We start from the raw sequence: 115,343 nt of genomic DNA on the forward strand, positions 1-115,343 counted from the left end.
CGTCAACGATAGGCCAGCCACCAGGCAGTGACCAACCTTTTGGTATAAAGGTGTCTGCGCTCATTTTTCGTAGCTGTGCAATTGAGGTTGTGCCAAACTGTTTTACATAGTCGAAACCTTCTGCTTGAGCCCGCTCTAAGGTCGACATGTTTTCACCAGGGTAGTTTTTAATGCGAGTAGGGCCAAATGAACCGCCACTTTGCGAAATAACTTTGTTAAATAGACCACTTGCTAACGGTGACGCTGCAAGCATACTCACTGATATACCGCCCGCGGATTCACCCGCAATAGTGACATTGTTAGCATCACCACCAAAATGGCTGATATTGTTTTTAAGCCACTTTAAGGCGGCTATTTGATCGAGCAAACCATAATTTCCAGAGACACCTGCTGGGCTTTCTTTATTAAGTTCCGGATGGGCTAAAAAACCTAATTGACCGACACGATAGGCGATAGACACTACGATAACGCCTTTATTCGCAAGCGCCACACCATCAAAAATAGGATCGGATGAACTGCCAAAACTAAAGCCTCCCCCGTAAATCCAAACTAATACAGGGAGCTTTTCATTATCGGATTGTGCGGGTGTCCAAATATTTAAATATAAGCTATCTTCACTGACTCCAGATACCGGATTGCCTGCCTGTATTGGTGCTGGGGCATATTCTTGTGCTTTAAGTACACCTTGCCATTTTTCAGCCGGTTGCGGGGCTTTCCAACGTAATTCACCAACGGGTGGTTTAGCAAACGGCACGCCTTTAAAAACCGCCAGGTTTTGCTGGGCGGTGCCCTGAAGTTTACCTTGTGCCACAGTGACTTGGGTGAGCGGCTCAGCGTTTACACAGGCCGTTGTTGCAGTTAAAAATGCAGCATATAAAAGCCGCTTAAGTGTTGAGGTGTTCATAATCATTCCTTTTCAAATTGCTTTGCTTTTATATCCCAATTAATAAAGTCAGCTGTATTACCCTGCAAAAATAGCGTTGCATTGGTTTGCTTATCTTTTAATTGCCAATCCAACCATTTGATAGCTAACTTTGAGAACGAACCACCAAACGGCTGTTCAAACGTTCCTGAATGCCCCGCGGTTTTATGATTAGCAAACACAATTGGCACATGATTTATACGCTGATAATCAAGCTTGGCATTTTCTGTGGCAATATCGGTTGGCCCACCAACAAGGTATATAACAGGGGCATGTAAATTCTTTAGTGAGTCAACATCGGCGCTTGCCATGGTCATATCACCAATACCTGAATTAAACATTAAATAACTGCTGACTCTTTCATCTGCTGCAGTGGCAAGTAGTTGCGCGCCGCCACACGATTGGCCTGCAATAGCGATTTTCTTAAGGTTTGCGCTTTGGTAAAATTCACTCAGCGGATTTGCAGATTGCGCTGTGATCCAATCAATCGCGTGAGGGATCATGCTATTACTGGCTTTATTTAAGGGCCTGTCATCAAGGCTGTTTTGCATTTTTCCTAATGCAATCACTAAGTAACCATGCGAGGCAATGTCTGAGAGCATATGCTCAAAGGGATATGATGTATCCATGCAGCCGCCGTTCGCAAATACTACAACGGGTGGTTTTATTGACTGATTTAACTCGTTCGGGCGGTATATAACATAGTTACCTAACGAGGTTTCAGTGGCTGCAATGGCGCTAAATGGGCCACTGCCACCTTCGTCTATCACTTTAAAGTCGGCTGTTTTAGCAAAGCCAAGTGAGGGTATCAAGCATAGTAAGGTGATGAAAAGACGTTGCATAGCCCCTTCCTTAGTTAATATTGTATTATAAATGCCACTGTATATGATGTTGTGTAAGTTGAAAATAAAAAGTTAAAAAAAAGCCAGACTCTCGTCTGGCTTTTCACGACAACAAACTATTGGGTAAGGCAGCTCACCCTAAATAGTTTACTCCTGTGCAGTAGCTGCATCGTAGAGTGCTTTGATTGCGTCAGCATCGATTGCCCCGTTAAATATTTTTAACTCATCAACCGCGCCGTTGTATGGTGTATCCCAGTAGTTTACACCTAACGCAAATTCATTGGTTTCGCCCTCAACAGTAAACACGCGAGGGAAGCCACCTGCTTCAATTTTAAGCTCACCGTTTACATACATCTTCAAGGTGTCACCGTTGGTTCCGTCAACAGTGAAGGCAACATGTGACCACTCTTTGGCTGGCAGTCGCATGCCTAAATCACCATTATCAAAGAACGCACCGCCGCCATTTGCCCAAAGGCGAGTCGTATTCGAATCAACCAATGAGGGGACTAAGCTTATCCAAGATGCCGAGCTTGCACCTGCAAAAAATGCAGTGGTGTAATCAGTGAACGTTTCCGGCTTTAACCACATAGACACAGAGTAATCATTGGTGGTGATCAAGTTATTTGGTAAACGAACCCCCGAACCTTCTAGGAATACTGCTTGGCCTTTAATACCTTCAACAAAAGTCACGTTACCGCCAGTGTTATCAATACGGTCTCCCGTAGGCTTGGCGTTTGCGTAAGCTGCTTTAAGTTCAGTTAAGTCGCCTTCAAAACTATATTCTGCAGGGGCTAATGACTTAACGGTTACTTCAAAAGTTTTGGTATCGGTAAAGTCTTTATAGTTAATTGTTGCTGTTAAAGTAACAACTTGATCACCTGCATTAGCGCTTGGCTGATTAACAACGGCAGTGCCATTAACCGGTTTTAAGAACTCCTCATTATTTGATGTCCAGCTAATACCTGACACAAATGGCCCAACACGCGGTAAGGTAAAGCTTTCACGGATAGCCGTTGTATCACCTAAATCAAGTGCATCAGTAATGAAGGTTTCAAACTTAGTTGGATCAGTTAGGTTGTTTATCGCTGCACCATTGATATCTAAGCTGTTTAATGCGTAATCATAGACGATAAATTCATCAATTTGACCTTGGAATGGAGTATCCCAGCCAAAATTTATACCAAGTGCAAATTTAGCTGTATCAGCGCTAAACATATCAGGGCGTGGCATTGAACCAACAAGTGAACCATTAGAGTAGTACTTCATTGTGCCGTTAGCATAAGTGATAGTTACGTGACTCCATTGTCCAGCGGTTGCACCTTGAGTCATCTCAATTTGATTCCATTGCTCAACCTCTGGTTCAACTAGGTAGCGACTCCATAAAATTGTATTTGTGGTGAAATGAGGTGCACCCCCTGGGATATAACTTACCCAACGATCAGCATTCTCAGCTGCAAAAAAGGCAGGGCTATAGCCAGTTACAACGTCAGGTTTAGACCAAAATGAAACTGTGTAGCTATCTGAGTTGATTATGTCATCAGGTAATCGAACACCGGTCGCACCATCAAAATCGAATGCTTGACCTGTTTGACCGGCAGTATAGGCCGGCGTACCAACACCTGTATTGTCCAAGTTGTTATCAGTGGTCATGGCATCAGCAAGGTTGCTTAAATTATCTGTTAAGCCGTTTTCAAAGCTATAGTGCGCAATCGCATTTTTAAATACGGGGCGCGCTTTTAGATTAACATTGAACGTTTTGGTGATAGTTTCACCATTAAGTGACATATTAGCGGTTAATGTAACTGCTTGATCGCCCCGATCAGGGGTGGGAATAAATACGGAGCCATTTGCATCAATGTAATATTCATTACTTGATTCCCAGCGAATAGTCGTACCCGCTTTCCCTTTGGTTGGCAATGAATAACCTTCATCATCAATTGTCAGCTCGGTCTTAATATTTAATGCATCGCTCACGGTTGCTAAAACACTGGTCGTTTCATCAATTTCAGCGACTTTACTGCCCCAGACTGTGGCATTTTCTAACGATACAGCAGAAAAAGTGACGACAAGATCTTTTTTACCATCATCCCATTGCCATTTAGCCACACCGTAGTAAGTGCCAGACTCAAGTTCAAGTTTTACGTTTGAATCATCTACCATGTACCAAATACCTGTTTCATCACCTGTTACTGAGTGATCGGCATTTAAAGCAATGTGAGTAGAGCGCACTGCGCTGGTATTAACATCAGTCCCATGGTTTATGAACTTGTAGTAACCGTATAGTTGCTCAGCCACCACTAAATTATCACCCTCTAATGGTACATAACGTTGCGGTGAGGTTACCGGCCAACCGGTTGAATTAATGAACATCTCATGCACGCGAACTTGGTGAGCTTCACTCGCTGTCGGAAACGGTGTAGAGGTTTGTGGGAAACGCGTGTGGGTAATCAATAAGTGGCGGCCAGTCGCTTCATCATAATGTGCTGAATTATGGCCCGGTGATTGATAACCCCATGCTGGTGAGATTTCCCCAAGCTCTTGGGTGTATTCAAAGCCACCTAATAGCTTTTCACCAATCTCTAAACCACCAACAGCGGCAATATCATTGCCTGCGGTATCTAAGTATGGGCCATCTGGCGTTTTTGAACGTGCTACACGAATGTTATAGCCACCGTTTACATCAAAACCAGCTACTGAGTAAAATAAGTAATAGTAGTCACTTTCAGGGCTATACATAGCAAAGGCGCCTTCAATAGCTCTAAAGTCACCACCCACCAAATGTTTACCATAGCCTTGCTCAGCATCTGGCATACCCGTTTCTTCATCCATTGCCAGTACAAAGATACCGCCAGAATATGAACCATAAACCATCCATAATTGGCCATCTTTATCATAAAAGGCAGCAGGGTCAATGGCATTTGGATCAACGGCGCCATTCCACGTTGTTTGGCCGTTATCAAGAGGGTACTGTGCAAACTCTTCATCGTTGCGATAGCCACTGCGTAAAAATACGCCTTTATTTTTATATGGGCCTTCAATATTATCAGCTTCTGCGAGGCCTAAGTATGAGCGGTTCCAGCATACTTCATCAACAACGTCTGGCGTGTCAGGATTATCTTGAGCGCAATGGTTATAGTAAAACCAAAACTTACCATTGGGGGCTTTAACGACATCGGCAGCCCAGTTACCAGTAAATCCATCAGTCCACTGAATACCCTCTGCAATTTCGCTCGTGTAATTAAAGTCAAATAACGGGCTTTCATTTACTGCACTATTTGCTGATAAACTTGAAATCATTTCCCAATTTAACAAGTCAGTGGATTTAGCAGCGGCTAAATGTGAACCAAAGATATAATAGGTGCCATCATTTTCAATGACTGATGGATCGTGTACGCCGACATAAGTAACGGCAACATTACCAAGCTCGTTATATGTAACGCTATCAGTGAGGGTTGGTTTTGCACTTTGTGGCTGAGCAACTGCTGGCGATGATTCTAGCTTAGTGCCTTCCTCAGAGCATGCTGTAACAGCTAAAGCGTAGGTGATCACCACCGCTAGTTTGGTTAGTTTCATTTTGTGTGTCCTCTTTATATCGAGATATTGTTGTTATTTAATTATGTGTTCAATGAATGCCAGAGTCTGAAATGCAAACCAACATACTATTATCATTTTATAGTACTATTTGAGCTGTGCAAGTTTATTACATAAGTAAATTTATTGTTAACTGTGTTGTGTGTCTAACTTGTTAATTTATAAATTATTTTATTTTTTTAGGTGGGTTGGATAAATATTTAGCTGACTAAAGAAAGCAGTGGTTAACATAAAGTAGATACAAGGGTTGTTTTATGATTTTATTTTTAAATAGTTAAAGATTTTGATTCTGACAGATTTAAGTGAGGAGCATTTATGGTTTTAAAAATGCTCCTTCGCGAGTTATGTGCTAGCTAGTTTTGGCTTTCAATCCCTTCGGATGTCATTATTACGCGTTTTAATGAACCATCTTTATTGTAATATAGCGGGTCTATTGCCACCGAGCGGCGAAAGCGTCCGCCACTGGGCTTACCGTCTTTTGGTGGTACTGCGCCAGTATGATAAATAAAGTAACTTTTACCTTTAAATTCTATAATTGACTGATGATTAGTTTCACTGTTTCCTGCAATTTCATTTAAAATGCCTTTATATTCCCATGGACCATGAACACTTTTACTCATGGCATAACAGATTTTTTCAGGGAATTCGCATGCATAAGAAACATAATAGTATTCATCTTTCTTATGAACCCACAGTGCTTCGGTAAAGTTTGGTAAATCAATGGTTTTAATTTCACCATCGAGATGAAGTAAGTCATCACTAAGTTTTACATATTTAGGTATTAAGTTGCCAAAAAATAGGTAGGTATCACCGTTCTCTTCTTCATAGATAGCCGGATCAATATCATCCCAATCATTAGGAGTGTGTTTAGTCATGTCATCGGTAACAAGAGCGTGACCGATAGCATCTTTAAATGGGCCTGTGGGTGACTTTGATGTTGCAACACCAATAGCAAAACCGGGTTTAGTATCATCATGGCGCACAGTGGTGAAAAAATAAAAGGTACCGTTGCGCTCGATCATATGCGATGCCCATGCCTCTCCTTTCGCCCATTTAAAGTCAGTAGCTTTCATAATTGGGCCGTGTTTTTTCCAATTCACCATATCGGTTGAGGAAAATGCGAGCCAGTCATGCATTTCAAAAAAAACATCGTTGTTGGGAGCTTCATCGTGGCCGGTATAAAGATAAACCGTGTTGTTGTGAACAAGTGCAGCAGGATCAGCAGTAAATATATCTTTGAAAAGTGGATTTTGTGCAATAGCCAAGCTACTCGAAAGTAACAAAGGCAGGGTAAAATATTTAAACATATGTATTCCTCTAAAAACTGTAAATTATTTTGTATTTATTTGTTTTATGGTCATTAGCTAGCATCTGTCAGTGCGCTTGTAATTTTGCGACATGACGCTAGGCGCTTAAAATACTAGCGTAGCAGAAAATAACATTATTTATATTATTATATTTTTAATTGTTTGTTTAGGATAATTTAACAAATAGTATCCATATTTATGTTTTTAAAAATAATGATTGAAGTCAAAATCAATAAATTCAAGTTGTTGTTTTTATTCGTATTATTTTTAGTTTGAAATTTATTTCGTTAGAGGTGTGTATTTTCACTCATCGGTTTTTAGATCCAATAATTATGTTGACTGTTAAATAATCATACAATACTATTAAATTGAAGGCAGCAATAAATTAACATAATTAAACGACACACAAATCAATATTCTCAACTGACAACAAGCATATTGAAGTGGTAAACCAGAGGTAGATGCATTAAGTCATACTGCCAATATAACTATAATTTGGAGAGCACCGCTAATGTTAAAAAGAACACACATAGCTAGCGCAATTGTTATGGCAATTACAAGTCAATTTGCCTATGCACAGGAAGAGCAAACACAAGCTCAAAAAGTCGATGCTGATGCGATTGAGGTTATTCAAGTATCGGGAATACGAGGTAGCCTAAATAAGGCCCTAGATGAAAAGCGCGCTAGCGTGCAGATTGTAGATGCAATTGTTGCAGAAGATATAGGAAAGTTTCCTGATAACAATGTGGTAGAGGCTTTACAGCGTGTTACTGGCGTGCAAACAACAGGTCGTGGGGCAGGTGAAGTGAGCCAAGTGTCTATTCGTGGTTTAACTGATGTACACACTACCATTAACGGTCGTAATATTTTTACAGGCTCTGGTCGCGATGTATCACTGCAAGATATTCCTGCTAGTTTATTGTCAGGTGTAACGGTTTATAAAACGCGTTCTGCAGATCAAGTCGAGCGTGGTATTGCGGGTTCAATCGATATTAAAACTAATCGCCCGTTTAACTTTGATGGCAAAAAAGTTGTTTTAGCAGCACGTGGTATTTACTCAGATCAACCAGACAAGATTGATCCAAATATCAGTGCACTGTTAAGTAATCGTTGGGAAGTTGATGGTGCTGGTGAATTTGGGGCGTTATTTAATATCTCTTATGCTGAAACTCATTATCGTGATGATACCATCACCGCAGGTGCGGCTTTTCCATTTTTTACTGATAAACCAGCAACCGGTTACTCACCTTACTCACGTGTTCCAAATAATGATTCACAAGGTAACTTAATTTGGCAAGCGGGTCTTGAAGGTGGTCTTCCCACAGCGCCAGGTTCTACACTGAATGTTGATGGTGTACCTACAGAGTATTTAATTGCTCGTGATGCAATATTCGGTACTTCTTTCTCAGGTATACGTAAGCGTCCAGCTGCTTCGTTATCGTTGCAATGGGCACCAATTGATACGTTAGAGATTACTGCTGAAGGTTTTTATACTGGATATGAAAACGATTCACAAAATGCGATGTGGTTTTCTAATACTTTTGAAAACGGTAATGGCAATATTGAAACTCCAACAATCTTTGATGGCACTAATGTTATCAAAGAGAAGCAAGCTATTAGAGCTGGAGGCTTCCAAAGTGGAGACTCTAGCGCTGAGAAAACGGATAGTTACCTTTATGCACTTAGCTCAAAGTGGCAAGCGAGTGATTATTTGACCATTAATACGGAAGTTGTATACCAAGAAAGTGAATTTGAAACTGACTTTTTTGCTATGCGTTTTGACCGTGTCGCAACTGGTTTAGATGTTGATTTTAATGATAATGACGGTATGCCAGGGATTGCATTTTGGGATGACCCTAATACAGCAGTTAACGAAGCTGACATGGCTGCAATTGATAATTGGAATGCCGGTACGCTATATGATAATGGCGGGGGGAACCGTGGTGACTCTCTTTCATTTACATTTGATGCGGAATATTTATTTGGCGGCACTTATTTAGATAAAATTAAGTTTGGTGGACGTTACGAAAGCCGAACTGCTGAAGAGTTTACGCGAACCCAAGATAGTGGTATTGCTAACACATCGTTGGCACAGCTTATTGAATTACTTGCTGACAATGGTGCATCAGGTGATGGCTCTGGTGTGGTATATAAAGTAGAAGACTACTTAGACGGTCGTGCAGATGTATTCGATAGTTTTATTTCTGCAGATGGTGGTTACTTACTTGATAATGCGAATGTAATCCGTGGTATTTATGGCCTTGAGGGTGAAGATAAGTACAAAACTTTTGATATAGACGAAACATCATATGCACTTTATACAACGGCAAACTTTTTCTTAACAGAAAACATTAGCGGTGAGATAGGTGTCCGTTATGTCAGTTACGAACAAGATATGTCATTTACAGCTGAAACCGGCACGAATACAAATATATTTGATTCAAGTTCAGCAAATGCAGATGTAAGTAAAGTACTGCCTAGTTTGATGCTAAATTGGAACATTACTGATGAGCTTGTAGGGCGTATTGCATACACAGAAACCCTACGTATGCCTAACTTTGCTGACTTAAATGCATTGCAATATTGGACTGATCCGTTGACAGAAGGTGCAATATACGGCGAAGGAACAGGTGGTAATCCAGAGCTTAAGCCTACCGAGTCAAAAAACTATGACTTATCTTTAGAGTGGTATTTTGCAGATTCTAGTTCTATTTATGCTGCATATTTTAAGCGTGAAATAGAAGGGCTAGTTGTACCAGGTCGCAAAACAGTCGTACGTGAAGGCAACGATGGTGTAACTCGTCCTTATGTTTTAAGTGCGCCAGTAAATGCATCAAATGGCGAGTTGTCAGGCTTTGAACTAGGTGCGGTTTACTTCCCTGATAACTTACCAGATATGCTTAATGGTTTAGGTTTACAAGCAAGTTTTACCTTACTTGATTCATCTCAATATACACCTGATTTTGACGAAGCTGGAAATATATCAGGCTATATTGATTCAAATATGGCGGGTGTGTCGGATGAGTCATACAGTATTGTTGGTATATATGAGCGTGAATCGTTCGATATGCGTTTATCTTATGTTTGGCGCTCAGAGTTCTACACAGGCAATGAAGCTGCTATATTTGCAAACCCTTTGCAATTTTGGAGTCGTCCAGAACAAAGCTTAGATTTCCAATTTAGCTATGACGTAACCGATGATTTCGTAGTTACATTTGATGCGACCAATATCTTAGATGACGTTTATCAAAGCTACTATGGCAAAGGTAACGATAACTTATTTAATTTTAGTAATGGCATCTACTCACGTACATTTGCGCTAGGCGCACGTTATTCTTTCTAATATTTAAAAAAGACTAAAAAGCCTCAGTATCACTGAGGTTTTTTTATTTTATTATGCAAGTCCATAATTTATTTCCCTTTTATAAAATTAATACATAATTATTTTTAGATAAACACATGCTTATAGTCGAAAATAGTTGCATGATAATTAGTATGATAATACTATTTATCTTGTTAGCATTAAGTTTACAAAAATAACGAATTCAATGAACATCACAATGCTTTGCAATCGAAATTAGATTCGATACTTGTATAACATATTAATAATGATGGTCTTTTTTCTTTTTTAAATATGTTGCTTTATATAACATATTTTAAAAATTAGGTAGTTGTATGGAAAATCAAAAGTTATCAGTTGTTGAAAAAGTCGGTTTTGGTGCCGGTGATATGGCAGTAAACGTTATGGTTGCTGCATTATTTTATTTTATGTCGTTTTTCTACACCGACATTTATGGCCTTGACCCTGTTGATATGGGGATTTTATTTTTAGTTGCACGTTTTGTTGATGCGTTTACAGACCCATTAATGGGCGTGATTACCGATAAAGTAAAAACGCGCTGGGGGCAGTTCCGCCATTGGTTCTTATTTTTATCTGTGCCCTATGGGATTTCAATCGTTCTACTATTTACCACGCCAGATTTTGATTACAACATGAAGTTGGTATGGGCTTATCTTACCTATTTATTTGCCACCTTAATGTTTACTGGTGTGGCTATTCCTTATATTTCATATATCGGTGTATTAACCGCAGATCCAAAAGAGCGATTATCCGCAAACGGATACCGAATGTTTTTTGCCAAAATAGCGAATGTAGTTATTGTGTTTTCAGTTCCCTTACTAGCGTCTTTGTGGGGCGGTGGCGATATTGCTCATGGTTATAAACTGGCAATGATTTTAGTGTCCACTTGTGGTGTAGCATTGTTTCTATTTTGTTTTTTTACTACTCGTGAACGTATTACTCATGAACCTCAGACAGAAAGCATCGCAACACAATTTAAAACATTATTGAAAAACGATCAGTGGTTATTATTATGTGCTGCATGCGTGCTCGGTACTTTAGGTTACGCAATTCGTGGCAGTGTCGCTATGTATTATGCAACTTATTATTTAGGTGAACCAAGTCTTGCTGGAGCGTTTACCAGTGCTGGTATTGCCGCATCAATTGTATCTATGATCGCTAGTACATGGATCACCCAACGCTATTGTAAAATGAAGCTATTTCGTCAATCACAAATCGCGGTGTTATTCATATCTGTTGTAATGTATTTTGCTGTGCAACCTGGAGATGTATATCTTGCCTTCTTTTTATACATTATTCTTTCCTTTGTGGTTGATTTACACGCCCCTGTGTTTTGGTCAGCCATAGCTGAAGCCGTTGATTATGGTGAAATTAAAGACGGTGTACGTGCCTCAGGATTATCGTTTGGTGGCATCTCATTTTGCCAAAAAGCGGGTGGCGGCTTAGCAGGTCTTGCCGGTGGTTTACTATTAGCATTTTTTGAATACAAACCAAATGTTGAGCAAACAGAATTCACCTTGATGGGTCTTGCTTTAATGCTGACTGTTATTCCAGGAGTATTTCATGCATTGCTGGGCTTTATATTAAAGAAATACAAAATTACAGATCAATATTATACCGACATGGTTAAAAACCAACGGTTACCAGAATAATTTTAGGAGCATTTATGTCAACTTTACCTAAGCCTTTGATCCCACAACGTGCTGACCCATATATTCATAAGCACACAGATGGTTATTATTATTTTACCGCGTCTGTTCCTGCCTATGATGGCATTGAACTACGTCGTGCAAAGACGCTTGAAGGACTTGCAACGGCAACACCAAAAATGGTCTGGATGAAGCCACAAACAGGTCCGTACTCGGAGCTTATTTGGGCACCTGAGATCCATTTTAATGATGGCGCTTGGTATGTTTATTTTGCCGCAGCACCGAGTCGTGAAATTAAGCACGATTTATTTCAACACCGTATGTATGCAATTAGCTGTAAAGATGCGGATCCGATTGAAGGCGAGTGGCAGTTTTGCGGTCAAATTGAAACCCCATGGGATACTTTTTGTTTAGATGCCACGACTTTTTATCATAATGATGAGCTTTATTATTGTTGGGCACAAAAAGAACCGGGTGTAAAAGGTAACTCAAATCTGTACTTGGCAAAAATGTCATCACCAATAGAGATCTCTGGCGAAATCACGCGTTTAACCATCCCTGAACTTGATTGGGAAATAATTGGTTTTTGGGTGAATGAAGGCCCTAACGTACTTAAACGTAACGGTAAAATATTCTTAACGTATTCAGCCAGTGCCACCGATGAAAACTATGCTATGGGCTTGCTATATGCGGACCTAGATAGTGATTTATTAGATATAAATAGCTGGACTAAAGTACAAGAGCCGGTATTTCGTAGTAATGAGCCTAAGTCGATGTTTGGCCCCGGGCATAACAGTTTTACGCAAGATGAAAATGGTAATGACGTACTGGTTTATCACTGTCGTCAATATACTGAAATTGAAGGTGACCCACTGTGGAACCCAGATCGTCATACCTTCACAAAATCATTAAATTGGGATGATAACGGTATGCCTGTTTTTGGTAAACCTGGCGAACAATAAAAATAACAAAAGGACTCTGTGTATGTTTGATTTAGCAGCAAAAAAATTACCACACGTTATTAGTTTTTCACTTGCGGTAATGTTGTTATCGGCTTGCAGCGAACACCCAAATACAGATGATAAAACTGTTAATACGCATCATACACAGAGCACACCACAACAACTTTTTGCACTTGAGCAAGTTAGCTTAAGTGCAAGCCCGTTTTTACATGCCCAGCAAACTAACGTTCGTTATTTATTGGCATTGCACCCAGATCAATTATTAGCCCCTTACTTACGTGAAGCTGGTATCGAGCCCAAAGCGTCATCTTATGGTAATTGGGAAGACTCGGGACTTGATGGTCACATTGGCGGTCACTATTTATCGGCGTTAAGCCTTGCGTGGGCTGCAACTGGCGATGAAGAACTAAAGCGCCGTTTAGATTACATGTTAAATGAGCTACAACGCGCCCAACAGGTTAATGACGGTTATTTAGGAGGCATACCAAATGGTCAAGCAATGTGGCAACAAATTCATGATGGTAATATTAAAGCCGATTTATTTAGTTTAAATGATCGTTGGGTGCCACTTTATAACATAGACAAAATTTTTCATGGTCTGCGTGATGCTTATTTGATTGCAGGCAGTGAGCAAGCAAAAACAATGCTGTTTGGTTTAGGCGAATGGTTTTTAAACTTAACCTCTAAGTTAAGCGATGAACAAATTCAACAGATGCTATATTCAGAATACGGTGGTTTAAATGCGGTATTTGCTGATATGGCTACTATCGGTAATGATAAACGTTACTTAAAACTAGCACGTCAATTTACTCACCATAGCATTGTCGATCCGCTGTTAAAAAAACAAGATAAGCTAACTGGCTTACATGCTAATACCCAAATTCCAAAAATTATTGGTATGTTGAAGGTCGCTGAGACCAGTGATGATGAAGCGTGGCAACAAGGCGCAGATTATTTTTGGCAAACAGTGACTAAAGAGCGCTCAGTGGCTATTGGTGGTAACAGTGTACGTGAGCATTTTCACGACAAAAAAGACTTTACCGCGATGGTTGAAGATGTTGAAGGCCCGGAAACCTGTAACACGTACAACATGATGAAACTCAGCAAGCTGCTGTTTCTGAAAACCGCGGACACTCGCTATTTAGAATACTACGAGCGCGCAACCTATAACCATATTTTATCGTCGCAACATCCTGAGCACGGTGGGCTTGTGTACTTTACGCCGATGCGTCCTGGGCACTATCGTATGTATTCATCGGTACAAGATTCAATGTGGTGTTGTGTCGGTTCGGGTATCGAAAATCATAGTAAATATGGTGAGCTGATCTACAGTAAAAATGACGATAACTTATGGGTAAATCTATTTATTTCAAGTACGCTTGATTGGCAGCAACAAGGCTTAAAAGTAACTCAACAAAGCCATTTTCCTGATGCTAATAATGTTACATTGGTTTTCAATACATTAGATAAAAAGGATAATTCACCAGCGCAGTTGCATATTCGTAAGCCAAGTTGGATCACGGGTGATTTACAGTTTAAGCTTAATGGCAAACCTATAAATGCCACTGCAGAGCAGGGGTATTACGCAATAAAACATGATTGGCATGATGGCGACAAATTAACTTTTACTTTAGCGCCAAAGCTGTACACAGAGCAACTGCCGGATGGCCAAGATTACTATGCGGTATTGTATGGTCCTGTGGTAATGGCAACCAAAGTACAAGCGTTTAAAAACGAGCAGTTGAATTTTGTGGCAGACAATAGCCGCATGGGTCATATTGCAGCAGGGCCTACCTGTCCATCCGAAGCACTTCCTATCATGCTCAGTGAACCTGAGCAGTTTATTGCTGATTTAAAGCGAGCGCCTAGCGCTGAACTTGCATTTACCACAGATAAAAATGTCGCCATAGCCCAGCAGGGTATAGGGAGTACACAAACAACTCAGTTAATTCCGTTCTTTAGGCTTCATGATAGTCGCTATCAAGTTTACTGGCCGCAGCAAAGTGAAGCCGAATTTACTCAGTTCGTGAAAGATTCAAAAGCTGCTGAACAAGCAAAAGAGCAATTACGATTATTGACCGTTGACCAAATAACACCGGGCGAGCAACAGCCTGAAGTTGAGCATGACTTTAAAGGTGAAAATACCCGTACAGGTGTTAATAACGGCCATCATTGGCGTGATGCAACAGGTTGGTTTGAATATAAGCTAACTAACTCAGAGCAGCAGGCAGTTTCACTGCGTATCTGTTATTTTAATGCAGATATAGGCCGTAAGTTTACTATCACTATTAATGGTGAGGTGCTGGCAAAAGTCAGCTTACCCGCTAAGCAAACTGATGCAGAATTTTACAGCATTGATTATCCATTAACTGATGAAATGAAAAAAGCTAGCTCATTAACACTGCGCTTTAGTGCAATAAAAGGATCGGTTGCTGGTGGTATTTACGGTATTCGTTTAATCAATAATAACTAGTAGGACGAGTATGAGTTTACAGCATTATGACGATGTGCATTTTAAAGTGAGTGTTCGGCGTTACCCGCTCGCAGAGCAATACATAACACAGCCCGAAGTGCATGTAACTGGCTCGGGATTAATGTATCGTATTATTGAACTTGGCAGTGGCGAACCACCTTCATGGGATGCCACTGTTAAGGTGCAGCAACGCGTGATGACTGCAACAGGGCATGTGCTTTATGATACGCGGCAAATTGAGCAAGTGGCTGAGTATGAAATAGCAGAAGCGATAGAAGGTTTGCAAGAAGCACTCATGCTGATGCCTAAAGGCAGCCGTTATGAGTTATTAATTTTACCGCATCTTGCCTACGATATTTACAGTGTGGCACTTAACGAGTCGTTAGCGATAAGCAGTGAGCAGCTTATTTTTATGGATATTAAACTCATTGATTTTAAAGAGTAATCGTGAGCTAGAACAGTAATTTTTGTGTTGAGAATGCGATATATCAAAACTAAAAACCTGCAAAAAATGCAGGCTTTTAGTGGCTGTTCTTAAGTGTTACTTCTCAATCAGCTTAGTGGTGCGCTTGTTTAGATCGCTACTATCAACCACAGGCCAGTTATCGTCCCAAGTCATCGGCAGAATTCGTAATTTTTGTAAACCGTTATCAGCCGTTTCGTAAGCATGAAGTACTAAGTAATCTTTACCGTCAAAGGTATAAGCAGCATTATGACCAAGCGCTACCCAGTCTTTATTACCTTCGATCACCAGCGAACCACCGCCATTATTTAAGTCACGGCCTTCTTTATCAAGGTATGGGCCTTCTACGTTTTTACTGCGCCCTACACGGACATTGTAAGTGCTGTCTAAACCTTGGCAGCATTTATCAAACGACACAAATAAGTAGTAATAACCATTCTTTTTAAAGATATACGGTGCTTCTACAGGCCCGTGTTCAGTGTTAGGGCGTGCTGAAATGCTATGCCATTCTTGTGGTTGAGCAAGTCTTACCATGTCATCGTCAAGTTTAACTAACTTAAGGCCGCCCCAAAACGAACCAAAGCTCATCCATGGTGTACCATTGTCATCTTCAACAATTGCAGGGTCAATCGCATTCCAGTTATCACGCTCAGGCACAGACTGTATAACTATGCCATGATCTATCCACTTATAATCTGGTGATTTAGGGTCTAGAGTTTCGTTAACCGTTACACCAATTGCAGAGGTGTTTTTACCAAACGCAGACACAGAATAATAAAGATAAAATTTGCCATCTTTTTGGTATACATCCGGCGCCCAAAGGTGGCCACCAAAGTCACTGGCAATGCGTTTTGCCCAGCTTGGCTCATCTTTAAATACGCGGCCAGTAAGCTGCCAATTTTTCATGTCTTTTGATTCGTAATAAGTGATCCCCATACCCGTGCTAAAGACGTAATAGGTATCGCCTTCTTTAGTCATTACAGGGTCGTGTACTTCAACTTGTTTAGCCATGGAATTACTTGCTAAACAAAGTAATGTACTTGCACCGAGCAGTTTACATGTATGAGCGAACTTTTTTGCGCGTTTCATAGTTGCCTACCTTTTTTATTTTATTCATTACACTTATTCAGCTACTATAATATAAGTAATACAATATTAACAATGGAAATTAAACTATAAAAATAGGAAATACCATGGCCAAGAATCTGATTGCCACTGCAATGGTAAGCGTACTTAGTATGTCATGCTTTTACAGTGTTGCAGAGGCAAATAATAATCCAACATTGATGCCAATTGATAACCCAATTGTTTTGCAACGCGCTGATCCTTGGTTGGTCCGCGATGAAAAAACCGGTTGTTATACCTTTATTGGTACATCCCCTAAATTTGATGAAATAGAGCTTCGTCAAGCGTGCCGAATTAATGACTTGAAACTAGCAGAGCCAAAAGTGATTTGGCATAAAAATGAAAAAGGCCCAATGAGTACCAATATTTGGGCACCAGAGCTACATAAAGTTGATGGCAGTTGGTATATTCATTTTGCAGCGGGTGATGTAGAAAAGCCGTTTAGTATCCGCATGTATGTGCTTAAAAATGACAGTAAAAACCCGATGAACGGCCAATGGCAAGAAATGGGTCAGTTAAAAACCCACCTTGATAGTTTTTCATTGGACGCTACAACATTTAGCCATAAAGGTAAGCGTTATTTAGTGTGGGCACAGCAAAACCAACCCGCAACGTATAACTCCGCATTGTGGGTTGCACAAATGGATTCACCAACATCGATAAAAGAGCCAATAGTTAATATTTCAGAGCCAACACTTGATTGGGAATTACAAGGCTATAAGGTGAATGAAGGAGCCGCAGTGATGGTCCGTGAGGGAAAAGTACTACTTACGTATTCTGCCAGTGCGACTGATCATCGATATGCAATGGGCTTGTTATGGGCCGATGCAGATGCCGATTTACTCGACCCAGCAAGCTGGCATAAGAGGCAGCAGCCAATTTTTGCTAGTAACGAAAAAGTAGGGCGCTTTGGTCCAGGTCACAATAGTTTTGTAAAAGCAGAGGACGGTGTTACAGACTTATTAATTTACCACAGCCGTGATTATAAAGAGCTTAAAGGAACACCGTTAACAGATCCAAATCGCCATGCTCGAGCGCGTATAATAAAGTGGGATGACCAAGGATTTCCTATTCTTTCGCCAGAGTTTCCGGACTGATTATAGAGCTGATAATAAAAAAGGAGCCTGTTGCTCCTTTTTAATGAACTAGGGCTGATTACTCAACCACAATCCCAACAGCGTCTAAGTAGTAGTCAGTCCAGCTATTATATTGTCCTTGTAACCACATAATGACTTTATGTTTGTCGGAATTGACTATCATAGGGCGTAAATTTTCATTGTTTTTATCATGTGTTAACTGCTGCCACTGAATAATGTTAGTATCATCATCAAGCCCAATGTGTGCGCTAAATATTTGATGCGGCATTGCTAAAGACTCACCCGTAGTCGGATTCACATTACTTGAAATAACCACATGAGTAGGGTCGCTGGGATCCACAGTGATTAAGCCTGTATAGCTGGCTTCACGGTCATATAAACGGCTTCCTGCAAACGCAACTTCACGGTCATGCCATTTTTTTCCATCCCAAGATGCAATACGATAACGCTGATCTAGATTATTTAAGTAATAAGTATAAGCAACGTGTGGGTAGCCTTTATCATCAAAAGCCACTGAGCTTGTCCATGCACTTTTTTCAACACTTAAATCAACGCCACGGAAGTTGCCGCCGCCACCTTGAAATAATTTCTCTGCTTCAGATGGTTTTAATGGCCCATCCTTTTTAAGGTTTTTAATTAATGTGCCATCCACGTTATAGAAATTACCTTTTCTAAACTCAGAATAATAAATGCTGTTACCAAAGTCGCGAGGGTGGGCATCAGTGAATGACAAACCTATTGTGTCTTTGCTATTCCCTGCATAGCGTGCATACGGTCTTTGTACGCCAGGGACTTCATTTTGAATTAGATGAACATGTTCATCGCTCCAGGTAGCACCATAGTCTTTTGATGTAACATACGTTGGATTCCAATCAATACCGCGATAAAGGTTATATAGTGTTCCTTCATCGGGTAAGTCGTATAAGTTCATGTAGGTTACGTTGGCAGGACTTTGTATCGTTTTCTCTTCGCCCCAACTTAAAAAATTGTCAGAATTTGAAATACGGTAGTAATGTACTTTTTCACTATTATGACGTGCGTAAACGCTTAATACACTGCCATCAGGACGCGCATAAAAAACCGGTGAGTTATGATCATCATGGTCAAATTTAGTTTTTAATGTGGTACGACCGAGTAGTTGCTTTTTATCAAGGTCGTAGACACCTACCGCAGCGTCACCCACACCATTGCCAGCAACGCTACCGATAATTAATTTACCGTTTTGGATAATGGCGCGGGGATCTTGAAACCAACACCACCCTGCATTATGCATTAACGTTTGAATTGTATTGTGAGCGACGTGTTTTTTTGGTTTTTCATCTTCAAGTAGTTTATACACTTCACTACCGGCTGCTAAAAATGCCCCAACACCATACACTTCAGTATAATCTGGAAATGAATCTCCAGGAGCTGCGCCTACAGGTTGTACGAAGGCTAGCATGCCATCATCGGTAACTGAATCTGAAATCGCACGCCATGCTTTCATTAATGCAGGGCGATACGTTTCTTTATCAAGGTAGCCATTATTGATACCCCATGCTAAACCAAATGCGTAGAATGATGTACCACTGGTTTCTTTGATGGGATAACCTTGTGTACCACCAAGTAAACCCATAGACCATGTGCCATCGTCACGTTGTATTTCAATTAAACGTGCGGCCATCTTTTTATATAAATTAATGTAAAAGTCACGTTTTTCCCAAGTCACTGGTAAGTCCGGTATCATCAGTGCTAATCCACCAAATACCCAGCCATTGCCACGAGCCCAAAAAACGTCTTCGCCATTTTTTTCGTGTTTATCAAAGAAACTAGAATCACGCCAAAATAGCTGACCTTTCTTACTCCACAATAGGTCGTATGTTGCTTTATACTCTTGGTGCATAAAGTCTAAATACTTTTCTTCACCGGTAATTTTAGCTAAACGTGCCCATACAGGCGGTGCCATAAATAATGCATCACACCAGCCCCAACGATCATGGGCATGGGTATTTTCAGCAAGCCAATCAAGTGTGCCGGTTTTTGGGTGAGCCAAAATCCAGTCAAACTGCTTACGGGTGGGTTCGAGCATTTTTGGCTGATGGAAGTCTTCGTATAAAGACAGATAAAATTGACCTACAGTGTGATCATCGGCGTGATAAGGGCGTTGGTGAAGTTTCCAGTCATTTCGCTGACCAATTTCCATTAAAAAGTTTGTATATTTATCATCATCAGCAATTTTACGCCATTCGTTCATACCCGCGTAAAGGGCACCATGATGCCACTCTAAATCATGATATTGTTCGCGATTCATCCACTGGGGTGGTTTGCGTGGTAGTGCGCGGTATTTACCTTCTTCTGCAAAATTTGCAATTTGCCAGTCTGCTACTTTTTTCGTTAGTGACTTTACAGATTCTGCGGTTACTTGTGTGTTTTTATCTTTGGCTAAATAGTTACTCGCATAATCTTGCCATTGTTTGAAGGTTGTTATGTCACCCGCTTTAGACCAAGCAAACCCTCCATAATAGGTAATTTCACCCGCTTTATTCGTCTGCGCAACAAGCAGAGCATGCGATCGATCTTTCTTATCACTTTGTTGTAAAATATAGTGAGTGTGGGTAAATTTAGGCAATAAAACAGATGTGCCTACTTGGCTGCCATCAATAGTTTCCCATGTTGTTATTGCATCACCTTCAGAGTTGACATGTGTCTGTGCTTTACCATCATGGGTAGTGACCCCCACAGCAACTTTAAGTTGTATGGGTTTACCATTGTGTGTAAATTGACTTTGCACTTTATAAAATTGGCTACCTTTTTCCAGTGTGTAGCGTTTTTTCTCGGTGATGTCTTGATCGGTATACTGGTAAGTGAGCTCAAAAACGACTTTATCAGCGGTTTTTTCTATTATTGAATAATCAGTATACACATTGGGCTGTATCAGTCTGTCGCTCTTATCGGCATTTTCATCCCATAAGGCCATTGAGCCGCAGCCTAATGAATTACCAACATGATAAGGGTCGTAACCTTCACCATGATCTGCATGATAAGAGATACCTTCTCGTTCTCCTTCATACCATTTATTAATAATTGGGTAATCAACGCGTTTAAGCCAGCAGTCAGTGCCACTATTTTCTACCGAATCTTTTAAAGCAGGCCCATAAACGCGAAATGCAACCTTGTCATTTTCAAATGCAAAGTCGTCCATACGCTCAGGAACAAAGCGTGCTTCTACGCTTTTTTGGTGCATTTTTGAGGAGCAGCTACTGAGTAATACTAGAGAACTTATAGATGCAATTTTAAGCAGAGTGTTCATCATCACCTCTTTATGATTGTTCATTAATTTGCACTGAGGCTAACAACACGAGAGGAAGCTACCTTGCCTAATTAATGAGAGTCCTTATCTGTATGCAAAAAAGGGGTGATAACACCCCCTATAAACGTGGGAACAACTAATTAAGTTTTACCAAAAGCGATAGTAAATAAACGCAGTGATACCGATGATCCCCGCAGTATGAATGTAATCCCATTTATCTAATCCGGCAGCTACTTCTTTTAATGTGGCTTTATCAAGACTTGAGAAGGTTAAACCTTTGAGTTGTTCATTACTGGCAGGTTTTGTGAAAATACTCACTACAATCATCAGCACAACAACCACAACAAATAATAAAATACAGTAGTACAACCAGTTCATATCGGTGATCCACGCAAATGATGAACCAGCTAAATTATCTTTAAATGGCAGTAACACTAAGCGGATCATACCCAGTACAAAACCAGACACTAAACCAGCAAAGCCAGCTGCGGGGGTGATACGTTTACTACATAAACCTAATAAAAATACAGCAGCAATACCTGGGGCAATGAGTGATTGCACACTTTGTAAGTATTCGTACAGCACATCTGCAATTAAACTCATAATAGGTATCCATAACAAACCTAAAATTACAATGGCTACGGTTGCTAAACGGCCTACTTTTAACAAGTGTTTTTCACTTGATTCAGGTTTGAACTTTTTATAAAAATCGATAGTAAATAATGTCGCCGACGAATTGAATAATGATGCTAACGAGCTCATTAATGCGGCAACTAGGCCACCAATTACGATGCCTTTAACACCAGAGGGGAGTAACTCGGCAACCAATGTAGGAAATGCTTGATCGGCACTGTCATAGCTAATAATACCTTTTGCTTTTAATGCATAAGCGATCATTCCTGGTACTAAAAAGATGAAAATAGGCAATAACTTTAAGTAACCTGCAAACATAGTACCGCGACGCGCTTCTTTAATGCCTTTCGCTGAGAGTACACGTTGTACAATATATTGGTCAGTACACCAATACCAAAAACCAATAATGAATGAACCAAAAATGATGCCAGGCCATGGGAACTCGGTATCTGAGGCGCTACGGATTAAATGCATATTTACATCATTTAAGCGTTCAACCTCTGACCAGCCACCGACTTTATCCAAACCAACAACTAAGATAACCACAGAGCCAATGATCAACACAGGGGTTTGTAGCACCGAGGTCCACATTATCGCTTTCATACCACCGAGTACGGTATAGATACCGGTGATCACCACTAAGCCAATAGCGGATATCCAGAAAAAGTCGATGCCCCAAATGCTTTCGATACCTAAAATAGTTTTAAACGCGATACCACCGGCATAAACAGTCACTGCTACTTTGGTGAGTACATAACTGATTAATGAGATAACCGACAAAAAAGTACGTGATTTAGAATTAAAACGACGCTCTAAAAATTCCGGCATAGTATAAACTTTACTACTCCAGTAAAAAGGCACAAACACCCAACCAAGTAATAATATTATCCACGATTGCATTTCCCAATGCGCTAACGCCATGCCTGATTGTGCACCTGCACCAGATAAACCAACTAAATGCTCAGAGCCAATGTTTGAGGCAAAGATTGACGCACCAATGACTAGCCAACTCGCATTACGCCCGGCTAAAAAATAATCTGTAGTATCTTCTTCTTTTTGTCTCATTGAGACGATGACTACAGCTAAGAGCAAGACAAAGAATCCTGCGAGCACGAGCCAGTCTAATGTACTTAATTCGATCATTTTTGATTCCATTTAAGCCCGAAAGTAACTTTCGTTTAATTTGTGTGTGATAAAAATATTATAATACAAATTTGTTAAATGAAAGAAATTTGTTAAATATTGATGGTCGTTTTAACTTCTGTGTTTTTATAATTCAGAATTAAAGCAAAGATAAAATAATATGCAGGAAAATTGTAAAATATTTGCCTGATGACGTGGTAAATTTATAGTAGTATCATACAATAAGTATTTTTAAAGGAACTGTTTATGGCACGCATTGAAAATTTAAATTTGTCGCAACAGGTAACCAATGAGCTGGGTAAAGCCATTATTAATGGTCATTATACAGCTGAGACGGGTTTACCAACCGAAGCAAAGTTATGTGAAGAGTATGGCATTAGTCGTACTGCTGTTCGTGAAGCAGTTAAAATGCTTGCAGCAAAAGGTCTTATATCGTCACGTCCTCGTCAAGGAATACGTGTAGAGCCTGCTAATACTTGGAATTTATACGATACCAGCGTTTTAAAATGGCTTCTTGAGAGTAGTCCAACTCTTTATGTGTTAAAAGAGTTTTTACAGGTACGCTTGGCGATAGAACCACAAGCTGCGGCGTTAGCAGCAAAACGAGCAGATAAAGATGCTATTGCAGAGATTGCTGTTGCGCTAGAAAAAATGCAAGCAGCTGCTGATGCACCTGATGGTGAAATTCATGAGGCAGATTTAGCGTTTCATACCGCTATTTTATTTGCTAGCGGAAACCGTTTTTTCTTTCAATTACGTGATTTCATCCGTACGGCATTAAATGTAAGTATTCAACACACAACACCCGCAAAAGGAAGCAAGAAGGCCATTGCTGATGAACACTTTAAAGTGTATCAAGCCATATTAAATGGTGAGGCTGAGCGGGCTAAAAACATGATGACCTACATGATTGATGAAGCAATGTCATTTATTGAAAAAGAAATTGCAGAAAAAGAGTCACAAAACGCATCAAAATAATCACATTTATTAATGAATTATCTTAATACTTAAGGAAATCATGCCAGTCTCAACAACACACACAACAAGTTATCCAAGCCTCGCTGGTAAAAGTGTTTTTATTACCGGCGGTGCAACAGGGATCGGCGAAGTCATGGTAAAACGTTTTTGTGAACAAGGTGCAAAAGTAACCTTTGTTGATATAGCAAAAGAGCAAGGAAGGCAACTATGTGACTCAGTTGCCGGTCAATATTGTTATGACCCTAAGTTCATATATTGTGATATTCGAGACATAGAACAGCTAAAAACTGCCATCAAAACGACGGGCAAAACACAAGGGGAGATCAGTGTATTGATAAACAATGCTGCTGACGATACCCGCCACGTTGCCGATAGTATGAGTGTTGAATACTGGGATGATAAGTTAGCCGTTAACTTACGGCCTTGTTTTTTTTCGGCGCAGGCCGTAGCTCCGCAAATGCAACGAATTGGTGGTGGTAGCATTATTAATATGGGCTCAGTGAGCTGGCGTATTAAGCAAACGGGCATGCCGGCTTATACGACCGCTAAAGCAGGAATTGAAGGGTTAACTCGCTCATTAGCTGCGACTTATGGTAAAGATAATATTCGTATTAATACGTTAGTGCCAGGGTGGGTTATGACTGAACGGCAAATAACCCATTGGTTAACTCCCGAAATGATCGAAGATGTAAGACATAATCAATGTATAAATGAAACATTGCAGGCCGATGATATTGTTAATGCGGCTCTTTTCTTAGCCGCAGATGATAGTAAAATGATGACCGCACAATCATTAGTTGTTGATGCCGGTTGGACTTAAAGTTAAAGAAAAAAATTTACCTAACCTCAATCATATTATAATATTAGAATAATCTTTTCTGATAAGTAGTTTAACCCAGTGAATAAGGTAGAAACGCATTGCCCGATATCGTATTAGTTTATTTTATATTAATAATTGGTGCATGCTTACAGTGCGTTATTGGTTTTGGACTAGGGTTATTGTGTGCGCCAATTTTATACTGGCTTATGCCAGAGTTAGTACCCGGACCAATGATTTTAAATGCCTTGTTGATCACTTCTATTCTTGCTATTAAGCATCGCGGTGCAATAGATTTAAAGCACACAGGATATTCAATTTTTGGTGGCGCCGTAGGGGTATTAATTGCTGCGAGTGTTATGTTGCAAGTAGACCCTCATCAGTATCGTATTTTACTTGGGTGTTGTTTATTAATTGCAGTTGGGCTATCGCTCACAGGTTGGTCGCCTAAGCTTACTTTTATCTCTAATGTACTTGCATCACTTGCATCTGGTTTTATTGGCACCACCACATCAGCAGGAGGCGCTCCGATGGGGCTACTCTATCAAGCGCAAAACAAAGATAAAATTAAAGCTAATTTAAGCATCTTCTTTGTGTTTATTAATCTGTTTGGTATTACGGCTTTGCTCGTTACTGGTACAGCAGACTCGAATGACTTACTTCTATTTATTAAATGCCTACCAGCTATTCTAATTGGCTGGGGATTGTCATACTTTCTAAATAATAAAATCAACGAGCAATCTATTCGAATTTTAATTATTGTGGTTGCAACGTTTTCAGGTCTAGCACTGATTTTCTTTCAACGTTAAGATGATGATATTAACTCGTAAGCTGTATTAGGTTAAGTAATGGAAGTTAATTCGGTTAAAATGATTATTCCTTGCCAATGTTTACTAGGTGAAGGACCATATTACAGCGAATCACGAAAATGTTTATTTTGGGTCGATATTTTAGACAAGTTGCTTTACCGTTTTGATCTTCAGCAGCAAACTGTTTCTCGATATCCGATGGAGCAAGCTATTTGTTGGGTTATGGAGACTACGGAACAGCGTTTGATCGCAGGTTTTGAACGCGGTATTTATTACCTTGATAACAGCACATTCCAACCTATAGAGCTTTACTCTCTTTCCAATCTTGCTATAAATAATCGTTTAAATGATGCGAAAACAGATAGAAACGGATATGTGTTTTTTGGCACCATGGATAAATATGAACAACAAAGCACTGGAGCGCTTTATCGTTTTGGTCATCAACAGGCACCAACAATTGTTGACAGTAATTATATGATCAGTAATGGACCTGCAATAAGTAAAAATGGACGCATCTTATATTCAACAGAATCATCCACCAGAACTATCTATCAATTTGATTTAAGTGAACAAGGTGAGCTTAGCAACAAGCGAGAATTTATAAAATTTGACGAGGCAATGGGTTTTCCCGATGGTATGACAGTCGATAATGATAACCACTTATGGGTTGCATCATGGAATGGTTCTGGACTTTATCGTTTCTCACCACAAGGAAAATATGTTCAGTTTTATAAATTACCAGCTCCAAGAGTAACGAGCCTTACCTTTATGGGAGATGATTTAGATACGATAGCCGTAACTACAGCCCGCACTGGTTTAGATAAAGAGGCACTAGAACAGTTTCCTTACAGTGGAGGTCTTTTTATTATCACAGTACCCTTTAAAGGAATAGCAGAAACACCTGTTCATTTATGATTATTTATTCTTCAAAAGTACACGCTTTATTACGTCCTGAATCTTTTGCTAAATAAAGAGCTTTATCTGCTACTTTTATGAGCGTTTCACTTGTGGATGCTTTAGTTACTAAGCAAGTAGTATATCCTATGCTTATTGTTAGTTTATTACTCACACTTGAATAATCATGTGCAATTTTCAGAGATTTAATTTTTTGCTGTATTAATGTCGTAAAGTGCTCGCATTGCTCTAGCCCAGTGAAGGGTAAAATTATGGCAAACTCTTCGCCTCCGTATCGAGCTGCTAAATCTCCCTCACGCTTACATAAACTGCTTAATGCGCTTGCTACTTGTTTTAATGCGTCATCCCCTTTTTGGTGACCATAATTATCGTTATAGCGTTTGAAAAAGTCGATATCACATATAATTAAGCTAACGGGTTGGTTATGCCTTGCGCAGCGTTTAATTTCACTTTTGAGTGTAGCATCAAAAAAACGGCGATTAGCAATATTAGTTAGCGCATCAGTATTCGCTAATTTATTGAGCTTTATATTGGCGTTAATTAATTGCTGTTGGGTTAACTGTAGCTTTTTTTTATAGTTAATATTTTTAAGTGCATTATTAATGATTTCGCCTACGAGCTTTATTCTAATTAAATCTATTTTGCTCCAATTACGTTTTGTTTTAACACAATCACAACCAATAAAGCCTACTAGCTCTTCATCAAAACGAAGGCCTATGCACAGAACAGATTGAATATTTTGCTCTTTAAATTCAGCTTTTTCAGCGTCGGCTTTTGTTGGTAATTGTTCAATATCATTGACTTGAAATAGATGGCTCTCATTCATTATTTCAAAAAAGTAGGGTAGCTCAACTTTGGGTACATTTTGTAGTCTGTCTTTGCAAGCGATAATGCCCGTATTGACCCATTCGTGAGTATTGGTGATAGTTTCGTTGTCGGTGTTGAATTCAAATAAATAACTGCGGTCTGCCTTCAAAACAGTGCCAATGGCTTTAAGGGCAAAGTTAATTTGCTGGTCTATATTGTCATTTTGTATATCAATGAGTTTGGTAGAAATTTTAGAGATAATTTGATCAAAGTTATATTGTTCTGTAAGTGTACGATCTTGCTCTAAAGTGATCATAGACACAGAGTCATTAACTATTGAGTGGTTAACATTTAAAAGCTGCGGCGAAAATTCACACTCTAATAAAACAGCTGTGATATTTGATGAAAATAATTGCTCAATGGTTATCAGCGTATCATCATTAAAGTCGCGAAGAGTAATATTATTAAAAACATCGTTACTAACAGCGTCATCACTATTTATGTTAAGTAGTGTTTTAGCATGTTGGTTTAACGTGTAGTGATGCGTTTTATTATCATAAGCAATAACGGCTAAATTAATTAGATTAAAAATCTGCCAAATTGTATTGTTTGAGTCATGGCTCACTTGTTTCTCCGCATTAAAATATGAAAACTACCCATATTTATGAATTAATTATTATTTTTGTATCCGCTTAGTTATTTTTAGTACAGTTTTATGTATTTTACTAAGTTTTTAGTGCGTTTATTTGGCCTACGTATTACAATTGTGATTGTATATCATTACGTATTTCCCAATTTGCTTTATTTCATGAGCTTACTTCGTTTTCAGTAAAGGCCTTTTATATTTCATGACAGAAATAACTACACATCACGCCTCCCGTCGCCGTCTATTAATTGCACTTGCAATTACCTGTTCGTTTATGGTTATTCAGCTTATAGGTGCTTATTATGCTAATTCACTGGCTGTTCTTGCTGATGCAGGCCACTTATTTGTTCATAACAGTTCGCTATTTATAGCACTTATTGCCTCAAGCTTCGCTATTCATCTGGCTAAAACTTACAACGACGGTCACCAAAAAGCTGAATTAATCGGTGGTCTGATCAACGGAATTCTCTATCTAGCCATTAGTTTACTTATTTTGTATGAGGGAGCTGAGCGCTTTATGCATCATAAAGGTGGGCATGAGTTGGTTATAAATAGTTATTTAATGTCGGTGATTGCTGCTATTGGTTTTTTATTTCATGGTGCGGCAGCATGGGTGCTGTATAAAGGCCGTAAGGCTAGTATTAATGTGTATGCGGTATTTTTACATTCGTTTTTTGATTTAATATCAACGGTCTCTACTTTTGCTGCCGGTGTACTCATTTATATAACAGGCTGGAATGTAATTGATATTTTATCGAGTATGTTAATTGCATCATTTGTATTGTTTACGGGTATTAAGGTCATTGTTAGCTGTATCAAAGGGTTGCATTCGAATAAAGCGAAGTTACCTGATGTTGCTGATATCGAAACAGAAATAACGACTATGGAGCATGTAGCAAATGTGCACAATGTGACTGTTGTTCGTAAAAATAAAAAGGTGATAGTGGGGGCTCATGTGGTGTTAAAGCAGCATTGCACTATAGAAAAGCATGATGAAGAGTGTCGCTTAAAAGTAATCAAACTGCTTGCAGATAAATTTAATGTACGTAATAGTGTTCTTCAAATCGAAAGCTATGAATGCAAGCACATACATTAATAAATTAACCTAAAAGCGACTTGGTTAAGCTGTTTTTAGGTTTATATTAAATTAATAATCTTTTCAAAGCATGCAGGGCTCATTAAATCGCTAGCACTCATAGGGCGTGCGAAGTAGTAGCCCTGTAGCTTATGACAACCTATGTTCGTTAAAAAATCTAGTTGCTCCCGCGTCTCTACCCCTTCAGCAATACAATATAGCTCTAAGTTTTCAGCAAGCGAGTAAATTGTTTTAATAATCGATTCGTCACCTTTATCTATGCCGATACTATTTACAAAACTTTGGTCAATTTTTATTACGTTAATTGGAAATTGGCTCAAATAAGTGAGTGATGAATAGCCAGTACCAAAATCATCTAGAAACAGCTTAAACCCTGCAGCTTGAAGACTTTTAAGTTGTTTAGCTGCTTTGTGCTTATCTTCTAACAGCGTGTTTTCTGTAATTTCAAGACGTATTTGCTGTGGCTTGATATTGGCTTTTTCAAGTATAGCGCTCAGTCGCTGGGTTATATTAGCCTTTAAAATATGTTTTGGTGATACATTTAACGAAATATAAAACAGTGGGTTAATGCTAAGAATAGGCGCAAGCTCTGTAATTGCACGTTGCAATGCTTGCTCTGTGAGCATATCAATTAAGCCAGTTTCTTCTGCTACCGGTATAAATAAAGCCGGAGAGATTAGTTTTCCTTGGTTTTCCCAGCGCATCAATAATTCAACACCACTTATTGTTTTATCTTTTGTATTAACTACTGGCTGGTAATGGTTAAAAAACTGATTATCTTTTGCTGCGTCTTTTAAGTCATTTTCAAGGATAAGCTTTTGTTTGATTTGCTCATTCATTTTTTCATTAAAGAACTGAAATCCATTTCGACCTGCTTGTTTTGCATGCATCATAGCGATATCTGCATTACGTATTAAGGCATCTGTTGAGTTTGCATCATGGGGGTACAAGGCAATACCAATGCTGGCAGATATATTAATAGAAAAGTCTTCAATAATAACTTTACTTGCCAGCTCACTACTCATTTCGTTAAGTGTATGCTGCAGTGAAGACATAGAAGTAATGTTCTCGATTAATACTAAAAATTCATCACCACTTTGACGGCCAAAGGTCGCATGGTCGCCCAGATATAAGCCAACTCGCTCGGTAATGTTGCACAGTAATTTATCGCCCACGGCATGTCCAAACGAATCATTTACAGGTTTGAACTTATCTAAATCTATAAATATAACCGCACATTGCAAGTCGTTTTTAGCGGCTTTTGTAATGGCATTTTCAATTTTTTGATTCATTAAACTACGATTAGGTAGCCCGGTTAACGCATCATAGTTGGCCAAATAACGTAGCTCATTCTCAGCACGCTTTTGTTCGGTTAAATCTGTTATAACAATAACATAATAGCCAACTTTACCTTCTTCATTAGCGACAGCTGTGGCACTTAAATGAATAGGATGCTGCTGTGCTTTTGTAGTATTAACATAGGCATTTGTTCGCCAATTCTCTTTGGGTTGCAGTGCCTTTAATGTGGCTGCAAATTCTTTACATTTGGTTTGCCCAATGGCTTTGATAAATAGCTCTGAGGTAACAGCTCCCTCATCACCATCATCAGAAAATACCTCCATAAAGCTATTATTAGCTGAAAAAGGCATTAGATTTTCGTCTAGGATAAGTAAAAAGTCATTGATTTGGCTAAATGCTTCACCGAGTATTTTTGCTTGCTGTTCGTTTGCTAACTGCTCAGTAATGTTAGTAAAAATACCAGATACATACTCAGGCTTTTTAGTGTCTTGATTATAAATAATTTGCCCTAAGTCATGAAACCACAACCAATGACCATCTTTGTGGCGTAACCGGTAAGTCGCTTGCCAGTCTTGCGACTGAGTCTGTTTTATAAATGTATCCCACTTGCTTTGTATTCTGCGGCGCTCATCAGGATGCATAATATTAAAAAAGCTTTGTATATCAATGCGCTCAGGCAAGTCTGCAAAGCCTAACTCCATACCTCTAGCTGTGTTTACAGTATTGTCTGCAAAGCTATAGTTCCAAACACCACTTTTATTGCTTTTTAGTGCGAGCTCAGTTTGAGTTTTAGAGTGAATAGCTGCACGGTGGGCGCGCTCAATTGCTATTTTACGGCTACGGTATTGCCAAAAAAATAAAAACAGAATTATGGTCACAGCAAGGAAGTAGCATGCATAAGCGAGAGGAGACTGCCAAGGTGCATAGGCGACGCTAAAGTTAAGCCTTACAGGTTCGCTAGTAACGACTCCATTACGCTGCTGAGTTGATACTGATAATACATAATCACCAGGTTGTAATTTAGTAAAAAACACCTGGTTAGATTTTAAATCGTTATAGCTCAATGATGAGGGGCCAGTAAGCTCTACTCGGTAGAAGGTCTTACTTATATTTTTATAGTCAAAATTAGAAAACCGAACCGTTAACCCCATATCATCATGCTTTAGTTTTAACGGTTCATTACGATATTTTTCAGGTGTATAATTGAGCGTCTCTGAAAATAAATTGATATTGGTAATTGCTAACTTGCTTTGGGTGTTTTGTTGTTTACTCTTAAATTGATCGGGGTCAAACTGAAGTACACCGCTACGATTACCAAACACGAGTTCATTATTTTGCAATTTAAGTGCTGCAAGTGCAGTAAAATGATTGCTACTTAGGCCATCTTTTATTGTATAGGTTGTTACGTTTAATGAATCTAGATTAAGTTTATACAGTCCGTTGTCAGAACTAACCCATAAAAAATCATTATCATCGGCAATAAGCTCAAAAATAGAGTTAGTATTTAATGAATTGTTTTTATTAAAAGTATGAACTTGCTCGTAGGTTTCAGCGTTAACGGCAATTAAGCCTTCTTGTGTTGTAGCTAACCACAGTAGTTTTCGTTTTGCATCGTAGTAATAATTCTCGACCGTATGGTACAGGTTCTTTTTTGCCGTTTTAGATTTAAAAATAGCAGTTAAAGTGCCCGTTGCTTCGTTATACCTATAAAAAGTGTCAGAGGTACTTAAAAGTAGCTCGCCAGGGAACATCGTTGAAGGGGTATGGAATGCGTAAGCTTGTAAGGGCGATACAAGCTCTTTTAAGCCTTTTATAACTCTATTTTCACCAGAGTTACCGTCAAATATATAAAAGTTATCATTATTGATATAAGCAAACTTATCGGGCGCTACCTGAGCAATACCAAATAAATAGTCAGTATTTAGATTATGCTCGGTGATAAATTTGTTTTGTTCAAATGCTCCCGTTTCTTTGTTAAAAAGCTCGAGTCCAAAAAAAGTAGCTAGCCAAAGATAGTTCTCACCTTTATTGTTGGCAGGAAAAATATCACCAATAGCAGATAAACCATAAGCTGCTTTGTTATCTTTAGATTGTAAAAATAAATCACTCGTTTTCGTTTTTGAGTTATAACGAACAAGTCCATCATCAGTGCCTATCCAGAGCAATTGCTGCGTATCTTGATATATAACATTTACAATATTATTTTCAGGCAGTGTAATTCTTTTAAACTTCTTAGTTTGTGCTGCCCACGTTAATACCCCGTGAGTTCGTGAGCCAAGCCATAACAAACCGGATTCATCAAACATAATATCGTTGATGGTGTTTTCTGTAATGTTGTAGCTACTATCTTTGAAGTTTAAAATCGCAGTGAGCTTTAAGGTTGCTCTATCAAACTCAAATAAACCACTTTCTGTAGCAATAAACTCACCATAGGGTGTGTTTACATAATCCCAAATATTATAGTCACTAATAAGTGTTGATACTGCAGTAGGATTTATATTTTTATTTTCATCAAAAGCAATCCGATACATTCCCTCAACCGTACCAACTAGCAACCCAAATTCTTGGTCTACTGATAAAAATTTTACGTTGTTACTATCGTTAGTAACTTTTTGTGTGTCGCTAAGTGCTGTTTGTTGGAGTTCGTTATTGATAAAACTGTAGTTATACAGGCCCTGATCGGAACCTATATATAAGGTGTTTTGATAAAGTGACAATGCACGGATAAACATATTTTCATCAGGCAAAGATGCGACGAGTGTTAATTGTTTTGATTTTTTATCAAACCGGTATACGTGCGAATCAATAGAAAAATAAAAGTGTGTAAGCTCCTCAACCACTGCAATAACGGGAGAGTATTTTTCTTGGTCTTGGTTTAAATGACCTGAGTATATTTGTTTAGCCTTTAAGCTACTTGGATCAATTAAATAGCTACCTGCAAGTTGTGTGCTTACAAGTATGCTACCGTTATTGGTTTTGTACATATTAATAATGTAGTTATTTTTTAAATCTGTTTGGTTTTCGTAAGGCGTAACTTGATAGCCGTCGAACCGAAATAGCCCTTGTGTAGTTGCAATCCACACATAGCCAATATCATCTTGTACAGATTTTACAACAAAGCTTTGCGCCAATTGTTCGTTTTTGGATACACGTTGTAATTGTTCAGAGTAAGTTTGTGAGGCAAAGCTCTGCTGCATGCAAACTAATAAAAATATGTAAACAACGAAGAAAAACTTACTCAAAAGCACTTACCTTTTTTAATTGCCAAGGTTGGTATTTAGAATTGCTGTAATATAACATGAGTTTAATTTAAAAATTACAAAAAGCACTATAAATGTGAATTAATTGTTGCCCGCTTGTGGGTGTTAAAAGTCAATTTAACTAAAATGAAAGGACTACAAATGAATTTTAGAGAAAATATCAACTCAGAGCACAGCGTACTTTTAGTAATCGACTTACAAAGCAAACTAGCACCGGCTATATCCTCATTTAATACGACCTTAGAGTGTGCTTTACAGCTTGCAAATGCAAGTGCTATTCATCAAATTCCTTCAATAATTACAGAGCATTATAAAAAAGGACTAGGTGAAAGTGATGAGAAAATTAAGCAAGCTTTACCAAACGCGCAATATATCGAAAAAATAAATTTTAGTGCCTGTGCCGAAGAGGGGTTTTTAGATACTCTTTCGCAATTACAGCGCCCTCATGTGGTTGTTATTGGTACGGAAGCACATGTTTGTGTATTACAAACCTGTTTAGATTTACTACAACAAGGTTATGCAGTAACTGTTGCTACAGATGCAATAGCCTCAAGAAATACAGAGCACAAAGCCATTGCGGTTGAGCAGCTTCGTCAAGCCGGTGCAGTAGTATCATGTGCAGAGACAATAATATTTCAATGGACAAAAAAAGCAGGGACGTCTACTTTTAAACAAATACTATCAATTGTTAAGTAGCGCATTAAAAACATTTTTAAATCAACCTGAATTAGTAATGCTGGGCTTGATTTAAAATAAAAAATTGCGAGTTGTTAAAGGTTATATTAGCAATAAGCGTGTTTAATTTATTACAAAATTAATTAAGGTTTTTATGTCTAGTGTGAGCCGATTGCTTACAATCATATTCTGTTTATTGTTTGTCGAGTCTATTGGTATAGGCCTTTATTTTGATACATTAACAGAGGCGTTTTTGGTCGGCTTGCCCCTGTGCTTGCTCCCTATATGGTTATTAAAAACCCAACCCGAAAGTAAAGTTACACCTCATGTTGTCGCTGCCGCTATTATGATGTTTTCATTTTTGCATATTCAACAAGCTTATGGGCTTATTGAAGTGCATTTTGAAATATTTATTTTCTTAGCCATGTTAATAATGTTTGTTGAGTGGCGAGTATTCATTACGGCGATTGTATTTGTTGCTGTTCATCATTTATCTTTTTACTATTTACAAACGCAAAACACTGGGTTTTATGTATTTGACCCCGACCGACTCGCTTTTTCAACTGTGCTTATTCACGCAGCTTATGCCATTGTAGAAGCCCTTGTTGCTGGTTTTATTGCAGTAACATTACAACGCGAGCGTCGTGCAGGTTTGTCGTTAAGCCATGCCACTGAGCAAATAATGCAAGACCCAGAGCAAGTAAAGCTCTCAATGCGAGCTGATGATACCAATAGCAGTGCAGTAGTAGGCTTTAACACGCTACTAGAATACTTGTCGGATGTTATAAAACAGGTTCAAACTCAATCCGATTCATTAAAAAATAATTCTCAAGAACTTATAAATGTGCATGATGAGCTGGCAGACAGTGCTAAGCACCGAAATATACAAACCGATGATATTGCCAATTCAGGTTCACAAGTAGCCCACGGTTTTAAACTGGTTGAGCAAGAGAGTGATATTTTAAAGCAGCAAGTTAGCAATATCACCGATTCTGCTCATGTAGCTTTGCAAGAAGTATTACAAACAGACAGTAAGAGCAAGGAGTTGCTCACATTACTAACCAATACAGAAGAGCAGCTAAGTCATTTGGTGGCAGCTGGTGATGTAATTACAGGTTTGTTGAATGAAATATCAGGTATAGCGGATCAAACTAACTTGCTAGCACTCAATGCTGCAATTGAAGCAGCCAGAGCGGGCGAGCATGGTCGTGGTTTTGCTGTCGTTGCAGATGAGGTTCGTTCTTTAGCGAATAACAGCCAGAAAACAACAGCAAAAATAGCATCTACGTTAACAGATTTAGTGAATAACAGCCGCACTTCAACACAATCTATGAATCAATGTGTTGATTTTGTTGTAGATCTTACGAAAATTAGTGCCACTATGAAAGAGAATATCTCGTCAATGAGCGAGCAGATACAGGCTGTATCCACAAGCTCTAATTCGGTTGCACAAGTAGTTGCTGAGCAGGCAGGCAATACCGAGCAAATTGCAATAAGCACAGATCAAATGCGTCAACGCCAACAAGAAGACGGAAAAATTGTTGATCAACTTACCGCCAAGGTACAAATGATTGATGTGAGTATTGATGTGTTAGAGCAAAGCATTGCAAAATTTAACTAATAAGCGCTATTTTATTGTTGCTTTAATTGGTGTGTGGCTTGTCGTTGTTGTTTCGGGTTTAGTGTATTTTCAACTTGGCCAATTAAAGCCTTTTGATGAAAATAAAATGCTGGAACGACACAATTGGTTTTCGCAATTTAAAGAACAGGTGGTTTGGCAAAACAAAGATAGTGCTCAACTACTTATTATTACAGAAGATAAATGTGGATGTACTATACAAGCTAAACCACACCTATCATCTTTACAGCGGTTTGCGAAAAATCAGGGCGTTGAGGTACAAACATTTAAACTCAATAGCCAACTAAAGTCAGTGGTTCCGGCTACACCAGCCGCGGTTTTAATTGATAAAAATGGTGAGTTTGTTTATGCAGGGCCTTTATCTGAAGGGCTGGCATGTTCTCAAGGTAGCGGGTTTGTAGAGATCATGATAAGTAATCTACAAGCTGGTTTTAACTCATCATTGTTAATTGCCGATACAAAAGGGTGTTATTGCATTAACCGAGCATAATAGCTCGCTTATTTCTATTTATGATATGTGCTAATGCTTTTTTAACGCTTACCTACTTTAGGGAAGCGTTTTTTGTTGTAAATGACTTAACCTGAACGCTGGCTAAAAGACTTATTATCCAAAATACAGGTTACTTAATTACATAATGGTTACTAAGCCATAAACACCAAGTAATACAAACACAGTGGCGGCTATCGCTCTAACGGTATTTAATGGAATTCTTTTTAGTAGCGCCTTACCGGCATAAATAACAGGGACATTTGCGATTAGCATACCAAGGGTTGTACCAATTGTTACCCATAAAACAGATTGATATTGTGCACCGAGCAACACGGTTGCAATTTGTGTTTTGTCGCCAATTTCAGCAATAAAAAATAAGATTAAGGCTACTAAAAATGCACCATAGCGGTCGTATTTATGGCTCACTTCTTCATCTTTATCTGGAATAAGTAGCCACAGCCCTACCACAATAAAGCTTATATTAACTATCCAAGGTAAGTATTCGACGGCAAAGTTTCCGCTCAGCCAATCACCAAACCAGGCAGATAAACCATGATTAATAATAGTAGCAGCGAGAATGCCTAAAATAAGCGCTATTTTATTATGAAAACGTGCCGCAAGTAATAGCGATAGAAGTTGAGTTTTATCGCCAATTTCGGCAAGGGCAACAGTGACGGTAGAGGTTAAAAAAATATCCATTAATATAATCTTCAGGCGGGAATATTAAACCAAGGCAAACAGCTATCTCCCGCCATGAGGATAGTGTCTACCTAGGTCTCGCCGATAACGCTTGCTACAACATTACAAACTTACCATGCACATGAGGTGCAATTATGTTGATAAGTTTACTCATTACTGAGCGGGCTACTCCCCTAAGAGGATGGCGATTATTCCACAAAGTTTAAAGCAGGTAAATATATAAGGATAATTTTTAAAATTAGTTACTGTTTTAATAATGTTGATGAATAAATGAGCTTGCGTTTAGCTCTCAAGTTTACTGTAATTACAAACAGATGGAAGTTGAGCAATTTGAAGTTATATACACGTGTAAAGGAATTAAATATGCAATCAACAATTGTTAAATCAACTACGGCAACCATTCAAAATGGAGTCATGAAAGCGGACGGAAAGTTTTGGATTACGCAGACTAATGTAAATTTTGAACCTTTTAATGAAAAGTTAGGGTTAGAACCACATACAATTGCCCGTGATACAATTTTAAAAGTGGTTGAATGTAAAGGTAAGGGCGCAGGCCTTATTCCAATAACGGCTGATGCGATAGAGGTTTTCACGCAAGATGGCAGCTCATATCAGTTTATACTTTCAAACCCCAGTGATTGGATAACTATATTGTCTAATCAAGCTAGCGCTTAAAGTAACCAATATGCCATCATTTAATCATTTAAATGATGGCAAATAAGGTTTTTATTTAAAGTATAAGCGCTAATATGCCCCAAAATTAAAGCACCTAAACTTTAAATACATTAACTTGTCCTTGTAGCATTGCCGCAAGCTGTGCGAGTTCTTGCGATGCTTGAGCATTTTGTTGCGAGCTTTCGCTAACAGAAGTAATACTCGCGCTAAACTCATTAATATTGCTGCTTAGTTCATTTGCGACCATTTTTTGCTCCTGAGTTGCGGTTGATATTTGAGTATTCATATCTGCAATTTCGGTAACTTCTTGGTTAATTTCGCTGAGTACCTGTGAAGAATAATTAGCATGATCGACACTTTCTTTAGCGCTGCTTTCAGCGTTACCCATCGCATTAACAGCTTGCTGAGCCATGCCTTGTAGTTTTGTGATCATTTCATTAATGCTAGCGGTTGCTTTTTGAGTATTGTGGGCAAGTTGTCTTACCTCATCGGCTACAACGGCAAAACCTCGACCTGAGTCGCCAGCTCTTGCTGCTTCAATGGCTGCGTTTAAGGCTAACAAGTTAGTTTGCTCAGCAACACTTTGGATCATCATCACAACTTGGTTTATATCATTGGTTTGTGTATTTAGATCTGTAATAAGCTGCGTATTTGTATTAACCAAAGTTGAAAGTGTATTTATTGACTCGATATTATCAGCAACAGCTTGCTGACCTTGGCCTGCTTTTATGTCAGCACTTGTGGCTTTATCAGAGGTTATTTGCGCGTTTTGAGCAACTTGTTCTATTGCACTACTCATTTGGGTAATTGCAGTTGCAATCATAGCTGATTGTTGCTCTTGCTGGGTTGCTGTACTGGCTACTTGAATACTAATAGAGTTCATTTCTTCAGCTGCAGAGGCAAGTGTCAGTGTTGCGCCTGCCATATCTTTTACTAAACCTTGGATCCGAAGTAACATATCATTAAAGTTAGATGCGGTATCTGCAATCTCATCTTTACCCTGAACCTTAGCACGAGCTGTTAAATCGGCATTTGTTGCAATATCCGTTATGGTATCGCGTAATGACATTAATGGGTTTTGTATCGAGCAGTAAATAAAGTAGGCAACAATCAGTAGAAGTAAAATTAATATCGCGATTGTCACACTCATTATAAATTTTATAAATTGATAATTTTCATCAGCTTTAACTCTAAAGTCACTCGCTTCTTTAAGCTGCAAATCAATCAAAGCCTGGTAACTGGCACTAAGCGGATCAAAGAGTTGGTAAAGCTCATAAACAAATTGATTTTGTGGTAGTGATAAAAATTCACCACTATTAATACTTACAATTAAATTATTCAAATGCACGAGCACAGGCTTTAGTTTATTTTCAACGTTATCTACCAAGCGCTTTTCTTCAGCTGTTAACTGTGTGCTTAAGTAAGCTTTCCATTCATTATCAGCCGTATTTCTAGCCTGATTAATATTTGCTAAGAGTTCTGACTTGGTAATAGAGTCAGCACGATACTTGTGAAGTAAATCAACAATATTTACAGCGTAATTATCTGACACATGTTTAATTTGTTTAAGTGGTACGACACGGTCGTCGTATAAACTATCAATCCCTGCTACTAACCTTCCCATTGTGTTTATTGAAAAAAACGATGTAATTAAAAAAATCATAATTGGTAGCAATGCAAGCACTGCTAAACGGGTACGCACAGAATAATTGTTTAACATAGTTATCCAAAATTACAGCAATAATAAAAAAGTATAATATGGATAAAAAATTTCACTGAATTTTTATATGAAAATTATTCAGGGTTTATAATTCTTGCGCTTTAAGTTAATAACTCAAGTCTCATTTCAAAAAGCTTTTACTCGCATAATCCAATCAATCTTTATTATTGTTACTGCAGATAGGGGGTAGGTAAGCTTGCCATTGTTTGCAAAACGCCAAGCAAATTACGTGTGATTGAACTGCGCTTAGAGCGAGAAACAGACGGTCGCTCAAACTCGTTTTTGGACAGAAATAAGTTAGGACGAATGCGTGCTTTGTGCCAAAAGCAGTCGTTACTATTGTCTGAATTGTATTTATAGAGTTGAATTTTGTTCGTTACAAGTATTTAAAGTTTTTTCGGATCCTAATATTGTGATAATAATTGTTTTAGGCCATCCATTTTTTGACGAACAGCAATACCATAACTTTGGTCGTCACCCCAAATATCAGCTAATTGTTCTAACGATTCTATATCGGGCTGACGAAACAGGAAGCCAGCTCTTTCTGCCGCCGCATCATTACCTAATAATTTAAGTGCATCAACAACTAAGTTCATAGCCGAGTCAAAGGTTTCTCGATTCAGAGCATCTACTTTATGATGTATTAACTTGTAGGCGTGACGTCTATCTTTAGCACGAACTGCAAGTTTTAGGTTTGGATAATGTCGATTTGCCAGTTCAACAATTTCAAACGTTTTGTCCGCATCATCAATCGCAATAACAAGCAACTGTGCTTCAGACGCTCCAGCCGGCTCGGTTGAGTTCTAAACCGACAAGAAACAGCATCATCATCTAACATAGAGGTTTCCTTCTGCTTAACAAGTTATTCCTCTTCAAATGATTGATAATAATCAGCAATAAAGTCGACCAATGCGCGTACGGCAGGTAATAAACCTCTTCGAGAAGGATAAACAAGGTGAATTATATCTCGTTTAGGCTGCCAGCTAGGCAACAAATGAACGAGCGAACCTTCTTTTAATTCATTTGTAACCATTAATGACGGTAGTTGCACAATACCAACACTTTTCAATGCGGCTTTTCGTAAAGCAATCATGTCTGTTGTTACATATCGTGGCGTATGAGGAATGATGGCTTCCTCATTATTTGGCCCATAGAGGGTCCAATTATAATGATTCTGTGGTTGGCCTAACCCCAGACTCGGCCAAGTAGATAGGTCTTGAGGGTTTCTCGGCATACCATGCTTATTAACAAGTTCAGGGCTTGCCACTAAACATATACCTCGCTCAGATAATACTTTTAAAATAAGCTCACTATTTTCTAGTGGTGCTGGTCTAACACGAATTGCGACATCGACACCTTCTGCTATAAGGTCAACACGACGATTGGTGGCTTCAAGCTGAATAGCAACTTTAGGGTATTTTTCCATAAAATCCGCTAGAACCTGACCGATATGCACATGTAATAAAGCTATCGGGCACGATAATTTTATTGTTCCACAAGGCTCTACATGAGTGACTTCTATCGAGTCTTTCGCTGCATCAGCTTCTACCAACATTGCTTTGCAATGTGATAAAAAAGTCATGCCTATTTCGGTTACCTTAAATTGCCGAGTAGAACGATATATCAGTGTAACACCTAATTTTTCTTCCAATGAAGCTATGCGACGACTGAGTTTTGATTTCGGAATACCTAATGCTCGGCCAGCAGGAGCAAAACCTCCATGTTCAACAGTTTTCACAAAATAATAGAAATCATTAAGATCGTACATATGGCTTCAATCATCGTTCCATAAATAGAACTATCATACCCATTTTTTATATCTACACAAGAATTAGATCATCAACTACTCTAATAATCATATTTAATTTTCAGAGCCAAAAGATGAAAAAAATTCACAGCATTTTCTCAGCTCCACACCCGCACTGGGTCGGGGATGGTTTCCCAGCAAAAACCTTGTTTTCATATCAAGGGCAAGGCAAATCAGTCAGTCCTTTTCTATTACTTGATTATGCTGGACCAATGAAATTCTCGCCATCAGAGCATTTACGTGGTGTTGGCGAACATCCGCATCGTGGCTTTGAAACTGTCACCCTCGTATATCAAGGTGAAGTTGCACATAAAGATTCAACGGGGCAGCAAGGTGTGATTGGGCCCGGTGATGTTCAATGGATGACAGCCGCTAGCGGTATCTTGCATGAAGAGTTTCATTCTCATGCTTTTGCTGAAAAAGGGGGCATGCTGGAAATGATGCAACTATGGGTCAACCTTCCCAAGCGAGACAAGATGGCGGCACCTAAATATCAAGAGATTACTTCAGCCCAAATACCATCGCTAACATTACCGGATAACAGAGGTTATCTACGTATTATCGCGGGAGAGCTGGCAGGAACTAAGGGGCCTACATCTACTTACACTCCTATTTTAGTTGTCGATGGTGATATTAAAGCATCAGGTCGCTATCAGTTACCAATACAAGATGGTTGGTCAGTAATGGTTATCGCGCGTCAAGGCCAGTTAAAAGTGAATCAACAATTGGTATCTAAAGACCAAACAGTCATTTTATCTCAGTCTGGTGAAGGATTAGCAATAGAAGCCCTTGACGATAGCAAACTGCTTATTCTCGCAGGCGAGCCTATCGATGAACCGATTGTGGGCTATGGTCCTTTTGTAATGACCAGTCAGACAGAGATAAACCAAGCAATCACCGATTTCCAATCGGGGAAATTCGGTAACTTAGAGCGCATTTAGAAGTTCTCTAAATGCAACACTGTGCAATGTGCACTTAACATGTAGGAGAAAGAAAAATGACTAAACCTTATGTTCGTTTAGATAAAAATGATGCAGCAGTTCTCTTGGTCGATCATCAAACAGGTTTGTTATCTTTAGTGAGAGATATAGATCCTGATAAATTTAAAAATAACGTTTTAGCCCTTGCAGATTGTGCTAAATACTTTGAACTACCAACAATATTAACGACAAGTTTTGAACAAGGGCCAAATGGACCATTAGTGCCGGAGCTGAAAGAAATGTTTCCTGACTCGCCTTATATAGCTCGTCCGGGTCAAATAAACGCATGGGATAATGATGACTTTGTTGCAGCGATTAAAGCGACAGGTAAAAAACAACTCATTGTTGCGGGTGTGGTAACAGAAGTGTGTGTCGCATTTCCAGTACTTTCTGCACTTGAAGAAGGTTTTGACGTATTCGTCGTTACCGATGCTTCAGGTACGTTTAATGCAATGACCAGAGATGCCGCTTGGGACCGTATGTCGTCAGCTGGTGCACAATTGATGACATGGTTTGGCTTGGCCTGTGAGCTTCACCGTGATTGGCGCAATGATGTCGAAGGACTTGGCAACTTATTCTCAAATCATATCCCTGATTACCGAAATTTAATCAATAGCTACATTACTTTCCAACCGGAACAATAAACTTTATCAGGCGTGCCTTTGCACGCCTTTTCTTATCTACGGAGAAAATAAAATGTCTACCGATACTCACATAGTCGCTTTTTCAGGAAGTTTACGTACATCTTCTTATAATACGGCCGCTATTAAGGCGGCATCTCACCTGTTGCCTGAAAATTGCTCATTGGAAATCTTAGATATCAGTAACCTTCCTCTCTACAATCAAGAGCAAGATGGTGCTAATGCCCCACAAGAAGTCATAGCGCTAGCTCAAAAAGTTACTAATGCAGACGCTATACTTTTTGCTACACCAGAATATAACTACTCAGTTCCGGGTGTTTTAAAAAATGCTATCGATTGGCTTTCTAGGCAACAACCACAACCTTTTGCTGGCAAACCCGCAGCAATGATGAGTGCTAGTATGAGTATATTAGGTGGTGCCAGAGCGCAATACCATTTAAGACAAATTATGATTTATTTGGACGTACACTTTGTAAATAAACCGGAAGTGATGATTGCTGGTGCACACGAAAAGTTTAACGATAAAGGCGAATTAACTGACGAGTTAACGCGTGACTTCATAAAACAGCTGGTAGATTCCTTACTATCTTGGAGTCATAAATTAAAAAGCTAGGAGAATAAGATGAGTAACCAAAATCAAACAGCCGAAATTCCTTGCGATATAATGCTAGGTTGCGGTGCAGTTAAACAGTTAATACAACCAAAAGACAAAGATTTAGGTGGTTTTTGTGTAAGACGAACACTCCCCAATCAAGCACTTAAAAGTATTGGCCCTTTTATTTTCTTTGACCATATGGGGCCTGCCACCTTCCCAGCAGGTCAAGGTATAGATGTAAGGCCACATCCACATATAAATATTGCTACCGTCACCTACTTATTCGATGGCGAAATACTACATAGAGATTCCATAGGGAGTAAACAGACAATACGCCCCAGTGATTTAAACTTGATGGTAACAGGCTCCGGCATGGTTCATTCTGAGCGAGAATCCCAAGATGTTAAGAATAGACCACATTCAGTGCATGGTTTGCAACTTTGGTTAGCGCTACCTGAAAAAGATGAAGAAACCCAGCCCGCTTTTTATCATTATCAGGCAAGCGATTTGCCAACGATTGAGGTCAATGGCGTTGCCATTAGGGTCATGATAGGCGAAGCCTACGGACTTATTTCTCCGGTTAAAACTTTTAGTCCTACACTTTATATTGAAGCGCAATTAAAAGCAGGACAGTCACTTGAACTACCAAATGTAAATGAACGAGGTGTCTACGTTGTTTCTGGTGAAGTTAACTTAAGAGATACAAGCGTACCAGAACATACTATGGTGGTATTAGAGTCAGCTGAGCATGTCACTATTGAAGCGAAAAAAGACACACAGATAGCCCTAATTGGTGGTGATAACTTGGGTAAACGTTATATAGACTGGAACTTTGTATCGAGTAAGAAAGACAGAGTTGAACTTGCTAAACAGCAATGGATTAACAGAGAGTTCCCTTTAATAGAGGGAGATTCTGATGAATTTATTCCTTACCCAGCCCTTGCTAAATAACCGGAATAAATCCGCTTTAAAAATTCAATTAAAATGCCGGAAATATTCCGGCTACCTTATTGTTTTTATATTTTTCAACAGGTTGATTCTTTTTTGTTAATGATCATTTCTGTGTCCGCTTCACGCCCTGAGGCATTCGCCTAAACACGTTTTGGGGCAGAAAGAGTCAGTACAACAGTCCGCTTCACAATTGCGAAGTTCGACAGTGTGGACTTCCCAGCTTTCGCTAGACACCGTCTTATAATCTTAAAGTACAAAACGGGAGTAAACTTCCGTTTCTAGTGCTTCAAAGGTAGTTATCGAAATATATTCTGTTTTTGAAAGCGTTAACCTAGATAGCTATATGAGCAACTTTTCGCTGGCTTATTTGAGCGAGAAGCTGACGGTCGATAAACTCGTTTCTGGACAGAAACGGTTTAGGTTTATAAATCTAAACCGTTTCTACCAGATTAGAAAAAGTATCTTGGAACTATAAACGCTTGTATTTGGTTTACCTTTCAAGTTCGATAGCATGGAGGCAATATTGGTTTACGATACTCTAACTTCCTGTGACAATACCTCACCAGTATCATTTAGAATATCAGACAGAACTTCTACATTAGCTTCAGTTTCACACTCAGGGCAGTTAACCGAACCAGTTTCTAGATATTGAGTGGTATGGTTACCAGAACTTTCAGATTGGCTCTCAAAATCATCAGTATTAACTGAGAAAGCCGCACCACAATCTTCATTTGGACAATCAATGGAAATCGTCATTATCAAACTCCTTGTTACATTGAAAAAAGGACATATACACAGTTTGTACGCAAATTTAATATATGGGCTGTTTTCTTATTTTCAAGCCGTTACTCCATAGAACCCTTGTTAGACATAAATCATAGTCTTACATTCTGCCATAATGTAGTAATCTTTTTCCTTTTGGTTCAATTAACTAGTTAGGCCATGTGAAGGGGGGGGCAAAATGCCACCTAATAGCAAGAATGATGATTTATCAACTCGCTCGGATAACTTTGAGTAGGGCAAAGTCAGCTTAACAAGCTATGAGTAAGTAATAGGCTTAACGCGACAAGGGGCATAAACGAGTTAGTACCATAGTCCGCTTTTGGCATTAAGACGAACTTCGGCTAAGAGCGATAACCGGACACTGAAAAAGTTAAATTTATTTCTGTGTTTTGAGTAGAAATCTAATTTTGTCCAATAACATTATTAAACGCCGTTTTGGGGCAAAATAACATGCTTAATTTCTAGCTCTTTTAATTACTTGTTTATAAAGGTAATTATTGGTGAAATTATCATGGTATGTAATATACGCTGTTTTGTTGTTTTATAAGCTGTTAGCTTACAAGGAATATTATGAGTACTTTAGATCATTTAACTAATTGGGACATTGAGTTGGTTAAGAAAGTAGTTGATCACTTAAATGAATTCGGAATTGTATCGGATGAAGATGGTTATGATTTTCCATCTACATGGATTGAAAGGTGGTCAGATGCGTGTACAGACTATTTAAAAATACATGGTTATAAAGGTGGACCCTTATCTGATATTGGTGAATTCTTTAGTGGGTATGGTGCAGTATATGGTTTATATAATACAACTGGAATTAGTTATAAGTCTGCAGGTGAATACATCACCAAATTAGCAACTAGCAACATGCAACATGCAAGTCAATCGGACGACTAACACTGTTGCCTTATTTGCTAAAAAACAGCGCAAGTACGCTGCAGTTCCTTGCGGCGTTATCACTGTCCGCTCATGGCACTGAGCCCAACTTCGGCTAAGAGCGAATTGCAGACGGTCTAATCAGTTGTTTTCTACTAGCTTACAAGGTAGCTTGTAAAGCATTCATAAAAAACATGGGCGCACTATGAAAACTTGTTTTTTCATTTTTCTGTTTGTCTTTTCTATTAGTTGTCTCGCTGTTGTGAAAAGGCATGATATTCCCCCTGAGAATTATGTGTTGAAAGAAGCTCCTGACTTCTTAGTAGATATGCCCCATGAGGGACATGGCGCTTTAATCAACCCGAGTTGGGTTGTAACTGTCGCACATACCATTTTTTATAATTATATTGGTAAAAGTTTAAGGATTGGATCAAATACATATCAAATTAAAAAAGTGTACATACATCCTGAATTTGAAAAGCCTAGCGAAATTTTGTTGAAAGGAAATTTAGCGCCTTTAATGAGCTTTTTTAAAGCAAGAAGTGATATTGCATTAATTAAATTATCTTCACCTGTGAACGATGTATTACCGATTGCTCTTTACACAAATATAAAAGAACAAGGCAAAACAGTTACAGTTTTTGGTAAAGGTGCTACAGGTAATGGGCTTATTGGCGAAGAGTCTGATACTAAATCTTTGAAACAGCTGAATCACTTCCAAAATATTATTGAAAATGCAGAAACTAATTGGCTGACATTCAAGTTCGATAAGCCAACTAATGGATTACCTCTAGAGGGGATGCACGGTTCAGGTGATAGTGGTGGAGCCTCTGTCATTTATCAAGGTGGTAAGCCCTTTCTTGTAGGGCTTTCAAGTTGGCAACTGGCGCATGGCGATATTTCTGACTTTAAGGGTGGGTTATATGGTACAACTGCATATCAAGTGAGAATCTCCAATTATAGTGATTGGATTAAGGATGTCATAGCTGACGAACTAAAAACGGTCAATTAACGCCTGTTTTGAAACTGTAATTAAGTTCGACTTAGAGCGAGAACCGGTCAGTTAAAAATTGTTAGATATGGAGTCAAGGTTTCCCTTTTGATAATCAAACCCGTTGTTACCACTTTATATTGTGATAAGGATTTTAAATGAAACCATATTTATTAGCCATTTTGATTTTTGGCATAACATCAATTTCTGTCGCTATTTATCTTGGATTAACTTACGAAAAGTCTACGTTTATGAACTCTTGTAAAAAAGAAATGGCTAAACAATTTACTGATAATAAAGTTCAGGCTAATAAACAAGATATCAAATGGACATGTGAAACTATGTTTATCAATAATGGAAAACTTTAACAAAAAGCTCTAGTAGCAAGGTAAAACTCTGATAGTTCCTTATAGCACCAAGCTAAATTACCAAAGGGTGATAAATGGTCATTCAGGTGAGTCGTCATTGACTTAGTAATAATAAAAAGAAACTTTCCCCTTTTCCACATGTTTAAATAAGCGACAGTAGCATAATATTTATAGCTAGTAATAACTTACAGTATTTGCTATTAATATAAGTTCATAAAATAAGGATATTTTCACTCTAAAATAGGTAAATTGTCCTCAGATAAAACAGTTATATTTATTTTGTAGATTAGGTATTCAATGATCATTCACTTTACAAAAAAGTTTGAGTTCCTCAGCTCTATTATTAATTCAAAATCTTTTAGACTGAAATATTGCTGCGAATCCATAGGTGATAAAGAGGGTAGAATAGTGTCAAATGCGGCACATCCGATGGTTTCATTTAGCGAATTTAACGACAACGATTTAGAACATAAAACTATTACATACGGTCGTTATGGAATTGCATTAAAAAAAGACTGGGCTAGAAAACTTGGAATTGGGCCAGTATTGTATGTTGAGAAAAATTCTCCAGCAGCAAAAGGGCTTGTTAGCCTGCTGCGAGCTCGGCAAAACATGGATACATTGCCAGATGAGTTACGATTACCAATAATTCAGATGAAGTGCTTTACTAAACACGAAACAGGTTACAACAGTTGGAATGGGGACGAAAACTTCTGTTTCAAAAGTGAAAATGAATGGAGGTTTGTTCCAAGCAAAAAGCAGATAGGAAACAGGCCTATTTCAGAGAACTATTCGACATATAAAGCAAATGAACAAAAATACAATAAGCAATTATTACCTCACCCTCTAAGTTTTTCAGAAGAGGATATCGAGTGTATATATACAAATACTTTAGCTGAAAAAGAAGAACTAATCTCTACGTTTGGCATGGATGAAAGACAGATAAAAATAAGTTCTTGGAAATCATAAATATAACAATCAACTTAAGTCGGGCGTTGAGGCTGTAGAATTACTCTTTTTCAAGAGAAACAGCCTCTTTTATGGGTTCCAAGTGGATTACCTAATACTTTAAAACGCTTAGAGTTAATTACAGGAACTCGTTTTTAATTGAATTTGGCTGTTGGAGTTATTCTACAGTCTCGTTATAAGCCTAAGGATTCATATTGAGCATGTTAGAGTATTCACTTCAGCTATCAAAGGATATTAATAAATCTTTAGCTGGATTAACGGTAAAGCGCGATGACGAAATTTTATTTCCATGGTTATTTCATTCGTTAGTGATAGAGCATCACCGAAGTATTATTGTGCTGTGTGACAATCAATTATATAGCTCAGCATCGAGTTTAATTCGTTGTGTTTTTGAAGCCTATATTAAGGGTCTGTGGTTTGCTGAGTTCGCTACTGAGTCTGATTTCGAGAAACTAAAAAATGATAAATTCAATAAAGACTTCTATAAATTAGTAAATGCACTAGAAAACAAAAATAAAAATGGAATAAAAAAAGCTAAGGAAAGTTATTGGCCTAATTTAAATAGCCTTACTCACTCAGGAGCAGCTCAGCTATCGAGAAGAATTAATGGTACCGAAATAGTGAGTAACTTTGATGATGAATTTATTCAGCAGATGCTTCGGTTTTCTAATAATTATGCATTACTGTCGTTTAGTGAAGTTGTAGAAATGTCAGGTGATTGTGATGCTCAGGAGGCTTGTCTAATTATTATCGAAAAGTATAAAGACACCTTTAGTATGACGTAATGTGGTTAAGGCTTATAACAAGAGTCTAAGGTTACGACAGTCCGCTCATGGCACAAACCGGAAATCCCCCCATAAATTCCGCATTTACACATTAAGGTTTTTAAAACCTTAATGTAATGAATTTTCAATCATTCAACTATTTACCTAAATCTAAACCTATTTAAATTCAAGGTCAGACTTTAGTTAATAAATCTCAATTTAAGTGCCATACTTCGAATGAAATTCAAACAATTCTCAACTTGCCGCGAATTCTCAATTTAAGTGGCGCTGGCCAAAAAATGCAAAAAATTTAATTTTTGATCAAAAACCAATTGATAACTATTTTCGTTTAGATTAATATAAACCTACTAAATGAAATTGAGAGTTGTTTGTATTCATGTATGTTTGTCTTTGTCACGGTGTGACCGATAAAAAAATTGAGCAAACCATCGACGATGGTGCTACTACCATGCGCGAGCTAACTAAAGAGCTTAAAGTGGGCAGCCAGTGCGGTAAGTGTTGTTGCTGTACTAAAAAGATCCTCAATCGTAAACTGATTCAAATTGCAGATATAACCGATCAAGTGGCTTAATAGTAATTTATGTAATTGCCCCTATCTAAACGAATTGGTTTAACATTTAAAAATTAAACATAAAAAAAGCAGCCTTAGCTGCTTTTTGTATTTATAACTTTACTTACAGTTGCGATTGTAAGTAGTTTTCAAGCCCAGTATTTTTGATCAGTAGTTGCTGTGTTTCTAGCCAATCAATTTGTTCTTCTTGCTCATTTAAAATGTTGTCGAGCGCTTCACGGCTAATGTAATCTTTTTTACTCTCAGCGAGTTTAATGGCGGCACGAAGCTCGTCTACTGTATCAAGTTCAAAGCTCATGTTAGCAGCAATCATTTCTTCGCTGTTTTCGCCTATACGTAAACGTCCTAAATCTTGAAGGTTCGGTAGGCCTTCTAAAAATAAAATACGCTCAATTAAACGGTCGGCGTTTTTCATTTTTTGTATCGATACTTTGTAATCAGCTTTGTCTAGTTTACTAAAACCAAAATCTTTAAACATGCGTGCATGTAAAAAGTATTGGTTAATACCCACAAGCTCATTAGCAAGTACTTTATTTAGTGCTGCAATAACGTCTTTATCGCCTTTCATAATATAAGTCCTTATTCGCCCATTTGAGCTTGGTGATAGTTTTGAGTGCCAATTTTGTCAATCAGACCCAGTTGTTGCTCTAACCAGTAGACGTGATCTTCTTCGGTATCAAATAATAGCTTTTCTAAAATTTCACGAGATTGATAATCTTGCTGTTGTTCACAGATAGCAATAACCTCTTTAACACACTCAACCACTTCAAGTTCTAAGGTTAAGTCGTTTTGCATCATGCTTTTTACATCGTTACCAATTAACAGGTCACGACGTTTGGTCATGTTTGGTACGCCTTCTAAAAAAAGAATACGCTTGATTAGCCAGTCAGCGTGGTCTTTTTCTTCTTCCATTTCATGGTTAAGACGCTCATAAAGTTTGTTTAAGCCCCAATCGTCGTACATACGAGAATGAATAAAATACTGGTCAATAGCAGCTAATTCGTTAGCTAACAATGTATTGAAGGCGTCGATTACTTTTTGATTACCTTTCATAGCGCTTATCCTAAAAATTCTAATTGTGGCTAGTCTAGTATATAGGCACAGAATTGCAAGTAATTTACTTATAAATCATATGGTTAATATTGAGTTTGATTCTCGTTTAAGTTTGCATTGCTGGTTGATAAATGGACAGGTTGTTATTTGTATTTTAGATCAGCAAGTTAGTTGAGGGTATAAGCGCGTTCATACCGTAAAAGTATGAACGCGTAAGTGATTAAAATTGATAAGTAACACCTACTGTGGCCGTGGTACCTAAACCTTTAATGTTGTATCCGCCATAGGTGTAAGATTGCGCACGGGCTGGGAAGTAGTCTTGGTTAAATAAGTTTTCTACCCCGATAAAACCTTGCCAACTATCTGCAAACTGATACTGACCACTTAAATTAAACACAGTGTAGTTATCGACAGGTCCCTGATCGCCAACATATTTACCATTATCATTAGGCTCAAAGCGCTTTCTATCACCCACATACAAGTAACTTAATGTTAGTGACAGGGTATCCGTAGGCTGCCAGTTAAGGTTTGCTGTGGCTTTTGGTGGACTGATTTGCTTAGAGCCTAAATATATATCTGCTTCAGTATTTTTACCTTCTACATAACTATAAGTTGCCAGTAATTTAAGAGATGGGCTTATGGTGTAGTCTACTAAGGCTTCATAACCCCAAATTTCTTGAGGTGCTCTAACCGGTTCATAAACACCGGTTACTTCATTAAATTTGTTTGTAGTACCAAGCTCAGAGGTGCTTCGATATGCTGCGACTTCTAAACGAACTGCATCAAATTGAGAATTAAAACCAATTTCATAATTATCGATAATTGAAGCTTGTGTTTGAATAAGGCCTATATCATTTACTGTGGCAGAGCGAAGTAGGCGGCCAATATCTGATATATCAGATCCCTGTGAGTAGTTTAAAAAGGGGCTGAATTTTTCATCTAGATTGTATTTAATGCCCACGTTATAGGTCGTAGCATTGTAATCAACCGTGTCGCCTTTTACGCTAATTGGCACAGAGCATTGCGTGGCCGTTTTACATAATTTAAGCGTGCGATAATCATCTACGCTAAGGTCGATATTTTCTTTGCGTACACCGGCCTTTATTATTAAGTCATTAGCAATAACCCACTTAGTTTGTAAAAAGCCCGCGACACTTTTCATGTCCATTTCTGGCACCCAAACACGCCCATCAACCAGCGGTTGTGCAGTTACATCATTTAACGCATCAATTCCGTAAATAAATGACGCTTCAACTGAGTCAAAGTCCACCTGGGTATTAAAAGTTGCTCTGGCGCCTTTTTTTTCTGAACTTATAACTGATTGACCACCTTGATAATTCTCATCAGGATTGGCAAGGTTTGGAGAGAAGAAAAACACATTTTCTATATCTTGCGTATAGAGGTCTAACGTCATTTGTGTGTTTTCAAGCAGTGCGTAGTCGGTGTATTTTAAGGTTATATTTTCGTTGCCTTCTGGCCCTTGTGGTTTACCTTGCTTTTGTAATTCTGACGGCACATGAATGGCGTAGGTTTTTTCTCCTAGGCTCATATCACCAACAACATCGCCTAAGTCGGTTTTTTGTTGTGAACTGAAGTAGTTATAACTAAATTGGAGTTGCTTTTCATCATCAAAGTCATAGCCAAGCTTAGTGAAGTAATTTTGTGTAACGGCATCAGATAAACCATATTGTAAACCGAGAATATCGCCTTGCGAATCGCGTTGTACACCGTTTTCTTCATAGCTTGCAGTTACTAAGTAGCTAAATTTATCTGCACGACCATTCAATGCTGCAGATAACCTTGCGCCTGCGCTTTCTTCAAGTTTTACCGCACTAAAACGACTCGATAAGCTTATTTCACCTTGGGTTTGGCCATCGCTTTGTGCTTGTTTGGTAATATAGTTAATAATTCCGCCTGATGCGCCGTTACCATAAATTGACGTTGCCCCTTTAATGACTTCTATTCGACCTATTGCGCTTGGATCTAAGGTTTTTACCCCTAATGATCCGTTACGCAGTGGCGTTGACTGTGGCACGCCATCAATCATGATCAGTGGGGCACGCCCGCGTAAAGTTTGTCCTGAATTACTTGAGCTTCCAGTATCTGGAGCAAGGCCGGGAACCATTTGTGCTAAAAGGCTTTGTAATTCTGGATTAACTTTTAAATGCGCTTCTATTTGCTTTTGACTAATAATAGTTATGGAAGCAGGGACCTCATCAATACTTTCAAAAACACGACTACCCGAAACAATAACGTGCTCCATTTCTGTTTGATTTAAATTTCTTTGGATCGTTGATTCGTCTGCAATACTGGCGCCACTGACTGTTAATGCTATTAAGCTCAGAGATGTTTTAAACATGCGGGTCCTTCGTTTGAATGGTTTTAGTTGTGTTAATGATGGGCGCAATATTAAGAGTAATTTAAAGTAAACGCAAGGTTAATGATAATTGTTTTTATTTGCATGTATGCTATTGCAAGCTATAGGGGGTCAAATATAACGTTGCGTTAAAATAGATGTTCGTAACGGCAGTTGATTATTGTTAGCAGGCCTTCTGCGTTTTGTTGCACAAGGCATAAAAATAAAGATGTGTTCAGTTTTAATTACAAAGTACTTTGTATAATCAAACTAAGGTGAACAACACTCAATTACGCAGTGTTCAATTGCAAATTCATCATGTAAATAGTGTTTTATGGCATTAAGCTCAATAGGGGTATCTGTTTGCATCACAATTTCACAGTGAGTGGTAGTATCGTCCAGTTGCCACGCTTTTATTGATTTTATTTGCGTAATAGCGAACTGTTGTAGTAATTTTTTGCTTATAAGTTGCTGATCAAAATCAATGGGTGCTGCTTGCATTAAAATGCTGCAGCTGGCTTTCAGTAATAATACGCCATGATAAATAACGTAAAGTGATATTAAAATAGTCGCTATTAAATCAACGACATACCACTGGTATAAAATGATTAAAGTTCCGGCAATAATAACGACTATTGATGCCATTGCATCAGACACATTATGAATAAACGCCGCCTTTATATTCATGTTGTTTTTAGCGCCGGCTTTAAAGGTTAATAACGCAGTGACTAAATCAACGAGTAGCGCCACTGCGGCAACCCATACAATGATCCAGCCATTGATAGGTTGGGGGTTTAAATAACTATTTATGGCTTCAAAAATTAAATAACCACCGATCACTATTAACGTAGTGCTATTAAAAAGGGTTGCTAGTATCTCTGCGCGTTTGTAGCCAAAATGATGGGTTGTATCAGCCTGTTTATTGCCAATTTTTCGGGCAACGAGGGCAATAAAAATAGAAGCCGCATCACTTAGGTTATGTAATGCATCGGCAATTAATGAAAGGCTGCCAGAAAATATGCCACCAACAACTTGCACTGCAGTCAGTAAAACATTTATAAATACGGCAAGGGTGAGCTGTTTATCACTTTGGTTATCATCAACGTGACTATGTGAGTGACCATGACCCATTCTAGTTAAACTCCCTTATTGCTTTACTTTTTACTCATAATGACAACTTTTTACCATTTATAAAAGCGCTGTTTTAATTTGTTTTTTAGATATCGTAATGGCTAAATTTAAATAAGCCCGTGATAGTTACGTATTGAATATAAAAACGATATGCTAGGGTATAAGTAAATGTATTAATGGCTTAAGTTATCATAATTATTTAGGCACTTTTTATTTTAAATTTAATAGGCATAAAAGTCGTTTTGAAGGGTTAATAACAATGAACACAGCAATAGAAATTCGCGATGCACAGCCAAGTGATGCAAAAACAATTCTGCATTTTATTAATGAGCTTGCCATTTACGAAAAAGAGCCAGATGCAGTTAAAACAGATGAACAAGCAATTTTAGATACACTGTTTTGCGACGGCGCAACAGCGCACAGTTTAATTTGTTTACAAGATGATGAACCAATTGGTTTTGCGGTGTATTTTTACAACTACTCTACTTGGTTAGGTAAAAATGGTCTCTATTTAGAAGATTTATATGTTAGCCCAGATAGCCGTGGAAATGGTGCCGGTAAAGCTATCATGAAAGAGCTGGCAAACAGAGCAATAAGCAAAGACTGTGGTCGCTTTGAGTGGGTAGTGCTTGATTGGAATAAACCCGCGATTGATTTTTACAATAGCATGGGCGCTGAGCCACAGAATGAATGGATTATATATCGTTTAACGGGCCAAGCATTGATTGATTTTGCAAACAAAGATTAGTGCCGAATATGGCCAGTAATATACCTAGTTTTTGTTAAGCTAAGCGCTACATAACTTATAAGAGCAATTTATGGTTAATCAGCATTGGCAAAAAGCGCGTCAGAGCCGCGATGTGCGTTTTGATGGGCTTTTTTATGTAGCGGTAAAAACCACAGGTATTTATTGTCGGCCAATTTGCCCCGCGCCCACTGCGCATGAAAAAAATGTAACCTACTATCAGTTTGCGCACTCTGCTGCGCAAGCAGGGTTTAGGCCTTGTATTCGTTGCAGGCCCGATAGCGCACCAGGTAGTGCTGCTTGGCTGGGATCACAAACCACTGCATTGCGTGCTAAGCAGTTAATTGATCAATATCACGAGTGTGATTGTGAAGTACTTGCTGCGCGTTTAGGAATAAGCAGTCGCTATTTAAGGCGGCTTTTTTCTCAATATTTTGGTCTTTCAGTAACTCAATATCGGTTATTTAATCAATGCCATTTTGCAAAAAAATTGATTCAAGAAACCAGCTTACCGCTTACCGAGATAGCGTTTGCTTCCGGCTTTAAAAGTGTGCGACGATTCAATGATGCTTTTTTAAAACAACTTAATATCGCGCCCTCAGCGCTCAGAACCGCCAAGCACTCAACTGATCTTAGGCTCACCTTAATTTTGCCTTTTCGTCCGCCGTATAACTGGCAAGCATTGCATGGGTTTTTAGCAAAACGACTTATAGAGCCAATAGAGTGGTTAACGCCAACCAGTTATGGGCGTACTTTTACTTATGAATCGTGTAGAGGCCGCTTTAATGCTGAATTTATTGCAGATAAACATCATTTTCGGGTGCAAATTGATATAGATAATACGCAATATTTACAGCCAGTTATTAACAACATTCGCCGTGTACTTGATTTAGATGCAGATACTTATTTAATTGAGGCGCATTTAAGCGAACACATTAATAATGCATTTCCACTTACTAAAGGCTTAAGGTTACCGGGTATTTGGTCAACCTTTGAAGCGGGTATTCGCGCTGTGTTAGGTCAGCAGGTGAGTGTAACTGCGGCGCATAATTTAGTGACTCAATTAGTGCAACAGCTTTCGGAGCAACAAGAGGGAAAGGTGTACTTTCCAACACCTGAAGTAGTGGCAGGTAGTGATTTTGCTTTTTTTAAAATGCCGCAGGCACGTAAAAATGCACTGCATAATCTCGCTGAATTTTGTGCTATTCACCCCAAGGAGGATGACTTAGACCAATGGCTTACTTTAAAAGGAATTGGCCCTTGGACGGTTAATTACGCAAAACTGCGCGGTCAAAGCCAACCCGATATTTTACTTGATGGCGATTTAGGGGTTAAAAAAGCCCAAGCGGCAGCAAGCTCGTTTGAATCTGCGAACTGTGCACCATTTCGATCTTACTTAACTTTTCAACTTTGGCAGCAATTATGATAGTGCAAACCAGTTTACCCAGCCCGATTGACGATATTATTATTCAGGCAACTGAAAACGGTATTAGTTATGTGGGGTTTTATCCACCGACCAGTTATACCAGTACGCCTTTAAATAAGGTGACTAATTCACATGTTTTATCTTGTGTGGCGCAGCTTAATGAGTACTTTGCTCATACGCGTACTGAGTTTGATTTAGAGCTTGATACTGGCGGCACGCCATTTCAGCAAAGCGTATGGCAGGCATTACAAAGCGTACCGTTTGCTAAAGTGGCAACCTATAAAGATATTGCCATACAATTAAATAATTCTAAAGCAGTGAGGGCGGTGGGGGCTGCAAATGGCAAAAACCCAATCAGTATTATTGTGCCGTGTCACCGCATCATTGGTGCAAATAAAAAGCTAACTGGTTATGCTGGTGGCTTAGAGCGTAAGCAATGGTTACTAGAGCACGAAGCAAAATAAATAAAATAGCGTTTCCAAATTTGTATTCTCTGCACTTTAGGGTAGCATAAGCGCACTTTTTATTTGAAGGCACGGCCATGGCGCAATTATACTTTTACTACTCTGCAATGAATGCAGGTAAATCAACCACTTTATTACAATCAGCGTTTAATTATAAAGAGCGCGGTATGGAGCCGGTGATCCTCACCGCAGCCATTGACGATAGAGCAGGAGTGGGCAAAGTATCCTCACGTATAGGCCTTCAAGCAGATGCACATATTTATGATGCGGATAAAGACGTATACGAGCTAATTAAATCGCTCAATAGTGATAAAAAACGCCATTGTGTACTCGTGGATGAATGTCAGTTTTTATCTAAAGATCAAGTTATGCAGTTAACCGATGTAGTCGATGAATTAGGTATTCCTGTATTGTGTTACGGCTTAAGAAACGACTTTAGAGGTGAGTTATTTAGCGGCTCGCAATATTTACTTGCTTGGGCTGATAAGTTAATAGAACTTAAAACGGTGTGTCATTGTGGGCGTAAAGCAAATCACGTATTACGTACCGATGAAAATGGCGAGGCTATTGCCGATGGCAATCAAGTAGAAATTGGCGGCAACGACCGTTATGAATCGGTGTGCCGCAAACATTATAAAGCCGCGTTAAATATGGGCCGTTAAGGCTTTAATAAAGGTATCTATATCCGCTTTGGTAATACCTAAATGGGTTACTAGCCTAAGTTGCTTACTTGGGCTAAACACAATGTCCTGTGCTTTTAAATCGGCTGCTAGTTTTGTGATGTTTATGTTGTTATCACACGTAGCGTAAACCATGTTTGTGGTATTACTCATGTTTACGTTAAAACCTGCCACGTTATTTAACTGCTTTGCTAAATAATGTGCATTAGCGTGGTCATCGACTAAACGTTGAGTGTTATTTTCTAAAGCATATTGCCCCGCAGCAGCTAATATACCCGCTTGGCGCATACCGCCGCCAAGCACTTTTCGCCAGCGTCTTGCTTTGGCTATCAATGCTGTTGAACCAAGCAATAATGAACCAACAGGTGCACCTAATCCTTTTGATAAGCAAATAGATACAGAGTCAAAATGTTGGGTTATTTCTTTAATATCAACGTTAAGCTCGGCAGCGGCATTAAAAGCGCGAGCGCCATCTAAATGCAGTGCTAAGTTATGTTGGTTAACAAATTCGCGTGCTTTGAGTAAATAATCAATACCGAGTACTTTACCACCTATGGTGTTTTCAAGGCTTAACAGGCGGGTTTTTGCAAAGTGGCTATCATCGGGTTTAATTGCTGCAGCAATTTTAGTAAAACATAGACTACCATCGGCTTCATTTTCAATAGGCTGTGGCTGAATAGAGCCTAAAACGGCAGCGCCACCGCCTTCAAACTTGTAGTTATGAGCATTTTGGCCACATATATACTCGTCGCCGCGTTCACAATGGGCCATTAATGCAAGCAGATTTGTTTGTGTGCCTGAGCTACAAAAAAGTGCATCTTGCACATTAAAACGTAATCGAGCATAAGCTTCTAATTGGTTTACACTTTCATCATCGCCATAAACGTCGTCGCCGACGGGGGCATGATACATAATATCTCGCATTTTGCTGCACGGTTTTGTTACTGTATCTGAGCGAAAATCTATCATGGGGTGTCCTTAAGTGGCTTTATACTAATTCTTCACAAATTTGTTCTCGGGTGGCTTTATCAAAATAGCTCCATGCAATAAAGCGACTGACTTTTTGCCCTTGTGCCATTTCAACAATTTTAAATTCACTAATAGGCTGTTGTTTTAGCTGTGCTTCTAAGGCTGCTAGAGTTTCTTTTTTAGAAACCAACGAGGTAAACCAAATTACTTGGTCACTGTGAACCCTGCTTTCTTTGATCATGTTAGAAATGAATGCTAACTCACCACCTTCACACCACAGCTCATTACTTTGTCCGCCAAAATTAAGTGCTTGCGAAGGCGCTTTGCCTAAGTTTTTCCATTTACGTTCACTGCCTTTACTGGCTTCTTCTGCACTGGCGTGAAATGGCGGGTTACACATCGTTAAATGATACAAATCTTTCGCATTAATCACCCCTTTAAAAATATGCTCGGGATTTTTTTGTTGTTTAAGCGTTATTTTTAGATTATTGAACTGAGCGAGTTGCTTGGCTATTTTTATTGCTGCAGAGTCTATGTCGCTGCCAGTAAAATGCCATTGGTATTCGCTATTGCCCGTTAGCGGGTAAACTAAGTTAGCGCCAGTGCCTATATCAAGCACTTTAATTTGTCGGCCAGTGGGAATAACCTGCTGGTTATCTTCGCTGAGTAAGTCAGCTAAGTAATGAATATAATCTACTCTACCTGGAATAGGTGGGCATAAGTTATGCTCAGGAATGTCCCAAAAGTTAATGTTGTAATGACTTTTTAATAGCGCCTGATTCAAGGTTTTTACAGCTAAGTTATTACTAAAATCAATACTTTGATTGCCTGCTGGAGTCGTAATTAAAAAAGCAGTTAACGAAGGGGTTTGCGAGGTAAGCAAATTAAAATCGTAACCATTTTTGTGTTGATTGCGCGGATGTAATTTAGAACGAGTTGATTTTGCTTTCATGAGGCTTTTTTAACAACAGGAATAAAAGCCAATAGTAACAAATACAGACAGAAAAAGTGCATAATTTTCCCTTTGGCTTACCAGTTATTACTGGTAGGATGAGTTGTTAGCAATTATAAGGAATTCGCTTTGGCAGTTACTCAAGAGTCTGTTTTTATAAAATTAGGTGACCATCAAACACTGCATTTGCGCCGTATCGCCAACCAGCAGCCAAGTGGGCCTGTGGTGTTATTAATTCATGGTGCGGTAGAAAATGGCAAAATATTTTACACTCATAGCAATAAAGGGTTAGCGCCTTTTTTAGCTGAACAAGGGTATTGTTGCTACGTAGCTGATTTACGCGGGCGTGGTGAAAGTAAACCTGCTATTTGTAAGCAAGCACGGTATGGACAAACTGAGGCGATTGTTGAAGATATTCCGGCATTTATTGAGAAAATTGAACAGTTAGAGAGTAAAAAACCTGACTTTTTAGTTGCTCATTCTTGGGGTGGGGTGTTGCTTAATAGCGTGTTTGCTCGCTTTCCTGAGCTGATAAACGATGTAAAAGCGTGTGCCTATTTTGGTTCAAAGCGTTCGCTATTTAATAACCACCCTAAAAAGTTATTTCAGGCCAATTTGATTTGGTATTTTATGGCACCAATTTTAGCGAAAAAACACGGTTATTTACCGGCAAAACGCTTAAAGTGGGGCAGTGATGATGAAACTCAAAAGTCGCACTATCAAAGTATGCAGTGGGCGAAGCAAAATCCGTGGGTAGACAGTGATGACGGGTTTGATTACGCTAAAACATTAGCAACTCTCACGCTTCCTCCAACGTTACATATTGCGGCAGTAAAAGATAAAGCATTGGCACAGCCTATCGATATTCAAAAGTTTATTGATGAGTCAGGTACTGGGGTGCAAAAAATGCAAATATATGGCCGCCGCTTTGGGCACAAAGTAGATTACGACCATATTAATATGCTTACTCACCCTCAGGCACGCCAAGAACAGTTTATGGATGTGCTTAATTGGTTTGAGGCAACGAGAGCAAACTAAGTAAAGGGGCTTCATAACGCTGCCACTTATCAAGGCTTTTGTTATTTACAGGTTGCCTGATGGCATGTTTACTGAGCGTTGTAACGGCGCTTTTGTTTTTGTAAAAGTCTAAACAAGTGTGTTCAAATTCGCAGCCAGTAAAACTCAATAGTGCGGTTAATTGATCTTTAGGATTTTCAATTAACTGCTCGTAACTTAAATTATAAATAGCTAAGCGGTTAAATTGCTGCCAATGGCTCATCAGTTTTTCATAAAGCTGATGATACAAAGCAAATTCATTTAAATCACAAAAATAGGGTTCGTTTTCAGCAAAGTAATTAGTAAACACTGAAAATGCGGTTGCATGAAAGTTGCGGGTCAGGTTTATAAACTTAGCATCTGGGAATAAAATATAAATTAACCCTAAGTTTTGGTAGTTGCTAGGCAGTTTATTGATAACAAATGCGCAATTGCCCTCAAAAGAGCTTAACGTATCTAAATAAATAGCTCTGGCTTGGTTAATTAAAGGCATTGTTAGCTTAGTTAAGCATTGAGGGTAGCGTAACCCTGTTTTATGTTCTAAAAAGGCGACTACCTTATTACTAATACTGGAGTCTTCTCCAAGCGTTGCCCATTGACTGTGCCCTGCTAACATTTGTTCTAGTAGGGTTGAGCCGCTTCGTGGCATGCCAATAATAAACACAGGTGTGACAGGATACTGCTTATTTAGTTTTGCTAAATTGAGCACACTTTCATTGTTATATTCAATAAGTTGATCATAAAACCCAATTAAATCTTCAGTATTAAATTCACTGAGTTTGTGTTGTTGCTGATTGGCAATCACAAAATAGTTAAACGCTTGATCAGTATCGTCTAACTTGTCGTAACTTTTAGCTAAAGCATAGTAGCAGACCATTTTTAAACGTAGGTTATTTGTTTGCGTTAAAAAATGGTGTAACTGATCAATGTAATTATTTGCTTTATTAAAGCGCCCTAATTGTACCAATTCAAATAAAACATAAGCCGTAACCGGTGCTATCCCAAGCTTTAATGCCTCCTCAAATGTGGCCTGCGCTTTATCAAGCTCGCCAAAATTTAAATAATGCTGAGCTAAATAATAGTGGGTGTCTGGGTTGTCTGCGGCAATGCTTGTTGCGTACTCGAGTACTTTTTGCGCGTCCTCAGGGGAGTTGACCGCATTAAATGCATCACTTAATGCATACAAAGGTTCTAATACATAAGGGAGGTGCTGACACGCTCGTTGTAGTATATACACAGCGGCATCAAATTGTTCTAAACGCAGTGCTACTTTACCTAGGCCAAACAGGGCGTCACCATTGTCAGGCTCTGCTTGTAATAGCGTTTTGTAATGAAACTCAGCTTCTCTAAGCTTGTTTTGTGACAATAACTCATTCGCTTTTTTTAGTAGCATAATACAACTAATATTCTTTTTATTTAATATAACCCCAAAGCCACAAAAAATGCGAGTGTAAAAGTCATTTTAAATGGGTTTATAGAGGGTAATAAAAAGGCGAAATGCATTACACATTTCGCCTTTGATTATCATTAACACATTTTAGAAAGTATAGGTTGCTTTAGCGTAGTAAAAGCCACCATTAATTCCGTATGGAGATGTTTCGTAATACTTACCACCCCAGTTGTTATTTGGTGCTACGGTGAAATCAAGTTTCTCTGCTTCTTGATCCAGTAGGTTTTGTGCACCGACTGAGAAACTAATTGAGTCATTCATGAAGTAAGTTACTTCAACATCTAATGTGACTGCTGCATCAGCCATTTTAGCCGTTTCATCATAATCTACGTGAACGCCTTGGTACTCACCAAAGTAGTTAAGACGAGAAAATGCTGAAAAGCTTTCCCATTGTTGTGCCCAGCTCAGTGTTGCACGGTGATTAGGTAAGTCATTTTCAAGACGACTTACTTTAAATGCTCCGGTAATATCACTTGAGCGTGTTACTTCTGTTTCATTCCAGTTGTAAGCTAAGCTGAATGTAGAGCTACCACTGAACAACTCAGCCGAGTAGTTAGCAACTAAGTCAACACCTTGAGTAGTGGTATCAAAGTCATTGGTAAAGAAACTAACTTGCGCTAAGTTTTGTACGTTAGGTACACCGGCAGCTTCGAGCGTGTCTTTATCTGCTTGGCTAAGTTCGATTTTATCTGACTGACTAATACGATCATCTACTTGGATGTTGTAGTAATCAACTGTTAAGAATAAATCGCCAATGGTGTATACCGCACCAAAGGTGTAGCTTTGCGATTCTTCAGGTTCAAGTTCAGTACCACCTAGTTGAATAGCAATTGGGTTTGTAGGTGGTAACAATGCTGAATCTACCAGTACACCACTGCTTAAGTTAGTTTGTACGTTACTAACATTTGCTTGGCCTACGGTAGGCGCACGGAAACCGGTGCTAATTGAGCCTCGAACGTTTAGATCTTCAGTAATGTGGTATTGACCCATTAACTTATAGTTAGTGGTTGAACCAAAGGTATCGTAATCTTCGTAGCGAAGCGCTAAGCCCATTAAGAACTCTTCAGTAAATGGCGCTTCAATATCAATGTAAGCTGCATAGTTGCGACGGTCGTATTCGCCTGCATCTGATGGTTTAAATCCAGGGAAACCGTTAGAGCCAATACCAAAACCTTGATCAGTTAATGGGCCGGCAATAAATGAAGCTTCATCGCCTGCTACTACGGTAAAGGTTTCTTCATGCCACTCTAAACCACCGGCAATGTTTACATCGTAAGCTAAGTCAAAGTCAAAACCCTTTGAAATATCAAAATTAAAGTTTTTCTCTAATTGTTCATATTTACCTGGGCTAAAATCACGCGGAGTATCTGGACCCAATGAAGCATTGATTGTGTCGTATATAAAGTAGCGAGATTCGTTGTAACCTACAGTACCGCTTAAATCATAGTAAGCGCCTTCTAAAAAGCCGCCAGTAAACTCACCTTTAGTACCAATAGTGAGTGACGTATCTGTAATATTACCACCAAAGTTTGGTGTAAAACCGCCCGGAAGCATTTCGTTAAATGCGAAACAATCAGGGTTGTTTGCTACACCATTAATGTAGTCAGGGTTATCAAGAACGTTGTCATCAATCATAATGGTTGGACAGTTACCGCTCATATCACCGGTTAAGTCACCAACAAGAAGTGTTTCGCCACCATCGTTTGAGTATGCACCAGGGCGAGTATGCGGGTTACGGTAATAAAAACCACCGCGTACATCACGCTCTGAGTAGTTACCAAACATATAAAATTGAGAGTCGTTAGTTAGCTCTAAACCAACATTACCAAAGATAGAGATGTCGTCATCTACCTCAGGTGCACCCCATACTTGGGTGATTGGGGCAATGTCTGGAACGCCTGCAGCATCAAGTGCTGTGGCATCGGCTCTTTGTACAGAACGGCTGGTCGCATCGGCTGTTTTGTACTGAAAACTTAAATTTGCAAAACCGCTATCGGTAAATGGTAAGCCCACATTACCTGAAATTTGGGTTGTATCACCATCTCCTTCGTAATATTGGCCTTTACGAACTTCGAATGACCCGCCTTCTGATGCATCTTTAAGTTGGAAGTTTAAAACCCCAGCAATCGCATCAGAACCATATTGTGCAGCAGCACCATCGCGAAGTACTTCTACTTGTTTCAGTGCAATACTTGGAATAACTGAAATGTCGGCACCTTGAGCACCATCATTAATACCACCACCTAAAAAGGCAATAACAGAGGCACGATGACGACGTTTACCGTTAAGTAAAATTAGTGTGCTATCAGAAGGAAGTCCGCGCAAGTTTGCAGGGCGTACTAATGAAGCGGCATCACTGATTGGCATTGAGTGAACGTTTAAAGAAGGAATAGCCCCTTTTAACAGCTCTAGCATATCTGTGTTGCCTGACTTGCTAAGCTCTTCGCCACCGATAATGTCGATAGGAACAGGTGAGTCACCAATAGAGCGAGGCGCAGAGCGGGTACCAACTACGGCAATTTTTTCTACGTTTTTGTTTACTTTAACTTCGGTTTGCTCTTCTTGAGCAATTGCTGAACCAGAAACAAACAAGCCTGCGGCTGTTGTTGCTAGAGCAAATTTGATCGCCTGTTGAAGCGCATTGCTTTTTAATTTCATTCTAAATATCCCCAGTTAGAATTGATTTGTATAGTCTATTTACTGACTTATTTTTGTGGACATTTCACATTCAATGGGGAGCAAATATAGCTAACTCACTCCTAAAAGCTTAATTAATTAAGCGCACCTCCTGTGAGTCCTCGAAATAGACTATAGATAAAAAAACTAAAGAGGGCAATGGCTAATTAACTACTATTTAACAAGTGGAAACAAATGGTTTATCTAAAAATAACGCAGAGTTAATCACAACTAGGGCGAGAAAAGGGGGTAAAAACAGACATTGATACATAATTACTAACTAAATAAGCTATTTTAGTTATTTTCTATTATTGAATTAAATTGACTTACTGTTGATATTTTCACCATGGTGTTTTTTCCACGCAGCCAGCTTTTCTTTATATTCATCCCACACGCAAGGGCAGCAACTGCCGCCGCCACAGCACTCATCAGATTTTGGTCTTTCGGGTTTAGTACTAGGGATGTTTTTTTGCATTTTTTTATTACAAAAGTGGAAAAAAGGACGCTTAGAATAAATGATTGAATAAAGCGTGTAAATTATTCTTTGTGAACTTAGAACGCTGTGTGAGAATACAGGCTATGCGATTATATAAAGTCATTCATCGTGCACCCTGGCGGGTTGCTAAAATAAGTAAAAAGCGACAACAACTACGCTTTCGTCGTGCTATGGTCGCGCTTAAAATAGCCCTTGCTCAGGAAAAGCAAGAAACCAAAGAAATGCTAATAACTTATAGGCGTTATACCCAAGGGCAAACAAACAAAGCAGAACTAAAACGCGCCAACGAGCAGTTTGTAGATATATTAAAAGGATTAGGACTAGGCGTTTTTGCGTTATTGCCGTTTGCACCATTAACTATTCCACTGGTTGTTAAACTAGGGCAGTTAGTGGGTGTTGATGTATTACCGAGTTCTTTTAGTATGAATAAGCCTATTAAAGAAATTGATCAACAGATTGCTCAACAAAGCCAACAGCAAGACTCAACTCCCTCAAAGAAGAAGTAAGCTAGCAGAACATAATTAGCTATACCTTTTAATAGTGCTTATTGTTATGCTAGGACATCATTTTCTATTATGTGAGTCATTAATGAGCGCTTTACTTCGTCATACCTCTTCAGGAATTCCTCTATCTTTTATTGTTAAAAATGAATTAACAGACTGGCTTACTCAGCAACCAAGCTTTGTGCGGCAGTGGCTTGCAAATACCGATTTTGAAAAGTCAGGACTTGCGTTAATACCAAACGCAGAAACCGGTGAATTAAGCCAAGTATTTTGTATTATGCAACGAGTCGATGATTTTTGGGCTGCTGGCGAGCTTGCGAGTAAATTACCTACAGGCTGCTATCAAATTCAGGGTGATGAGTCTTTAGTTTCTCAACTTGCTTTAGGCTTTGTGTTAGGTGGTTATGAGTTCAGTGAGTATAAACAAAAAGCCACAGCAAAAGCTCAGCTTGGCATTGCCGATAAAACATTATATGAACAAGTAAAACAACAAGCAGATGCAATTAATCTAGCTCGCGACTTAGTTAATACCCCAGCTGCCGATATGATGCCGCAGCACTTATCACAGGTAATGAGCGATTTAGCTGATACATTCGACGGCGAGTTTACCCAATGGGTTGGCGATGAGTTATTAGAACAAAATTATCCAACTATTCATATGGTAGGCCGTGCAAGTGAAAACAAACCGCGTTTACTCGATTTGAAGTGGGGGGCGGTTGATGCGCCACAAATTACATTAGTCGGTAAAGGTGTATGTTTTGACTCAGGTGGGCTAGATTTAAAACCAAGTTCAGGCATGCGTAACATGAAAAAAGACATGGGTGGGGCTGCGCATGTTATCGCCTTGGCTCAATTAATCATGGCTGCTAACTTACCAATACGTCTTCGTGTTTTAGTACCTGCGGTTGAAAATGCTGTTTCGCGTAATGCATTTCGCCCTGGCGATGTAATAAAAACCCGTAAAGGTATTATGGTCGAAATAGATAATACTGATGCAGAAGGACGACTAGTTCTGTGTGATGCTTTGAGCGAAGCACAAAACGATGAGCCTGAATTAATTATTGATTTTGCTACCTTAACTGGTGCGTGCCGTGTTGCTTTAGGGACAGAGCTGCCAGGCTTCTTCTCAACGGAACGTGATGTCGCTAATGCGATTATGGATTCGGGGATGCAAGTTAACGACCCTGTTTGGCAATTACCGTTATTCGAGCAATACACCCCATTTTTGAAAAGCGATGTGGCTGATATGACTAACTGTTCAAGTACGCCATTTGGTGGCGCAATAACCGCTGCGCTTTATTTGAAAGAATTTGTAGAGCCAAACACACCATGGGTTCATTTTGATGTAATGGCATGGAACTTACGAGCATTACCAGGGCGCCCTGCAGGTGGTGAAGCTCTGGGCATTCGTGCAGTATTTACTTACCTACAAAATCGATTTAACTAACCTAACTAGGGTTAACTAAATCAAACATACCTTGCCTTGAGTTATTTGATGTTAAAGCGCATATAACTCAAGGGGTAAACCATCTAGATCGGCAAAAAAGGTGAATTTTTTGCCGGTAGTTTCATCCACTCTTATTTCTTCTACGTCGATTCCATGCGACTCTAAATACGTTTTACTGTTTTCTACACTACTAACCTTAAATGCTAAATGTCTAAGTCCTTGTGCTTCGGGGTAGCTTGGTCTACTCGGCGCATCGTTAAACGAAAATAATTCTAACTGACTGCCATCAGGTAAAGCTAAATCGAGTTTGTAAGACTGACGCTCTGCTCGATAATGCTCATTAATAATCGTGAGTTTTAATATTTCACTATAAAAATGTTTAGAGCGTGGGTAGTTGCTACAAATGATGGCTACATGATGAATGCCTAGTAGTTGCATATATTTTCCTTAAAAAACAAAAAAGCGCACTGAAAGCAGTGCGCTGTTTATCAATACATATTTGCTTGGTGTAATGTTAGCTTTTAGCTAGGCTCTGCGTCTTTACACGCTTTTACAGCTGGTGCAACAAGCTCTAAACCTGTTTTATCACACGGTGGAAGTTTAGCATCGCTAACAGCAATGGGGGTTACTCGCTCGCCCCATTTGATATAACTTGCCGCCCACGTTAGGCCTGCTCCAAATGCAGCCGACATAATATTGGCATGCGGCTTAATTAAACCTTGCTCAACGGCCTCACACAGCGCAATGGCAATCGTTGCAGCAGAGGTATTACCGTATTCGCCAATGTTAACCATTACTTTACTGTCTTCAACCTTTAAACGGTTTTGAATTGCTTGAATAATGCGTAAGTTAGCTTGATGCGGAACTAGTACATCGATATCGTCTAACTTAAGGTTGGCTTGTTCAAGCACGTCGTCACAGGCTTCACTCATGCCTTTAACGGCACGTTTAAATATTTCACGGCCTTCAAATAAAAGGTCTGATGGGCCAATTGGCTCATATTTATTTAAATCACTGCCAAAATTAGTAATGTGTAAAATATCACGATCTTCGCTGTCACAGCCGGTTTTAGTTCCTAATAAGCCTGCAGGTGTTTCTGCTGCTTCAAGCACAACGGCACCGGCACCATCACCAAATAATACTGCGCTATCGCGTCGTGCCCAGTTTACGTACCACGTCATGCGCTCAGCGGCAATAACTACGGCTTTTTTGATCATACCGGCTTGAATTTGCGCTGTCGCAGCTTGTAAAGCATATAAAAAACCAGAACATGCTGCATTGGTGTCCATGGCTGCAGCGCCAGTGGCGCCAATATTTTTTTGTACTAATGAGGCAGTGTTTGCAACTACTGTTGAGGGGGTGCACGTTGCTAAAATAACTAAATCGATATCTTTTGCATCTACGCCAGCGCAAGCAATAGCATGTTTTGCAGCCACACTAGCAAGCTCGGCAGTACTTACATGGCTAACTCTACGGGCTTTGATACCGGTACGCGTGGTGATCCACTCATCGGTGGTATCTACAATTTCACTTATTTCGTCGTTGCTGATGCTGGCTGGTGGAATGCATTTGCCCCAACCAGTGATATGTGCGTAAGGCATAGTGTGCTCTCTTAAAAGTGGTATGACGTGTTCGTCTTATGAATACGTTATAACAAAAATTAGCTATTAACTCTAGTTTATAGCAGCTATAGAGCTGTAATTACTGCTATTTTACCAATTGTTTGTTGTATTTTTAGTGAAAGGTTAATTGTAAGTTTTTACTTTGTAAATTAAATGAGTGTTTAGCTTAGGTGCTTTTTATAAGCTAGTCCATCACCTTCAACACTTGCTTAAAGTACTTGTGACGTATGCTTGAGTGCAGCTATGCGAGCGGATACTATAAGGCGGTTTAGTGTATAATAATTACAATAAAAAAAGCATGTTAATCATGAATAATAAAATCAAGTGTATCCAGGAACCCTATTGTGTTAATTAAAACCGACCCAGCTATTAGCCGATTATTAATGCTGCGCAGTGGTGCCATCGTTGTTCAGCTTATTGCGGTACTCAGTGTGTATTTTTTACTAGAACATCAAATTGCACTTATGCCGTTGTTAGGGGTTATTGCTGTTGAGGCGGTTTTTCAGTTAGCCAGTGTATTTGCCTACCGGCATGTAAGCCAAGCAAAGCCAATTGGCATGTTAATGCAACTGACCGCCGATGTGCTTTTTTTAACTATTTTGTTGTCTTTAAGCGGCGGTGCAACTAACGCATTTGTGTCGTTATTGTTGCTGCCAATTATGATAGCTGCAATCACACTAAGCGCTCGAGGGCTTGCCTATATTGCTGTATTGGCCATTGCCGCCTATAGCTTATTATTAATTAAAATGCCCGAACACAGTATGCACCAAATGAATATGAATGGTCATTTTATTGGTATGTGGGTTAATTTTGTTATAAGTGCTTGCGTAATTGCGTTAGTTATAGGGGCTATGAACCGCGCTTTGCAACAGCGTGAACGCACTATTGCCAAAGTTAGAGAAAAACAGTTACGCAATGAACAACTGGTAACACTTGATGGCGCAGCGGCGCAAATTACTCATCAATTAGCAACACCAATTGCTAATTTACAATTATTATTTGAAGAGCTTTTAGAAGAGCATCCTAACAATGAAGTTATTCAGCAAATGCAAACGCCGCTATTGCAATGCCGCACTCAGCTTAACGACTTTAGAAAGCTCTCAACGCAGTTACGAGATAAAAACACTCAATCACCCATTAAAGCAGAGCAGCTGCAAAATCAAATTCATGATACGTTACTATTACAATACCCCAATCAACAAATAAACTGGCTTAACGAGTCACCTGAAGCCACATTACAAAGTGACGCTATGCTGTTGCCTGCAATTTTAAATTTATTACAAAATGCAGTACTTGCTAATCAAAAAAACGCCCAAGTGCAACTTGAACTAAGTTGGCAGCAACCTGACGCACAAAACATTGCGTTAATTATTCGTGATTTTGGTGCTGGTTTTTCATCCTCAGAGTTAGCAGAGTTAGGTGGGCAGTTAATGCCTAGTGAGCAAGGCATGGGGATCGCAGTTATGTTATCAAATGTGACATTTGAGCGGTTAAATGGCTCGTTAACGGTATATAATCACCCCGAAGGCGGAGCGGTTGCAAAGATAACGATGTCACTATTAACAGCAGAGACAAAAGCATGAAGCTACTTATTATTGAGGATGATATTAATTTAGCGACAACGTTGGCACGGCGGCTAACTAAGCACGGTTTTAACTGCGAGATCACTCATAATCACACTGATGCACTTCTAAAGGCTCGCCAGCAACAGCCTGATTGTATTTTATTAGATATGAAACTGGCTGATGAGAATGGACTGTCGCTTATTGCACCGCTGCGGCATTTACTCACTCATGCACATATTGTATTGCTGACTGGCTTTGCAAGTATAGCAACGGCGGTAGAGGCGATGCGCTTAGGTGCTAATGACTATTTAACTAAGCCTGTTGATATGGCAAGTTTATTAAAAGCACTTAAAGTTGAGGTGGCAAGTACGACAGTAACTGAAATTTCTGAGGGGGTTATGTCGCCCGAGCGTTTAGAGTGGGAGCATATTCAGCATGTTTTACATAGTAATAACGGTAATGTATCAATGACCGCAAGGCAGCTAAATATGCATAGGCGCACCTTGCAGCGTAAATTACAAAAAAAACCAGTGCAGCAGTAATGCAAAATCAAAAAATTATTTTATTTGATGCGCAATGTAAGCTTTGTAGTGCATGGTGCAATTTTGTTATAGCTCACGATCCGAGCATAAAATTTAAATTGTGCAGTGTGCAATCGCCGGCAGGGCAATCGCTACTTGCTCAATTTGGTTTTTCCACTACCGATTTTACTTCGATGGTTTATATAGAAGCACAAAAGCCATATACCCGCAGCCAAGCCGTTTTTCGAGTGTTCAGTCAGTTAGGCTATCCGTGGAAGTTGATTAGCGTATTTAAGTTATTACCACGAAAGCTGACTGATTGGCTTTATAACAAAGTGGCTAAAAACCGTTATACATTATTTGGTAAATACCAGTACTGTCGAATTCCTCAACAAAAAGATGAAGATCACTACTTATAACCACATTTTTAGCAAGTGCTGGATCACTTAGGCTGTGCTAAAATCTCGACGTTTAATTACTAGTAAATAGGTTTTAAGGGCTTTTTCATGGCAAATACAGCGCACGCACTGCATATTTTAGTAAAACATAAAGAGATTGCAGAAGACATCATTAAGCAATTAGGCAAAGGCGCAAAGTTTCAAACCTTAGCTAAAAAATATTCGTCTTGTCCGTCGGGCAAAAAGGGCGGTGATTTAGGTGAGTTTAGACGCGGCCAAATGGTATCGCAGTTTGATAAAGTTGCTTTTAGTGGTGCAATTTTAGAGCCGCATTTAGTGAAGACAAAATTTGGTTGGCATGTGATTAAGGTGCTTTATCGCACTTAAAAAGCGGAATTTTAAGTTCCCGCTATACTTACTATTTCTCATTTTATAACTGCTAAAACACCTTGGAATGACTATGAAGCTATTTAATTTATGCTGCAGTGTTATCCTCATTGCCCTGTCTTTTTTTGCATGTGGCAGCGAGCAAACTGTGACGCTAAAAATAGGAAAACCAAGCACACCTAATATGCCAAGAAACCACTATGTTTTGAGCTTATTAGAAAAAAGCTTTGCGCAGATGAATGTAAAACTCAATATTAGTTATAGTGTTGAGCCGATGAATACCAAGCGAGTATTAGAAGAGCTAAAGCACGATGGGGCTATTAATTTTGCTTGGTTAAGTATGTCAAAAGAGCAAGCAAATAGCCTCGTACACACAACCTTTCCAATATACAATGGCTTGCACTCAAAACGTTTACTGATGATAAAACAAAGCCGGCTGGGCGAATTTTCAGATATAAAAACCCTTGAACAACTAAAGCCGTTTATAGCCTTACAAAAGCAAAGTTGGTCTGATTATTATGTATTAAAGAACAATGGCTTAACAGTTAATGGTGATTTGAGTTATGAAAGCATGTTAAAAGCGTTAGATGAAGGACTTGGCGATTACTTTCCTCGTTCAGTAACTGCGATTAGAGCTGAAATACAAAAAAGTCCACAATACAACTTTGTAGTTGAGCCACATATTATGCTGCAGTACGATAATTTTTATTACTTTTATGCAAACGAAAAAAATAAAGCAATTATCGACTTATTACAGCAGGGTTTAACAAAGCTAGCACAAAAAGGTGAGCTTGATGCCCTCTACACGCATTTTTACCATGATGTTGAGGACGGGCTTGGTTTAAGTCAGCGAACAGTATTTAAATTAAAATAACATAAGTAAAAAGAATTCGTGCTGCAAAGGTCTTATTGCACTAGCTTTTTTCAAAGCTTTAAAAATATGTAATATGTACCCTAAATTTTAGTGACTTATTACATTTAAAAGCAGTATTCATTCTGGGTTCATAAAACAAGCCAAAAGTACTATTCTTTACGTTTCTATTTTAGGTTATTATTTTACTAGGATGATGATGGTTTAATAAAGGATTATAATGACCCGCCTGCAATTTTTTTTGCGTTCAGTTTTAGCTTTTTTAATTTGTTTGCCCTTAATAGCAGCAGCTGAAGAAGAGTTTAAACAAGCTTATGCTCCTGTTGGTATATCAGGTATAACTGTATTTGTTCCTATTGATATATACCCAGAAAGTGCTCCATATTTAACCATAAAAGAAACACCGAGCGAATACTTACTCCAATGGACAAAAAGTTCAGATAGTAATTACTATATCCTTGAACAACTCATTAATGGAAAGTGGCAGCTAATATCAAATAATATTTTAACCAATGAATATCGCGCTGACAAAAGTGGTGGGGCTGTATTTCGTGTAAAAGGCTGCCATCAGTATGGTTGCGCCCACTGGACAAATGTTAATAACATTATCAGCTTACCCCTACAGATTACTTCCTTTAGTACAGATAAAATCAAGGTGAATCAAGGCGAGCAAGTTATTGTAAATTGGGATGTAACTGGTGCGAGCTCAGTGAACTTAAACGTTAACGGAACAGATTACAAATCACTTTCGTCAAGTGGCAGTAAATCAATCACTTTAAATGATTATAGTGTTTTTGAGATTTCAGCTAGCGGCTTTGGCTTTTCTCAAACCCAACATTTAGCAGTCGTAGTTAATAAACCAAAAGTTATTGAACCTGTTGAATTAAGCGGTAATCTGCAACCACTTATGAATTTAGGCTTAGATATTATAGAAAGAGCAATCTTATCCGAGAGTGATTTTACCTATGTTGCTACGCAGGATGGCTTTTTGCACAAAATTAATAATCAATCGCAAATTATTTGGAGTAAAGGCCTTAATGGTGTTTTAGCAAACAAACCAATAAGTAGTAATGGTTATTTATACTACAGTGTAAGTTTGATCAATGGCGCAGGAAAAATATGTAAAACATCAATGCACTCGGCAGATACAATATGTGAGAATACAAGCAGTACCGTTATTGCCAGTCCAATAATTAATCAAATACCTTCAAGTATTATAGCTTCAAAAAATCAAGTAACTACTCAATCAAATTATTTTTCAAGTGATGCGAATAATAGTAATAGTTTGTTAAGTGTAACAACAACTGGTTTAGTTACTGAATATAACCTTGAAACATTAACAATAACAAACCAATTTATACTCCCTGATGATTATCGCAATAACCCAATATTATCTGATGCTAAACTTTCAAAGCAAAACGAACTGCTGCTGCGCACAGCGCCCAATCAAGTCACTGCTTTTTTCATACCTTCTTCAGGCTCAGGAGGAGGCGATGATATTTTTTCAAGCGTACAACGTTTTTTTACAACGAGCAGCGATGATACTCAAAGTACACCGCCGCAAGTGTTAGATATTGCATGGCAAAAGGAATTGTAATAATGAACAAAAATTGCTTTTTTCTATTTTTCGCTCTTTGTAAACTGTTTTTTTCTAATAATGCTTATTCAGCGGTTGATTATAATGATGTTTGCAATAATAACGAAGCTACTGTTTATGTAAATAAACCTATTTTAATAACTGTTTCTAAACTTGAAGGGTATAGTGGGCCGTTTCCTGTTAACTCAACAATTAAATTTAATGAATTAATAATTTATCAAGATGGAAATTTTGTTCAAGGGTTAAAAGATAAAATATTACTTACAGCTCGAAGTGAGGGGGTATTTCAACTGCAATCAATATTTTCATTTTATAGGCCTCAGACTCGAACTAGCTTTAGTCGAACTTGCTCGAAAAAAATAACCGTTATATCTGAAATTCCGCCTAGAGTAGAGCTGATTAAACCTATTTCAACATCTACAATTTATAAGAATCAAAATATAAATATCACCTACAAAGGAATTAGAACTAATAATAATATTAATAATTTAAAAATTAAAAAAGATAATACAGTCGTCCATACCTGTAAATCTAACTTTAGCAATTGCAGCTTTTCATTCCAAGGAACTGCACTTGGTCAATATAAATTCACCGCAGTCGCTGAAGACAGCTTTGGTATAAAAAGCGCTCCAAGTTCCGTAGCAACAGTAAATGTTGTTGAGAAAAACACATCGCCTGAAGTCACCCTAATTTCAGATAAGAAATTAGTTAATTCTGGCAGTAGTATAAAATTCACATTAACTGCAAAAGATAATGATAAACAAAATATTAATCAAATAAAATCATTTAACTTTTGCGTTGGCAGCACCTGTAATCCGGTCTCTTATTATCAATCAACATGTGCTACTACTGGTACTAATCTTAGTTGTAGTTTTGATTTAAGAGTCTCCAGCAACACAATTTTTAAAGCAGTAGCAAGTGATGGCAGCACCTCTGTATTTAAAGAGCTTAAAAATATCATTCTCAACGACACCCCAACAGTTTCTATTAAAACAAGCAATTCAACTCCGTTTATTGATGAAGAGTTTACAATAACTGCAGAAGCTAGTGATGCTCAAGGTTTAAAAGATTATCAGATCTGTGAATATCCTGCTGGGAGTCTTCCAAACACTGCAACAAAGTGTAGTGGTAGTAAACTGCTGAAGTCTTGTAATGTAGGGGTTCCGAAGTGTAGCGTTTCCATTAATAAAAGTTCAGTAGCTAATAACTCTTATTATTTATATGTTGAAGATAAATATGGATTAAAAGCACATGCAAATGTGCCTGTAAATGTATTACTTCCTTTTGGTGTTAGGTTAGAGCAACTACCAGCCTCCTTGCCATTTGATAAGCCTGTTACCTTAACAGCAAAAATAGGTGCATTAACAAGCAAAACTCATGCTTTGCAGCTCCTAAAATTATTAGTAAATGGCAAAGATCAAACGGTTACCGTGACCCCGAGCCTGAGCAGCCCGCAACCTCTACCAGCTAAAAATAATGAGCATAAAACATTTAGCCTTACTTGGAGACCTAAAACTGCAGGTAATGTATCCGTTCAGCTTATAGCTACCGACACTGCTGGAAAGTCTAAAACGAGCGCTGCTGTAACAAGCAAAGTTGCACTGCCATCACCTGCAACACCATCGGTTACAATTGGTACACAAAGTAATGGCCAATATACTGTAAAAATTAACCCTGTTGCCCATGCACAAAGTTATACACTTTATGAGAATGAACAATTTTATGGTGAGTATTCAAGCCAAAGTACAAATGTATCTATCTCAAAAAGTTTTAATGAGCATAACAAAGTGTTTCGCTATTGTGCCTCATCAAAGAATACTTATGATGGTAAATTACAGCAAAGCTCTGTAGGTACAGGTGCTGAATGTAAGTCAATCACAGTAAATAATCCTCAACCTATACCTTCGGCACCAATATTTAGTACTCATAATTTACAACAAAGTGGCCCTTATTCAATTAGCTGGAAAAATAATAATGATGGCTTAACTAGTTATTATAAATTAGAGCGCTGGCAGGGAAATGCTGCTGATGCTCAAACCGCGACTAAAGAGTTACTGTACAATTTGAATGGGTTATTTACCCACATTAGCGAGCCTATGTTAGGTAATTATACCTATCAAATATCTGCTTGTAATAGCCAAAATAATTGTACTAAAGGTCAGCTCCTTACCTTTAATCATATCCCCGCTTATATACAACAAGCAGAAATTGATAGTAGCTGTGGTAGTAACTGTTTAAATATAAAAGGATTGGGTTTTAATTCCAAAACATTAAATTTAGATGTTCGATTAAGAAATACCGCTGAAGTTTTTAATTACAGTATTAATTTTTTAAATAGCAGTCCCGAACTTAGTTATGTAAATGAATACAAGCTGCAATTTAAAGCCCCTCCTCGAGTGATTGAAGGGTTAAACAATGGCGGTTTGTATCTAGAATTAAGTAATGGCGTATTAAATGCTCAGAAAGGGTCAATTATCATTGATAATACCGGTGCTAATACTGGTTTTGATATGATTTTACATGCACCAGCAGTAAGTTCAACCGGATCAATTTACGTGGGAAGTGGTAATGACATATATGCACTTGATGCTTTAGGACAAGAACGTTGGAAAGTTACCACCGGTGATAAAGTTATTGCTATGCCATTATTAACCACTAAAAATGGGCGTGATAATATAATTGTAGGCTCTTTTGATCATAATATTTATTCATTAAACCATGATGGTGTAGAACAGTGGGTAACGCAGACCCGTGGACCTATAAAAGCCGCTGCACAAATTGATCAACATAAAAACATTTATGTTGGCTCTATGGATAACGCGCTTTATTCGCTCAATCAAAATACGGGAGCTATTCAGTGGCAGTACATTTTTCCAAGCGGTATTAGCCAGCAACCTATTGTATCGGCAAGTAATAAACTATATATCACAACAGACGATCAACAACTACATATCATTGATAGAAATAGCGTTACGCTTAATGCATTACAATGGAATGACATTGATAATTCACTCATAAAAAACTTGTTAAATAATGAGCCAGACGGTTGGGAGCCATCACAAGAAAGCCAAAATATTATTCAAATTACTAAATTGTTTTATGCATTATTACAGCGAGCACCAACAAAAGCTGAGTTAACTTTCTTTGCTTATGCACAGCAGTTAGGTATAGGGAATACTGAGCTCATTAATGCATTTTTAAACTCAGAAAAAGGTTTAATTAACTTACCGGTAACTGATAGTAATAGTGTATTTATAAATAAGTTGTATGTACTGTTTTTTGCAAGTGAAAACCCTGTTATTAACTCCAAAACTAAAGCGCAATGGTTAGCAGAGTTAAACCAAGGTTTAACACGCGCTGCTTTAATTGATGAACTAATTTTTTCAGCCTATCGGTTTGATATTGTTGCGCATAACACGGTTTATTACTTCTATGATTTTTGTTTAAGTTCACGTAACTGCCAATATGAAACTGACTCCGATGGTGATAATTTATCCGACGAAGTGGAAATACTATTAGGCCAAAACCCATTAGATCCTCGAGATGGATTAAATGATAAACCAAATATTAATTATACAGACCTCACTTCAGGTCAATATGAATTAAGCTTTAATTATCCCTCAAATACGGTCTTTTTTGAATTAAGCGAATCTAGAAATGCACAGAGTGAGCGATTATTAGCCTCGGTAACTAACAATCGTTATGCTATTGATTTGGCCAATGGCGAATATCAATTTTGGGTTAAAGCCTGTATTGAAGTAACGCTTAAAACTGGCCAGCTCAAAAAGCAATGTTCGCAGCGCTCTGATCCTGCCACAATTTTAGTAACGACCAGCGTACAAGAACCTCCTATTCAAGTGGCCCTGAATGAATCTATAGCTGGAAAAAATTGGCCAGGTATAGATGTGCTTAACACATCAGCATCACTTTCACCTACATCAGGTAGCTTTAGAGTAACTGAAAACGGTTCAGCTAATTATACGGTGCCTATCTCGTTACCTGCAGGAATAGCGGGAGTACAACCTGAAGTAGCACTTACTTATGATTCGCAAACACCAGAGACGTCAGTGGGACTTGGTTGGGGTATAAGTGCTGGTTCTTCTATCAGCCGCTGTCGCCAAACAGTTGCGCAAGATGGCCAATTTAGTGGCTTAAAGTTTACTGAGTCTGATCGCTATTGCTTAGATGGCCAACGCCTTATTTTACTCGATGATAGCTATGCTGAAGGCGAAGTTGGCGCTACTTATAAAACCGAAATAGATAGCCAGTTATTAATAACAATTGCAAACACCACAACTGGTAGCAAAAAAATGTTTGTTGTTGAAGGTAAAGACGGTAGTAAAAAATACTATGGTGGTACGTTAAACTCAGAAGTGGCAATTGCAGAAGACAAAGTACTGACATGGAACATCCGTAAAATCTACGACAACTTAGAAAATGAAAGCACAGCAATCAACTTTATCTATACCAGTAATGAAAACTTGGGTGCAGGCGAAAAAGCCCTAGAGCAGATTACTTATAGCGGTAATAAAGTGGTGTTTGAATATCAAGCTGGTGATATTCGCAGTCATGCGTACGTAAATGGTAGTGAATTTACAGCCCGCGCTCAATTAGATGACATTAAAGTCTATAACCACAATGAAGAGTTGCTTTTTAATTACAATTTAACATTTGAAAATGCCGAAAACGGAGTTCGATTACTTAAATCTGTAGCGCAGTGTTCCGGTTATGTGTGTAAAAAGCCCATTGAGTTTAAGTACAATGAATTTAATAACAGCTTAAACTTTGAAGCTTATCAAACTGTATTTCATACCAGTTCAGGTAATAAACTTGCGGCTGTTACACAAATAGATACACAAGGCGACGGTAAGTCAGAACTTGCAACATTAGAGCGTGTAGATGGTAAAGAATACTTATTATGTTTAACGTTCACTGATGGAAATAACTCAGAGATTTGTAAAACGATACATCGATTTGACGGCGCAGACATTGTACAAATGATGGCTGTTGATCCACAAAGTGATGGTAAGCAAGTACTTTGGATTAACATGCGCGATAAACACTCACGTGATAACGATTACTACTGGAGCCAATACAACTTTAATGAAAACAACAATTCAATAGATTACAGCTCACTCGCATTAACGGGTACTGATAGATATATGACCGATATTAGGCTTGGTGATCTGGATGGCGATGGGTATGCCGATATTATTCATAAAAGAGGCAGTGATGATGAAAAGCTCTATGCTCGTTTTTGGCAGCAGGATACACAAAGTTATTCATCTAGAGTTGGCTTAGGCATCATAACCCACAATAATGATCGTATAGGTAGAACCATAAGTTATCAGCGTAACCTTGTTGAAGATGACACGCCATGGTACATGTTGGATCTAAATTTTGATGGCTTAGCAGATATACTAACGCTCGGTTGTAGCAGCTACAAGTGCGATGGTAATACTGAAGTAGACCAGATCTCAGCCTTTATAAATACTAATAATGGCAAAGATTTAGAACAAGTAATTATTCGAAGTGGTAAGGCAAAACACTTACAACCTAATGATTTTAATGGTGATGGCTTAGTCGACTTATTATTTTATGATATAGATGATAACAACTGGAAAATCTTACTAAACGAGGGTGGCGAAGAACTTACGTTCACTCAAGTATTTAGAGTAGGCAATATGAGCGAGCATATTGCACCGCTTAGTATTGATATTAACCGTGATGGTAAGCTTGAGTTGTTCTTTATAGAGGAGGGATCAAGTACTTGGACTGCTTATCAGTTTGATCCTGCCTCTAAGTATTTTTATAAAAATGAAGATTTAGCCTTTAATACTTCTGGTATTAATTATGAAGAAGGTGACTATGCGTATTTCACCGATCATAACCATGATGCCGTGCCCGATATTTTCTTTAAAATTGGCCATAAAATAGAAGTGAAGTACAATTTAAACGAAGTATTCAGCCAAGGCATGCTGCGTGAAGTAAGCCAAGGCTATGGCAGTAAAACCGTTATAGACTATGGCTTAATGTCTGATCCACAATTATATAGCAAATATAATTTAGAAAATGCGGCACAATACCCAGCAGCAAGTGAAAACCAATCGGCCGCAGCAGATAGAGCGCTTTATGATGCGCAAAACCTCAATGTAACGGATTTAATAGGTTCATCACCACTTGTTAAAACAGTGACAACTGATAGCCCAAGTACTTTGTCACCCAGTGATACTTTATCGGTAGATTATCGTTATGCTGGCGCTAGATTACAATTTGGTGGTCGTGGCTGGCTAGGCTTTAGAAAGCTCACTACGGAAACCGAAAAAGACGGTTACACGTTTGAAACCAATACTTATTATCGCCAAGCATTTCCGTTTATTGGTATGCCAGATAAAACTGAAAAGTATATGGTCTCAGGTAGCAGCCGCACATTACTAAGCTCTGCGGCTAATAGCTATACCAATGTAACGTCGGTTAATGCAAATAGCTTAAACAGCAATCAAGTGTATAACGCCAATACCAAAGAGTGTTCAGCACGTATTGATACAGACCTAACCGTGAGTGGTTATAACTGTACTGTTACAACCACTGTGCAAGATGAACATGCCAATGTGAGTGAGTTAACGGTCGATAAATATGAGCAAAACACAGGTTTCTTGGATTCGTTTAATACTAACGAGTCATTGTCATCTGTTACTACAGTAAACAATTATGGTACAAGTGATTACGATAAACGCTTTGGCCGTTTAAGTGCGACCACAGTTACTCATAGTCAAGGCGAACTAACACCTGTTACACGTAATACTGAGTTTAGCTATTACCCAAGTAACCATCAAAATGAAGGGATGCTTAAAGATGAAATTGTGATGCCGCAAGGTGGTTGTGATAGCTTCCTTAAAACCACCCATATCTATGATTCATTAGGTAATGAAACTGCAATACAAACAGCAAACTTACCAAGTTGTGATGGCGTATCTGGGCAAAAGCATCAAACACGTAGTAAAACTTCGACCTTTGATAGTGAAGGGCGCTACGCAATATCTACTGCGAATGACTTATTTACCGAGCAAACAGTCAATAGCCGTAACAAGTTTGGTCAGCCAACAGCTGTAACCGATGTTAATGGCACTAAAGCGTACTTTCAATATGATGTGTTTGGCAGCAAAGTATCAAGTTACAGTGCCACTGGCGCGCAAACTAGCACGTATATGAGTGATTGCGATACCAGTAATTGTATCGCACAAGTTAATAAGCTAGTTAATGGCGAATTGGTTGAAAAGCAATATATTGATAAAGCAGGGCGCACGACAACGGCAAGTAAAATTACCGTATTGGGTGATTGGTTAACCACTTATACTCAGCATGATAAACATGGCCGTTCACTGAGCCAAACATCACCTGGTATGTTGGCAATTACCAGCAGCTATGATGTGTTTGACAGACCAATACAAATTGATGATCCCAATTCAAACATTACTACCAACTATGAATTGAGTGGCTTGGAAGAAACCGTCACTTTAACGGGCGATATTCCACAGGGCACGCAAGTTAAAACCACGCTTAGTAACGCGCTTGGCCAAACAGCTTCGGTTACCGATAACGCAGGTAATGTTTTAACCTATACCTATGATGTATTAGGTAATTTAGAAACCGTTCATTCATCAGCTGATAATCAAATATTATCAACAATTACCTACGACGTTTTAGGTCGTAAAAAATCAATGAATGATAAAGACCGTGGAAACTGGCGCTATACTTACACCGCCTTTGGGGAGCTTAAAACGCAAACCGATGCACGAGGCATTGTTACAACTAATAGCTACGACATCCTAGGCCGTAAAACAAAGCAAACCGTCACCGGTGAGCAAACCAGCCAGTGGGTGTTCGGTACAGGTAATACGGTTCACCAATTGATGTCGGAGAGTATTGGTAATGAATGGCAAAAAAACTACTATTACGATAACTTTGGCCGCGCGGTAGCCAGCTTAACTAATGTTGAAAGTGCTCTAAATTGTACCAGTATGGTGGCCTTTAACACTCGTAGTAACGATTTACGTTACACAGATGCACGCCTTAACGACCCGCTAACTAGTCGTTGTGTAATACAGCAAACAAACTATGATGAGTTTGGCAGACCACTACTTAGTTTTGATGATTATCGCCGTAATGTTACAGGGGAATACACAGAAGCACGCGGCATACATACCACGTATCAAAACGGCCAAGTACTTAAACGCCAAGAAGCTCGCGAAGGCACAAGCTTTGGCCGTGTGTATTATCAAGTCAATGCGCTCAACGACCGTGGCCAAGTAATTGGCTACAATAAAGGTCAAGAGTTGATGACGGTAAGCTACGATGATGCAGGCCATGTTGCGGGTATTAGTACAGGCACTGACTATATTCAAGCCGACAGTTATAGCTTTGACGGCATGGGTAATTTAACTTCGCGTCATTTAAGCGCATCGCAACAACAAACCTTTGCTTACGATAACCTTAACCGTGTTACTACGGTCGATGGCCAAGATGTTTATAGCTATGCTGATAACGGTAATTTAGAGCTTAAAGACGGTTGGGAGCAGCGCTATAACGAAACGGCAAACTCACCTATTCATGGCATAACCAGTCGCAGTAAAGGCACCATGACCGAAACCTTTGGTTATGATAAAAATGGTAATCAAACATGGGCGAAGAAAAACGGCACGAATTGGCGTACTGTTACCTATAGCGGCCGCAATAAAGCCACAGAAATTAGTATTAATGGCAAATCGGCTTACTTTAATTATGATGCCAATAACCGTCGTTATAAACGAGTAGATACAGAGCAAACGATTTATTATGTAGGGGCGTTAGAGCTAACGGTTAATCACACGCTCAATAATGATCAATACATCAAACGTTATATTGGTAATGACGCAATGCAAACCTATTATGCTGCGGGTAATGCTAGCATAAAATGGTTATTTACCGATCATCAAGGCTCGATTACTGCAATTACTAATGATAACTTTAAGCTTCTTAAGCGCTTTGCTTACGATGTATTTGGTCAACAATCAGAGATTGCCCCTACAGCACTTGAAGCCGAGTTACATTATGCGTTGCCAAGTCGTTTAAGTGCATTTAATGCCATCGCCAGCAATACCCGTGGCTATACCGGCCACGAACAAGTGATGCTTGATGGCGACAATCGTGTGATCCACATGAATGGCCGTATCTACGACGCCGGCACCGGCCGTATGATGCAAGCCGATCCCGTAGTACAAGCACCGAGTAATTTACAAAACTACAACGCGTACAGTTATGTGTTGAATAATCCATTGAGTTATACCGACCCGAGCGGATATTTTATAAAAGCTCTAACTAAAATTGCTGGTTTTGTTGCGGGTGGATTTCTTGGTGGTCTTGTTGCTCACCAAGCTAGTAAATGGATTTCAAACAGCCGAACATTAACTCAGTTAACAATTGGAGCTGTAGGTGTTTTTACTTCTATTGCGTGCGGGCCATGTAGCATTGGTTTTACTGCACTTGCTACATCACATTTAACCTATTATAAAACAGGTAGTACTAGCATGGCGTTGCAAGCAGGTTTAACAGCTGGCGCTACAGCCGCAGTATTTTATGGGATTGGTCAGTATTTTAAAGGGCTTGCAGCGAGCAACCCATCCACAGCGACAACTCATTCTTTTGGAGGACTAGACTTAACTAGTGGACAAATAGCAGGGCAAGTTACCGCACATGCAGTGGCCGGTGGAGTAATAGCTGATTTACAAGGTGGTAAATTTGGTCATGGGTTCTTTGCTGCAGGTGTTACTAAAGGAGCTGGAGGGCGCTTCTTACCCGGGGGCAATGACTTAACTGCAGGACAAATTGTTCAAGGAACTGTTGCTTCAGCCGTTATCGGTGGTACTGCATCTGTTATTTCCGGTGGCAAATTTGCCAACGGCGCTAAGACTGCTATCTATCAGTATTTGTTTAATCAATCTATGAGGTTTTCATTTACAAAAGGGCAAAGTGTCCAAAAGTATTTTGATGAGCGTTATAAAGAAGGAAGTTTTAACACTGGAATAAGAAAAGTGAGAGGACCAACTACTTTAGAAAATGGTATCACGACAACAACTATACCTATTCGAGGGCCAGTTAACTTTTCATATAATGATATGGGAGGTAACGAGGTCTCAATAGAGGCAGGATTGAAATCTCTTACTGCTAAAGGTTACATGAATAGCTCTGGAGTGGTAGGGGGGGAGATAAATATGACAGCTGCAGGCATACAGCCTTATGTTAATTATGAATATCCTATCATTAATAACAGTAATACACTTTGGAACTCGATGCTTGAAATTCTAAGGTTAGATGCTACTAGAGGCGACGTAACTAAATGAAGGAAAAAATTCTAATATTATTTTTTTTATTGGTTAGCAATATTGTTTCAGGTAAAGGTTTCGAAAAAGAGCACCATGTAACAATTGAAATGGTTGAAAATGATATTTTACATAATAGGCGACTAAACGTTTCTCAAATATTATATGCATTGGAACGCAGCAAAGTTACTAATCCACTTAAGGTAAATTATTTATACGGGGTTATTTATTACTTTGGCGATTATGGTTTAGATAAAGATATCGATAAAGCATACCATCACTTAAAAATATCAGCGGACAATGGAGATATATCTGCTGCCTATTTGTTAGGAACACTTTTAGTAGATGACAGTCCACGAAAAGATATTGAAAATGGCATTAAATACCTTAAATTCGCCTCTGATAGAGGGAGTGTTGATGCAATACTAAACTTGTATGAAATGTATAGAATCGGTAAGTATAAGGATGAAGATCAAATACTCAAGCTTTTAAGTTATGCTGCTAAAAATGGTAGTGAGGAAAGCGCGATTCAGTATGCTGATACATTATTCAATATAAGTTTAATTGAACAAAGTGATAAAAAAGCACAGACAGTTGCTTTATTTTTAATAGACTACAATTTTAAATCACTCAAAGGGGAGAAGTTCTATTTACTATCTGGGATATATGGGATGTCAAACTCTCCTATTTATAATGAAATAAAAAGAGATCATTATTTGAACTTAGCTGCTGGAGAAGGGCACATTTTTGCGATGAAATTATTGAATGAAATTGATTTAATTAGAAAATCAAAAAAAGGAAATGAAAAAGTAAACAAGGGAAAATAGGGTCAGGTCTTTCTTTTTGCCTTTTTATCATAATAGTTATTTTAATAAGGATATTAAATAAAATGTTATTAAGAGTGTTTACATTTATTGGTGTTTTATTTTCTGCTAATGCAATTGCAGCTATTGGCAAAGGCCATGTTAGTGGAAAAATCACGAATATTACCAGTATTAGTTCAGGGTTACTTGAACGTATTAATGCTAACAAAGTGCCTGAATATCGCACTAGTGGCTGAGTATAGATGATAATTAAACAAGAGAATGCTGTAATTACTATTTAGCACTTACTACATAAATATTAAAATGTATTTGACTGCTCATTTTTCGATTTAGCCCTGAAACGACTGCCAGCTTATTCAGTATATTATTATAAATTTTGAGTTATTTTAAATTAGAAGAGACTGTATATGAAAATAATAACAACTACGGTGATGCTTCATATTTTATTATTCACGTCGCAAGTTATTGCTAATGAAACTTCGCCTAAAAGTACTATAGAGCGGTTTGTTTCTTATTCGAATTATGGAAGCGGAGATGTATTTGTTTCTCTTGAATACAATGGCTCTATATGTAACTACGGTTATTATCTAAATAAAGAAGACCAAGGCTTTGAAGCTAATTACAGTATGTTGATCTCTGCTTATCATGCTTATGCGAAAGTTATCTTGATTGGATTAGATAAAGGTGAAAAATGGTCAGGCTCTGGTAATACAGTGTGCAAGCTGTATTCGGTAGAACTTGTTAAATAGTACTATAAATATTGCTACTCATATCTAATTAGCAAAATAACGTAAATTGTGCAGCGTATAAGCTTAAGGTTATTAACAAATGAAAAAAGTATTGGTAGGGCTAACATTAGTTTTGTTCAGCTTTTCAACGTTCAGTTCTGTGACAACCACAGATAAAGGAGCAATAACAAAGCTATTTGCTTACGATGATTACGGCGCTGTAGCTAATAGAGATGGTGCAGATATTGCTGTTTGGATTAAAACTGGTATTGCAGGTTGTGATGACGGCGTTTGGCTTTCTCCATCCGCTCCAGGATATAATACTATAAGCTCTTTTTTGCTTACCGCTTATACAACTAAGCAGCAAGTAAGGTTTCAAGTATACCCTGATAAAGTTTGGCAGGGCTCTGGTTCAAAACTGTGTCAAATTGATGCTATTAGGTTTGAGTACTAAATATAACAAACGCTTTGGAGCGTTAATAATTTTACTCATTAACATATTTGTAGTTTAGGTTTGTTTATAAGGAATAATTTTGCAAACATTAAAAATTCTATTCATCTTATTTATAGGGCTTGTGCCAAGCCTTGTAAATGCGGCTCAGCCTACTTGTCATTCTAGTAGTGGTGGTTATTGTAGCTATACGGGAAAAGTTCAAAGGATCTATATAAACTCTGGTAATTTAATATTGCTATACTTTGATACACCTCTTCCTTCAAGTGCTCCCGCCAGTATAGGCTTAAATATTACAAGGTCTGGTGTTGGTGCTGCGGCGCTTAGGGTTGAATCAAATCCTGACTTTGCCAAATTATTTTATTCAACAGCTTTAGCAGCTCAAGCCTCAAATCGTGACATTACCATACAAATGAGGGGAATAACTTCGGGTTATCTGACTATTGATAGAATTTGGCTAGCAGCAGCTGAATAAAAGTGTAATAAAAAGGCACAAAAGCCCTGCCACTTTTAGGCGAGCATGTGTACCTAAACTATATTCATTGATGGAATGTAAGTGAATTTCTCGCAAGAAATTTATAAAGTAAATATAAATAAGGATATATTTAATGAAAAATAGTGTAATGCTATGCGTATTTTTAATGAGTTTCACACATGCTGTTAAGGCCGGTAATTGGACTAAAGCAGCTGAACCTTCACGTATAGATATTGAACGTGGTAATGGTGTTATGGTTTATGGAACATTTGGTAACCCAGGAGCATGTAGTACCAGCAATAAAGTATTCATCGAAAAATCCCACCCTCAATACGATAAAATCTATGCCGCAGTGTTGACGGCTTTTACAAGTAACAAAAAAATAACGATATATATCCATGAATGTAAACCAGTTACTTGGTATGCAGTAAAAGAAACAACTTTTAATACACTTACATCAGCAGGTGCTATTAATATTACAAAATAGTTTAACTTAATCTTTTTGATAACAGCCATTTAAATTCGAAAATGTAGATCATATTGGGTAGTTTAAATTTTGTTTAAACTTTTGAGCAGTGATTTTACTTTTAGATTTAAAAGTTTTGTTATAAATAAACTTCTGGTGGATTATAAATGTATAAAGTTGTTATGACATTATTACTGTTTTTTTCATGTGTTACCTACGCTGACAGCATTGGATTTGGCAAGATTGCAGGTATTAAACAGTATGCTTTTAGTAGTACACAAAATATAAAAGTGTTTTTTCAGGCTGATGCGACACTAATTAATGAAACTTGCAAAGAGAGTCAAAGGGTATATGGCGTTATTACAGCCAACAATCATGATGCTGAGATAATTGATAGAATGTTAAGCTTAATTATGACGGCCTATGTTGCTAATAAAAAAGTTCGATTACATAGCGAAGATAACTCATGTGAAATAGGTTTTGTTTCATTACAGGAAGAGTATTTTTAAAGTTAAATGCATTTTTTTAAGGAATATAATGAAAATTCTAATAGGGCTGTTATTTACAATTTTTGCTTTTGATGGGGTTGCAGCCACAACTGCAAAAATAGAAAGGATACTCATTTATGAACAAGGCGATTTAGTGTACGTGTATCCTGAGGGAGGAGTTAAAAATCCCCCTGCTTGTCATGGCTCTAATGGGGATTACTTATCATTTAGAATGTCACGGCCAATGGCTAAAGAATACTTAAGCGTACTCATGATGGCTTTTGTTGCGCAAAAAACGGTTATATTTACTACTGAACAAAAATGTGTAGATCAATCTGTATCAGATACGATTCGGTATTTTTCTGTTATTAGATAAACAACAACTAACTTAAATATAGGAAATTAAATGTTTATTAGAGTTTTAATCTTTTTTGGCTTTTTAATAGTCTCTACCCCTGTTTTTTGTGGTGAGTTAGTTAGAGGGGCTACAGTTACAGAAGTAGCAAGTAGTAGTAGTAATATGGATGTATTCTATTTAAAGCTTTCAGGGGGGACAGGGCCCTGTGCAAATAGCTCTGTTATATTTCCTGCTATTAAGTCTCAGTCAAAAGAATCTTACAATCAAGCATTTTCTATTGCTTTAGCTGCTGTAAGCTCAGGTAAAAAAATACGGGTTCATAACTATGAAGATGATAGCTGTCATGGCGCTAACTTTATAGGGATATCTTCTAGCTAGTCGAATAAATATACATATCATAATAGCTTCAATTAATTACATATTTTTTTATTAAAAATTTTAAGGAAGATTGGAATTGAAAAATTTAATAGGCATGTTTTGCTTAATTTTCTCAACTAATGCATTTGCTGTTTTTCATTGTGTAGTGGATGTAAAAAGAGTACTTATTTATAGTACAGGTATTATTAATGTACTTCATACGGGCCACGATAGCTATACTAATATCTGCAACTTAAAATCTACTTGGAAAGAGGTAGATCAAATAACCTGCGCAATGTGGACTGGGTTGCTTCAAAACTCTCAGGTGAATAACCAAAAAGTTATTTTTTATTACTCTGGGGAGGGAAGTTGCGCTGCTCTTCCGACTTATGGCGCCACACCTGCACCTGTATATATTGGTACAGTAAAACCATAATAAATTTCAACTAAAACTAGTTATATTTCAAGGTTTATTGCAATCATTATTAAATATAGGGAGCTTGTATTTGCTGTCGCTTCCTTATTTAAAACTTATTGAGTATTTTTTGCTTCTTCTTCACTTATTTGCTTAAGCGCTTGAATAAACGACTCACTCGGCTGCCCACCGGTAAGCGCATACTTATCATTTATAATGAAAGTAGGCACTGAAGTAATACCCATTTGCTTAAAATTATTTTGCTCTTCGCGAACCGCTTGTACGTATTTATCTGAGTGTAAAATATCACGGGCTGTGTCTTTGTTAAGGCCCACACTTTCTACCACATCCAGTAATGCACCTTCTTGATTTAAATATTTTAAACCGGTGAAGTGTGCTTCAAAAAACGCCAATTTCAACTCAGTTTGCTTGTCTTCTTCACGAGCCCACATTAGCAAGCGGTGAAGATCAAAGCTGTTGATCATGATGCGTTTACCGTCAAAATTAAAGGTAAACCCAGCTCGCTCACCCGCATCTGCCATGTTTTGACGATTTCGCGCGCTTTCTTCTTCGGTTAAGCTGTATTTTTGCTGCAAATGCTCGTCTAAGTCTTGCCCTTCAAGTGGCATATCTGGATTAAGCTCGAAAGGGTGCCATGTAATATCCGCACTCATTTCCACTTTTAGCTCGGTCAATGCGGTTTCTAAGTTCTTGTAACCGATAATACACCACGGGCACATTACATCTGAGACGATATTTATTTTAAAGTTTTTCATAGGAGTCCTTTAAGGATTGCTTTGTAATAGCAATGGATATTGGGATAGAGCCTACCTTATCAATATTTAAACAAAAAGAGCAACGAAAGTGCTACTCTTTTATTGAATGTTTTCAGGTTAGCTGTTTAAGCCAAACGGGTCGTCAATGCTATGACTCGGTTGAGTAAACCAGCGCGGACCGTCATCTGTCATGTAAAAATGATCTTCTAATCTAACCCCAAACTCATCTGGAATAACCAGCATGGGTTCGTTACTAAAACACATGCCTGTGGAAAGCGGGGTTTTGTCACCGCCAACTAGGTATGGCCATTCGTGAATGTCTAAGCCAATACCATGGCCCGTACGATGCGGGCAACCTGGTGTTTGGTATTCAGGGCCTAAGCCTTGAGCTGCTAAGTAACTGCGAGCGGCTTCGTCAACCGATTCACAGGTTTCGCCAAGGGCTGCTTGATTGAAAGCTGCTAACTGTGCCGCTTTTTCAAAATCCCAAAACAGGCGTTGTCGGCTGGTTGCTTCACCAAACACATAAGTACGCGTAATATCAGAAAGGTAATCGTGCACTTTACATCCAGTATCGATGAGCACCATGTCGCCTTTTTTCAAAATTTGTGGATCTTTTACGCCATGTGGGAATGAGGTGGCAAGGCCAAACAATACAATACAGAAGTAATTACCTGGGGCACCTACTTTTTGATGGGCTTTTTTTATGAACTCTTCGACTTCTATGGTGCTAATTCCTTCATATAGCATGCTCGCTGTAGCCTGATGAACCGCTAAGGTCATATCCATGGCACATTGCATTAATGCTAATTCATTGGCTGATTTATGCATTCTACAATGCGCAGTGACTGGTTGTGCGTTCACCAGTTTTAACCCTGAACTGGCTTTATTGATACCATCAAAAATAAAAAACTGTGCGCTTTCATCAATACCAACGGTAGCGGTGTCGCTAATATTGAGCTGCTTAAGCACTTTAACACATAGCTCAAATGGGTTTTCATGCTCTTGCCAGCCGTGTATTGGGCCATCAATAACCTTAAAGCCATTTAAAGAGCCAATTTCAAAATGTGGAGCAATGTATTGCACATCACCTACGGCAGGTAAAATAGCGCCAACAAGTCGTTCACTGGCATACCATTTCATTCCGGTGAAATAAGTTAAGTTGGTACCTGCGTTTAAATAAATGGCATCAATGTTGTGCGCTTGCATATAGGCTTGTGCTTTGGCCATACGCGCTAAATACTCATCGGCCTGAATTGGCGTTACTGAGTGAGTCATATTACTTAAACTAGCAAGTGCTTGCTCGGGTGTGTGAGTACCAATACCAACTGTGGTCATATATTTCTCCTACAAAATTTTGCATAGTGTGTAGGTTTAACAGTTTAAATTCAAACTAATTGCGATTAGTGAACAAGAGGCTCAAAAAGTGGGGGTGGGTTATCAAGTCACTTATCGAAAGGACTTGATAACCTAGGGCTATTTTTTCGCGTAGGGTAAGCGAGTGAGCTTATTTGCCGTGTGGTAACTATCTAATCCGGTTACTGCAACTGTGTCGATGGCTTGTAAGTCTAAAAAGCCATCACTTTGGAGTGCTGATTCATCTACATACACATCCATTATTTCACCAATAACCAGCTCAGTGCCATTAACTGCTAGATGTTGATTCTCTACAAATTTTACCGCGTATTTAAGTCGACTTTGTGCAACAAATGGAGCGTTAAACTCATTTAAGTATTCTGTTTTTAACCCCGTAGCATCAAACTCAGACTCATCTTTAGCGTAACGTGCCGAGGTTTGGTGAGCTTGCTGGTAAATGTCACTATTTACTTGATTAATAGTGTAAACGCCTGTTTCTAGAATATTTTCAAATGTATGCCTTGGTACGCTGTGCGGGCGCATGATCATGCCAACAAGTGGTGGGTGTGCGCCTAAATGAATAACCGAACTAACGATGGCTAAATTGGTATTACCTTGCTCATCCTGTGTGCCTATTAAGTTAGCACTTTTAAACCCTGACAATGAATTTATAAAATGCGTACGTGTGTGCTTTTCAAGCGCGGCTATGCGGTCTTTGGAAAAATGCATGTGTTAATTCCTTACCATTTTATGGTATTTCCTTGCCAATCTAGGTAGGCAGGTTCGTTGTTAAGTTCTAATTGTGGATTTTCGTAAGTAAATTTAAATAATTGCTGGGCAACAAACTCAGGGGTAAACAGTTTATCTGCAGGAACATTTTTTTGAAATGGCTTAGAAAGCTGTGTATCTGTAGTGCCTGGGTGAAATAAAATCAGTTTAGTATTTTTAGCGCGACGAGCAAGCTCAATGGCGGCTGTTTTAAATAGCATATTAAGTGCTGATTTTGATGCGCGATAGGTATACCAACCACCTAATTTATTGTCGTTAATGCTACCAACACGAGCGCTTAAAGCGGTAATTGTGCAGTGAGTTTTGTGGTTAAGCAGCGGCACTATACTTTGTAAACACAGCAGGGGTACAAGCGAATTAGAGTGCATAAGCTGCATAAAATAATCACTGTTGATTTCTTCAAGCTTTTTTTCTGGCATGTGCTGGTCGTTGTGTAATTGACCATTAAATATAATCACTTGAGCTATATCAACTTGCTGAGATTTTAACGACTCGGTTAGCTCGTTTAGGCTTTGCGCTGAATAGTCGCTCTGAAAATAGTTTACGTTTATGTCGCTGTGATTAATGTTCGATGAGCTGACACAAATAATATTAAATTGTGTTGCTTGTTGGTTTAAGTGATTAACGTAAGATTGGGCAATGGCGCTACTGGCGCCAAATAAAATCACTGTTTTCATTTTTCACCTTTGGTTTTGATATTACATTGACCTGAGTTGCACTGTGCATTAGGCATTAAAAAACGGCTAATGTGATGACGGTATTTTGCAAAAAAAGTATAAGCATGATCGGCAAAAAAACGAATGACGGGCAAACGAATAATCTTGAGCCAAGGGTATTTGCCAACAGTATGCCAGGCTTGATAAGTCACGTCTAAGCCGTAAATTATCTGCCCATTATCAGTTTGGGCGTGCAGTATATTCATGGCGTATTGCTTATCGATTGCGGGAAAACGCTCACTAAAGTTATCAGAATTTAAATCTTCTAGTGTAATTTTATGATCAACATCGGCACGTTTTAAATGCTGCATCTCTGCATTGCAAAGGGGGCAATTAGCATCGTAAAAAATGATCATGTCATCGCTTTGTGTTTATTTTACATATGGTTTTTTACGAGATGCTGTTGCAAATGGATCTATTAAATAAGTAAACATAATGATATTAATAGGCCTCAAAGAAACAAAGGAGAGCTAAAAATGAGTGAACAATATGCCGCCTTGCGAGGTAATGTAAATTTACTTGGGCAATTATTAGGACAAACTATTAAAGATGCTCAAGGACAAGATATTTTAGATAAAGTAGAAGAAATTCGGGCTTTATCAAAATCATCTCGCAGTGGCAATGAAGCCGATCGTAAAGCGCTTATAGATGTACTGCATGCGCTTAGTGATGAAGAGCTTTTACCGGTTGCCCGTTCATTTAATCATTTTTTAAACTTAGCTAATGTTGCAGAACAGTTTCATACTGTATCACGTTTTAATGATGTTGGTTTTTGCCAACTAAACCCTCTCACTCAAACATTAAAAACGTTAGCTGCAAAGGCCGAACAAGGTCAGCTTAATCATAATCATTTAGCTGAAACCCTCTCAAAACTCCACATAAACTTAGTACTAACAGCACACCCAACCGAGGTGACTCGCCGTACTATTATTAATAAACATGTTGAACTTAGCGATTGTTTAGCATCGCTTGAGCGTACCGACAATCTAGCGCAAGAACGCGAAGCAATCTTAAATCGTATTGCGCAGTTAATTAGTCAAGCATGGCATACTGACGATATTCGTCGTTCACGTCCAAGCCCTGTCGATGAGGCTAAATGGGGCTACGCAGTCATTGAAAACAGTTTGTGGGAAGCGGTGCCCCGTTTTCTACGAGAGTTTAGTCAGCATGTAAAACAGCATTTAAGTTTGGAGTTGCCAGCAGATTACAGCCCGATAGAATTTACTTCTTGGATGGGGGGAGATCGTGATGGTAACCCGTTTGTAACCGCCGAAGTAACCAAGCAAGTGCTCGACCATGGCCGTTGGATGGCACTGGATTTATACCAGCGTGATTTAGAAACGCTCTGTGCTGAACTTTCTATGTCGGATGCCAGCGATGAGCTCATTAAATTGGCTGGGCAAGAGTTTGAACCGTACCGTGCTGTTTTGAAAGATGTTAAAAACCAAGTTGCAGAAACGGTGATGCATTTAAGCGCTAAAATTAAAAATAAGCGCACTGAATCTCAAGATTTAATCACCGATATTAATCAAATTAAGCACCCCATTGAAGTGTGTTATCGCTCTTTATTAAAGTGCAACATGCAAGTAGTGGCCAATGGCTTACTACTGGATATGATCCACCGAGTAAATAGCTTTGGACTGCGTTTGGCAAAACTAGACGTGCGCCAAGATTCGTCGAGACACAGTGATGTATTTTCTGAGCTAACTCGTTACTTAGGTATTGGCGACTACAACCAATGGCAAGAGCAAGATAAGCAGGCTTTTTTACTTGCTGAGCTTAACTCTCGTCGTCCGCTTATTCCTAAGCATTGGCAACCCAGCCCTGAAGTGCAAGAGGTGCTCGACACCTTTGATGTTATTGCGCAGCAAGATGCAAAAACCTTTGGTTTATATATTATTTCTATGGCCCGAACTGCTTCTGATATTTTAGCGGTGCAGTTATTACTTAAAGAGTCAGGCTGCGGTTTTGAACTACCCGTGGCGCCCTTATTTGAGACCTTAGATGACTTAAACGATGGTCATAATGTTATTACTACATTGCTTAATAATGAGTGGTACCGAGGTCATATTAAAAATACTCAAAATGTGATGATTGGTTATTCAGACTCAGCCAAAGATGCGGGTATGATGGCTGCTGGCTGGGCACAATATGAGGCAATGGACAAGTTAGTGCAACTGGCGGATGAACGCGGTATTGAGCTGGTTTTATTTCATGGTCGAGGAGGCACGGTTGGTCGAGGTGGTGCACCTGCTGCACAAGCTTTGCATTCGCAGCCACCGGGTTCACTCAAAGGGGGCCTTAGGGTGACAGAGCAAGGCGAAATGATCCGCTTTAAATTTGGCTTACCCAATGTGGCATTGCAAAGCTTAAACATATACGCGGGTGCGGTGCTGCAAAGTAACTTATTACCACCGCCAGAGCCCAAAGATGAATGGCGCGAAGTTATGGCATTAATTAGTGATGTATCGTGCGAGCACTACCGCAATGTGGTACGCCACGATGAAAACTTTGTACCTTACTTCAGAATGGCAACACCAGAATTGGAGCTATCTAAATTGCCATTAGGTTCAAGGCCAGCTAAACGTAATCCTAATGGTGGGGTAGAGAGCTTACGCGCTATTCCGTGGATATTTGCGTGGAGTCAAAATCGTTTAATGTTACCTGCATGGTTAGGCGCATTAAGTGGACTTAAAGCAGCGCTTGAAAAATATGGGATTGAAACCCTAAGCGAAATGAGTTTGCAATGGCCTTTCTTTCGAGCTCGTTTAGAAATGCTAGAAATGGTATTTAGTAAAGCGGATAGCTGGTTAAGTGAGCACTACGATAATGCGCTGGTGGAAGACATGTATAAACCTTTAGGTGTTGCCTTACGTGAGGAATTAGCTGAGGCGATAACCTTAGTGCAATCATTGAGCCCGCAAAAAAGTCTATTAGCCGACCAACCTTGGATCAAAGAGTCTATTGGGCTTAGAAATCCATACACAGATCCCCTTAACGTGTTACAAGTTGAGCTATTACGTCGCTCTCGTGGCGATGATAAAGGTAATGAAAGCGATATAGATAATGCCTTAATGATCACCATGACGGGGATTGCAGCGGGTATGCGAAATACAGGTTAATCCAAAATTAGATTAGTTTTAAAGGGAACACGCGACGTGTTCCCTTTTTTTACGCTGAATAGGCTGGTATTTCGTTTGCCAACCTTTTACACTACTTGGCCATTGAACAAATAAAAACTATTATGGCTTCAGCAACTTTTAAAGTGCAACATAATACAGCACTTAGCAATTCACACATCTCATTAAACGTAGCGCAAACCCAAGCATTACGTAGTCAATTAAAAACTCAACGCGGTATTTTACATTCAAGCGATATTAAAGCGCTTTGTACTGAACTTAATGTCAGCGAAGATACTTTATTGCAAGGCTTGGTGCCTATGGCTTCTGAATTTTCAGTTGCACCTATTTCCAAGTTTCATGTCGGCGCAATTGTTAAAGGGCTTAATTCACAAGGAAATACCACTTTTTACTTTGGTGCCAATGCTGAGTTTGATCATCAAGCACTTAGTTTAGTGGTGCATGGTGAGCAATCAGCAATTAATAATGCGTGGTTAAATGGCGCTAAGAAAGTGCTGAAAATAGCCATTAGTGATGCACCATGTGGGTATTGCCGTCAGTTTATGAATGAATTGGCTGATGCAAAAGAGCTTGATATTTTACTGCCAGCACAAAACTTTAAATTAGCAGAGCTATTACCGCATTCATTTGGACCAACCGATTTAGGCAATGAGCACAGCTTATTTAACCCAGCAGAGCAAACTAAGTGCTTTAAAGAGACAGACCTTGATGAAAAGCTGATGAGTTATGCTTTAGCGGCTTATGTTCCATACAGTCAAAATTACAGTGCGGTAAAAATAAGCACGTTAGAAAATGGTGACTTTTATGGCAGCTATGCTGAAAATGCAGCATACAGCCCGAGCTTATCGCCATTGCAAAGCGCGGTGAGTCAATTGTTTGTAGCAGGATTAAGTTTTGATAAGCAAACAGTAAAATCAATTACTTTATTAGAAACTGCTGGTCATGAAAACCAATCAGGGGTAGCAAAAGCAGTGTTAGCAAGCTTTGATAGCTTACCAACACTTGAGGTTATTAGCGCAACATTAGCCAAGTAACACTTTAGCGGCTTCAAGCACCACGGCAACAGACTTTTTCTCAATCTCGCCGTGGTCCACGTTTGGAATTTCTTGACGTGTTCTATTTACTAATACACCTGCAACACAAGCGGCTTGTAAGCCAAGTGCGGCACACATGGTAAATAAAGTAGCTGATTCCATTTCATAGTTCATTACGCCCAATTTTTGCCATTCTTCACAGCTACCTTGTAATGATTTAGGTACGTAGCCAGAATGCGTATCATAACGCTCTTGACCTGGGTAGAAGGTGTCGCTCGAAGCAGTTATACCAATATGGAAATCGATATTAAGGTTTTCACAGGCTTTTACCATAGCTTGAGTAGCAAAAAAATCAGATACGGCAGGATAGCACAGCGGTGCAAAGTGCTGACTCGCGCCATCTAATCGTACCGAAGCTTGGCTAATTAAAATATCGCCTTCGTTAATGTGCGGTTGAATTGCACCTGTTGTACCAATGCGAAGAAAGCTACGTACGCCTAGTTGTGCCAGTTCTTCAACGGCAATTGACGTTGAAGGGCCGCCAATACCGGTTGAGCATACCACTACAGAGTGACCGTTTAATTGGCCTAAATAAATGTGAAACTCACGCGTTTGAGCAAGGCAGGTTGGATTATCTAAGAACTGTGAAATACGTGCTGCACGATCTGGATCGCCTGGAACAATTGCCAGTTTTGCACCTTTTAAATCATCAATACACAGTCCTAAGTGAAATACCTTTTCCATAACTAAGCCTTTTTAATAAGAATTGTTGTCAATTTACCATGATTACGAGAAACATAAGTGAAGTACAGGACGGATGTCCGTATTGACTTAATTTGATTTATTCACCAACTCTGAATATTCAATCAATGGCAAAAATTACTAGAAAAATGAGCCAGTTGACTTGTTTGCTCAGACACTATATTCATACCTCATAGCAAACCAATAGCTAGGCTAAAGAGTCGTTAGCTATAATTTAAATTGTTTATATTCAATTGGTTAGTAAGTGGGTTTGGTTTTTATTTACCACTAACCTAAGAGAGCAAAACAAAGCGCCTTGTGATTTTTAGCATACTATGCAAATTATCTAAAATTAATTCAGCGTGCGATGTTTTGCATAACTACTCAATAATAGACAAGATATTCAGATTGAAAAAGGGTTTACAATGAGCACACAATTTCAAGCATTTAAAGATAAAGTTGAACACTGTTTATGTGCACCTGGCGACGGTGTTTTTACGGTCAATACGGCTAAAGAACGCAAAGCAGCGCTTAGAAATAAATTATATGGGCAAACTGAAAATGTCGATGTTTTATGGCGTGACTCACTTAACGAGCTACCTAATTCACCACATAAAGCAGTAATGCTAGGCATTAGCTCTGATTGCGGTGGTGGGATTTTACGTGGCGCTAACTGGGGGCCTTTATTTTTACGCTCAGCATTGATTGATCAACAAACACAGTGTCGTTCGTTTGATTTAGGTGATGTACGTGTAATACCGCATTTATTACACGATAAGTATTTAAATGAGGCCACTATCACTAATTGCCAAAAGGCCCTATACGGAAATGACAATAACGATCATTATGTAAGCCCATTGTCTATTACTGAAGATGTGTGTGATAGCTTTTATGCGACATTCCAAGACAAAGGTATTTTTGGTATTGGCGGCGACCACTCAATTAGCTACCCGTTAACAAAAGCGTATTTAAAAGCAAAACGCGAGCAAGGTAAACGTACGGCAATTATTCACTTTGATGCTCACACCGACTTACTCGTAGAGCGTTTGGGCATTGACTTATGTTTTGGCTCTTGGTGCACACATATTTTAGAATTCTTACCAGCGCCGCATCATTTAATTCAATTTGGTATTCGCTCAAGTGGCAAGCCTAAATCACATTGGGAAAGTACTTTTGGCGTAAAACAACATTGGGCTGCTGAAATTATAGAGCGTGGCGCAGCTGCGGTTGCGGCTGATGTTATTGCGCAATTAAAAGCAGACAAGGTCGATGAAGTGTATGTAAGCTTTGATATTGATGCCCTCGATGCCGAATTTGCATCAGCAACAGGTACACCCGAAGAAAATGGCTTAACGCCACAACACGCACTTGATATTTTGTCAGCGATTGCTGATGAATTCCCTATAACGGGGGCTGATATGATGGAGATAGCTCCGTTTACTGACAGCTCTTTAGTGGGTCAATCAAGCTCTGAGACGACACTGAGAGAAGGCGCTAAAATCTCAGCGTTTTTAATTAACGCAATGAACCGCTAATTTCAAAAGCTAAAAATTGGCTATTTGCAAATAACCCGCTATATTTAATTGGCTTTTATTGAAAAGTGACGTCTTAAATTTAATAGAGCGGGTTATTGTGATTAAGTGGTGTTTTGTATTATTACTCATTGTAAGCCAACACTGCGCAGCTAAACTCACTGTTGTAACAGAGAATTTTGCACCTGCGCAGTATCTTGATGCGAACAACAATTTAGTCGGTGATGCTGCCGATATAGTACGATTAGTGCTTGATAATGCTGGGATTGATTATTCAATTTCAGTAAACGATTGGAGCATGACTTATAATATTGCATTAAGAGATCCTCAAACCTGTATCTTCTCTATTTCTCGCTCACCTGAGCGTGAGAGTAGCTTTGTTTGGTTTGCTAAATTAGCTCAATTTGATACTAACTTCTACTCACTTAAGAGCAAAGGCATTGTGCTAACAAGCCTTGATCAGGCGAAGCAATATAGAATTGCAGTATTAAAAGATAATTACAGCCACCACTATTTACTCTCCCAAGGCTTTAAAGAAAACGAAAATTTAATGCTTTTTAATAGCTTTGATAATATTTTTAAAATAATTAGAGCGCGAAGTTCCAGCATTGATTTGGTTGTAATACCTGCACAGAGAATAAATCATGAACAGTCCCACTTATTAAATGAACTACAGCTCGAGCCATTAATGCCCATCAACGTCAGCCAAGCTCCCTTATATTTTGCGTGTAACAAAAACCTACCTAATAAATTAAAGCAGCAACTTAGCACGGCCTTTGCTTTGTATGAATCGCAACTATAAATATTAAAATATTAAGAAAATAATATTATATAAATATCAATTGCCCTGTTTATAAAAGCGGCTATAATCCAGCTGCTTTTGCTAATAAAAGCGATTATTTTGGAGTTATAAATGGGTGATTTAATCGGGATTGCATTATTAATCTTGATGAGTGCGTTATTTGCGATGTCAGAAATTTCGATTGCCGCTTCACGCAAAATAAAGTTAAGAGTTATGGCCGACGAAGGAAATGTGCAAGCGCTGGCGGTTTTAAAGCTGCAAGAGCAGCCCGGTGCTTTTTTTGCCATGATCCAAATTACGCTCAATGCGATTGCCATATTAGGTGGGATTGTTGGTGAGCAGGCATTATCGCCTTACGTGCAAGAAATACTGCAATTATTTTATCAGGGGCCGTTACTTGGTCAAATTAGCTTTTTACTGTCGTTTTTAATTATTACCTCATTATTTATATTATTTGCTGATTTGCTCCCAAAGCGATTAGCAATGATTTTACCTGAAGCTGTTGCTGTGCGTGTAGTTACAATTATGCGATGGGTGACTTTCGCGCTAACACCATTGGTATTATTTTTTAACGGCTTAACCAACATCGTATTGCGGGTGTTTAAAGTACCCAGTGAGCGTGAGGATATTGTTACTACTGAAGATATTGTTGCCATGATGGATGCTGGTGCTGAGTATGGCAGCCTTCAACAGCAGGAATATGACTTAATTGGTAATGTATTTGATTTAGAAGCGCGCTTTTTATCAAGCGTGATGTCGCCACGTGAGCAAATAGTTTACTTCGACATTGATGAGTCGAGTGAAGATATAGCCAATAAAATTATTGAGCATCCACATAATCACTTTTTAGTGTGTAAAGGCAACCTTGATAAGTTAATTGGCTCGGTTGAGTCAAAAGATATTTTACGCCAAGTGCTTAAAGGTGAGGCGGCAAACATTAATGCGGGTATGCTAGATAAAGATATTTTTTACTTACCAGAAACACTGAGCTTATCTGAATCGCTAAATGCGTTTAAAACTGCGGTTCACCCTTTTGCTGTGGTGGTCAATGAATATGCGCTAGTGGTTGGAATCGTGACAGTTAAAGATTTAATGAAAGGCTTTATGGGTGATTTAATCACGCATCAAAGTGAGGAGCTAATCATTGAGCGTGATGCTAACTCTTGGTTGGTCGATGGTTTAACACCTATTGTTGAATTAGCCAAAGTACTGGAAATAGATGAGTTTCCAGATCAAAACCATTATGAAACGGTCGCCGGGTATTTAATTTACACCATGAAGCATATTCCTAAACGTGCAGAATTTATTGTATTTTCAGGCTTTAAATTTGAAGTAGTGGATGTAGAAGGCATTCGTATTGAGCAGTTACTCGTCTCTAGGATGAACCCTGAGAGCGAGTAACAGTCGCTAAAATTAAATAATTGATTAACGGCAGTCAATGTATTTGCATTGGCTGCCTTTTTTATGGAGGTCACTGATATAGTTTAACTATTGTTTGAGTTAATTTTGTGACAACTATAATCAATTGTAAAAATGTGTAAATGTTGCCCATTAGCTATTTTTAATTGTTGTACTATAGTTTAGAATGATCGTTCATTCTAAACTAAAAGGTATTTAACATGCAGCGTTCCCGCATCGCTTTTTTTGTATTTTCAGCCCTCGTTGGTTCTGTTGCTTTAAGTGGATGTGATCAGGTAGCTGAGCAACCTAAGGCTTCTGCTCCTGCAGCAACACCCGTTGGTGTTGTCACATTAAACAGCCAAGCAATTACACTTAAAAAAGAATTACCTGGTCGTGTAAGTGCGTTTCAAATTGCTGAAATTCGTCCTCAGGTAAGTGGAATTGTGCAATCACGCTTATTTGAAGAGGGGACTCAGGTTGAGAAAGGCCAAGCACTTTACCAAATTAATCCCGATATTTTTGAAGCCGAATTAGCAGCCAGCAGAGCGGCGGTTGCTCGCGCAGAAGCCAGTATAGCCAGTAGTAAATCTAAAGCGTCGCGTTATAAAGAATTATTAGCAATTAAAGCTGTAAGCCAGCAAGATTTTGACGAAGCCGATGCAGCTTCTAAGCAAGCCTCTGCAGAATTATTAACGGCACAAGCGCAATTAAAAAGTGCGCAAATCAACCTTGATTATAGCCATGTTTCTTCGCCAATTAGCGGCCAAATTAGTAAATCAAGCGTTACTGTAGGTGCATTAGTTAGCGCAGGTCAAACAAGCGCGCTGGCAACAGTTACACAGCTTGATCCTATCTATGTAGATTTAACCCAATCAAGTAATGAGTTAACTAAACTCAAAAGAGCGCTGGCATCAGGTGCTTTAGGTGTCGACTCTACAACACAAACCGATGTAGAACTAATAATGGAAGATGGCTCAGTATATCCTCATAAAGGTACATTACAGTTCTCTGAAGTAACGGTTGATCCTAGTACTGGGTCAGTGACTTTACGTGCTAAATTTCCAAACCCTGAAAAGCTATTACTACCAGGTATGTATGTGCGTGCTGAGGTGGTTGAAGGTGTTAAGTCAGACGCAATATTAGCTCCTCAACGTGGTGTGAGCCGTAATACCAAAGGTGAACCTACAGCTATGGTTGTTAGCAAAAACAATACAGTTGAAAGCCGTGTATTAAAAGTAGAGCGTACTTTAGGCGCAAATTGGTTGGTGAGCGAAGGCTTAGCCGATGGCGACCAATTGATTGTGGAAGGGCTACAAAAGATTCGCCCAGGTGCACCAGTTACGGCAACCGCTGCACAGTCTTCTGCAAATAACAGCCAATAACGGAGAGTTTTATGTCACGATTTTTTATCGATAGGCCTATTTTTGCTTGGGTATTGGCAATTGTTGTTATGCTTGCGGGTATTATTGCCGTTAAAAGCCTACCCGTTGCCCAATATCCGTCTATTGCGCCGCCAGCGGTTACCATTACAGCTAACTATCCTGGTGCATCTGCACGTACTTTAGAAGACTCGGTGACTCAGGTTATTGAGCAAAAAATGAAAGGCTTAGATGGCTTGTTATATATGTCATCAACCTCACAGTCGAGCGGATCAGCAACACTGACGCTAACATTTGATGCCGAGACCGATCCAGACATTGCCCAAGTACAAGTGCAAAATAAGTTAGCGACCGCTACGCCATTATTGCCTGAAGAAGTACAGCGCCAAGGTGTGGTAGTGGCCAAATCATCATCAAGCTTTTTACTGGTTGTTGGTTTTGTGTCGCAAGATGGCAGTATGACTAATATTGATATTGGAGACTATGTATCGTCGAATGTGCAAGACATTGTGTCGCGTGTAGACGGTGTAGGTGAAGTGGAGCTGTTTGGCTCTCAATATGCAATGCGTATTTGGCTCGATCCGGCTAAATTACAAAACTATAAGCTAACCCCTAGCGATGTATCAGCAGCAATTAAAGCACAAAATGCACAGGTGTCAGCAGGTCAGCTAGGTGGTATGCCGTCACTTGCTGGACAGCAGCTTAATGCGACTGTCACTGCGCAAAGTCGATTACAAAAACCAGAGCAGTTCAGAGATATTTTAGTAAAAACTAACAGCGATGGTTCGGTTGTTCGCTTACAAGATGTTGCCGAAGTTGAACTGGGCGGTGAAAGCTACGGTGTGGTTGCTCGTTTTAATGGTAAACCAGCATCGGGACTCGGTGTAAAGTTAGCCAGTGGCGCTAATGCACTTGATACCGCACAAGGAGTAAAGGATGCACTTGAAGAGCTTAAGCCTTTCTTCCCACAAGGGCTTGAAGCGGTTGTGCCTTATGACACGACTCCCTTTGTTGCACTTTCAATTGAAAAAGTAGTACATACTTTAATAGAAGCCGTAGTACTAGTGTTTGTTGTTATGTACTTATTTTTACAAAACTTTAGAGCAACTATTATCCCGACTATAGCCGTTCCTGTGGTACTGCTAGGTACGTTTGGCGTTCTATTTACCTTTGGGTATTCAATTAATACGCTCACTATGTTTGCGATGGTATTGGCCATTGGTTTGCTGGTAGATGATGCGATAGTGGTAGTTGAAAACGTAGAACGTTTAATGACTGAAGAAAAACTCTCTGCAGTCGAAGCAACTCGAAAGTCTATGGACGAAATTAAGGGCGCGCTTGTGGGTATTGCCATGGTGCTGTCGGCGGTATTTATTCCTATGGCATTCTTTAGTGGCTCTACAGGGGTTATTTACCGTCAGTTCTCTATAACGCTGGTAACAGCAATGGGGTTATCGGTATTAGTGGCGCTTATTTTAACACCTGCACTGTGTGCTACGTTATTAAAACCGAGTCATGTGCATACTGATGGTAGCTTTATAGGTCGTTTTTTCTCAGGCTTCAACCGTGGTTTTGATAAAACTAATAGAGGTGCACAAGGCTTTGTTGGGCGAATGATCAAACACTCTAAACGTTATTTGCTTAGTTATGTTTTGATTGTCGGTGGTATGGTCACTATTTTTTCAAGCTTACCCACCGCGTTCTTACCGGACGAAGACCAAGGTATTTTGTTTAGCCAAGTAATGCTGCCAGCAGGTTCTACAACAGAGCAAACGCTTGAAGTGGTTAAAAAAGTAGAAAACCACTATTTAGAAGAACAATCTGAAGCTGTTGCATCAATTTTCACGGTTACCGGCTTTAGCTTTGCAGGCTCAGGACAAAACTCAGCCATTGGCTTTGTGAGCTTAAAGCACTGGGATGAGCGCCAACGTGACGACTTATCAGTGGGAGCGGTTGCAGGAAAAGGCATGGGCTATTTTTCAACGATAAAAGAGGCGCTTGTGTTTGCATTCCCACCTCCGGCAATTATTGAACTTGGCACTGCAAACGGCTTTAATATGTTTTTACAAGACCGGGTTGGTTTAGGTCATGACGAGCTATTAAAGGCGCGTAATCAGTTATTGGGTATGGCTAGTCAAAGTCCAATACTGGCAGGTGTTCGTCCAAACGGGCAAGAAGATATGCCTGAATTACAACTGGATATTGATCTTGCAAAAGCAGAAGCCCTTGGTGTATCACAAGGTGATATTAACAGTACGCTTTCTACTGCTTGGGGTAGTAGTTATGTGAACGATTTTATCGACCGTGGCCGTGTTAAAAAGGTATATCTGCAAAGTAAGGCCGATGCGCGCATGGTGCCTGAAGATCTCAATAAATGGTATGTGCGAAATAAAAGCGGCGACATGGTGCCATTCTCAGCGTTTGCTAGTTCATATTGGTCATATGGTTCGCCTCGTTTAGAGCGCTATAACGGCTTTTCAGCTATGGAAATTCAAGGTAGTGCTGCGCCTGGTTACAGTACAGGTGAGGCTATGGATGAAATGGAGCGCTTAGTTAAGCAGTTACCTAATGGGATTTCCTCTGAATGGACTGGTATTTCATTCCAAGAACGTTCGAGTGGTGGTCAAGCGCCGCTTCTTTATGGTCTTTCACTATTATTTGTATTTTTGTGTTTAGCAGCACTTTATGAAAGTTGGTCTATCCCATTTGCAGTAATGATGATTGTACCTCTGGGTATATTGGGGGCTGTTATGGCTGCTTTCTTAGGTAACTTATCAAATGATATTTACCTTCAAGTTGGCTTATTAACCACCATAGGGCTTGCCTCTAAAAATGCGATATTAATTGTTGAATTTGCTACTCATAAAATGGATGAAGGCTTAAGTTTGGTAGATTCAGCTATTGCAGCTGTACGACTTCGTTTACGTCCTATTTTAATGACCTCAATGGCATTTATCTGTGGTGTTTTACCGCTTGCAATAGCCTCGAGTGCAGGCTCTGGTGCTCAAAACGCCTTAGGTATTTCAATTATAGGCGGAACACTTGCTGCTTCATCACTGGTGGTGATTTTTGTACCGTTGTTTTTTGTTTTAGTACGTAGACTGTTTTCAGGTAAAGCTAAAACCACCTCGCAGGAGGAAGTTTAATGAGTGTAAGAACAATTAGTTTTAGTGCTTTAACTTTAGCCATTTTATCTGGATGTCAGTTAGCTCCTCAGCAAGAAACACTTAATTTACCTGTCCCTGATGCGTATGCATCAGAGGCAGGCAAAGGACAAGTTTCGTCACTAAAATGGCAGCAGTTTTTTAATGATGAAAAGCTCAAAGCACTGATATCATTAAGCCTCGAGCACAATAAAGACCTGCAAATAGCAGCACTTAATGTGCAACGAGTGCGTGGTTTATATCAGATCGAAGATTCAGCGCTATATCCTTCGCTTGATTTCAATGCATCAGGCAGTCGTCAGCGCTTGCCAGCTAATTTATCAGCCAGCAGTCAGCCTCAAATTAGCTCCCAATACAGCGCAACTGTGGGTATGACCGCTTATGAGTTAGATTTATGGGGCAAAGTGCGTAATCAATCAGAGCAAGCATTACAAACGCTTTACTCTACGCAGCTTAGTGAATATAGCATGCAGGTATCGTTAATTTCTGAGCTGGCAAATGCGTGGCTTAATTATGCGACCGATCAGCAATTACTTGCTTTAGCTCAAGAGACATTGTCATCGCAGCAAGCTTCTTTATCTTTAACGCAAAAAAGTGTTGATTTAGGTGCGGCCTCTGAAATTACCCTAGAGCAATTAAAAAGTACCGTAGCTACTGCAAAGGTTGATATTGCAAAGTATAAGCGTTTATTAAAACGTGATAAAAATGCGCTTGATTTATTAGTAGGTAATCCGGTGGGGCAGGACTTACTACCGACTAAAGAGTTGAACTCATTACTTGATTTACCCGCTGTTCCTGTCGGCCTTCCGTCTGATTTACTAACACAGCGTCCTGATATAAAAGCGGCCGAGCACCAATTATTTGCCGCAAATGCCAATATAGGGATTGCTCGTGCAGCGTTTTACCCAAGTATTAGTTTAACAGCCAATGCAGGAACAGCATCACGTGATTTAAGTAATTTATTTGATGCAGGGTCAGGTACGTGGAGTTTTATGCCGTCGGTAAATTTGCCTATTTTTAATATGGGACGTAACCAAGCTAATTTAGATGTCGCTAATGCAGAGCAACAAGTTGCTGTAGCAACGTATCAGCAAAAAATTCAGCAAGCGTTTCGTGAAGTTGCAGACGTGCTTGCTGATAGAGAAGGTTACAACGCGCAATTAAGTGCACTTGAACAGCTACTACAAAGCCGAAAAATAACCTATGACTTGTCACAGGCGCGATACGATAAAGGGGTCGATAGCTTTTTACAAGTGCTTGATGCTCAGCGAACTTGGTATAGCGCAAAGCAACAACTGATTACCGGTCAACAAGCTTTGCTTGCAAGTCAAATTAACTTGTACAAAGCCGTTGGTGGTGGATGGGAAGTAACTACCGATCAAAGTAATTAGTATGCATTAAACCAGTGAGTTATGGCTGGTTTATCTGTAGTAAAGTAATACCGTTTAACGTTTATCTTTTTATTATCAAGGGTAAACGTTAAACATTTCGAGTCTAGTGACTCGATAATGGAGTTTCGAATGAATTCTAAAAATAAAAAACACCTTGATCCGGTGCAAGCACAAGCGCGTCGTGAACAGGTATTAACAGCGGCTGCTGATTGTTTTCATCGCAAAGGTTACCATGGCGCAGGTATGGCTGAAATAGCAAGAACAGCAGGCATGAGTGCAGGCCATATTTATAATTATTTTGATAGTAAAGAAGCAATAATCGAAAGTATTATTGAAAAAGATATGGAAGAAATGTTCTCCATATTTCAAGAGTTTGAAGATCAACCTGGTGATATTTTAACAGTATTACTTGATGGTCTACATCATGGCGTACAGCGTCATATGGACACGGGCGCCTGCGTTATTGACCTAGATATGATGGCAGAGGCTAGTAGAAACAAAAAAGTTGCTTTACTACTACGTGAGGCTGATACGCAAGCACGTAACAGAATGCGGGATTTATTAGTGAGTGAAAGTAGTTTAATAAAATCACATTCAGAACAAGAATTAGAGAGCCGTATTAATGTGATTTTTTCAGTGATGGCAGGATTGTTATTACGAAAAATGCTGTTTCCTGAGTTAACAGAAGAAACCGTGCTTATTGCACTGCGTCCAGCGATGAAAACATTACTTATGCCATTTGATAAAAATTAGAATAAGAATGAGCAGAGGAAAATTAGGCTAACCTTTTTGTGGGTTAGCCTAAATGTTATTCATTAATAACGTTCTATTGACCATTGCAGAGCGATTAGAGCAATCAAGATTGAACCTGAAGGCATTAACCACTTTTGATACCAATTATAGTTTCTTAGGTAAATAAGTATTGGTAAACTGAGACACAAAATACTCAGTTGACCCAATTCAACACCGAGGTTAAAAGCAATAATACTTAGCAGCTGGTAGTCTTCTGACAAGCCTAGTTCACCGAGGACACTTGCAAATCCCATCCCATGAAGTAATCCAAAACCAAAAGTAAGCCAGCCTAAACGTATTACGACGGGCCAAACATTATTAAGTGCTGCAAACAATACTGACACTGCAATTCCTAATTCTACCCAGCGACTATTTGGGGAGACAAGGTTCATAGCTGTGGCTGTAAGCGTAATAGAGTGTGCCAGTGTGAACGCGGTGACTATCCATGCAGTGTGTTTTATGATTTTTATTTTAGAGCTACTTCTTTGCCATGTTTTATCTCGTCTTACCAACACGCAAGTAAGTAACAATACAATTAAAAATAAAATATGGTCTATACCAATCCAAATATGTAACACGCCTTGGTAAACATATTGATTGAAGGTTTCTAGGTAGCTTGTTTGTTCAAAATTAAATGCTTGTTTTTGGTTATGATAGTCAAATACACGCGACACACCGTTGATGTTAACGATAGATTTATGGCTAGCATCGCGGTTAAAAAAAGCTGAGTATGTAAGTAAGGTTGTAGTGTTATTATCGCAATAAAAGCGAATAGGAATTTGCAAATAAGGTTGATTAAAGTGAGTATCGAGCTTAAACGGGCCTTCATTATTTAAAAGGCAGGCTTTTAAGTCTTGGGTAAAACTTATGTTTTGTTCAACAAATTGAGTAAGTGAGCTACGTTTTGCTTTTATTTCGGCCCATGTAATTTGCCCATCGTTGTTTAAATCAAGTGCTACTGCATGTTCCAAGTCAGCGATACTGATTTGCCAGTGACCAATATATTGCGTTTTATCTATATTGTTATTTAACACGATATAACTGGTACTTAACTGGTGTGCAAAGCCATTGTTTGTAAAAGCGAACAAACATAAAGCGAAAAAACATAGATAAGTTGATCTCATAGCTTACCTCGTGGCATAGCTTGTGCATCTTTAAGTAACTGCTGATCCATACTCATCTTTGCTTGTTGCCAATTAATGTTTGCCCAGTACAATGCTTTGTCGGGGTTTGGCTGAATATTAATGTAATATTTAGCTAGATCACTGGCGTGGAAAGTATCTTGGCGAATTTCGCGTAAAGAGACTCTTTCAGCCATCATTTTTTGCCATTTTTGCCCGTGTGTTTTTAGATCTTTTTCTGCAATAGCTAGCCTAAGCAACAGCGCATCCTCTAAATTAGTATTATCGTCAATCAATGCGCTTAGGCTGTTAATAATATGCTCAGAGTTATTAAGTCTAAGCTGAATATCAGCCCATAAAACAACAAGGCTCACAGGCATATTCGATAATTTTATATGATTAATATGAGAGAGTGCTTTTTTATAGTGACCCATTCGGTAACTCATTTCACTTAACACATGCTTGGTTGCAAGATTTGTTTCTTTGTTATCAACTATTTTTAATAGCGATTGATAGCTTTGTTGAACATTTTTGTGTTGGCTTTGTATATCAAGCACACAGGTACTTGCAGTGAGGGTACTTACCAAACCAATTAAAGATATACAGTGTTTTGTTGCTGCTTCAAAACGCCCTTGCGTCATAAAAATATTTGCTAGTAGTAAATGGCTATTAACATGGTTAGGATCGTCATCTATTGCCTCTTTTGCAATATTTATGGTTTGCTCGAATAAATGTTCTTTTTGTAATATACGTGCATACAGATAGCTTACTTCTGAAGTGGGGTTTTCCTGATATAGCTTTACCAAATGTGTTTTAAGGACCCCTTGTAACCGCTCAGATTGGCCTGAGAATTGACTGTTGTCGAGTAAGTTCTTTATCTCTTCAACAGAAAGAGATGCTTTTAATTTAGTGTTACTAGTTGCAATAACTGCATCATCCTTTGGTACAAAAGGTGCGCCTTGTAGAGTGAGCGGCATTAAAAAGACAGCGATAAAAGTGAATGGCAAATATAAAGGTAAGTGCATTATTTTCTCCTAAAAGTTAGCCTTCCTTGGCTAGTCAGTTGATTGATTAATTTCCGTTTGCTGAAATCAGATCACCAACATCAGTATCTGTATTGGTAAATACTCTACCATTCACAGACAATGGCTCAGCCGTAGGCTGTTGATTTAAAGCATCCGTGGCAAACTGTGCAAATTCAACTTGCAACGCTTCAATAGTGATGCTCACAGTGGCGTTTACTTGTGAACTTATGCCATCGCTTACGCCAAACATAAAGCTGTCTGTACCTGTTGTCTCTTTATTAGGGGTGTAAGTAAAACTACCATCGCTATTTACTTCAACAACACCTAACGTAGGCTCACTTGATAGTGAGTAACTTAATGTGTCGCCATCTATATCAGTGGCTCTGAGCATATCAGAGATACTGACCTCTGTTTGAGTGGTGAGTATTACATCACTTGCTGAGGGCGCAGAGTTGGTTATAGTTGGTGATTTATTTTTGTCGTCATCGTTACTGCATGCTGCCATAATCAGGCTTACAGATAGTATACAGACATGACGTAAATTTAGATTATGCATTAGTTCACTCCTTATTTAGAGCCTGCAAGCGGCGTTGCAAGGTAAGGGAATGTGGCATTCATCATTGATGCATTAACAGGTGCGCCATCAGTAAATGGCACAGTGCCTACGTTTGCATCTTCTGGAGTACACAGCCCTAAATCAGTATCTGTACCTGCAACGGGGATAGGGTGGCACAAACGCCCCATTACAACTCGTAGCGCAATATCTACAACATCATCACCAGGGCGTCGTCCATTCGGGAAACCAGCTAAGTCGTCACCTGCAACGCCAAATGCTGATTGGTCGGCCTGCGCAGTCGCTGCAATAGCGGTATTTAGACGCAGCATTTCTGAAGGTGTTACCGTTGCTTGTTGGTTTACCCCTGCAAAGCCTGTCAAAAATGCAGTAATTAAATCTGTGCGTGGAAAATTAGTGGGCGCAAGAGTCTCTAGGCTAGCACCTAGTGTTGTATTAACCGCATCTTTAAATAAGATATTCAGAAGCTCGGGTAAAGAGGGGTGTGATACATAATCTAAAAATTGTCCATCGTCTTTAGGGTGAGATGTTGAGAATGTATCTTTATCTTTAATGCCAATTACAAGCTCATTGACTAGCGGGTTACCTAATCGAGAAACCTGAGTCAATGCCCCTCCATTAACCGCATTATTTGCAAATTTTGCATTAGGGTTAAGCACGCGAGCTTGAGGTAAACTAGCTGTTGTCCACGAACCAATGACTTGATTACCTTCGCCTACAATGCAGGCTTTTGGTACTTCAATAGCTATTGACGTAACATTTTTGTCTGCGAGATCATCATTATCGGCTGATTGGGTTATACCGCCTGGGAAACCTCCACCATCGGCTGCCCCTGGCGAGCTGTCACCTTCAACTGGAACATAATTAACTAAATCAAAAGTTTTACCTAAGTTAACTACAAATGGGTCTTTACGTTGACCGACAAAAACTCTCGCCATGCCTTCACAGTCGGGTATGGCAACTTGATAGACAAACTGATCAGCATAGGCTTGATATTCTGTCATCGATCCAAAGGTTTTATTACCTACATAATCAAGTGGTTTAGAGAACGAGCTAGAGTTTGTAGTGGTATTATTTAGGGTTGTGGTAGTGCCAGTTCGTTGTGGTCCGCTGATCATGGTCATACTGTAGGACTCGCTAAAGTTTACAGCAGCGTCATTACCTGCAGAGATGCCGCCAACATTTTTAAGAGGTACTGAAACGGTCCGCTGATTACCCTCTGGTCCTACAGTCAGTTGTACCCCTTGATTATCATTTGGCAGCATACTTTCAAAGTTAAACGCAAATGTAATATCTTCTATAGCGTCTCCATCATTGTCAATGTGGATGCTATAAGTAGCATCAGGGTCCATTGCAAAGTAATTTGGGCCACCATAAGCATCTTGTAAAGGAATGTAGTTTGCGATGAGGGTTACGTAATCGCCTCGGCCTTGCTCATAACTATTAAATATATAAAAATCGGTAGAGTCTAAAGTTGGGAAGCGGCTTATATTTGGTGCTTCTCTATGGCTAGATGCTTCACTTGGTGCACTTATAAATGTACTGCATACCATTACTGCAAGTATTGATGGAGTAAAAGCTTTCATGACTTTGTCCTTTAGTTTTGTTTGAAGTCATAGCTAATAACGGACAGGATAGTTAAGTGGATGCAAAAAAGTTAAAAGTATTTATTTTTTGTTACTTTTTATGCTGATCGCTTGAAGTAAAGCGACCAGCATCAGTTTATAAAAGTACTAATTCTGTGGTGTATAGTACCTCAGTAGGTAAACCATTCGGTGAACCGCCAACGGGTTCTAAACTAACCGCTAATAATGTTATGTCGGTTGCTTTAAATAGTTTACTTTTGAGAATAGTTTTATCGCCATTTTTGGGTAATAAACCAAGGGAGACAGGTGTATCTTGCCCTTTAAGTATCATCCACAGTTCGTAGTCTCTATCTGTTCGCGCTATTAGTTGGTTACTCGCTTTAATAGAGAGCTCATGGTTACTTACATTTATAAACCACAACGGTTGCTCAGTTTGATTTTTTACTAAAGCTATTTGTTGTGTCTGCTTACTGTTGGTAGTAGCTTGAGTAACTAAAACAGCTAAAATAATACATGCGGCGGTCGCTAAAAATGACCATGCACGCCAAATAGAAGGTTTTATTATTAGCTGTGATTTTTCTAATTGTGGTTTATGTTCGATACGCCGCATTATCTCATGCCATGTGGCATCTGATGGTGTTTGTGGGCTAATAGCACTCGCTAGGTTATTAAGATTTTGCTCCCATATATTGGTCGCTTCTCTCGCTTTATTTGAAACTAGCATGAGTCGCTGAAAACGTTTACGCGCCAAGCCGGTTAATGTGCCAAGTACATACTCTGCAGCAAGCGAGTTAAGTAATTCTGGTTTGTTATAGTTCATATTGTTAAACACCTTTGTAACTGTACTAAACCTCTGCGAATCCAGCTTTTAACTGTTCCTAATGGTGTGTCAATATGATTCACGAGTTCTCTATGGCTTAACCCTTTGTAGTAGGCAAGGTGGATAGCATGCTTTTGTTGTGGTTCTAGTTGTTCGATACAGTCGACTAATTTAGTGTTTTCATCATAATTGACATCAACGGTGTGAGTATCTTGTTGATCCTCAGCTAAAGGTTCTTCCTTACGGACTTTATAATACCTGAGTAGATCAAGGCTTCTGTAGCGAATAATACTAATCATCCAGCTTATTACAGTTCCTTTGGAGGCGTTATACTCAGACGCATTATGCCAAACTTTAATAAACGCATCTTGTAGTGCTTCTTCAGCATGAGCTCTGTTAGACAACATATTAAAACTAATTGCAAAGAGTTTGCCGCTCGTTTTCTGATATAAACGTGAAAAAGCATGTTTGTCTCCTTGTGCTGTTGCACACAGCAAAGAAAGTAATTCGTTATTTTCCATAATTATCCTATTTTTTATTATTAGTATTAGAACGAGTAAACACGATATTTAGATGCAAAAAGTTGAAAATTAAAATTTATCAAAATTTTTTATATAGATAGCAATCAAAGAGCATAGTATGCTTTTATCATACTGTGAATAATTTATTCGATGAGATGTAAAAACTGCATACCATGTTAATCTTTCTTATGTTGATTTAACTTAGAACTATCGATGCAGAGCAGGTAGCTAGCTAAGTTACTACCTAAGTTTACTAATGGCATAATGATTGCTGGATATGATGATCATTTAAAAGTGTAACACCAATAAAAAGGAAAAATTATGTGGGCTGCAGTAAGTTATCTTGTAACAGCATTGGTATTTATAGTATTGGGATTAACGGTTAACTCCATTTACTTTGCAGTTGCGTTTTTTTGGACCGCACTTTCGCTACTATTAGTCAGCGGCGCTTATTTTTTCAACGCAGGGAAAGTATTTAGAAAACGCGAAAATGGCGTTATCCCTTTTTACATTCGCTGGGCCTTTGTGCCTTTTTTATTAGGTGCGCAAATTTATAATGCGTGGTCACGTAAGCGTGACAAAGTACCGCCTATTCAGCAAATAAATGATAACCTATTTTTAGCATGTCGTTTATTCCCCTCTGATATAGACACATTGAAAGAAAATGGCATTACCGCTATTTTGGACGTTACCTGTGAATTTGATGGCCTTGAATGGACATCTACCCAAGAAAATATCGATTATTTAAATATTCCTGTTCTTGATCACAGTGTGCCTACACACTCACAGTTAAACCAAGCCATTAACTGGATACATCATCATATTAAAAAAGACCGTCGTGTTGTGGTGCATTGTGCATTAGGGCGTGGACGCTCGGTGTTTGTTATGGCGGCATATTTATTGAGTCAAAATAAAGATGCGGATGTGCATGATATTCTTGCACAAATAAAAGAAACACGTGAAACTGCGAACCTTAACAAACGCCAATTACGCCATTTAGTTAAGCGCCACCGTAAGGGGGAGCTACTGATAAAAAACAAAGCGTACTTAATTGCTAATCCGGTTTCAGGCACTAAGTTGTGGTCTGAAAAAGAGCATTTAATTGTTGCGCGTTTATCTGCGTATTACGATTTAACCATTTTAAAAACTACGCCAGAACAAAATGGCATTACATTGGCTAAACAGGCTATAGAAAGCCACCCCGATATTATTATTGCTTGTGGTGGCGATGGAACTGTAACTGAGGTTGCCAGTGTGTTGATAGGTACTTCTTGTCGATTAGGAATAATACCACTGGGCACAGCAAATGCACTCGCTCATGTATTAATGGGGATAAAATCTAAATTTATTCCTGTTGAGCAAGCATGTGATTTAATCATTGATGGTCAAGCTAACCTTATTGATACCGCGTATTGTAATGATGAGCTGATGCTATTATTAATTGGTATTGGCTTTGAGCATGCAATGATTGAAAAAGCGGATCGAGAGTCTAAAAATAAATCAGGTCAACTTGCTTATTTAAATGGTTTTTTACACTCATTTGGCGAAAATAAAGCGCAACAGCTAATAGTTAAATTAGATGATAATGAGCCTGAGACTATTAATACAAATAGTTTTATTGTGGCAAATGCTGCGCCATTTACTACGTTATTAGCACAAGGGGGCGGGCAACCCGATCACCGCGATGGGTTATTGG

General features: G+C 38.9%; 95 protein-coding genes, 1 pseudogene and 1 riboswitch (2 of these 97 cut by a window edge). Of the genes and pseudogenes, 59 read left to right on the forward strand and 37 right to left on the reverse strand.

Going from position 1 to position 115,343, the window contains the following annotated elements; all coding sequences use genetic code 11:
• The 4 genes from PUND_RS16735 to PUND_RS16750 all read right to left on the reverse strand — a co-directional run.
• Positions 1-904: the 5' portion of a carboxylesterase/lipase family protein gene (locus PUND_RS16735; protein ID WP_010389200.1), read on the reverse strand. 680 nt of this gene lie to the left of the window's left edge; 904 of the gene's 1,584 nt are visible here — the first part of the coding sequence; its start codon is at positions 902-904; its stop codon lies off the left edge, out of view.
• A gap of 2 nt (positions 905-906) precedes the next feature.
• Positions 907-1,764, reverse strand: coding sequence for an alpha/beta fold hydrolase (locus PUND_RS16740; RefSeq protein ID WP_010389199.1), 858 nt, complete (start codon positions 1,762-1,764; stop codon positions 907-909).
• 147 nt (positions 1,765-1,911) lie between these two features.
• Positions 1,912-5,337 carry a LamG-like jellyroll fold domain-containing protein gene (locus tag PUND_RS16745; RefSeq protein ID WP_010389197.1) on the reverse strand — a complete coding sequence of 1,142 codons (3,426 nt, stop codon included), beginning with the start codon at positions 5,335-5,337 and terminating at the stop codon, positions 1,912-1,914.
• A 371-nt stretch (positions 5,338-5,708) separates the two neighbouring features.
• Entirely contained in the window at positions 5,709-6,662 is a 954-nt protein-coding gene (locus tag PUND_RS16750; RefSeq protein ID WP_010389194.1) for a glycoside hydrolase family 43 protein, read from the reverse strand.
• Between the two features lie 511 nt (positions 6,663-7,173).
• Between PUND_RS16750 and PUND_RS16755 the strand changes: the two genes are divergently transcribed.
• The 5 genes from PUND_RS16755 to PUND_RS16775 all read left to right on the forward strand — a co-directional run bounded on the left by PUND_RS16755 (position 7,174) and on the right by PUND_RS16775 (position 15,552).
• Positions 7,174-10,005 carry a TonB-dependent receptor gene (locus PUND_RS16755; protein WP_010389193.1) on the forward strand — a complete coding sequence of 944 codons (2,832 nt, stop codon included), beginning with the start codon at positions 7,174-7,176 and terminating at the stop codon, positions 10,003-10,005.
• Positions 10,006-10,337: 332 nt separating this feature from the next.
• Positions 10,338-11,675, forward strand: a complete 1,338-nt coding sequence (locus PUND_RS16760) for an MFS transporter (RefSeq protein ID WP_010389191.1) — start codon at positions 10,338-10,340, stop codon at positions 11,673-11,675.
• A 14-nt stretch (positions 11,676-11,689) separates the two neighbouring features.
• Positions 11,690-12,634 (forward strand): glycoside hydrolase family 43 protein, encoded by a 945-nt coding sequence (locus PUND_RS16765; protein ID WP_010389190.1) that lies wholly within the window; start codon positions 11,690-11,692, stop codon positions 12,632-12,634.
• A 22-nt stretch (positions 12,635-12,656) separates the two neighbouring features.
• Entirely contained in the window at positions 12,657-15,107 is a 2,451-nt protein-coding gene (locus PUND_RS16770; protein WP_010389189.1) for a glycoside hydrolase family 127 protein, read from the forward strand.
• Between the two features lie 10 nt (positions 15,108-15,117).
• Complete coding sequence (locus tag PUND_RS16775) at positions 15,118-15,552, forward strand: FKBP-type peptidyl-prolyl cis-trans isomerase (protein ID WP_010389188.1); 435 nt, start codon at positions 15,118-15,120, stop codon at positions 15,550-15,552.
• A 96-nt stretch (positions 15,553-15,648) separates the two neighbouring features.
• Here PUND_RS16775 and PUND_RS16780 read toward each other — a convergent pair whose 3' ends face one another.
• The gene (locus tag PUND_RS16780; protein WP_010389187.1) at positions 15,649-16,659 is read right to left on the reverse strand and encodes an arabinan endo-1,5-alpha-L-arabinosidase; all 1,011 of its coding nucleotides are present in this window, start codon (positions 16,657-16,659) and stop codon (positions 15,649-15,651) included.
• Between the two features lie 104 nt (positions 16,660-16,763).
• On the opposite strand from PUND_RS16780, the gene PUND_RS16785 reads away from it, so the two are divergent.
• Positions 16,764-17,792 (forward strand): glycoside hydrolase family 43 protein, encoded by a 1,029-nt coding sequence (locus tag PUND_RS16785; protein WP_010389186.1) that lies wholly within the window; start codon positions 16,764-16,766, stop codon positions 17,790-17,792.
• Between the two features lie 58 nt (positions 17,793-17,850).
• On the opposite strand, the gene PUND_RS16790 is transcribed toward PUND_RS16785, so the two are convergent.
• Complete coding sequence (locus PUND_RS16790; protein ID WP_240539518.1) at positions 17,851-21,105, reverse strand: glycoside hydrolase family 88 protein; 3,255 nt, start codon at positions 21,103-21,105, stop codon at positions 17,851-17,853.
• 123 nt (positions 21,106-21,228) lie between these two features.
• Positions 21,229-22,857, reverse strand: coding sequence for a sodium:solute symporter (locus PUND_RS16795; protein WP_010389181.1), 1,629 nt, complete (start codon positions 22,855-22,857; stop codon positions 21,229-21,231).
• A 246-nt stretch (positions 22,858-23,103) separates the two neighbouring features.
• Between PUND_RS16795 and PUND_RS16800 the strand changes: the two genes are divergently transcribed.
• The 4 genes from PUND_RS16800 (at position 23,104) to PUND_RS16815 (ending at position 26,376) form a co-directional block, all read left to right on the forward strand.
• On the forward strand, positions 23,104-23,835 hold the full coding sequence (locus PUND_RS16800) for a FadR/GntR family transcriptional regulator (RefSeq protein ID WP_010389180.1): 732 nt from the start codon (positions 23,104-23,106) through the stop codon (positions 23,833-23,835).
• 40 nt (positions 23,836-23,875) lie between these two features.
• Positions 23,876-24,655 (forward strand): SDR family NAD(P)-dependent oxidoreductase, encoded by a 780-nt coding sequence (locus PUND_RS16805; protein WP_010389179.1) that lies wholly within the window; start codon positions 23,876-23,878, stop codon positions 24,653-24,655.
• Between the two features lie 98 nt (positions 24,656-24,753).
• A complete protein-coding gene (locus tag PUND_RS16810) occupies positions 24,754-25,461 on the forward strand; it encodes a sulfite exporter TauE/SafE family protein (RefSeq protein WP_010389178.1) in 708 nt (235 codons plus the stop codon).
• Positions 25,462-25,500: 39 nt separating this feature from the next.
• Positions 25,501-26,376 (forward strand): SMP-30/gluconolactonase/LRE family protein, encoded by an 876-nt coding sequence (locus tag PUND_RS16815; RefSeq protein WP_010389176.1) that lies wholly within the window; start codon positions 25,501-25,503, stop codon positions 26,374-26,376.
• 4 nt (positions 26,377-26,380) lie between these two features.
• Here the strand turns inward: PUND_RS16815 and PUND_RS16820 are convergent, their stop codons facing one another.
• On the reverse strand, positions 26,381-27,808 hold the full coding sequence (locus PUND_RS16820) for a sensor domain-containing diguanylate cyclase (protein WP_010389175.1): 1,428 nt from the start codon (positions 27,806-27,808) through the stop codon (positions 26,381-26,383).
• 223 nt (positions 27,809-28,031) lie between these two features.
• On the opposite strand from PUND_RS16820, the gene PUND_RS16825 reads away from it, so the two are divergent.
• Complete coding sequence (locus PUND_RS16825) at positions 28,032-28,925, forward strand: cation diffusion facilitator family transporter (protein ID WP_010389173.1); 894 nt, start codon at positions 28,032-28,034, stop codon at positions 28,923-28,925.
• Between the two features lie 41 nt (positions 28,926-28,966).
• Here the strand turns inward: PUND_RS16825 and PUND_RS16830 are convergent, their stop codons facing one another.
• Positions 28,967-33,466, reverse strand: a complete 4,500-nt coding sequence (locus PUND_RS16830; RefSeq protein ID WP_010389171.1) for an EAL domain-containing protein — start codon at positions 33,464-33,466, stop codon at positions 28,967-28,969.
• 159 nt (positions 33,467-33,625) lie between these two features.
• Here PUND_RS16830 and PUND_RS16835 point away from each other — a divergent pair, with 159 nt between their 5' ends.
• The 3 genes from PUND_RS16835 to PUND_RS16845 all read left to right on the forward strand — a co-directional run bounded on the left by PUND_RS16835 (position 33,626) and on the right by PUND_RS16845 (position 36,288).
• Positions 33,626-34,180 (forward strand): isochorismatase family protein, encoded by a 555-nt coding sequence (locus PUND_RS16835; RefSeq protein WP_010389169.1) that lies wholly within the window; start codon positions 33,626-33,628, stop codon positions 34,178-34,180.
• A 133-nt stretch (positions 34,181-34,313) separates the two neighbouring features.
• Complete coding sequence (locus PUND_RS16840; protein WP_010389168.1) at positions 34,314-35,780, forward strand: methyl-accepting chemotaxis protein; 1,467 nt, start codon at positions 34,314-34,316, stop codon at positions 35,778-35,780.
• On the forward strand, positions 35,764-36,288 hold the full coding sequence (locus tag PUND_RS16845; protein WP_010389166.1) for a DUF6436 domain-containing protein: 525 nt from the start codon (positions 35,764-35,766) through the stop codon (positions 36,286-36,288). Before PUND_RS16840 ends, PUND_RS16845 begins: the two co-directional genes overlap by 17 nt.
• 138 nt (positions 36,289-36,426) lie before the next feature.
• On the opposite strand, the gene PUND_RS16850 is transcribed toward PUND_RS16845, so the two are convergent.
• Positions 36,427-36,987, reverse strand: coding sequence for a TMEM165/GDT1 family protein (locus PUND_RS16850; RefSeq protein ID WP_010389163.1), 561 nt, complete (start codon positions 36,985-36,987; stop codon positions 36,427-36,429).
• Positions 36,988-37,070: 83 nt separating this feature from the next.
• Positions 37,071-37,173, reverse strand: a riboswitch (yybP-ykoY riboswitch).
• A gap of 177 nt (positions 37,174-37,350) precedes the next feature.
• Here PUND_RS16850 and PUND_RS16855 point away from each other — a divergent pair.
• Positions 37,351-37,662, forward strand: a complete 312-nt coding sequence (locus tag PUND_RS16855) for a hypothetical protein (protein ID WP_010389160.1) — start codon at positions 37,351-37,353, stop codon at positions 37,660-37,662.
• A gap of 94 nt (positions 37,663-37,756) precedes the next feature.
• On the opposite strand, the gene PUND_RS16860 is transcribed toward PUND_RS16855, so the two are convergent.
• The 3 genes and pseudogenes from PUND_RS16860 to PUND_RS16870 all read right to left on the reverse strand — a co-directional run bounded on the left by PUND_RS16860 (position 37,757) and on the right by PUND_RS16870 (position 41,150).
• On the reverse strand, positions 37,757-39,382 hold the full coding sequence (locus PUND_RS16860; protein WP_010389159.1) for a methyl-accepting chemotaxis protein: 1,626 nt from the start codon (positions 39,380-39,382) through the stop codon (positions 37,757-37,759).
• Positions 39,383-39,736: 354 nt separating this feature from the next.
• Positions 39,737-40,176 (reverse strand): annotated as a pseudogene (locus tag PUND_RS16865) (NAD-binding protein); the annotation flags it as partial.
• Between the two features lie 68 nt (positions 40,177-40,244).
• On the reverse strand, positions 40,245-41,150 hold the full coding sequence (locus PUND_RS16870) for a LysR family transcriptional regulator (protein WP_010389157.1): 906 nt from the start codon (positions 41,148-41,150) through the stop codon (positions 40,245-40,247).
• Between the two features lie 185 nt (positions 41,151-41,335).
• Between PUND_RS16870 and PUND_RS16875 the strand changes: the two genes are divergently transcribed.
• From PUND_RS16875 to PUND_RS16890, 4 genes are read left to right on the forward strand one after another with little or no spacing between them, the layout of a single operon-like run.
• Positions 41,336-42,130, forward strand: coding sequence for a pirin family protein (locus PUND_RS16875; protein WP_240539519.1), 795 nt, complete (start codon positions 41,336-41,338; stop codon positions 42,128-42,130).
• A gap of 56 nt (positions 42,131-42,186) precedes the next feature.
• Positions 42,187-42,813: an isochorismate family cysteine hydrolase YcaC gene (gene ycaC / locus PUND_RS16880; protein ID WP_010389155.1), complete on the forward strand. Its 627-nt coding sequence runs from the start codon at positions 42,187-42,189 to the stop codon at positions 42,811-42,813.
• A 52-nt stretch (positions 42,814-42,865) separates the two neighbouring features.
• Positions 42,866-43,423, forward strand: coding sequence for an NADPH-dependent FMN reductase (locus tag PUND_RS16885; protein ID WP_010389153.1), 558 nt, complete (start codon positions 42,866-42,868; stop codon positions 43,421-43,423).
• A gap of 9 nt (positions 43,424-43,432) precedes the next feature.
• Positions 43,433-44,356 carry a pirin family protein gene (locus PUND_RS16890; RefSeq protein ID WP_010389151.1) on the forward strand — a complete coding sequence of 308 codons (924 nt, stop codon included), beginning with the start codon at positions 43,433-43,435 and terminating at the stop codon, positions 44,354-44,356.
• A 528-nt stretch (positions 44,357-44,884) separates the two neighbouring features.
• Here PUND_RS16890 and PUND_RS16895 read toward each other — a convergent pair.
• On the reverse strand, positions 44,885-45,112 hold the full coding sequence (locus tag PUND_RS16895; RefSeq protein WP_010389150.1) for a hypothetical protein: 228 nt from the start codon (positions 45,110-45,112) through the stop codon (positions 44,885-44,887).
• Positions 45,113-45,709: 597 nt separating this feature from the next.
• On the opposite strand from PUND_RS16895, the gene PUND_RS16900 reads away from it, so the two are divergent.
• The 6 genes from PUND_RS16900 to PUND_RS16925 all read left to right on the forward strand — a co-directional run bounded on the left by PUND_RS16900 (position 45,710) and on the right by PUND_RS16925 (position 49,702).
• On the forward strand, positions 45,710-46,039 hold the full coding sequence (locus PUND_RS16900; protein WP_010389148.1) for a hypothetical protein: 330 nt from the start codon (positions 45,710-45,712) through the stop codon (positions 46,037-46,039).
• A 184-nt stretch (positions 46,040-46,223) separates the two neighbouring features.
• Complete coding sequence (locus tag PUND_RS16905; protein ID WP_010389146.1) at positions 46,224-47,030, forward strand: trypsin-like serine protease; 807 nt, start codon at positions 46,224-46,226, stop codon at positions 47,028-47,030.
• A gap of 137 nt (positions 47,031-47,167) precedes the next feature.
• A complete protein-coding gene (locus PUND_RS16910; protein WP_010389145.1) occupies positions 47,168-47,377 on the forward strand; it encodes a hypothetical protein in 210 nt (69 codons plus the stop codon).
• Positions 47,378-47,674: 297 nt separating this feature from the next.
• Positions 47,675-48,346 (forward strand): abortive infection system antitoxin AbiGi family protein, encoded by a 672-nt coding sequence (locus PUND_RS16915; protein ID WP_010389144.1) that lies wholly within the window; start codon positions 47,675-47,677, stop codon positions 48,344-48,346.
• A gap of 200 nt (positions 48,347-48,546) precedes the next feature.
• Complete coding sequence (locus tag PUND_RS16920) at positions 48,547-49,131, forward strand: DUF6988 family protein (RefSeq protein ID WP_010389143.1); 585 nt, start codon at positions 48,547-48,549, stop codon at positions 49,129-49,131.
• 376 nt (positions 49,132-49,507) lie between these two features.
• Positions 49,508-49,702, forward strand: a complete 195-nt coding sequence (locus PUND_RS16925) for a (2Fe-2S)-binding protein (RefSeq protein ID WP_010389142.1) — start codon at positions 49,508-49,510, stop codon at positions 49,700-49,702.
• A 103-nt stretch (positions 49,703-49,805) separates the two neighbouring features.
• On the opposite strand, the gene bfr (PUND_RS16930) is transcribed toward PUND_RS16925, so the two are convergent.
• The 4 genes from bfr (PUND_RS16930) to PUND_RS16945 form a co-directional block, all read right to left on the reverse strand.
• Positions 49,806-50,270 carry a bacterioferritin gene (bfr, locus tag PUND_RS16930; RefSeq protein WP_008112262.1) on the reverse strand — a complete coding sequence of 155 codons (465 nt, stop codon included), beginning with the start codon at positions 50,268-50,270 and terminating at the stop codon, positions 49,806-49,808.
• An 11-nt stretch (positions 50,271-50,281) separates the two neighbouring features.
• Positions 50,282-50,755 (reverse strand): bacterioferritin, encoded by a 474-nt coding sequence (gene bfr / locus PUND_RS16935; protein WP_008466858.1) that lies wholly within the window; start codon positions 50,753-50,755, stop codon positions 50,282-50,284.
• 220 nt (positions 50,756-50,975) lie between these two features.
• Complete coding sequence (locus PUND_RS16940) at positions 50,976-53,114, reverse strand: TonB-dependent receptor (protein ID WP_010389140.1); 2,139 nt, start codon at positions 53,112-53,114, stop codon at positions 50,976-50,978.
• 267 nt (positions 53,115-53,381) lie between these two features.
• Positions 53,382-54,242, reverse strand: coding sequence for a cation diffusion facilitator family transporter (locus PUND_RS16945; protein WP_010389139.1), 861 nt, complete (start codon positions 54,240-54,242; stop codon positions 53,382-53,384).
• Between the two features lie 259 nt (positions 54,243-54,501).
• Between PUND_RS16945 and PUND_RS16950 the strand changes: the two genes are divergently transcribed.
• The 4 genes from PUND_RS16950 to PUND_RS16965 all read left to right on the forward strand — a co-directional run bounded on the left by PUND_RS16950 (position 54,502) and on the right by PUND_RS16965 (position 57,539).
• Positions 54,502-54,990, forward strand: a complete 489-nt coding sequence (locus PUND_RS16950; protein WP_010389137.1) for a GNAT family N-acetyltransferase — start codon at positions 54,502-54,504, stop codon at positions 54,988-54,990.
• A 70-nt stretch (positions 54,991-55,060) separates the two neighbouring features.
• Positions 55,061-56,413 carry a DNA-3-methyladenine glycosylase 2 family protein gene (locus tag PUND_RS16955; RefSeq protein ID WP_010389134.1) on the forward strand — a complete coding sequence of 451 codons (1,353 nt, stop codon included), beginning with the start codon at positions 55,061-55,063 and terminating at the stop codon, positions 56,411-56,413.
• Entirely contained in the window at positions 56,410-56,877 is a 468-nt protein-coding gene (locus PUND_RS16960) for a methylated-DNA--[protein]-cysteine S-methyltransferase (protein ID WP_010389133.1), read from the forward strand. Before PUND_RS16955 ends, PUND_RS16960 begins: the two co-directional genes overlap by 4 nt.
• 77 nt (positions 56,878-56,954) lie before the next feature.
• Complete coding sequence (locus PUND_RS16965; protein WP_008112278.1) at positions 56,955-57,539, forward strand: thymidine kinase; 585 nt, start codon at positions 56,955-56,957, stop codon at positions 57,537-57,539.
• On the opposite strand, the gene ltaE is transcribed toward PUND_RS16965, so the two are convergent.
• Entirely contained in the window at positions 57,522-58,526 is a 1,005-nt protein-coding gene (gene ltaE / locus PUND_RS16970; RefSeq protein ID WP_010389132.1) for a low-specificity L-threonine aldolase, read from the reverse strand. The genes PUND_RS16965 and ltaE overlap by 18 nt on opposite strands.
• A gap of 19 nt (positions 58,527-58,545) precedes the next feature.
• Positions 58,546-59,478, reverse strand: coding sequence for a 23S rRNA (adenine(1618)-N(6))-methyltransferase RlmF (rlmF, locus tag PUND_RS16975; protein ID WP_010389131.1), 933 nt, complete (start codon positions 59,476-59,478; stop codon positions 58,546-58,548).
• Between the two features lie 129 nt (positions 59,479-59,607).
• On the opposite strand from rlmF, the gene PUND_RS16980 reads away from it, so the two are divergent.
• Positions 59,608-60,516 carry an alpha/beta fold hydrolase gene (locus PUND_RS16980; RefSeq protein ID WP_010389130.1) on the forward strand — a complete coding sequence of 303 codons (909 nt, stop codon included), beginning with the start codon at positions 59,608-59,610 and terminating at the stop codon, positions 60,514-60,516.
• Here the strand turns inward: PUND_RS16980 and PUND_RS16985 are convergent.
• The 3 genes from PUND_RS16985 to PUND_RS16995 all read right to left on the reverse strand — a co-directional run bounded on the left by PUND_RS16985 (position 60,485) and on the right by PUND_RS16995 (position 65,135).
• The gene (locus PUND_RS16985; protein ID WP_010389129.1) at positions 60,485-61,927 is read right to left on the reverse strand and encodes a tetratricopeptide repeat-containing sulfotransferase family protein; all 1,443 of its coding nucleotides are present in this window, start codon (positions 61,925-61,927) and stop codon (positions 60,485-60,487) included. The genes PUND_RS16980 and PUND_RS16985 overlap by 32 nt on opposite strands.
• Before the next feature lie 144 nt (positions 61,928-62,071).
• Entirely contained in the window at positions 62,072-64,642 is a 2,571-nt protein-coding gene (locus PUND_RS16990; protein WP_010389128.1) for a TonB-dependent receptor plug domain-containing protein, read from the reverse strand.
• Positions 64,643-64,976: 334 nt separating this feature from the next.
• Positions 64,977-65,135: an oxidoreductase-like domain-containing protein gene (locus PUND_RS16995; protein ID WP_010389126.1), complete on the reverse strand. Its 159-nt coding sequence runs from the start codon at positions 65,133-65,135 to the stop codon at positions 64,977-64,979.
• Between the two features lie 104 nt (positions 65,136-65,239).
• Here PUND_RS16995 and PUND_RS17000 point away from each other — a divergent pair, with 104 nt between their 5' ends.
• Together PUND_RS17000 and PUND_RS17005 are read left to right on the forward strand one after the other, a co-directional pair.
• On the forward strand, positions 65,240-65,662 hold the full coding sequence (locus PUND_RS17000; RefSeq protein WP_010389125.1) for a hypothetical protein: 423 nt from the start codon (positions 65,240-65,242) through the stop codon (positions 65,660-65,662).
• Between the two features lie 82 nt (positions 65,663-65,744).
• Positions 65,745-67,106: a leucyl aminopeptidase family protein gene (locus PUND_RS17005; RefSeq protein WP_010389124.1), complete on the forward strand. Its 1,362-nt coding sequence runs from the start codon at positions 65,745-65,747 to the stop codon at positions 67,104-67,106.
• A gap of 51 nt (positions 67,107-67,157) precedes the next feature.
• On the opposite strand, the gene gloA2 is transcribed toward PUND_RS17005, so the two are convergent.
• Both gloA2 and PUND_RS17015 read right to left on the reverse strand, forming a co-directional pair.
• The gene (gene gloA2 / locus PUND_RS17010) at positions 67,158-67,544 is read right to left on the reverse strand and encodes an SMU1112c/YaeR family gloxylase I-like metalloprotein (protein WP_010389123.1); all 387 of its coding nucleotides are present in this window, start codon (positions 67,542-67,544) and stop codon (positions 67,158-67,160) included.
• An 83-nt stretch (positions 67,545-67,627) separates the two neighbouring features.
• Entirely contained in the window at positions 67,628-68,707 is a 1,080-nt protein-coding gene (locus PUND_RS17015) for a ketoacyl-ACP synthase III (protein WP_010389122.1), read from the reverse strand.
• A gap of 365 nt (positions 68,708-69,072) precedes the next feature.
• On the opposite strand from PUND_RS17015, the gene PUND_RS17020 reads away from it, so the two are divergent.
• From PUND_RS17020 to PUND_RS17100, 17 genes are all read left to right on the forward strand, one after another.
• Positions 69,073-70,311: a sensor histidine kinase gene (locus PUND_RS17020; RefSeq protein WP_010389120.1), complete on the forward strand. Its 1,239-nt coding sequence runs from the start codon at positions 69,073-69,075 to the stop codon at positions 70,309-70,311.
• Entirely contained in the window at positions 70,308-70,835 is a 528-nt protein-coding gene (locus PUND_RS17025; protein WP_010389117.1) for a response regulator transcription factor, read from the forward strand. The genes PUND_RS17020 and PUND_RS17025 overlap by 4 nt, the downstream gene beginning before the upstream one ends.
• Positions 70,835-71,233: a thiol-disulfide oxidoreductase DCC family protein gene (locus PUND_RS17030; RefSeq protein ID WP_010389116.1), complete on the forward strand. Its 399-nt coding sequence runs from the start codon at positions 70,835-70,837 to the stop codon at positions 71,231-71,233. The genes PUND_RS17025 and PUND_RS17030 overlap by 1 nt, the downstream gene beginning before the upstream one ends.
• 87 nt (positions 71,234-71,320) lie before the next feature.
• Positions 71,321-71,599, forward strand: a complete 279-nt coding sequence (locus PUND_RS17035) for a peptidylprolyl isomerase (RefSeq protein WP_010389115.1) — start codon at positions 71,321-71,323, stop codon at positions 71,597-71,599.
• 73 nt (positions 71,600-71,672) lie between these two features.
• Positions 71,673-72,473 (forward strand): type 2 periplasmic-binding domain-containing protein, encoded by an 801-nt coding sequence (locus tag PUND_RS17040; RefSeq protein ID WP_010389114.1) that lies wholly within the window; start codon positions 71,673-71,675, stop codon positions 72,471-72,473.
• Between the two features lie 217 nt (positions 72,474-72,690).
• Positions 72,691-74,067, forward strand: coding sequence for a hypothetical protein (locus tag PUND_RS17045; RefSeq protein WP_010389113.1), 1,377 nt, complete (start codon positions 72,691-72,693; stop codon positions 74,065-74,067).
• A 2-nt stretch (positions 74,068-74,069) separates the two neighbouring features.
• The gene (locus PUND_RS17050) at positions 74,070-84,446 is read left to right on the forward strand and encodes an FG-GAP-like repeat-containing protein (protein WP_010389112.1); all 10,377 of its coding nucleotides are present in this window, start codon (positions 74,070-74,072) and stop codon (positions 84,444-84,446) included.
• The gene (locus PUND_RS17055; protein WP_010389109.1) at positions 84,443-85,252 is read left to right on the forward strand and encodes a tetratricopeptide repeat protein; all 810 of its coding nucleotides are present in this window, start codon (positions 84,443-84,445) and stop codon (positions 85,250-85,252) included. The genes PUND_RS17050 and PUND_RS17055 overlap by 4 nt, the downstream gene beginning before the upstream one ends.
• 62 nt (positions 85,253-85,314) lie before the next feature.
• Positions 85,315-85,485 (forward strand): hypothetical protein, encoded by a 171-nt coding sequence (locus PUND_RS17060; protein ID WP_157600343.1) that lies wholly within the window; start codon positions 85,315-85,317, stop codon positions 85,483-85,485.
• A 171-nt stretch (positions 85,486-85,656) separates the two neighbouring features.
• Positions 85,657-85,998 (forward strand): hypothetical protein, encoded by a 342-nt coding sequence (locus PUND_RS17065; protein ID WP_010389108.1) that lies wholly within the window; start codon positions 85,657-85,659, stop codon positions 85,996-85,998.
• A gap of 79 nt (positions 85,999-86,077) precedes the next feature.
• Entirely contained in the window at positions 86,078-86,431 is a 354-nt protein-coding gene (locus tag PUND_RS17070) for a hypothetical protein (RefSeq protein ID WP_010389106.1), read from the forward strand.
• 79 nt (positions 86,432-86,510) lie between these two features.
• The gene (locus PUND_RS17075) at positions 86,511-86,903 is read left to right on the forward strand and encodes a hypothetical protein (RefSeq protein ID WP_010389105.1); all 393 of its coding nucleotides are present in this window, start codon (positions 86,511-86,513) and stop codon (positions 86,901-86,903) included.
• 133 nt (positions 86,904-87,036) lie between these two features.
• Entirely contained in the window at positions 87,037-87,390 is a 354-nt protein-coding gene (locus tag PUND_RS17080; RefSeq protein WP_010389104.1) for a hypothetical protein, read from the forward strand.
• A gap of 146 nt (positions 87,391-87,536) precedes the next feature.
• Positions 87,537-87,878, forward strand: a complete 342-nt coding sequence (locus PUND_RS17085) for a hypothetical protein (protein WP_010389103.1) — start codon at positions 87,537-87,539, stop codon at positions 87,876-87,878.
• 28 nt (positions 87,879-87,906) lie between these two features.
• Complete coding sequence (locus tag PUND_RS17090; RefSeq protein ID WP_010389101.1) at positions 87,907-88,233, forward strand: hypothetical protein; 327 nt, start codon at positions 87,907-87,909, stop codon at positions 88,231-88,233.
• A 30-nt stretch (positions 88,234-88,263) separates the two neighbouring features.
• Complete coding sequence (locus PUND_RS17095; RefSeq protein WP_010389099.1) at positions 88,264-88,593, forward strand: DUF5992 family protein; 330 nt, start codon at positions 88,264-88,266, stop codon at positions 88,591-88,593.
• A gap of 76 nt (positions 88,594-88,669) precedes the next feature.
• On the forward strand, positions 88,670-89,008 hold the full coding sequence (locus PUND_RS17100) for a hypothetical protein (protein WP_010389098.1): 339 nt from the start codon (positions 88,670-88,672) through the stop codon (positions 89,006-89,008).
• A 95-nt stretch (positions 89,009-89,103) separates the two neighbouring features.
• On the opposite strand, the gene PUND_RS17105 is transcribed toward PUND_RS17100, so the two are convergent.
• The 5 genes from PUND_RS17105 to PUND_RS17125 form a co-directional block, all read right to left on the reverse strand.
• Complete coding sequence (locus PUND_RS17105) at positions 89,104-89,763, reverse strand: DsbA family oxidoreductase (RefSeq protein WP_010389097.1); 660 nt, start codon at positions 89,761-89,763, stop codon at positions 89,104-89,106.
• A gap of 117 nt (positions 89,764-89,880) precedes the next feature.
• Positions 89,881-91,101: a M24 family metallopeptidase gene (locus PUND_RS17110; protein ID WP_010389096.1), complete on the reverse strand. Its 1,221-nt coding sequence runs from the start codon at positions 91,099-91,101 to the stop codon at positions 89,881-89,883.
• A 138-nt stretch (positions 91,102-91,239) separates the two neighbouring features.
• The gene (locus tag PUND_RS17115; protein WP_010389095.1) at positions 91,240-91,848 is read right to left on the reverse strand and encodes a flavin reductase family protein; all 609 of its coding nucleotides are present in this window, start codon (positions 91,846-91,848) and stop codon (positions 91,240-91,242) included.
• An 11-nt stretch (positions 91,849-91,859) separates the two neighbouring features.
• Positions 91,860-92,585, reverse strand: coding sequence for an SDR family NAD(P)-dependent oxidoreductase (locus PUND_RS17120; protein ID WP_010389094.1), 726 nt, complete (start codon positions 92,583-92,585; stop codon positions 91,860-91,862).
• The gene (locus PUND_RS17125; RefSeq protein WP_010389093.1) at positions 92,582-92,980 is read right to left on the reverse strand and encodes a thiol-disulfide oxidoreductase DCC family protein; all 399 of its coding nucleotides are present in this window, start codon (positions 92,978-92,980) and stop codon (positions 92,582-92,584) included. Before PUND_RS17125 ends, PUND_RS17120 begins: the two co-directional genes overlap by 4 nt.
• A 120-nt stretch (positions 92,981-93,100) precedes the next feature.
• Between PUND_RS17125 and ppc the strand changes: the two genes are divergently transcribed.
• The gene (gene ppc, locus PUND_RS17130; protein WP_010389091.1) at positions 93,101-95,746 is read left to right on the forward strand and encodes a phosphoenolpyruvate carboxylase; all 2,646 of its coding nucleotides are present in this window, start codon (positions 93,101-93,103) and stop codon (positions 95,744-95,746) included.
• Positions 95,747-95,868: 122 nt separating this feature from the next.
• Positions 95,869-96,798 carry a cytidine deaminase gene (gene cdd, locus PUND_RS17135; protein WP_010389090.1) on the forward strand — a complete coding sequence of 310 codons (930 nt, stop codon included), beginning with the start codon at positions 95,869-95,871 and terminating at the stop codon, positions 96,796-96,798.
• Here the strand turns inward: cdd and udp are convergent.
• Complete coding sequence (udp, locus tag PUND_RS17140; RefSeq protein WP_008112319.1) at positions 96,787-97,542, reverse strand: uridine phosphorylase; 756 nt, start codon at positions 97,540-97,542, stop codon at positions 96,787-96,789. The two genes, cdd and udp, sit on opposite strands and share 12 nt — an antisense overlap.
• A 422-nt stretch (positions 97,543-97,964) precedes the next feature.
• On the opposite strand from udp, the gene PUND_RS17145 reads away from it, so the two are divergent.
• From PUND_RS17145 to PUND_RS17175, 7 genes are all read left to right on the forward strand, one after another.
• Positions 97,965-99,074 carry an arginase family protein gene (locus PUND_RS17145; protein WP_010389087.1) on the forward strand — a complete coding sequence of 370 codons (1,110 nt, stop codon included), beginning with the start codon at positions 97,965-97,967 and terminating at the stop codon, positions 99,072-99,074.
• Positions 99,075-99,132: 58 nt separating this feature from the next.
• Complete coding sequence (locus PUND_RS17150; RefSeq protein WP_240539520.1) at positions 99,133-99,873, forward strand: substrate-binding periplasmic protein; 741 nt, start codon at positions 99,133-99,135, stop codon at positions 99,871-99,873.
• Between the two features lie 111 nt (positions 99,874-99,984).
• A complete protein-coding gene (gene paeA / locus PUND_RS17155; RefSeq protein WP_010389082.1) occupies positions 99,985-101,274 on the forward strand; it encodes a polyamine export protein PaeA in 1,290 nt (429 codons plus the stop codon).
• Between the two features lie 218 nt (positions 101,275-101,492).
• Positions 101,493-102,656: an efflux RND transporter periplasmic adaptor subunit gene (locus tag PUND_RS17160; protein ID WP_010389081.1), complete on the forward strand. Its 1,164-nt coding sequence runs from the start codon at positions 101,493-101,495 to the stop codon at positions 102,654-102,656.
• 11 nt (positions 102,657-102,667) lie between these two features.
• On the forward strand, positions 102,668-105,799 hold the full coding sequence (locus tag PUND_RS17165) for an efflux RND transporter permease subunit (RefSeq protein WP_010389078.1): 3,132 nt from the start codon (positions 102,668-102,670) through the stop codon (positions 105,797-105,799).
• Positions 105,799-107,208: an efflux transporter outer membrane subunit gene (locus tag PUND_RS17170; protein WP_010389075.1), complete on the forward strand. Its 1,410-nt coding sequence runs from the start codon at positions 105,799-105,801 to the stop codon at positions 107,206-107,208. Before PUND_RS17165 ends, PUND_RS17170 begins: the two co-directional genes overlap by 1 nt.
• Before the next feature lie 129 nt (positions 107,209-107,337).
• A complete protein-coding gene (locus PUND_RS17175) occupies positions 107,338-107,961 on the forward strand; it encodes a TetR/AcrR family transcriptional regulator (protein WP_010389073.1) in 624 nt (207 codons plus the stop codon).
• Positions 107,962-108,023: 62 nt separating this feature from the next.
• Here the strand turns inward: PUND_RS17175 and PUND_RS17180 are convergent, their stop codons facing one another.
• The 6 genes from PUND_RS17180 to PUND_RS17205 form a co-directional block, all read right to left on the reverse strand.
• A complete protein-coding gene (locus tag PUND_RS17180; protein WP_010389071.1) occupies positions 108,024-109,124 on the reverse strand; it encodes a HupE/UreJ family protein in 1,101 nt (366 codons plus the stop codon).
• Positions 109,121-110,146, reverse strand: a complete 1,026-nt coding sequence (locus PUND_RS17185) for a tetratricopeptide repeat protein (protein WP_010389068.1) — start codon at positions 110,144-110,146, stop codon at positions 109,121-109,123. The genes PUND_RS17180 and PUND_RS17185 overlap by 4 nt, the downstream gene beginning before the upstream one ends.
• 46 nt (positions 110,147-110,192) lie before the next feature.
• A complete protein-coding gene (locus PUND_RS17190) occupies positions 110,193-110,702 on the reverse strand; it encodes an Ig-like domain-containing protein (RefSeq protein WP_010389066.1) in 510 nt (169 codons plus the stop codon).
• Positions 110,703-110,713: 11 nt separating this feature from the next.
• A complete protein-coding gene (locus tag PUND_RS17195) occupies positions 110,714-112,306 on the reverse strand; it encodes a DUF4331 domain-containing protein (protein WP_010389064.1) in 1,593 nt (530 codons plus the stop codon).
• Positions 112,307-112,442: 136 nt separating this feature from the next.
• On the reverse strand, positions 112,443-113,126 hold the full coding sequence (locus PUND_RS17200; protein ID WP_010389062.1) for an anti-sigma factor: 684 nt from the start codon (positions 113,124-113,126) through the stop codon (positions 112,443-112,445).
• Positions 113,123-113,647: a sigma-70 family RNA polymerase sigma factor gene (locus PUND_RS17205; protein WP_010389060.1), complete on the reverse strand. Its 525-nt coding sequence runs from the start codon at positions 113,645-113,647 to the stop codon at positions 113,123-113,125. The genes PUND_RS17200 and PUND_RS17205 overlap by 4 nt, the downstream gene beginning before the upstream one ends.
• 321 nt (positions 113,648-113,968) lie before the next feature.
• Here PUND_RS17205 and PUND_RS17210 point away from each other — a divergent pair, with 321 nt between their 5' ends.
• Positions 113,969-115,343, forward strand: the 5' portion of a protein-coding gene (locus PUND_RS17210; RefSeq protein WP_010389058.1) for a diacylglycerol kinase family protein. It continues 254 nt past the right edge of the window; the window shows 1,375 of its 1,629 coding nt (coding positions 1-1,375); it begins with the start codon at positions 113,969-113,971; its stop codon lies beyond the right edge, outside the window.

Source organism: Pseudoalteromonas undina (genome assembly GCF_000238275.3).
In the GTDB taxonomy this organism is placed as follows: Bacteria; Pseudomonadota; Gammaproteobacteria; order Enterobacterales; family Alteromonadaceae; genus Pseudoalteromonas; species Pseudoalteromonas undina.

What these genes read in the sequence shown, in the direction of transcription:
- ppc (WP_010389091.1), top strand. Translation starts at nt 93,101, where the DNA reads ATGAGTGAACAATATGCCGCCTTGCGAGGTAATGTAAATTTACTTGGG.
- PUND_RS16825 (WP_010389173.1), top strand. Translation starts at nt 28,032, where the DNA reads ATGACAGAAATAACTACACATCACGCCTCCCGTCGCCGTCTATTAATT.
- PUND_RS17115 (WP_010389095.1), bottom strand. Translation starts at nt 91,848, where the DNA reads ATGCATTTTTCCAAAGACCGCATAGCCGCGCTTGAAAAGCACACACGT.
- PUND_RS16990 (WP_010389128.1), bottom strand. Translation starts at nt 64,642, where the DNA reads ATGAAATTAAAAAGCAATGCGCTTCAACAGGCGATCAAATTTGCTCTA.
- PUND_RS16950 (WP_010389137.1), top strand. Translation starts at nt 54,502, where the DNA reads ATGAACACAGCAATAGAAATTCGCGATGCACAGCCAAGTGATGCAAAA.
- PUND_RS17085 (WP_010389103.1), top strand. Translation starts at nt 87,537, where the DNA reads ATGTATAAAGTTGTTATGACATTATTACTGTTTTTTTCATGTGTTACC.
- PUND_RS17110 (WP_010389096.1), bottom strand. Translation starts at nt 91,101, where the DNA reads ATGACCACAGTTGGTATTGGTACTCACACACCCGAGCAAGCACTTGCT.
- PUND_RS17080 (WP_010389104.1), top strand. Translation starts at nt 87,037, where the DNA reads ATGAAAAATAGTGTAATGCTATGCGTATTTTTAATGAGTTTCACACAT.
- PUND_RS16785 (WP_010389186.1), top strand. Translation starts at nt 16,764, where the DNA reads ATGGCCAAGAATCTGATTGCCACTGCAATGGTAAGCGTACTTAGTATG.
- PUND_RS17030 (WP_010389116.1), top strand. Translation starts at nt 70,835, where the DNA reads ATGCAAAATCAAAAAATTATTTTATTTGATGCGCAATGTAAGCTTTGT.
- PUND_RS16750 (WP_010389194.1), bottom strand. Translation starts at nt 6,662, where the DNA reads ATGTTTAAATATTTTACCCTGCCTTTGTTACTTTCGAGTAGCTTGGCT.
- PUND_RS17195 (WP_010389064.1), bottom strand. Translation starts at nt 112,306, where the DNA reads ATGAAAGCTTTTACTCCATCAATACTTGCAGTAATGGTATGCAGTACA.
- udp (WP_008112319.1), bottom strand. Translation starts at nt 97,542, where the DNA reads ATGGAAAAGGTATTTCACTTAGGACTGTGTATTGATGATTTAAAAGGT.
- PUND_RS16870 (WP_010389157.1), bottom strand. Translation starts at nt 41,150, where the DNA reads ATGTACGATCTTAATGATTTCTATTATTTTGTGAAAACTGTTGAACAT.
- PUND_RS16955 (WP_010389134.1), top strand. Translation starts at nt 55,061, where the DNA reads ATGGTTAATCAGCATTGGCAAAAAGCGCGTCAGAGCCGCGATGTGCGT.
- rlmF (WP_010389131.1), bottom strand. Translation starts at nt 59,478, where the DNA reads ATGAAAGCAAAATCAACTCGTTCTAAATTACATCCGCGCAATCAACAC.
- PUND_RS16940 (WP_010389140.1), bottom strand. Translation starts at nt 53,114, where the DNA reads ATGTTTAAAACATCTCTGAGCTTAATAGCATTAACAGTCAGTGGCGCC.
- PUND_RS17015 (WP_010389122.1), bottom strand. Translation starts at nt 68,707, where the DNA reads ATGCCTTACGCACATATCACTGGTTGGGGCAAATGCATTCCACCAGCC.
- PUND_RS16795 (WP_010389181.1), bottom strand. Translation starts at nt 22,857, where the DNA reads ATGATCGAATTAAGTACATTAGACTGGCTCGTGCTCGCAGGATTCTTT.
- PUND_RS16770 (WP_010389189.1), top strand. Translation starts at nt 12,657, where the DNA reads ATGTTTGATTTAGCAGCAAAAAAATTACCACACGTTATTAGTTTTTCA.
- PUND_RS16790 (WP_240539518.1), bottom strand. Translation starts at nt 21,105, where the DNA reads ATGAACAATCATAAAGAGGTGATGATGAACACTCTGCTTAAAATTGCA.
- PUND_RS16985 (WP_010389129.1), bottom strand. Translation starts at nt 61,927, where the DNA reads ATGCTACTAAAAAAAGCGAATGAGTTATTGTCACAAAACAAGCTTAGA.
- PUND_RS17065 (WP_010389108.1), top strand. Translation starts at nt 85,657, where the DNA reads ATGAAAATAATAACAACTACGGTGATGCTTCATATTTTATTATTCACG.
- PUND_RS17095 (WP_010389099.1), top strand. Translation starts at nt 88,264, where the DNA reads ATGTTTATTAGAGTTTTAATCTTTTTTGGCTTTTTAATAGTCTCTACC.
- paeA (WP_010389082.1), top strand. Translation starts at nt 99,985, where the DNA reads ATGGGTGATTTAATCGGGATTGCATTATTAATCTTGATGAGTGCGTTA.
- PUND_RS16780 (WP_010389187.1), bottom strand. Translation starts at nt 16,659, where the DNA reads ATGAAACGCGCAAAAAAGTTCGCTCATACATGTAAACTGCTCGGTGCA.
- PUND_RS17205 (WP_010389060.1), bottom strand. Translation starts at nt 113,647, where the DNA reads ATGGAAAATAACGAATTACTTTCTTTGCTGTGTGCAACAGCACAAGGA.
- bfr (WP_008112262.1), bottom strand. Translation starts at nt 50,270, where the DNA reads ATGAAAGGCGATAAAGACGTTATTGCAGCACTAAATAAAGTACTTGCT.
- PUND_RS16850 (WP_010389163.1), bottom strand. Translation starts at nt 36,987, where the DNA reads ATGGATATTTTTTTAACCTCTACCGTCACTGTTGCCCTTGCCGAAATT.
- PUND_RS17045 (WP_010389113.1), top strand. Translation starts at nt 72,691, where the DNA reads ATGACCCGCCTGCAATTTTTTTTGCGTTCAGTTTTAGCTTTTTTAATT.
- PUND_RS17120 (WP_010389094.1), bottom strand. Translation starts at nt 92,585, where the DNA reads ATGAAAACAGTGATTTTATTTGGCGCCAGTAGCGCCATTGCCCAATCT.
- PUND_RS16920 (WP_010389143.1), top strand. Translation starts at nt 48,547, where the DNA reads ATGTTAGAGTATTCACTTCAGCTATCAAAGGATATTAATAAATCTTTA.
- PUND_RS17060 (WP_157600343.1), top strand. Translation starts at nt 85,315, where the DNA reads ATGTTATTAAGAGTGTTTACATTTATTGGTGTTTTATTTTCTGCTAAT.
- PUND_RS16775 (WP_010389188.1), top strand. Translation starts at nt 15,118, where the DNA reads ATGAGTTTACAGCATTATGACGATGTGCATTTTAAAGTGAGTGTTCGG.
- PUND_RS16765 (WP_010389190.1), top strand. Translation starts at nt 11,690, where the DNA reads ATGTCAACTTTACCTAAGCCTTTGATCCCACAACGTGCTGACCCATAT.
- PUND_RS17175 (WP_010389073.1), top strand. Translation starts at nt 107,338, where the DNA reads ATGAATTCTAAAAATAAAAAACACCTTGATCCGGTGCAAGCACAAGCG.
- PUND_RS17090 (WP_010389101.1), top strand. Translation starts at nt 87,907, where the DNA reads ATGAAAATTCTAATAGGGCTGTTATTTACAATTTTTGCTTTTGATGGG.
- PUND_RS17125 (WP_010389093.1), bottom strand. Translation starts at nt 92,980, where the DNA reads ATGATCATTTTTTACGATGCTAATTGCCCCCTTTGCAATGCAGAGATG.
- ltaE (WP_010389132.1), bottom strand. Translation starts at nt 58,526, where the DNA reads ATGATAGATTTTCGCTCAGATACAGTAACAAAACCGTGCAGCAAAATG.
- PUND_RS16915 (WP_010389144.1), top strand. Translation starts at nt 47,675, where the DNA reads ATGATCATTCACTTTACAAAAAAGTTTGAGTTCCTCAGCTCTATTATT.
- PUND_RS16855 (WP_010389160.1), top strand. Translation starts at nt 37,351, where the DNA reads ATGCAATCAACAATTGTTAAATCAACTACGGCAACCATTCAAAATGGA.
- PUND_RS17050 (WP_010389112.1), top strand. Translation starts at nt 74,070, where the DNA reads ATGAACAAAAATTGCTTTTTTCTATTTTTCGCTCTTTGTAAACTGTTT.
- PUND_RS16885 (WP_010389153.1), top strand. Translation starts at nt 42,866, where the DNA reads ATGTCTACCGATACTCACATAGTCGCTTTTTCAGGAAGTTTACGTACA.
- PUND_RS17180 (WP_010389071.1), bottom strand. Translation starts at nt 109,124, where the DNA reads ATGAGATCAACTTATCTATGTTTTTTCGCTTTATGTTTGTTCGCTTTT.
- PUND_RS17040 (WP_010389114.1), top strand. Translation starts at nt 71,673, where the DNA reads ATGAAGCTATTTAATTTATGCTGCAGTGTTATCCTCATTGCCCTGTCT.
- PUND_RS16745 (WP_010389197.1), bottom strand. Translation starts at nt 5,337, where the DNA reads ATGAAACTAACCAAACTAGCGGTGGTGATCACCTACGCTTTAGCTGTT.
- PUND_RS17000 (WP_010389125.1), top strand. Translation starts at nt 65,240, where the DNA reads ATGCGATTATATAAAGTCATTCATCGTGCACCCTGGCGGGTTGCTAAA.
- ycaC (WP_010389155.1), top strand. Translation starts at nt 42,187, where the DNA reads ATGACTAAACCTTATGTTCGTTTAGATAAAAATGATGCAGCAGTTCTC.
- PUND_RS17025 (WP_010389117.1), top strand. Translation starts at nt 70,308, where the DNA reads ATGAAGCTACTTATTATTGAGGATGATATTAATTTAGCGACAACGTTG.
- PUND_RS17105 (WP_010389097.1), bottom strand. Translation starts at nt 89,763, where the DNA reads ATGAAAAACTTTAAAATAAATATCGTCTCAGATGTAATGTGCCCGTGG.
- PUND_RS16815 (WP_010389176.1), top strand. Translation starts at nt 25,501, where the DNA reads ATGGAAGTTAATTCGGTTAAAATGATTATTCCTTGCCAATGTTTACTA.
- PUND_RS16995 (WP_010389126.1), bottom strand. Translation starts at nt 65,135, where the DNA reads ATGCAAAAAAACATCCCTAGTACTAAACCCGAAAGACCAAAATCTGAT.
- PUND_RS17165 (WP_010389078.1), top strand. Translation starts at nt 102,668, where the DNA reads ATGTCACGATTTTTTATCGATAGGCCTATTTTTGCTTGGGTATTGGCA.
- PUND_RS16835 (WP_010389169.1), top strand. Translation starts at nt 33,626, where the DNA reads ATGAATTTTAGAGAAAATATCAACTCAGAGCACAGCGTACTTTTAGTA.
- PUND_RS16900 (WP_010389148.1), top strand. Translation starts at nt 45,710, where the DNA reads ATGAGTACTTTAGATCATTTAACTAATTGGGACATTGAGTTGGTTAAG.
- PUND_RS16755 (WP_010389193.1), top strand. Translation starts at nt 7,174, where the DNA reads ATGTTAAAAAGAACACACATAGCTAGCGCAATTGTTATGGCAATTACA.
- PUND_RS16945 (WP_010389139.1), bottom strand. Translation starts at nt 54,242, where the DNA reads ATGGGTCATGGTCACTCACATAGTCACGTTGATGATAACCAAAGTGAT.
- PUND_RS16740 (WP_010389199.1), bottom strand. Translation starts at nt 1,764, where the DNA reads ATGCAACGTCTTTTCATCACCTTACTATGCTTGATACCCTCACTTGGC.
- PUND_RS17070 (WP_010389106.1), top strand. Translation starts at nt 86,078, where the DNA reads ATGAAAAAAGTATTGGTAGGGCTAACATTAGTTTTGTTCAGCTTTTCA.
- gloA2 (WP_010389123.1), bottom strand. Translation starts at nt 67,544, where the DNA reads ATGCAACTACTAGGCATTCATCATGTAGCCATCATTTGTAGCAACTAC.
- PUND_RS16910 (WP_010389145.1), top strand. Translation starts at nt 47,168, where the DNA reads ATGAAACCATATTTATTAGCCATTTTGATTTTTGGCATAACATCAATT.
- PUND_RS17145 (WP_010389087.1), top strand. Translation starts at nt 97,965, where the DNA reads ATGAGCACACAATTTCAAGCATTTAAAGATAAAGTTGAACACTGTTTA.
- PUND_RS16905 (WP_010389146.1), top strand. Translation starts at nt 46,224, where the DNA reads ATGAAAACTTGTTTTTTCATTTTTCTGTTTGTCTTTTCTATTAGTTGT.
- PUND_RS17185 (WP_010389068.1), bottom strand. Translation starts at nt 110,146, where the DNA reads ATGCACTTACCTTTATATTTGCCATTCACTTTTATCGCTGTCTTTTTA.
- PUND_RS17035 (WP_010389115.1), top strand. Translation starts at nt 71,321, where the DNA reads ATGGCAAATACAGCGCACGCACTGCATATTTTAGTAAAACATAAAGAG.
- PUND_RS16760 (WP_010389191.1), top strand. Translation starts at nt 10,338, where the DNA reads ATGGAAAATCAAAAGTTATCAGTTGTTGAAAAAGTCGGTTTTGGTGCC.
- cdd (WP_010389090.1), top strand. Translation starts at nt 95,869, where the DNA reads ATGGCTTCAGCAACTTTTAAAGTGCAACATAATACAGCACTTAGCAAT.
- PUND_RS16960 (WP_010389133.1), top strand. Translation starts at nt 56,410, where the DNA reads ATGATAGTGCAAACCAGTTTACCCAGCCCGATTGACGATATTATTATT.
- PUND_RS17170 (WP_010389075.1), top strand. Translation starts at nt 105,799, where the DNA reads ATGAGTGTAAGAACAATTAGTTTTAGTGCTTTAACTTTAGCCATTTTA.
- PUND_RS17190 (WP_010389066.1), bottom strand. Translation starts at nt 110,702, where the DNA reads ATGCATAATCTAAATTTACGTCATGTCTGTATACTATCTGTAAGCCTG.
- bfr (WP_008466858.1), bottom strand. Translation starts at nt 50,755, where the DNA reads ATGAAAGGTAATCAAAAAGTAATCGACGCCTTCAATACATTGTTAGCT.
- PUND_RS16965 (WP_008112278.1), top strand. Translation starts at nt 56,955, where the DNA reads ATGGCGCAATTATACTTTTACTACTCTGCAATGAATGCAGGTAAATCA.
- PUND_RS17005 (WP_010389124.1), top strand. Translation starts at nt 65,745, where the DNA reads ATGAGCGCTTTACTTCGTCATACCTCTTCAGGAATTCCTCTATCTTTT.
- PUND_RS16895 (WP_010389150.1), bottom strand. Translation starts at nt 45,112, where the DNA reads ATGACGATTTCCATTGATTGTCCAAATGAAGATTGTGGTGCGGCTTTC.
- PUND_RS16860 (WP_010389159.1), bottom strand. Translation starts at nt 39,382, where the DNA reads ATGTTAAACAATTATTCTGTGCGTACCCGTTTAGCAGTGCTTGCATTG.
- PUND_RS16805 (WP_010389179.1), top strand. Translation starts at nt 23,876, where the DNA reads ATGCCAGTCTCAACAACACACACAACAAGTTATCCAAGCCTCGCTGGT.
- PUND_RS17200 (WP_010389062.1), bottom strand. Translation starts at nt 113,126, where the DNA reads ATGAACTATAACAAACCAGAATTACTTAACTCGCTTGCTGCAGAGTAT.
- PUND_RS16925 (WP_010389142.1), top strand. Translation starts at nt 49,508, where the DNA reads ATGTATGTTTGTCTTTGTCACGGTGTGACCGATAAAAAAATTGAGCAA.
- PUND_RS16890 (WP_010389151.1), top strand. Translation starts at nt 43,433, where the DNA reads ATGAGTAACCAAAATCAAACAGCCGAAATTCCTTGCGATATAATGCTA.
- PUND_RS16800 (WP_010389180.1), top strand. Translation starts at nt 23,104, where the DNA reads ATGGCACGCATTGAAAATTTAAATTTGTCGCAACAGGTAACCAATGAG.
- PUND_RS16840 (WP_010389168.1), top strand. Translation starts at nt 34,314, where the DNA reads ATGTCTAGTGTGAGCCGATTGCTTACAATCATATTCTGTTTATTGTTT.
- PUND_RS17055 (WP_010389109.1), top strand. Translation starts at nt 84,443, where the DNA reads ATGAAGGAAAAAATTCTAATATTATTTTTTTTATTGGTTAGCAATATT.
- PUND_RS17160 (WP_010389081.1), top strand. Translation starts at nt 101,493, where the DNA reads ATGCAGCGTTCCCGCATCGCTTTTTTTGTATTTTCAGCCCTCGTTGGT.